This window comes from Stenotrophomonas sp. CASM114, assembly GCF_049384325.1.
Taxonomy (GTDB): Bacteria; Pseudomonadota; Gammaproteobacteria; order Xanthomonadales; family Xanthomonadaceae; genus Stenotrophomonas; species Stenotrophomonas muris.
The window spans coordinates 337,550-452,892 of record NZ_JBMRGJ010000001.1; the positions used below are offsets into that span (position 1 = coordinate 337,550).

Annotated in this window: 108 protein-coding genes (2 of these 108 running past the window's edge); 76 read left to right on the top strand and 32 right to left on the bottom strand. The window is 67.1% G+C overall.

What is annotated here, in order from left to right; all coding sequences use genetic code 11:
* A protein-coding gene (locus VG566_RS01585; RefSeq protein WP_241883856.1) for an adenylate/guanylate cyclase domain-containing protein crosses the window boundary here: on the bottom strand, nt 1-610 show its 5' portion. 212 nt of this gene lie to the left of the window's left edge; only the first 610 of its 822 coding nucleotides appear in the window; its start codon is at nt 608-610; its stop codon lies beyond the left edge, outside the window.
* A gap of 1 nt (nt 611) precedes the next feature.
* Nucleotides 612-1,067 (bottom strand): Pycsar system effector family protein, encoded by a 456-nt coding sequence (locus VG566_RS01590; RefSeq protein ID WP_158454142.1) that lies wholly within the window; start codon nt 1,065-1,067, stop codon nt 612-614.
* A 704-nt stretch (nt 1,068-1,771) separates the two neighbouring features.
* On the opposite strand from VG566_RS01590, the gene VG566_RS01595 reads away from it, so the two are divergent.
* Nucleotides 1,772-2,890 carry a sensor histidine kinase gene (locus VG566_RS01595; RefSeq protein WP_241883855.1) on the top strand — a complete coding sequence of 373 codons (1,119 nt, stop codon included), beginning with the start codon at nt 1,772-1,774 and terminating at the stop codon, nt 2,888-2,890.
* 22 nt (nt 2,891-2,912) lie between these two features.
* Here VG566_RS01595 and VG566_RS01600 read toward each other — a convergent pair whose 3' ends face one another.
* The gene (locus VG566_RS01600; RefSeq protein WP_241883854.1) at nt 2,913-3,392 is read right to left on the bottom strand and encodes a GNAT family N-acetyltransferase; all 480 of its coding nucleotides are present in this window, start codon (nt 3,390-3,392) and stop codon (nt 2,913-2,915) included.
* Between the two features lie 133 nt (nt 3,393-3,525).
* On the opposite strand from VG566_RS01600, the gene VG566_RS01605 reads away from it, so the two are divergent.
* Both VG566_RS01605 and VG566_RS01610 read left to right on the top strand, forming a co-directional pair.
* A complete protein-coding gene (locus VG566_RS01605; RefSeq protein ID WP_241883853.1) occupies nt 3,526-5,721 on the top strand; it encodes a hypothetical protein in 2,196 nt (731 codons plus the stop codon).
* Between the two features lie 71 nt (nt 5,722-5,792).
* Nucleotides 5,793-6,278 carry a TspO/MBR family protein gene (locus tag VG566_RS01610; RefSeq protein WP_053494703.1) on the top strand — a complete coding sequence of 162 codons (486 nt, stop codon included), beginning with the start codon at nt 5,793-5,795 and terminating at the stop codon, nt 6,276-6,278.
* A 16-nt stretch (nt 6,279-6,294) separates the two neighbouring features.
* Here the strand turns inward: VG566_RS01610 and VG566_RS01615 are convergent, their stop codons facing one another.
* Entirely contained in the window at nt 6,295-6,588 is a 294-nt protein-coding gene (locus tag VG566_RS01615) for a hypothetical protein (RefSeq protein WP_014647137.1), read from the bottom strand.
* A 263-nt stretch (nt 6,589-6,851) separates the two neighbouring features.
* Here VG566_RS01615 and VG566_RS01620 point away from each other — a divergent pair, with 263 nt between their 5' ends.
* From VG566_RS01620 to VG566_RS01630, 3 genes are read left to right on the top strand one after another with little or no spacing between them, the layout of a single operon-like run.
* Nucleotides 6,852-9,089, top strand: a complete 2,238-nt coding sequence (locus VG566_RS01620) for an ATP-binding protein (RefSeq protein ID WP_241883852.1) — start codon at nt 6,852-6,854, stop codon at nt 9,087-9,089.
* A complete protein-coding gene (locus VG566_RS01625) occupies nt 9,086-9,553 on the top strand; it encodes a response regulator (protein WP_014647135.1) in 468 nt (155 codons plus the stop codon). The genes VG566_RS01620 and VG566_RS01625 overlap by 4 nt, the downstream gene beginning before the upstream one ends.
* Nucleotides 9,546-11,945, top strand: coding sequence for a response regulator (locus VG566_RS01630; RefSeq protein ID WP_164076853.1), 2,400 nt, complete (start codon nt 9,546-9,548; stop codon nt 11,943-11,945). The genes VG566_RS01625 and VG566_RS01630 overlap by 8 nt, the downstream gene beginning before the upstream one ends.
* Nucleotides 11,946-11,947: 2 nt before the next feature.
* On the opposite strand, the gene VG566_RS01635 is transcribed toward VG566_RS01630, so the two are convergent.
* Genes VG566_RS01635 through VG566_RS01645 form a run of 3 tightly spaced genes read right to left on the bottom strand, consistent with a single transcriptional unit; the run spans nt 11,948 to nt 13,948 of the window.
* Complete coding sequence (locus tag VG566_RS01635) at nt 11,948-12,640, bottom strand: oxidoreductase (protein ID WP_032961090.1); 693 nt, start codon at nt 12,638-12,640, stop codon at nt 11,948-11,950.
* Nucleotides 12,641-12,653: 13 nt separating this feature from the next.
* On the bottom strand, nt 12,654-13,328 hold the full coding sequence (locus VG566_RS01640; RefSeq protein WP_049405290.1) for a ChrR family anti-sigma-E factor: 675 nt from the start codon (nt 13,326-13,328) through the stop codon (nt 12,654-12,656).
* The gene (locus VG566_RS01645) at nt 13,325-13,948 is read right to left on the bottom strand and encodes a sigma-70 family RNA polymerase sigma factor (protein WP_014647131.1); all 624 of its coding nucleotides are present in this window, start codon (nt 13,946-13,948) and stop codon (nt 13,325-13,327) included. Before VG566_RS01645 ends, VG566_RS01640 begins: the two co-directional genes overlap by 4 nt.
* Before the next feature lie 134 nt (nt 13,949-14,082).
* On the opposite strand from VG566_RS01645, the gene VG566_RS01650 reads away from it, so the two are divergent.
* The 12 genes from VG566_RS01650 (at nt 14,083) to VG566_RS01705 (ending at nt 29,124) form a co-directional block, all read left to right on the top strand.
* Nucleotides 14,083-14,850, top strand: a complete 768-nt coding sequence (locus tag VG566_RS01650) for a hypothetical protein (RefSeq protein ID WP_241883851.1) — start codon at nt 14,083-14,085, stop codon at nt 14,848-14,850.
* An 81-nt stretch (nt 14,851-14,931) separates the two neighbouring features.
* Complete coding sequence (locus VG566_RS01655) at nt 14,932-15,882, top strand: acyl-CoA desaturase (protein WP_075075970.1); 951 nt, start codon at nt 14,932-14,934, stop codon at nt 15,880-15,882.
* A 1-nt stretch (nt 15,883) separates the two neighbouring features.
* Nucleotides 15,884-17,161, top strand: a complete 1,278-nt coding sequence (locus VG566_RS01660) for an NAD(P)/FAD-dependent oxidoreductase (RefSeq protein WP_049439856.1) — start codon at nt 15,884-15,886, stop codon at nt 17,159-17,161.
* Complete coding sequence (locus tag VG566_RS01665) at nt 17,158-17,925, top strand: DUF1365 domain-containing protein (RefSeq protein WP_164109217.1); 768 nt, start codon at nt 17,158-17,160, stop codon at nt 17,923-17,925. The genes VG566_RS01660 and VG566_RS01665 overlap by 4 nt, the downstream gene beginning before the upstream one ends.
* Nucleotides 17,922-19,181, top strand: coding sequence for an SAM-dependent methyltransferase (locus VG566_RS01670; protein WP_100450033.1), 1,260 nt, complete (start codon nt 17,922-17,924; stop codon nt 19,179-19,181). The genes VG566_RS01665 and VG566_RS01670 overlap by 4 nt, the downstream gene beginning before the upstream one ends.
* A gap of 1 nt (nt 19,182) precedes the next feature.
* Complete coding sequence (locus tag VG566_RS01675; RefSeq protein WP_014647125.1) at nt 19,183-19,728, top strand: DUF2878 domain-containing protein; 546 nt, start codon at nt 19,183-19,185, stop codon at nt 19,726-19,728.
* A complete protein-coding gene (locus tag VG566_RS01680) occupies nt 19,725-20,510 on the top strand; it encodes a DUF1295 domain-containing protein (RefSeq protein ID WP_100450031.1) in 786 nt (261 codons plus the stop codon). Before VG566_RS01675 ends, VG566_RS01680 begins: the two co-directional genes overlap by 4 nt.
* Nucleotides 20,507-21,580: an SAM-dependent methyltransferase gene (locus VG566_RS01685; protein WP_241883850.1), complete on the top strand. Its 1,074-nt coding sequence runs from the start codon at nt 20,507-20,509 to the stop codon at nt 21,578-21,580. Before VG566_RS01680 ends, VG566_RS01685 begins: the two co-directional genes overlap by 4 nt.
* Nucleotides 21,581-21,588: 8 nt before the next feature.
* On the top strand, nt 21,589-22,122 hold the full coding sequence (locus tag VG566_RS01690; RefSeq protein WP_241883849.1) for a lipocalin family protein: 534 nt from the start codon (nt 21,589-21,591) through the stop codon (nt 22,120-22,122).
* A 310-nt stretch (nt 22,123-22,432) separates the two neighbouring features.
* Nucleotides 22,433-25,912, top strand: coding sequence for an AAA domain-containing protein (locus VG566_RS01695; protein ID WP_241883848.1), 3,480 nt, complete (start codon nt 22,433-22,435; stop codon nt 25,910-25,912).
* Nucleotides 25,913-26,149: 237 nt separating this feature from the next.
* Nucleotides 26,150-26,800 (top strand): response regulator transcription factor, encoded by a 651-nt coding sequence (locus VG566_RS01700; protein WP_232503899.1) that lies wholly within the window; start codon nt 26,150-26,152, stop codon nt 26,798-26,800.
* On the top strand, nt 26,797-29,124 hold the full coding sequence (locus VG566_RS01705) for an ATP-binding protein (RefSeq protein ID WP_241883847.1): 2,328 nt from the start codon (nt 26,797-26,799) through the stop codon (nt 29,122-29,124). Before VG566_RS01700 ends, VG566_RS01705 begins: the two co-directional genes overlap by 4 nt.
* Here VG566_RS01705 and VG566_RS01710 read toward each other — a convergent pair whose 3' ends face one another.
* The 9 genes from VG566_RS01710 to VG566_RS01750 all read right to left on the bottom strand — a co-directional run bounded on the left by VG566_RS01710 (nt 29,125) and on the right by VG566_RS01750 (nt 39,248).
* Complete coding sequence (locus tag VG566_RS01710; RefSeq protein ID WP_032961063.1) at nt 29,125-29,880, bottom strand: SapC family protein; 756 nt, start codon at nt 29,878-29,880, stop codon at nt 29,125-29,127.
* 110 nt (nt 29,881-29,990) lie between these two features.
* Nucleotides 29,991-30,263: a hypothetical protein gene (locus tag VG566_RS01715; RefSeq protein ID WP_005409616.1), complete on the bottom strand. Its 273-nt coding sequence runs from the start codon at nt 30,261-30,263 to the stop codon at nt 29,991-29,993.
* Nucleotides 30,264-30,517: 254 nt separating this feature from the next.
* Nucleotides 30,518-32,554 carry an elongation factor G gene (fusA, locus tag VG566_RS01720; protein ID WP_197561082.1) on the bottom strand — a complete coding sequence of 679 codons (2,037 nt, stop codon included), beginning with the start codon at nt 32,552-32,554 and terminating at the stop codon, nt 30,518-30,520.
* A gap of 457 nt (nt 32,555-33,011) precedes the next feature.
* A complete protein-coding gene (locus VG566_RS01725; protein ID WP_241883846.1) occupies nt 33,012-33,761 on the bottom strand; it encodes a hypothetical protein in 750 nt (249 codons plus the stop codon).
* A gap of 63 nt (nt 33,762-33,824) precedes the next feature.
* Complete coding sequence (locus VG566_RS01730) at nt 33,825-34,586, bottom strand: heme ABC transporter ATP-binding protein (RefSeq protein WP_049403890.1); 762 nt, start codon at nt 34,584-34,586, stop codon at nt 33,825-33,827.
* Nucleotides 34,583-35,626, bottom strand: coding sequence for a FecCD family ABC transporter permease (locus tag VG566_RS01735; protein ID WP_100450023.1), 1,044 nt, complete (start codon nt 35,624-35,626; stop codon nt 34,583-34,585). The genes VG566_RS01730 and VG566_RS01735 overlap by 4 nt, the downstream gene beginning before the upstream one ends.
* Nucleotides 35,623-36,669, bottom strand: coding sequence for a heme/hemin ABC transporter substrate-binding protein (locus tag VG566_RS01740; RefSeq protein ID WP_032961051.1), 1,047 nt, complete (start codon nt 36,667-36,669; stop codon nt 35,623-35,625). The genes VG566_RS01735 and VG566_RS01740 overlap by 4 nt, the downstream gene beginning before the upstream one ends.
* A gap of 51 nt (nt 36,670-36,720) precedes the next feature.
* Nucleotides 36,721-38,097: a YncE family protein gene (locus VG566_RS01745; protein ID WP_032961048.1), complete on the bottom strand. Its 1,377-nt coding sequence runs from the start codon at nt 38,095-38,097 to the stop codon at nt 36,721-36,723.
* 122 nt (nt 38,098-38,219) lie between these two features.
* Nucleotides 38,220-39,248: an alpha/beta hydrolase gene (locus tag VG566_RS01750; RefSeq protein WP_164109202.1), complete on the bottom strand. Its 1,029-nt coding sequence runs from the start codon at nt 39,246-39,248 to the stop codon at nt 38,220-38,222.
* 281 nt (nt 39,249-39,529) lie between these two features.
* Here VG566_RS01750 and VG566_RS01755 point away from each other — a divergent pair, with 281 nt between their 5' ends.
* A complete protein-coding gene (locus VG566_RS01755) occupies nt 39,530-39,904 on the top strand; it encodes a hypothetical protein (RefSeq protein WP_241883845.1) in 375 nt (124 codons plus the stop codon).
* 74 nt (nt 39,905-39,978) lie between these two features.
* On the opposite strand, the gene VG566_RS01760 is transcribed toward VG566_RS01755, so the two are convergent.
* The 5 genes from VG566_RS01760 to VG566_RS01780 form a co-directional block, all read right to left on the bottom strand.
* Complete coding sequence (locus tag VG566_RS01760; protein WP_014647091.1) at nt 39,979-40,350, bottom strand: DUF805 domain-containing protein; 372 nt, start codon at nt 40,348-40,350, stop codon at nt 39,979-39,981.
* Between the two features lie 225 nt (nt 40,351-40,575).
* A complete protein-coding gene (locus tag VG566_RS01765; RefSeq protein ID WP_014037159.1) occupies nt 40,576-41,853 on the bottom strand; it encodes a replication-associated recombination protein A in 1,278 nt (425 codons plus the stop codon).
* A gap of 488 nt (nt 41,854-42,341) precedes the next feature.
* A complete protein-coding gene (gene lolA, locus VG566_RS01770) occupies nt 42,342-42,980 on the bottom strand; it encodes an outer membrane lipoprotein chaperone LolA (protein ID WP_005413289.1) in 639 nt (212 codons plus the stop codon).
* A 111-nt stretch (nt 42,981-43,091) separates the two neighbouring features.
* Nucleotides 43,092-45,035 (bottom strand): DUF3857 domain-containing protein, encoded by a 1,944-nt coding sequence (locus VG566_RS01775; RefSeq protein WP_014647089.1) that lies wholly within the window; start codon nt 45,033-45,035, stop codon nt 43,092-43,094.
* A gap of 39 nt (nt 45,036-45,074) precedes the next feature.
* The gene (locus VG566_RS01780) at nt 45,075-47,435 is read right to left on the bottom strand and encodes a DNA translocase FtsK (RefSeq protein WP_032961873.1); all 2,361 of its coding nucleotides are present in this window, start codon (nt 47,433-47,435) and stop codon (nt 45,075-45,077) included.
* 233 nt (nt 47,436-47,668) lie between these two features.
* On the opposite strand from VG566_RS01780, the gene trxB reads away from it, so the two are divergent.
* Nucleotides 47,669-48,640 (top strand): thioredoxin-disulfide reductase, encoded by a 972-nt coding sequence (gene trxB / locus VG566_RS01785; protein ID WP_140222803.1) that lies wholly within the window; start codon nt 47,669-47,671, stop codon nt 48,638-48,640.
* A gap of 93 nt (nt 48,641-48,733) precedes the next feature.
* On the opposite strand, the gene VG566_RS01790 is transcribed toward trxB, so the two are convergent.
* Nucleotides 48,734-50,212 (bottom strand): N-acetylmuramoyl-L-alanine amidase family protein, encoded by a 1,479-nt coding sequence (locus tag VG566_RS01790; RefSeq protein ID WP_032961876.1) that lies wholly within the window; start codon nt 50,210-50,212, stop codon nt 48,734-48,736.
* 192 nt (nt 50,213-50,404) lie between these two features.
* Between VG566_RS01790 and VG566_RS01795 the strand changes: the two genes are divergently transcribed.
* The 3 genes from VG566_RS01795 (at nt 50,405) to infA (ending at nt 52,640) form a co-directional block, all read left to right on the top strand.
* The gene (locus VG566_RS01795; RefSeq protein WP_241883844.1) at nt 50,405-51,529 is read left to right on the top strand and encodes a GNAT family N-acetyltransferase; all 1,125 of its coding nucleotides are present in this window, start codon (nt 50,405-50,407) and stop codon (nt 51,527-51,529) included.
* Nucleotides 51,530-51,594: 65 nt separating this feature from the next.
* Nucleotides 51,595-52,335 carry a leucyl/phenylalanyl-tRNA--protein transferase gene (gene aat, locus VG566_RS01800; RefSeq protein ID WP_014647084.1) on the top strand — a complete coding sequence of 247 codons (741 nt, stop codon included), beginning with the start codon at nt 51,595-51,597 and terminating at the stop codon, nt 52,333-52,335.
* Between the two features lie 86 nt (nt 52,336-52,421).
* Entirely contained in the window at nt 52,422-52,640 is a 219-nt protein-coding gene (gene infA / locus VG566_RS01805) for a translation initiation factor IF-1 (RefSeq protein ID WP_005409596.1), read from the top strand.
* A gap of 55 nt (nt 52,641-52,695) precedes the next feature.
* Here the strand turns inward: infA and VG566_RS01810 are convergent, their stop codons facing one another.
* Nucleotides 52,696-52,857 carry a hypothetical protein gene (locus VG566_RS01810; RefSeq protein ID WP_153643327.1) on the bottom strand — a complete coding sequence of 54 codons (162 nt, stop codon included), beginning with the start codon at nt 52,855-52,857 and terminating at the stop codon, nt 52,696-52,698.
* Here VG566_RS01810 and VG566_RS01815 point away from each other — a divergent pair.
* Complete coding sequence (locus VG566_RS01815; RefSeq protein WP_141098667.1) at nt 52,850-53,224, top strand: hypothetical protein; 375 nt, start codon at nt 52,850-52,852, stop codon at nt 53,222-53,224. The two genes, VG566_RS01810 and VG566_RS01815, sit on opposite strands and share 8 nt — an antisense overlap.
* A gap of 48 nt (nt 53,225-53,272) precedes the next feature.
* Here the strand turns inward: VG566_RS01815 and VG566_RS01820 are convergent, their stop codons facing one another.
* The 3 genes from VG566_RS01820 to clpA all read right to left on the bottom strand — a co-directional run bounded on the left by VG566_RS01820 (nt 53,273) and on the right by clpA (nt 56,312).
* A complete protein-coding gene (locus tag VG566_RS01820; protein ID WP_241883843.1) occupies nt 53,273-53,560 on the bottom strand; it encodes a HigA family addiction module antitoxin in 288 nt (95 codons plus the stop codon).
* Nucleotides 53,561-53,568: 8 nt separating this feature from the next.
* On the bottom strand, nt 53,569-53,844 hold the full coding sequence (locus tag VG566_RS01825) for a type II toxin-antitoxin system RelE/ParE family toxin (protein WP_423172614.1): 276 nt from the start codon (nt 53,842-53,844) through the stop codon (nt 53,569-53,571).
* A 182-nt stretch (nt 53,845-54,026) separates the two neighbouring features.
* Nucleotides 54,027-56,312, bottom strand: a complete 2,286-nt coding sequence (gene clpA, locus VG566_RS01830; RefSeq protein ID WP_032961881.1) for an ATP-dependent Clp protease ATP-binding subunit ClpA — start codon at nt 56,310-56,312, stop codon at nt 54,027-54,029.
* 138 nt (nt 56,313-56,450) lie between these two features.
* On the opposite strand from clpA, the gene VG566_RS01835 reads away from it, so the two are divergent.
* A complete protein-coding gene (locus VG566_RS01835; RefSeq protein WP_049405424.1) occupies nt 56,451-57,263 on the top strand; it encodes an APH(6) family putative aminoglycoside O-phosphotransferase in 813 nt (270 codons plus the stop codon).
* Between the two features lie 161 nt (nt 57,264-57,424).
* Here VG566_RS01835 and clpS read toward each other — a convergent pair whose 3' ends face one another.
* A complete protein-coding gene (gene clpS / locus VG566_RS01840; protein ID WP_005416477.1) occupies nt 57,425-57,751 on the bottom strand; it encodes an ATP-dependent Clp protease adapter ClpS in 327 nt (108 codons plus the stop codon).
* A gap of 112 nt (nt 57,752-57,863) precedes the next feature.
* Between clpS and VG566_RS01845 the strand changes: the two genes are divergently transcribed.
* The 7 genes from VG566_RS01845 (at nt 57,864) to VG566_RS01875 (ending at nt 62,848) form a co-directional block, all read left to right on the top strand.
* Nucleotides 57,864-58,337, top strand: a complete 474-nt coding sequence (locus tag VG566_RS01845; protein ID WP_053495614.1) for a hypothetical protein — start codon at nt 57,864-57,866, stop codon at nt 58,335-58,337.
* Nucleotide 58,338: 1 nt separating this feature from the next.
* Nucleotides 58,339-58,800, top strand: coding sequence for an NUDIX hydrolase (locus VG566_RS01850; protein ID WP_053495616.1), 462 nt, complete (start codon nt 58,339-58,341; stop codon nt 58,798-58,800).
* The gene (gene mnmA, locus VG566_RS01855; protein ID WP_423172613.1) at nt 58,797-59,939 is read left to right on the top strand and encodes a tRNA 2-thiouridine(34) synthase MnmA; all 1,143 of its coding nucleotides are present in this window, start codon (nt 58,797-58,799) and stop codon (nt 59,937-59,939) included. Before VG566_RS01850 ends, mnmA begins: the two co-directional genes overlap by 4 nt.
* Complete coding sequence (hflD, locus tag VG566_RS01860; RefSeq protein WP_032961893.1) at nt 59,936-60,550, top strand: high frequency lysogenization protein HflD; 615 nt, start codon at nt 59,936-59,938, stop codon at nt 60,548-60,550. The genes mnmA and hflD overlap by 4 nt, the downstream gene beginning before the upstream one ends.
* 219 nt (nt 60,551-60,769) lie before the next feature.
* Nucleotides 60,770-61,960, top strand: a complete 1,191-nt coding sequence (locus tag VG566_RS01865) for a methyl-accepting chemotaxis protein (protein ID WP_014647075.1) — start codon at nt 60,770-60,772, stop codon at nt 61,958-61,960.
* 98 nt (nt 61,961-62,058) lie between these two features.
* Nucleotides 62,059-62,274, top strand: a complete 216-nt coding sequence (locus VG566_RS01870; RefSeq protein ID WP_241883841.1) for a hypothetical protein — start codon at nt 62,059-62,061, stop codon at nt 62,272-62,274.
* A 67-nt stretch (nt 62,275-62,341) separates the two neighbouring features.
* Nucleotides 62,342-62,848 carry a hypothetical protein gene (locus VG566_RS01875; RefSeq protein WP_032961898.1) on the top strand — a complete coding sequence of 169 codons (507 nt, stop codon included), beginning with the start codon at nt 62,342-62,344 and terminating at the stop codon, nt 62,846-62,848.
* Nucleotides 62,849-62,972: 124 nt separating this feature from the next.
* Here the strand turns inward: VG566_RS01875 and VG566_RS01880 are convergent, their stop codons facing one another.
* Entirely contained in the window at nt 62,973-65,732 is a 2,760-nt protein-coding gene (locus VG566_RS01880) for a GGDEF domain-containing phosphodiesterase (protein WP_197561064.1), read from the bottom strand.
* Between the two features lie 130 nt (nt 65,733-65,862).
* On the opposite strand from VG566_RS01880, the gene VG566_RS01885 reads away from it, so the two are divergent.
* Complete coding sequence (locus VG566_RS01885) at nt 65,863-67,965, top strand: PAS domain-containing sensor histidine kinase (RefSeq protein ID WP_134966880.1); 2,103 nt, start codon at nt 65,863-65,865, stop codon at nt 67,963-67,965.
* A 4-nt stretch (nt 67,966-67,969) separates the two neighbouring features.
* Entirely contained in the window at nt 67,970-69,742 is a 1,773-nt protein-coding gene (locus VG566_RS01890; protein ID WP_014647070.1) for an EAL domain-containing protein, read from the top strand.
* Between the two features lie 238 nt (nt 69,743-69,980).
* On the opposite strand, the gene VG566_RS01895 is transcribed toward VG566_RS01890, so the two are convergent.
* The 4 genes from VG566_RS01895 to flgA form a co-directional block, all read right to left on the bottom strand.
* Complete coding sequence (locus tag VG566_RS01895) at nt 69,981-71,201, bottom strand: ATP-binding protein (RefSeq protein ID WP_032961902.1); 1,221 nt, start codon at nt 71,199-71,201, stop codon at nt 69,981-69,983.
* Nucleotides 71,202-71,293: 92 nt separating this feature from the next.
* Nucleotides 71,294-71,632: a FlgN family protein gene (locus VG566_RS01900; RefSeq protein WP_014037132.1), complete on the bottom strand. Its 339-nt coding sequence runs from the start codon at nt 71,630-71,632 to the stop codon at nt 71,294-71,296.
* On the bottom strand, nt 71,629-71,934 hold the full coding sequence (flgM, locus tag VG566_RS01905; protein ID WP_014647067.1) for a flagellar biosynthesis anti-sigma factor FlgM: 306 nt from the start codon (nt 71,932-71,934) through the stop codon (nt 71,629-71,631). The genes VG566_RS01900 and flgM overlap by 4 nt, the downstream gene beginning before the upstream one ends.
* A 75-nt stretch (nt 71,935-72,009) precedes the next feature.
* Complete coding sequence (gene flgA / locus VG566_RS01910) at nt 72,010-72,666, bottom strand: flagellar basal body P-ring formation chaperone FlgA (protein WP_032961903.1); 657 nt, start codon at nt 72,664-72,666, stop codon at nt 72,010-72,012.
* A gap of 259 nt (nt 72,667-72,925) precedes the next feature.
* On the opposite strand from flgA, the gene VG566_RS01915 reads away from it, so the two are divergent.
* From VG566_RS01915 to flhF, 42 genes are all read left to right on the top strand, one after another.
* Complete coding sequence (locus VG566_RS01915) at nt 72,926-73,870, top strand: chemotaxis protein (RefSeq protein WP_014037130.1); 945 nt, start codon at nt 72,926-72,928, stop codon at nt 73,868-73,870.
* 151 nt (nt 73,871-74,021) lie between these two features.
* The gene (gene flgB, locus VG566_RS01920; protein ID WP_005409576.1) at nt 74,022-74,417 is read left to right on the top strand and encodes a flagellar basal body rod protein FlgB; all 396 of its coding nucleotides are present in this window, start codon (nt 74,022-74,024) and stop codon (nt 74,415-74,417) included.
* A 3-nt stretch (nt 74,418-74,420) separates the two neighbouring features.
* Nucleotides 74,421-74,828, top strand: coding sequence for a flagellar basal body rod protein FlgC (flgC, locus tag VG566_RS01925; protein ID WP_005416461.1), 408 nt, complete (start codon nt 74,421-74,423; stop codon nt 74,826-74,828).
* 23 nt (nt 74,829-74,851) lie between these two features.
* A complete protein-coding gene (locus VG566_RS01930) occupies nt 74,852-75,535 on the top strand; it encodes a flagellar hook capping FlgD N-terminal domain-containing protein (RefSeq protein ID WP_014647064.1) in 684 nt (227 codons plus the stop codon).
* A 32-nt stretch (nt 75,536-75,567) separates the two neighbouring features.
* The gene (gene flgE / locus VG566_RS01935; RefSeq protein WP_014647063.1) at nt 75,568-76,791 is read left to right on the top strand and encodes a flagellar hook protein FlgE; all 1,224 of its coding nucleotides are present in this window, start codon (nt 75,568-75,570) and stop codon (nt 76,789-76,791) included.
* A gap of 32 nt (nt 76,792-76,823) precedes the next feature.
* Nucleotides 76,824-77,573 carry a flagellar basal body rod protein FlgF gene (locus VG566_RS01940; protein WP_032961905.1) on the top strand — a complete coding sequence of 250 codons (750 nt, stop codon included), beginning with the start codon at nt 76,824-76,826 and terminating at the stop codon, nt 77,571-77,573.
* Between the two features lie 103 nt (nt 77,574-77,676).
* Nucleotides 77,677-78,462 carry a flagellar basal-body rod protein FlgG gene (flgG, locus tag VG566_RS01945; RefSeq protein ID WP_005409571.1) on the top strand — a complete coding sequence of 262 codons (786 nt, stop codon included), beginning with the start codon at nt 77,677-77,679 and terminating at the stop codon, nt 78,460-78,462.
* Nucleotides 78,463-78,484: 22 nt separating this feature from the next.
* Nucleotides 78,485-79,177, top strand: a complete 693-nt coding sequence (flgH, locus tag VG566_RS01950; RefSeq protein WP_014647061.1) for a flagellar basal body L-ring protein FlgH — start codon at nt 78,485-78,487, stop codon at nt 79,175-79,177.
* A 2-nt stretch (nt 79,178-79,179) separates the two neighbouring features.
* The gene (locus tag VG566_RS01955; RefSeq protein ID WP_126412115.1) at nt 79,180-80,316 is read left to right on the top strand and encodes a flagellar basal body P-ring protein FlgI; all 1,137 of its coding nucleotides are present in this window, start codon (nt 79,180-79,182) and stop codon (nt 80,314-80,316) included.
* Nucleotide 80,317: 1 nt separating this feature from the next.
* Nucleotides 80,318-81,517 (top strand): flagellar assembly peptidoglycan hydrolase FlgJ, encoded by a 1,200-nt coding sequence (gene flgJ / locus VG566_RS01960; RefSeq protein WP_049408312.1) that lies wholly within the window; start codon nt 80,318-80,320, stop codon nt 81,515-81,517.
* Between the two features lie 8 nt (nt 81,518-81,525).
* Nucleotides 81,526-83,406: a flagellar hook-associated protein FlgK gene (gene flgK, locus VG566_RS01965; protein WP_032961912.1), complete on the top strand. Its 1,881-nt coding sequence runs from the start codon at nt 81,526-81,528 to the stop codon at nt 83,404-83,406.
* Nucleotides 83,403-84,605: a flagellar hook-associated protein FlgL gene (gene flgL, locus VG566_RS01970; RefSeq protein ID WP_014647057.1), complete on the top strand. Its 1,203-nt coding sequence runs from the start codon at nt 83,403-83,405 to the stop codon at nt 84,603-84,605. The genes flgK and flgL overlap by 4 nt, the downstream gene beginning before the upstream one ends.
* A gap of 399 nt (nt 84,606-85,004) precedes the next feature.
* A complete protein-coding gene (locus tag VG566_RS01975; protein ID WP_032961916.1) occupies nt 85,005-86,222 on the top strand; it encodes a flagellin in 1,218 nt (405 codons plus the stop codon).
* Nucleotides 86,223-86,294: 72 nt separating this feature from the next.
* The gene (locus tag VG566_RS01980) at nt 86,295-87,479 is read left to right on the top strand and encodes a flagellin (RefSeq protein ID WP_005413266.1); all 1,185 of its coding nucleotides are present in this window, start codon (nt 86,295-86,297) and stop codon (nt 87,477-87,479) included.
* Nucleotides 87,480-87,565: 86 nt separating this feature from the next.
* A complete protein-coding gene (locus VG566_RS01985; protein ID WP_014647055.1) occupies nt 87,566-88,744 on the top strand; it encodes a flagellin in 1,179 nt (392 codons plus the stop codon).
* Nucleotides 88,745-89,186: 442 nt separating this feature from the next.
* Nucleotides 89,187-90,602, top strand: coding sequence for a flagellar filament capping protein FliD (gene fliD, locus VG566_RS01990; RefSeq protein WP_014647054.1), 1,416 nt, complete (start codon nt 89,187-89,189; stop codon nt 90,600-90,602).
* Nucleotides 90,603-90,730: 128 nt separating this feature from the next.
* Nucleotides 90,731-91,147 (top strand): flagellar export chaperone FliS, encoded by a 417-nt coding sequence (fliS, locus tag VG566_RS01995; protein ID WP_005416447.1) that lies wholly within the window; start codon nt 90,731-90,733, stop codon nt 91,145-91,147.
* On the top strand, nt 91,144-91,437 hold the full coding sequence (locus VG566_RS02000; protein ID WP_046430460.1) for a hypothetical protein: 294 nt from the start codon (nt 91,144-91,146) through the stop codon (nt 91,435-91,437). The genes fliS and VG566_RS02000 overlap by 4 nt, the downstream gene beginning before the upstream one ends.
* Nucleotides 91,434-92,012, top strand: coding sequence for a PilZ domain-containing protein (locus VG566_RS02005; RefSeq protein WP_241883840.1), 579 nt, complete (start codon nt 91,434-91,436; stop codon nt 92,010-92,012). Before VG566_RS02000 ends, VG566_RS02005 begins: the two co-directional genes overlap by 4 nt.
* Before the next feature lie 92 nt (nt 92,013-92,104).
* A complete protein-coding gene (locus VG566_RS02010; RefSeq protein ID WP_032959406.1) occupies nt 92,105-92,737 on the top strand; it encodes a response regulator in 633 nt (210 codons plus the stop codon).
* Nucleotides 92,738-93,058: 321 nt separating this feature from the next.
* The gene (gene rpoN / locus VG566_RS02015; RefSeq protein ID WP_049419501.1) at nt 93,059-94,468 is read left to right on the top strand and encodes an RNA polymerase factor sigma-54; all 1,410 of its coding nucleotides are present in this window, start codon (nt 93,059-93,061) and stop codon (nt 94,466-94,468) included.
* Nucleotides 94,469-94,482: 14 nt separating this feature from the next.
* Nucleotides 94,483-94,860, top strand: a complete 378-nt coding sequence (locus VG566_RS02020) for a response regulator (RefSeq protein ID WP_010485922.1) — start codon at nt 94,483-94,485, stop codon at nt 94,858-94,860.
* Nucleotides 94,857-96,362, top strand: coding sequence for a sigma-54-dependent transcriptional regulator (locus tag VG566_RS02025; RefSeq protein WP_241883839.1), 1,506 nt, complete (start codon nt 94,857-94,859; stop codon nt 96,360-96,362). Before VG566_RS02020 ends, VG566_RS02025 begins: the two co-directional genes overlap by 4 nt.
* A 289-nt stretch (nt 96,363-96,651) precedes the next feature.
* Nucleotides 96,652-97,068 (top strand): hypothetical protein, encoded by a 417-nt coding sequence (locus tag VG566_RS02030; RefSeq protein ID WP_032959410.1) that lies wholly within the window; start codon nt 96,652-96,654, stop codon nt 97,066-97,068.
* 441 nt (nt 97,069-97,509) lie between these two features.
* Nucleotides 97,510-97,875, top strand: a complete 366-nt coding sequence (fliE, locus tag VG566_RS02035; RefSeq protein WP_014037113.1) for a flagellar hook-basal body complex protein FliE — start codon at nt 97,510-97,512, stop codon at nt 97,873-97,875.
* Nucleotides 97,876-97,888: 13 nt separating this feature from the next.
* Entirely contained in the window at nt 97,889-99,535 is a 1,647-nt protein-coding gene (gene fliF / locus VG566_RS02040) for a flagellar basal-body MS-ring/collar protein FliF (protein ID WP_014647047.1), read from the top strand.
* Between the two features lie 7 nt (nt 99,536-99,542).
* Nucleotides 99,543-100,529, top strand: a complete 987-nt coding sequence (gene fliG, locus VG566_RS02045; RefSeq protein ID WP_024958226.1) for a flagellar motor switch protein FliG — start codon at nt 99,543-99,545, stop codon at nt 100,527-100,529.
* Entirely contained in the window at nt 100,526-101,167 is a 642-nt protein-coding gene (locus tag VG566_RS02050) for a FliH/SctL family protein (protein WP_014647045.1), read from the top strand. Before fliG ends, VG566_RS02050 begins: the two co-directional genes overlap by 4 nt.
* Nucleotides 101,164-102,549, top strand: coding sequence for a FliI/YscN family ATPase (locus VG566_RS02055; protein WP_014647044.1), 1,386 nt, complete (start codon nt 101,164-101,166; stop codon nt 102,547-102,549). Before VG566_RS02050 ends, VG566_RS02055 begins: the two co-directional genes overlap by 4 nt.
* A gap of 3 nt (nt 102,550-102,552) precedes the next feature.
* Entirely contained in the window at nt 102,553-103,020 is a 468-nt protein-coding gene (gene fliJ / locus VG566_RS02060) for a flagellar export protein FliJ (RefSeq protein ID WP_014647043.1), read from the top strand.
* The gene (locus tag VG566_RS02065) at nt 103,020-104,189 is read left to right on the top strand and encodes a flagellar hook-length control protein FliK (protein ID WP_241883838.1); all 1,170 of its coding nucleotides are present in this window, start codon (nt 103,020-103,022) and stop codon (nt 104,187-104,189) included. Before fliJ ends, VG566_RS02065 begins: the two co-directional genes overlap by 1 nt.
* 215 nt (nt 104,190-104,404) lie before the next feature.
* A complete protein-coding gene (locus VG566_RS02070) occupies nt 104,405-104,920 on the top strand; it encodes a flagellar basal body-associated FliL family protein (protein ID WP_049441913.1) in 516 nt (171 codons plus the stop codon).
* A 10-nt stretch (nt 104,921-104,930) separates the two neighbouring features.
* On the top strand, nt 104,931-105,935 hold the full coding sequence (gene fliM, locus VG566_RS02075; protein ID WP_014647040.1) for a flagellar motor switch protein FliM: 1,005 nt from the start codon (nt 104,931-104,933) through the stop codon (nt 105,933-105,935).
* Entirely contained in the window at nt 105,932-106,267 is a 336-nt protein-coding gene (gene fliN / locus VG566_RS02080; protein WP_005409543.1) for a flagellar motor switch protein FliN, read from the top strand. The genes fliM and fliN overlap by 4 nt, the downstream gene beginning before the upstream one ends.
* Entirely contained in the window at nt 106,264-106,683 is a 420-nt protein-coding gene (gene fliO / locus VG566_RS02085; protein WP_080354537.1) for a flagellar biosynthetic protein FliO, read from the top strand. The genes fliN and fliO overlap by 4 nt, the downstream gene beginning before the upstream one ends.
* Before the next feature lies 1 nt (nt 106,684).
* Complete coding sequence (gene fliP / locus VG566_RS02090) at nt 106,685-107,464, top strand: flagellar type III secretion system pore protein FliP (protein WP_014647039.1); 780 nt, start codon at nt 106,685-106,687, stop codon at nt 107,462-107,464.
* A 66-nt stretch (nt 107,465-107,530) separates the two neighbouring features.
* A complete protein-coding gene (locus VG566_RS02095) occupies nt 107,531-107,800 on the top strand; it encodes a flagellar biosynthetic protein FliQ (protein WP_005413254.1) in 270 nt (89 codons plus the stop codon).
* A 13-nt stretch (nt 107,801-107,813) separates the two neighbouring features.
* Entirely contained in the window at nt 107,814-108,605 is a 792-nt protein-coding gene (gene fliR / locus VG566_RS02100) for a flagellar biosynthetic protein FliR (protein WP_014037103.1), read from the top strand.
* 275 nt (nt 108,606-108,880) lie between these two features.
* On the top strand, nt 108,881-111,013 hold the full coding sequence (locus VG566_RS02105; RefSeq protein ID WP_032959421.1) for a putative bifunctional diguanylate cyclase/phosphodiesterase: 2,133 nt from the start codon (nt 108,881-108,883) through the stop codon (nt 111,011-111,013).
* Between the two features lie 206 nt (nt 111,014-111,219).
* The gene (flhB, locus tag VG566_RS02110; RefSeq protein ID WP_046430444.1) at nt 111,220-112,350 is read left to right on the top strand and encodes a flagellar biosynthesis protein FlhB; all 1,131 of its coding nucleotides are present in this window, start codon (nt 111,220-111,222) and stop codon (nt 112,348-112,350) included.
* A 44-nt stretch (nt 112,351-112,394) separates the two neighbouring features.
* Nucleotides 112,395-114,455, top strand: a complete 2,061-nt coding sequence (flhA, locus tag VG566_RS02115) for a flagellar biosynthesis protein FlhA (RefSeq protein WP_153643679.1) — start codon at nt 112,395-112,397, stop codon at nt 114,453-114,455.
* A gap of 145 nt (nt 114,456-114,600) precedes the next feature.
* On the top strand, nt 114,601-115,343 hold the beginning of the coding sequence (flhF, locus tag VG566_RS02120) for a flagellar biosynthesis protein FlhF (RefSeq protein WP_069116910.1). It continues 874 nt past the right edge of the window; only the first 743 of its 1,617 coding nucleotides appear in the window; it begins with the start codon at nt 114,601-114,603; its stop codon lies off the right edge, out of view.

Below are 115,343 nucleotides of genomic sequence, written 5' to 3' on the forward strand. Positions count from 1 at the left end.
TTTCATTGGTGCCGGCCAAGCCCTGCAGCTTGCATGCAATATTTGCCGCGGGCCCCACTGCTGTGAGTGAGCTACGATCGTGACTAGCAGCCCCTCGCGGCACCCCAATACGGGCGAGAAGAATGTCGCCTAGATCGACACCGACTCGAGCGTCCACTCGCTCGATCCCGTGCTGCTTCAGGACTGGATTCACAACATCCTCCAGCACGAACAACATTTCGCTACATGCGGAAAGCGCCTTAGATGCGATCGAGGCAGCGTTTTCAGCAACGCCCAACACCGCCATCAAGCCATCACCAGTATTCTTCTCAACGTAAGCGCCGTGCCTGAAAAGGACGCGCATCATGGAAGGAATCACGCAGTTCAGCATGAAAAGAGTCTTCTTTAGCTCATCAATTTGCGACGAGGACGTCCTTCTAGTGAAGCCGCGGATGTCGAAGAAGATCACGGCAGCCGTTACACTGCGCGCTGAACCGATAGAGAGATCCTCTACGGATGGCGCTACACGCCCGCTGGTGATATCACTCAGGCGCTCAATCGTCGTCGGGACGCTACTTGCGAGGGCTGAGACATAGCCGCTGTAGTCCGCAAATGAAAGGCGAGGGCTCATGTCAGTTCACCGCAACTGCGAGGGCAATTGAAGCGCAGGCGGCTCCGAACCAGACTATCGCTCGTCGAACATGGAGCGTCTTCCTGATGAGAATCCGACTCACCTCAAAATTCTGGCGCGCGTACTCCCGCCCGATGTCTTCGTCTGTCAATTTCTCAACTGATTTCCAGTAGTCCTCTGCGCTCTTAAAGCCCGAGACATCAGTCCAGAAGATATGCCCATTTCCGCTATGAGGCGTTCTGGGAAGCACTGTATGCAGCGCGTAGAACGATGCCACCCCAGCGAATGAAACCCCCACGATCCGCAGGATTGGATCGGCGCTCTTTGCCTGATCGGAAAGACCCAACCCGATAAGCACAAGCGCCGCAGCTGCCACCGCCGTTGCCTTCACATCCATCAACTGGACGTATTGATTCAGATATCCGTTTACCGTCGATGGAAAATTCCGCCTGTCCATGGGCACCCCAAAAGAAATTTTGGAAAGATTACGCCAAACCGGGCTGCAGCCGCGTCTCCTGGGGTGTAGGGGCGTCGCCGCACGAGAGCGCCTTACACGCGCTGGCGTGACCTCGGCCCACGAGTCATGTAGACCACATTGGACGCGCACACATGCCCAACTGCCGTTCTCTGCGGATTCTGAGGGCATCGGCAAGGTAGATGACGCTAGATTTCGCCGTGGACGAGACTCCCCGGGTGGCCGAAGCCCGGAGGGACAGCCTCCGCCATCATCAGTCGCCATTCCCGGGCAATGTCGCAAGTCAGGGCCCACCAAGGCATGTCGCACGGCTCCAGCTGATGACCTTCGGGTGTGAAAAGTGTCCACATTTGAATCCGAAACCGGCCCAAGGGCCGGTCAAGTCAATACGGCCTTGGCCGGAGTCTGAGGTCGCAGGCAAGAGCCGAGCCAGAGGCCCAGCCATTGCCATGCGGAAGAGACGAAGGCTCGGATTCGGCCGATCCATGATTTCGCATAATGTATATTATGTTCTAGCCAGACTGGCCCGGGCGACCGCCGCCCGGGCCCAACCCGCGCTGCAGGCTCCCCCTTCAAATGGCCGCCCCAACACCGGCAGAACCGCGCTCCACAGGCCGAGCCTTTCTCACCCCGTATCCAAACGCCCTCGTGTAGGCTCGGCGCACCACTTAAGGACGGGTTTGGCGATGCGCCTGGCTGATTTTATCGAACAGAATGCGCGGGAAATCCTCGACGACGCGGTGGCATTCGCCGAAACGCAGGCGCCCGATACCGTCGAGTTCAGCGCAAAGCAACTTCGGAATCATCTTCCCCAGATTCTTCAGGCGGTCATAGACGATCTCAGATCGCCGCAGACAGACTCCCAGCAGCTCGCAAAGTCCCACGGGCTTGCACCGTTGAAACCCGGCCCCGAGTCCGCCGCGTCCTATCATGGCCGAACCCGCGCCATCGCCGGCTTTGGCCTCAACCAGATGGTGGCTGAGTATCGAGCGCTTCGGGCTTCGGTACTTCGGCGATGGGCATCCGACCAGCGGCTGGTCACTTCATCGATCGATGACATCCTTCGTTTCAATGAGGCCATCGACCAGGCGGTGGCCGAATCCCTTGCTCAGTTCTCTGCCGAGGTCGAATCCTGGCGGCAGATCTTCCTCGCGGCGCTCGGGCATGATCTCCGAGGCCCCTTGGCAGCGATCATCTTCTCGGCAGACACCCTGGCCAGTGGGCTGCAGGACCCAGCTTTGGCCAAGCAGGCCGAGCGGATCATCAACGGCAGCATGCGCATGAAAAAGCTGCTGGACGACCTGCTGGCTTACAGCCGCAGCAAGCTGGGCGATGGGATGGCCATTCATCCGGTGGACTGCGATCTTGCCCAATCGCTTGGCGAGGAAGTCGAATTGCTCCGCGCTGCCCTGCCCCACGTCCCCATCACGTATGAAGTTGAAGGCGATGCCCGCGGTTGCCTCGATGCCTCTTCGTTGCGCGAGGCGGTTCACAACCTCACGACCAACGCTGCAAAGTACGGCGAACACGGCACCGATGTGCGGATCAGCGTTGAGGGCCTCGCCGACCAGATCCTGATCACGGTGAGCAACACGGGGGCCGAACTGTCGAACGAAGTGTTCAACAGCCTGTTTGATCCCTTGCGCCGAGGCTCGCTCAACGCGTCACAGGGAGAACACGCGAGCCTTGGCCTCGGCCTGTTCCTGGTGCGGGAAATCTGCCACGCGCACCGCGGCACTGTCCATGGAAGATGGCGTGATGGCCGCACCTCATTCGTCATCACACTCCCGAAGAATGCTGATTGAGGCGACCGCCCTTGCGACGGCACTACAGGAACCTGTGCATCACGAAGACATCGACCAACCCGCGCTGGCCATGCCGGAAGGCCTCTGGCAGCGTCCCAACCACCGCAAACCCCAGCTTCCGGTACAGCGCCACCGCCGGGCCGTTGGTGCTGACCACGTAATTGAACTGCATGGCCAGGAACCCTTCCGCCCTCGCCAGCTCCAGGCTGTGTTCCACCAGGGCTCGGCCCACGCCCCGCCCCTGTGTCGCGGCGTCGACCACATACGTGGCGCTGGCCACATGCGCCCCAAGGTCAGGGAAATTCGGGCCCATCTTGTACATGCCCACAACCCGGCCCTCCAGCACAGCTACATGAGGTGCCTGGGCCTGGAACCAATGCGCGCGAAACGTCTCGACGGCGAAAGAGCCAGCAAAGGGCAGCGCATCCTGCGTCGCAATGGCTTGCTCGAACATGCCCCACATCACGTCGAAATCGCCTGCACGGGCGGGCCGGATATCCATGCGACTCCTGCAGATCTGTGGTGGTGACCAGGCCGGACACTACCAGAATCCAACGCCTGCTCCGTAGCTGCTTCACGCGCCACCGCCATCGGCTCGGCAATAGTTGCAGATATTCCGGCCTTCAGAGCAGTAGATGCCCCCTGTTTCCGCGCACATCCCGCACCGGCTTCGACGGTGGCGTGTTCCTGCCTGCGTCCTGCTGGGCATCTACCTGCTGTACCTGCTGGCCGGCAACATCTTCCTCAACACACCGCTGTTCGACCAGGTCACCAACCGCAAGCCGCACAAGTTCGTGATGACCACTGGGCCGGCCATTACCGTGCTGCCAGGCCATGTCATCGCCTGGAACGTGCACATGCGCGGCCATGTGAACCACACGGTCTACGTGCTGCACGCCGACCGCGCCAGCGCTCGCTTGGCGGTGCTGCCCCTGTTCCAGCGCGAGGTGCGGGTGCCCCGGCTGCAGGCCACCGGGGTTTCGGCCGAGATCAGCCGCGTGGAAGAGGCCATCCCGCCACCGCCGCGCAGCAACCGGGGCTGGACCCTGCGCTTCGACGCCATCCACAGCGACAGTATCCGCAGCGCACGTTTCGGCAAGCTGCTGATCATCGGCCAGGGCCAGGGCACGGTGGGCTTCCTCAAGCAGCTGCGCGGCGGGCCGTCGGAACTGTTCGAATCCGAGGTTGCATTCAGCGATGCGGACACCAGCTTTGACGGCGTGCAGCTGTTGGGCGACATGGATCTCACCGCGCGCTTCAGCTATCCGCGCCATTATCGGGACCAGGCGCCCGGCCTGGCCAAGTTTCAGCTGCTGCATGCCCAGCTCGAGGTCGATGCCCGCAGCCAGGGCCTGCGCATGGACACCAATGCCACAACGCCGAAGATCTCCAGCGCACCAGTGCCCGGACGGCTGCAGGCCGCACTCCACCTGATCGATGGCCAACTGCAGCCCGGAGACCACGCGCTGTGGCAGGTGCCGCTCTACCTGGGCGACGGCGCCCCCGATCGCGGCATGCTGGCGCTGCAACTCAATGTGGCCAGGGACCTGCGCCTGCAGGCCCGCTTGCCGCCAAAGTCCGGTTCAGGCAGCGAGGTGGATGCCGATCTGCATATCAGTGGCCGGGACATTCCCTTCCAACAGCCCGCACAGCTGCTGGAACGCAGCTCTGGCACAGTGCGCGGCGAATGGACGTTCACCTCGCTCAACTGGATCCCTGCCCTGTTCGTGCGCAAGCCGTGGCTGCAGCTGGATGGCGGCGGCACGCTGAAGGCGGACCTGCGCCTTCGCAACGGCGAGCTGACCGAAGGCAGCACCGTGGACATTCCTGCAGCCGAAGCCGTGGCCGAGGTGGCGGGTGTGCGCTTGGCAGGCACGGCCAGCGCCCACGGCGAACTGAAGGCCGGCACGCCCAGCCAGGCGCGGCTGGCCGTCCGGTTGCCCCGCTTCACCGCGCGGCCAAGCGATGCCAAGGACGTACGCCTGTTCGACGGCCGGGATCTGGCCCTGGACCTGACCGGCGATGGCCGCCTTCAGGAACTGCGCAAAGGCGTCCGCGCGCAGCTGCGCTTCAGTGAAGCCACCATCCCTGATCTGACCGCCTACAACCGTTATCTGGGCTCGCCCCAGGTGCGGCTGCTCCGTGGCACCGGCACCGTAAGTGGTGATGCGACCCTCGATACCGACGGGCGCGTCGGCCATGGCACGGCCCGGCTGTTGGGGCGCAACGCCAGTGCAAAGGTGGCAGGGCTGGACATGGGCGGCGATATCGACGTGAACGCAACACTGCGCCGGGGAGACTTCAACCAGCGTCATTTCGATCTGTCCGGCACCACGGTCGAGCTGCGCAACGTGCAGGTGGCGGGCACGCAGGGCTCGACGGCATGGAAAGGCCGCGTGGACTTCAGGCGTGGGCGCATCGATGCGCAGTCGCCGTTCCAGGTGGATGCCACCACGGACCTCGATCTCAGCGATGCGCGACCGTTGCTGGCGCTGTTCGCAGAGCGCACCGACTACCCGCGCTGGACCTTGTCCCTGCTGGATTCCGGACAGGTACAGGCGCAGGCGACGCTGCGCTGGCGCCCTGGCCATCTGGTCATCGATGGCCTGCAGGCCGAGAACGACCGCCTGTCGGTACGCGCGCGGCTGGATCTGCTGGAACAGCGCAAGCGCGGTGATCTCTATCTACGGTGGGGGCTGCTGGGTGCGGGCATCGAGCTGGACGGCGACCAGCGCCAATGGCACCTGGCCAAGGCACGCGAGTGGTTTGACCAGCAGCCTTCCCTGCTGCCAGCGGGCCAGGGCACGGGTGCTGCAGGCTCGTCGCACTGAAGGCAACCGTCTGCATCCATTGCCGGCCCCGGTGCGTATACACCGACGCCCCAATTGACGAGTTGCACGCAATGAACAAGCGCACACAGGCCTATGGCCTTCTGGGATGGGTGGCGATCACCTTCGCCGCCGCCGCACTGGGCGCGTGGGCCTCGACGTCCGCCGCCAGCTTCTATGCCACCCTCGTCCTGCCTGCATGGGCGCCGCCTGCCGGTGTGTTTGGCCCGGCATGGACCCTGCTGTACGCCATGATGGCGATTGCGGCGTGGCTGGTCTGGCGGGAGCGCGGCTGGCGCGGCGCGCGGCCTGCGCTGTGGCTCTATCTGGTGCAGCTGGCCATCAATGCACTGTGGAGCTGGCTGTTCTTCGGCTGGAAGCTGGGCGCCCTCGCCTTCGCCGACATCCTGGTGCTGGTGGCGCTGGTGTGCGCGACGATGCTCGCGTTCGTGCGTGTCCGCACGATGGCAGGCGTACTGCTGCTGCCCTATCTGGCCTGGATTTGCTTTGCCTCGGCGCTCAACTTCGCAGTCTGGCGAGCCAACCCCGGGCTGCTGTGACAGCGCGCCGCATCACTTACGCCTGGGCCACGACCTGTGGGCGCCAGTTCCTCAACAGCGCCGGCTTGAACGCCTGCTGCCCGCAGCCGGTGGGGCAACGCACCACACGCGCCGACGAATGGCTGACCAGCCCTTGTCCTTCTTCGGCCTTGAACACCGTCTCGCAGGACAGGCAACGGGCCACCAGCGAATACAGGTGCAGCAACCGGCCACTGGCGGGGTCCTGCAGTGCATCCACATCCAGCAGTTCGAACTGGCAACTGTCAGCCAGCATGCGGTACGGCGTAGAAGGCAGGGTCTGCAGGTTCACGGGCGTGGTATCCGACGGAAGTCGAGCCACCCTAGGGCAGCCGCTGTCGAGCCGGCGTGCAGCGCAGATGCACTGGCCGCGAAGCCGGCAGAGACGCCTGCCGCATGCGCATCGCTGCTTGTATGAAGAATTCAGTTTCAAATGGAGGACACGCCACATGCACAGGGAGGTAGGCGGATACGCTCTTTTGCTTCACCATCCATGGTTACCGGATACACCGCTGGGTCGTTCCTGCCCTTCACGAATGATGAGTCCCGCCCTTGATGCCTTCTGCTGAGCCCACGCACGACGCTGCCCTGTCGCGTTGCGCGCGCGAACCGATCCATACCCCCGGCGCGATCCAGCCGTACGGTGTGCTTCTGGTGGTGGAACCGCACTCGCTGCAGGTGCGTGAGCGCGCCATCAGCCACCCCGCCCTGCTGCAGCAGTTCGGCGAGCCGTTGATGCAACACGTCGCCGAGGTGATGGGTGGCGTGCTGGCGCCGTTCCAGGCGGTGTTGCAGCAGGCCACGGTTGGCAGCAGCGCACACGTGGGCGCGGTGCATCTGGATGGCCATGGCCGCCACCAGCTGCTCGTGCACCGGTCTGCAACCGACCTTCTGGTTGAACTGGAGGCGCCGGTTCCGGGCCAGCCCGGTTCGCTGGAAGAGCTGTACCCGGCGATCCGCGAGCTGATGTCCGGCATCGAGACCGCCACGACGGTGGAAGACCTGTGCAGGCTGGCCGCCGCGCATGTGCGACGCCTCACCGGCTTCGACCGCACCCTGGTCTACCAGTTCGATGCAGGCTGGAATGGCACGGTGGTGGCCGAGGATGGCAACGGCCTGCTGCCATCCTATCTGGACCTGCGCTTCCCCGAATCGGACATCCCCGCCCAGGCGCGTGAGCTGTACCGCCGCAACCGGGTGCGCCTGATTGCGGACAGCGATTACACCCCTGCGCCGCTGTTGCGCGCGGAAGCGCATCGCGACGCGCCTCCCACCGACCTGAGCCTGGCCGTGCTGCGCAGCGTCTCGCCGGTGCACCTGCAGTACATGCGCAACATGGGCACCGGGGCATCAATGTCGGTGTCGCTGGTGCACGAAGGGCGGCTGTGGGGCCTGGTGTCCTGCCACGCGGTGCAGCCGCGCCGCCTGCCGTACCACGTGCGTACGGCCTGTGAGTTCATGGGCCAGATCCTGTCGCTGCAGATCGCGCTGAAGGAGCGCGCGCGCGCGATCGAGGAACGCGTGGCCCGTCGCTCGGTGCTGGTCAAGCTGCTGGCACGCATGGCCGGGGACGAAGAGTTCATGGCGGCGCTGCGCCACGATGAGGCCAGCCTGCTGTCCCTGACCGGCGCGGCCGGCGCGGCCATCGTGCACAAGGGGGACTGCATGCGCGTGGGGCAGTGCCCGCCCCCCAGCGAGGTGCTGGCCCTGGCCGACTGGCTGGCCAACCAGCACGCCGGGCAGGAAATGTACTGCACCGATCATCTCGCCGGCGACTGGTCGCCTGCCGCGCACCTGACCGACGTGGCCAGTGGCCTGCTGGCGGTGTCGATCTCGCAGCTCCATCACAGCTACCTGATGTGGTTCCGGCCGGAGGTCGTGCGCACCGTGCGCTGGGGGGGCGACCCGCGCAAGACCGAGGCACCCGGCGTGGCCCTGTCGCCGCGGAACTCGTTCGAGGCGTGGAAGGAGACCGTGCAGCAGCGCAGCCTGCCGTGGAGTGATGCCGACTGCGATGCCGCGCACGAAATGCGCACCGCCATTGTCGACATCGTGCTGCGCAAGGCCGAGGAAATGGCGGAGCTGAACGAACAGCTGGTGCGCAGTAACAAGGAACTGGAAGCGTTCTCCTATTCGGTCAGCCACGACCTGCGCGCTCCCTTCCGCCACATCGTCGGCTACTCGGAGCTGCTGGGCAGCTCTGCGGGCGAGCGCCTCAACGACACCGAACGCCGCTTCCTCGACACCATCGTGGAATCGGCGAAATCGGCCGGCACGTTGGTGGATGACCTGCTCAGCTTCTCGCAGATGGGCCGCTCGACGGTGGGCAGGGTGCGGCTGGACATGGCTGCGCTGGCCGAGGACGTACGCAGGACGTTGGCCCTGGACTATGCCGGCCGCGAGGTGCAGTGGACGCTGGCGCCGCTGCCGGAAGTCGAGGCCGATCCGACCATGCTGCGCCTGGTCTGGCAGAACCTGCTGGGCAACGCGATCAAGTTCACCCGCGAGCGCGAGCAGGCGGTTATCGAGGTCGGCCACGAACGCAACGACGACGAAGACCATTTCTTCGTGCGCGACAACGGCTGCGGCTTCGACATGCGCTACGTGGACAAGCTGTTCGGCGTGTTCCAGCGCCTGCATCACGTCGAGGAATTCGAAGGCACCGGCATCGGCCTTGCCAATGTGCGCCGCATCATCGGCCGCCACGGCGGCCGCACCTGGGCCGAGGGCGAACCCGGCAAGGGCGCCACGATCCATTTCACCCTACCCCGTTCCACAGGAGATCACCCATGAGGGACCTGCGGCCGATCCTCCTGGTCGAGGACAGCCCCAAAGACGCCGAGCTGACGATGGCCGCGTTGTCACGCTGCCAGCTGCTGAACGACGTCATCCACGTGCGCGATGGCGCCGAGGCGCTGGACTACCTGCGCTGCGAAGGCAAGTTCGCCGGCGCCATGCACGGTGGCCCGGTCGTGGTGCTGCTGGACCTGAAGCTGCCCAAGGTCAATGGCCTGGAAGTGCTCGAACAGGTCCGTGGCGACGCGCAGCTGAGCAGCACCCCGATCGTGATGCTGACCTCCTCGCGCGAGGAGCAGGACCTGGTGCGGAGCTACGAACTGGGCGTCAATGCATTCGTGGTCAAGCCGGTCGATTTCAAGGAATTCTTCGATGCCATCCAGGGGCTGGGCATGTTCTGGGGCATCACCAACCAGCCACCGCCGCACCGGCCCAACGGTTCGGGGCAGCACCATGCGTGATGGATCGCGCCGCAGTGAGCGCCTGCGCATCCTCATGCTGGAGGACAGCGCGCTTGACGCGGAGCTGATCAGCGCACAGCTGCAGCGCGCAGGCCTCGACTTCGAGGCCGAGCGGCTGTGGACCCGCAATGCGTTCATCGAGGCGATCGACAATCGCCCCTTCGACATCATCCTGGCCGACCACGTACTGCCTGGATTCGATGGCGATGCCGCCCTTGCGCTGGCGCGCGAGCGCATCCCGCACACGCCTTTCATCTTCGTCTCCGGCACCCTGACCGAAGAGCTGGCCGTGCAGGCCTTGACCCGCGGCGCACGCGACTATGTGGTGAAGCAGCGCCTGCAGCGCTTGCCGGATGCCATCCGTCGCGCGCGGCAGGAAGCCCACGAGCGCAACCAGCTGGTGCAGGCGCAGGCTGCGCTCAATGAGAGCCAGGCGCAGCTGCAGCAGGTGACCGACGCCGTTCCGGCGCTGATCGCCCGGCTCGACAAGGACCACCGCTACCGCTTCGCGAACAAGGCGTTCCTGGATTGGCATGGCGTGAGCCAGGCCGAATTGCTGGGACGCCTTGCCCGCGATGTCAGCGGCATCAGCGCCTTCGAACGTGCCCTCCCCAGCCTGGAACGCGTGCTGCAGGGCGAGCGCACCAGCTTCCAGGTCGAGCTCGTGCATCGCAGCGGCCAGTCACGATTCGTGCAGATGGACTGCGTGCCGGAGCATGCCGCCGATGGCAGCGTGGCCGGCTACATCTGCATGGGCAGCGATGTATCGGTGTTGAAGCAGGCCGAACTGGCCCTGCGTGAGGACAACCAGGCCCTGGAGCAGCAGGTGCAGGCGCGCACCGCCGAACTGCGGGCCAGCAAACGGCGGCTGCAGGCAATCTTTGAATCCAGCTTCCAGCATCAGGTGCTGCTGGATCTGTCCGGGCGCGTGGTCGATGCCAATGACGCTTCATTGGCCGCCGTGCTGGCGGACAAGAAGGACATTGTCGGCCAGCGCTTCGGCGAATCCCTGTGGTTCGCCAACACCGACGGCGTCGGCGCGGTGGTTGACCAGGCCGTCGCCGCGGCGGCGCAGGGTCGCAACTCGCTGCATTCCCTCGAGCTGGAACTGCCCACCGGCCGGCGCAGCTTCGACGTCTCGCTGCGCCCGCTGCTGGACGCCGACGGCGTGGCCACCGCCGTGGTATCGGAGGCGGTGGAAACTACTGCGCGGCGGCAGGCCGAGCATGCGCTTCGCCAGTCGCAGAAGATCGAGGCGGTCGGCCAGCTCACCGGCGGCATCGCGCATGATTTCAACAACATCCTGACGGTGATCTCGGGCAACATCGAGCACGCCATGCTGCTCAGCGAACGGGCCGGCGAAGCCGGCGCGATGGCCAGCCGTGCCCTGGACAATGCCCTGAAGGGGGTTGGCCGTGCCGCCAGCCTCACCCAGCGCCTGCTCGCCTTTGCCCGGCGCCAGCCGCTGCACAGCCAGGCAGCCAACCTCAACGAGTGCCTGCTGGACATGCAGGACATGCTGCGGCGGGCGCTGGGCGAACTGGTGCAACTGGACATCCGCACCGCCGAGGACATCTGGTGCGTGGAGATCGACATCAGCCAACTGGAAGCGTCGGTGCTGAACCTGGCGGTCAATGCGCGCGACGCGATGCCGCACGGCGGCCGCCTGGTGATCGAAGTCGACAACAGCCACCTCGACCACGACTACGCCGCATTGTTCCCGGATGCTTCCCCCGGCGAGTATGTGATGCTGCGGGTGCGCGACAACGGCCACGGCATGGACGCGGCCACCCTGGCGCGCGTGTTCGAGCCGTTCTTCACCACCAAGCAGGTCGGCCGCGGCACCGGGCTCGGCCTGTCGATGGTGCACGGCTTCGTGAAGCAGTCCGGTGGCCACGTGCTGATCGATTCGGTGGAAGGCGGCGGTACCAGCATCACCATGATGTTCCCGCGCTCGCCTCTGGCGCTGCCTTGCGAGGCTCGCGTCCCGCAGACGGGCCTGGCCGGCTACTCGCCACGCGAGGAAACCGTGCTGGTGGCCGAGGACAACGACGATGTCCGTGCGCATACAGTCGATGCGCTGCGCCTGCTGGGCTACCGCGTGCTGGAAGCGCACGACGGCCCCTCGGCGTTGCGGCTGCTGGAACGGCCGGACACCAAGGTCGACCTGCTGTTCTCGGACGTGGTGATGCCGGGCATGTCCGGCTGGGAGCTGGTGCGTGAGGTGCGTGAACGCTGGCCGGCAATCGCGGTCCTGTTCACGTCAGGCTATCCACGCGACCACGATGCGGTTGGCGCGCAGGGGCGTGCAGCCGCCCTGCTGCCAAAGCCATTTACCCGCAGTGACCTTGCGCTGGCAGTGCGCACCGCGCTGGAGGCTGCGCCGCGCTGAGGTCAGGCGGACGCATCGCGCATGCCTGCCGCGATCCGGTTGATATCCGCGCACTCGATCGTGGCCGGCGGGTTTTCTCTTCCGGCCAGGGCGATCATGGCCATGCCCAGCGCCAGGTTGCTGGTCATCAGCGAGGGCGCGAGCGCACCGGCCAGTTTCATCAACGGTGCGCCGCCCCAGTACAGGGGTTTCAACAGGGCATGCCGGGTACCTGTCCCCGGCACCGGCCGGACCCCGCCCGGACGCAGCATCACCGCGCGCAGCGGCAGCGCCTGCAACGCCCGCTCGGTCTCGCCCTTCACCCGCAGCGGCATCAGCCGGCTTTGCGGGTCCGCGCCTGCGCCGGAGACATACAGGAAGGACCCCTGCGGATTCACCGCAGCCCAGGCGCGGGCCACTGCCAGTGTGGTGTCCAGGGTCACGCGCCGGTACTCGGCCTCGGCAGTGCCAACCGGTGGCGCACCGGCACAGTAGAAGCATGCGTCGTACCCGGCCAGTTCATCACGCTGCGCGTCGATGTGCAGGAAGTCCGGGACCACCCGTTCGCTGCCGGGTCCGCGCAGGCTGCCCGGGCGCCGCACCAGCGCGGTCAAGCCGGCAACCTGCGGCGAACGCTGGCAGGCCAGGGCAACGCCCTGCCCCACCAGGCCTGCAGCGCCGGTCAGGAGAATCCGCAATGTCCGTGCCTGAGCCATGGCCAGGGCCGCACTAGAGTTTCACGAACCGCTGGATCTTGCGCGCCAGCCACCCGCTGAACACCAGCGGTGCATCCAGCGCCGACACGCAGATGCACGGCACCCCCGGCGCGGTCACCGGCTGATGCTCCACGTCTTCATCCAGGTCCGCCACGTCGCCGGGTGCGAACAGCCCCAGCGCATCGTTGTAGGAACCGCGCAGGATCTGGGTCAGCTCGCTGCGGCCATGGCTGTGCATGGGCAGGCATTTGCCCGGGGCGATCTTCAGCATGATCAGCGAAGGCATCTGCTCGGCACGGATGCAGTGCACGCCGGGTGCCATCCAGCGCCAACGCAATCCACTGAGCGATGCCCCGAAGTAGGGGTGCAGCGAGGCAGGCAGATGGTCCGGGTCGGCCTCGGGCCGCTCCTTCGGCACGGGACGCGCGGCCTGGTCCATGGCAATCGGCATTTCCGCAGCCAGCTGCATCAGCATGGCCTCGCGCAGCTGTTCGCGGCGTGGATCAGGCGCGGGCGGCTGGGTCTGCTCGAGCAGCACCGAGCCGATTGCCTCGGCCTCGCGCAGGCGCTGGCGGCAGTGCGGGCACTGCTCCAGATGCGTACCAGCGACCACGCTCAGTGGCGTGGGCAGCGCGCCTGCGGCATAGCTCATCAACGTCGATTCGTGCAGGTGGTGGCGCGGGTTCACAGCGCACCTCCCACTTTGGCCTGCAGCTGCAGGAACGCGCGCCGCAGATGCGACTTGACCGTGCCCAAGGGCATGCCGATCGCCTCGGCGATCTCGCTGTGGCTCTTGGCCTCGAAATAGGACATGCGCACCAAGCGCGCCTGCACGGCGGGCAGTTCGTTGATGCGCTGGCGCAGCCGGGCCTGGTCGGCAAACTGTTCGGCGCTGCTGCGTTCGATCACATCCAGGGTTGCTGCGTCCTCGACGGCAGCCTGCACCTGCATCCAGCTGCGCTCGCGGCGGATGCGGTCAATGTGCAGGTTACGGGCGATGCGATACAGCCACGTGCTCAGCGCACCCTGCGCGGGATCGAAGTCGGCCGCGCGCAGCCATAGCCGCAGCAGGCTCTCCTGCGCCAGTTCCTCGGCCACCGCGTCAGGCACGCCCAGGCCCCGCAGGTATACGCACAGCCGCGGCATGAAGTAATCATAGATCCGCATGAAACAGTCGCGGTCACGAAGCCGTGCCACGCCGTCCATGTCACCGGCCCAGTTCGTCGGCTCGCTGCTCGGCTGCTGGGAACTGGACACGATGCGTGCGGTATCGAAGTTGAGGGGGTTGCTGGCGGCGTCAGGGTACATCGGCGTTCGCGGCGGGCGGGTGAAGGTCTGTCCTCTGTACGCGCAGGGGCCGTGATTGGATGCAGCCGCTGCAGACGCATCCAACCGCCCATCCCCGCCGTATGACCTCAGCCCTCCTTTCCCGGATGAACGCGATGCGTACCGCCTGGCTGCTGCTGTGCCTGCCCCATGCCGCGCTGGCCGCGCCCTGGCTGCGAAGCGAGGGGGTAGCAACGTCGTCGCGCGGCGACCTGCTCTACCGCGAGGTGCACTGGCGACGCGATGCGGCCGAGGGTGCCGAGCGCTGGGTGCTGTACCAATGCGCGGACGGGCGGCCTTTCGCCCGCAAGCACCTGCCGGCCAGCGCGGACCCACAGGCGCGCGGCTATACCCTGGAGGACCGGCGCAGCGGCCAGAAGGCCGACGTCGAGGCCGCCAGCGGGAGGGTCTCGATCGCGTGGAAGGAGGATGCCGGCAGCCCACCGGTGCAGCGCGAGCTCGACCTGCCGACCGGCGCGGTCATCGACGCAGGGTTCGACGCGGCGGTGCGCCTGCATTGGCAGGCGCTCATGCGCGGCGAGCGTGTGACCCTGCCCTTCCTGGTCCCAGCGCGGCAGCGCTACTTCCCGGTGCAGGTAAGGCGCACCGGCCCGCAGCGCTGGCAGGGGACCGATGCGCAGTCGATCGAGGTCAGCCTGGACACCTGGTACGGCGGCATCGCGCCACGCCTTGCGCTGGTATATGCCAGCGCTGACCAGCGCCTGCTGGAGTTCCGTGGCACCAGCAACCTGCGCGATCAACGCGGTGCCTATCCACAGGTGACGGTGCGCTTCATCGCCGCAGCGGCTGGTCACCCCGCCAGCGAATGGCAGCAGGCCTGGGCGCAGCCGCTGACAGATCGCTGCACCGTTACGGCCAGGTGAAATCCAAATTTCCTGCCGCGCTCCGCATCCAGTGGGCCTTCTGCCGCGTAGAGGAAGACACGAAACCCGCCGAGATCCGCCATGGCCTCTGTAGCGCCCCTCCCCCGTCGACGCTGGCGCCTGCTGCGCACGCTGCAGCGCTGGTTCGATACCGGCAACGCCGCAGAGGCCACCGGCGAGCGGCCGGGGCGGATCGACTGGGTGCGCGCCGTGCCCTTCGCGCTGATGCACCTGGCCTGCATCGCAGTGATCTGGGTGGGCATCTCGTGGACAGCGGTGATCGTGGCTGCAGCACTCTATGCGGTGCGCATGTTCGCCATCACGGCGTTCTACCACCGCTACTTCTCGCATCGCACCTTCCAGGCATCGCGGCCGGTGCAGTTCGTGTTCGCGGTGATAGGCGCCTCCAGCGTACAGCGCGGGCCGCTGTGGTGGGCCGCCCACCATCGCCACCACCACCGTCACGCCGACCAGCCGCTGGACCCGCACTCCCCCCGTGAGGGCGGCTTCTGGCGCAGCCACATGGGCTGGTTCCTGACCCGCGAGGCCTTTGCCACCGACCTGTCGCGGGTGCCCGACCTGGCGCGCTACCCGGAGCTGCGCTGGCTGGACCGCTTCGATACGGCTGTGCCGGTACTGCTGGCCGCAGCGCTGTATGCACTGGGCGCCGGGTTGGAGCGCTGGGCGCCAGGCTTGCATACCTCCGGCTCGCAATTGCTGGTGTGGGGCTTCTTCATCTCCACCATCGTGCTGTTCCACGCCACGGTCACCATCAATTCGCTGGCCCATCGCTTCGGTCGCCGCCGCTTCGAGACCCGCGATGACAGCCGCAACAATCTCTGGCTGGCGCTGCTCACCTTCGGCGAAGGCTGGCACAACAACCACCACTTCTTCCCGGGCACCGTCCGCCAGGGCTTCCGCTGGTGGGAAGTGGACCTGACCTGGTATGGACTGCGCGCAATGGCGGCGCTTGGGCTGGTCAAAGGGCTCAAGCCGATTCCCGAGTGGGTGCTGGCCAAGGCGAGGTACTGACATGCGCATCGCGATCATCGGTTCGGGCATTGCAGGACTGGCCAGCGCCTGGTGGCTGGACGGCGAACACGACGTCACGCTGTTCGAGGCCAACGACTATCTGGGCGGCCATACCCACACCCACGACGTGCAGGTGGATGGCGTCCGCATGGCGGTGGACACCGGCTTCATCGTGTTCAATCCCCAGCACTACCCGCTGCTGACCGCACTGTTCGACGAGCTGGGCGTAGCCTCGCAGCCGACCACGATGAGCTTCTCGATGCACAGCGAGCGCAGCGGCGTGGAGTACAACGCCACCTCGCTGGATGGCCTGTTCTGCCAGCGCCGCAACCTGGTGTCGCCGCGGTTCTGGGGCATGCTGGCCGACCTGCGCCGGTTCTACCGCGATGCCCCCCTGTTGCTGGCAGAAGACGAGGGCCCAACGTTGGGGCAGTACCTGCGCAGCCAGCGCTACGGCGATGCCTTCATCGACGAGCACCTGCTGCCGATGGCCTCCGCGCTGTGGTCGTCCCCGACGGCCACGGTGATGGACTTCCCGGCGCGCTATCTGGCCCAGTTCATGGCCAACCACCAGATGCTGCAGATGACCGGGCGCGCACCCTGGCGGGTGGTGAGCGGTGGATCGGCCCGCTATGTCGACGCCCTGCGCGCCCGCTGGCGGGTGCATGAGCGGCTGGAGTGCCCGGTACAGTCGGTCGAGCGCATGCCGTGGGGCGCTCGCGTGCACAGCGCGGCCGGCGTGGAAGGCTTCGATGAGGTCATCCTGGCCTGCCACAGCGACCAGGCCCTGGCGCTGCTGCGTGACGCCGACCCCATCGAACGCGACGTGCTCGGCGCCATCCGCTACCAGGCCAACGAAGCGGTGCTGCACACCGACGCGTCATTGCTGCCGCGCAACCGCAAGGCGTGGGCGGCATGGAATGCCCATGTGCCCCGCGACCCTGCTGCGCCCTGCACGGTCAGCTACTGCATGAACCAGCTGCAGGGCCTGCCCGGCAGCACGCCCCTGGTGGTAACGCTCAACCGCAGCGAGGCAATCGACCCGGGCAAGGTGCTGCGCACCCTGCATTATGCGCACCCGGTGCACGACCATGCCGCAGTGCGCGCGCAACAGCGCTGGGCCGAGCTGCAGGGCCGCCGCCACACCTGGTTCGCAGGCGCCTATTGGGGCTGGGGCTTCCATGAGGACGGCATCCGCAGCGCCCGCCGCGTGGTCGATGCACTGCGCACCTGTGAACCGCACCACGTCATGGCGGCTCCCGGCGAGGTGGCCGCATGAGCGCCAGTGCGCTCTACTTCGGGCAGGTGGCGCACCGCAGGCACCTGCCACACCCGCATGCGTTCCGCTATCCGATCGCACAGCTGCTGCTCGACCTGGATGAACTCGACAGCGTGTTCGCCGGGCGCTGGCTGTGGTCGATCAATCGCCGCAATCTGGCCGAGTTCCGTCGCAGCGACTACTTCGGCGATCCCGCGCGGCCCTTGGCCGATGCAGTGCGCGACCACGCTGCATCAACCCTGGGCTACCGGCCCACCGGCCCGGTCCGCCTGCTCACCCATCTGCGCTTCGCCGGTCACGTGTTCAACCCGGTCAGCTTCTACTACTGCTACCGGGCCGATGGCAGCACGCTGGACTGCATCGTCGCCGAGATCACCAACACACCCTGGAAGGAACGGCACGCCTACGTGCTGCCGGTCGCAACGGCCACGCAGGAAGGCACCTCGCTGCGCTGGCGGTTCGAAAAGTGCTTCCATGTCTCGCCCTTCATGCCGATGGATTGTCATTACGACTGGCGGTTCAACTGCCCTGATGAGGACCTGCGCGTGCATATGCAGGTCTGGCGCGACGGCGCGCGCCAGTTTGATGCCACCCAGGTCATGCAACGACACCCCCTGGATGGCCGCGGGCTGGCCCGCGTCCTGGCCTGCTATCCACTGATGACCACCCAGGTGGTGGCCGCCATCCACTGGCATGCGTTGCGGCTGTGGCTGAAACGCAATCCCGTACACGACCACCCTACCCTTGCCGAGAAACCGCGATGAATTCGATGATTCCTTCGGTCGCGCTGCCGCGCCCCGGCGCATTGGATGCCTTCCTGCGCCGCCGCCTGCTGGCCCAGCTCGCCCCGATGCGCGACGGCCGCCTGTGCGTGCGCGACGCGCTGGGCGAAGTCTGGTTGGGCGATGCCCGCGGCGAGCTGCATGTCACCGTCACCATCGAGGACCCGGCGTTCTATCGCAAGGTGGCGGCCCAGGGCAGCGTTGGCGCCGGCGAAAGCTACATCCATGGCGAATGGCGCTGTGACGACCTGGTCGCCCTGATACGGCTGCTGGTGCGCAACCGCGATCTGCTCGACAGCATGGAACACGGCCCGGCGCGCGTGGGAGGCTGGCTGCTGCGCGGCTGGAACCGCCTGCGCCGCAACAGCCGCGAAGGCAGCCGCCGCAACATCGCCGCGCACTATGACCTCGGCAACGACTTCTTCGCCCTGTTCCTGTCACCGGACCTGATGTATTCCTCGGCCCTGTTCGCCGAAGAAGGCGAGTCGCTGGAGTCCGCCTCGCGGCGCAAGCTGGACCGCATCTGCCAGCAGTTGCAGCTCAAGCCGGGCGACCGCGTGGTGGAGATCGGTACCGGCTGGGGTGGTTTTGCGCTGCACGCGGCGCAGCACTACGGCTGCCACGTCACCACAACCACGATCTCCGCCGAGCAGCATGCACTGGCCAGCGAGCGCGTCCGCGTCGCCGGGCTGCAGGACAAGGTCACGCTGTTGATGCAGGACTACCGCGACCTGCAGGGCCAGTTCGACAAGCTGGTATCGATCGAGATGATCGAAGCCATCGGCGCCGAATACCTGGACACCTACATGGCAACGCTGCAGCGCCTGCTCAAGCCCGATGGTGTCGCCCTGCTGCAGGCCATCACCATCGAAGATCACCGCTACGAGCAGGCACGGCGCAGCGTCGACTACATCAAGCGCTATGTGTTTCCGGGCAGCTTCATTCCGTCGATCAACGCGATGGTGGCGGCCAAGACCCGATCCAGTGACCTGCAGCTGGTCGCCCAGCAGGATTTCGGCCACTCCTACGCACTGACCCTGCGCGCCTGGCGCCAACGCTTCCTTGCCCAGCTGCCCGCTGTGCAGGCACAGGGCTTTGATACGCGCTTCTGCCGGATGTGGGAGTTCTACCTGGCCTATTGCGAGGGCGGCTTCCTGGAGCGTTCGATCGGCGTTTCGCATCTGCTGCTGGCGCGCCCCGGGCATCGTCCCGCTGGCGCATCGGGTCAAGGCGGCTGAGGTGCGCCGGTTCTGGGCCAATCTGCTTGGCAACCAGCTGGTCTGGCTGTGCGCCGTGGCCGGCGCCGGGCGCGGCTGGCAATGGCCGGCGCTGCTGGCAGCGTCGCTCTACATCGGCAGCCAGCTGCTGACCTCGCCGCAACCTCGGCTGGATCTTCGGCTGATGCTGTTGGCGCTGGCCTGCGCGTGGCTGGTCGACGCCAGTGCCGCCGCCAGCGGCACCGTACGCTACGCCGCGGCCCCGCTGGGCTGGACGCCACCCCTTTGGATCATGGCGTTGTGGGCCGCGTTTGCGATGACGCTGACCACTTCGATGCGCTTCCTGCTTCGCCACCCTGCCCTGCCAGCCGCGTTCGGCCTGCTGCTGGCCCCGCTGGCCTATCTCTCCGCAGCGCGCGGTTTCGATGCGGTTCGATTCACTACGCCGCTGTGGCAAGGCCTGCTGGTACTGGGGGTGGGCTGGAGCATCGCGCTTTCGCTGCTGTGCATGGCCGCTCGTCGCGGCTCCCGCACCATCCCGCCGCCCTTGGCCGGAGCGCCGTCATGATCAATCTGGTGTGGGTACTGCTGTATGCCGTGCTGGTGATGAGCTGGGGCTGGGCCTGGCAGCGGCGCCACCGCAACATCGGCGTGGTCGATGTGCTCTGGGCCAAGGGCGTGGGTGCTTCGGCCCTGTTGCTGGCGTGGCTCGGCGATGGTGCGGCGGCGCCACGCATTGCACTGGGCGTGCTCGGTGGCCTGTGGGGCAGCCGACTGGCACTGCACCTGTGGCATCGGGTCCGCCACGAACAGGAAGACGGTCGCTACCGTTATCTGCGCGATTACTGGCAAGGGCATCAAGCCAAGATCTTCGGCTTCTTCATGGCCCAGGCACTGCTGGTCGTGCTGTTCGCCCTGCCCTTCGTCGCGGTGGCTGCCAATCCACAGACCAGCATGACGTTGTGGGTCGTGGCCGCCGCACTCGTCTGGCTGCTGAGCGTCGGCGGCGAGAGCCTGGCCGACCATCAGCTGGCCCGGTTCCGCGCGAATCCGGCAAACCAGGGTCGCACCTGCCGCGCCGGGCTCTGGCGTTACTCCCGCCACCCCAACTACTTCTTCGAGTGGCTGCACTGGTTCAGCTATGTCCTGCTCGCGGTCGGCTCGCCGCTGTGGTGGCTGGCGTGGTCCGGCCCGCTGCTGATGTATGTGTTCCTGCGCTACCTGAGCGGCATTCCGTTCACCGAAAAGCAGGCGCTGCGCAGCCGCGGCGACGATTACCGCGCCTACCAGCGCAGCACGCCGATGTTCTTCCCCTGGTTCCCTCGTCCTTCCAAGGAGCATTCCGCATGAGCGCGATTCCGTCACTGACCCCGGCCGACGACGCGGAAACCGGGCTGATCGCCTGGGCCGAACGCGGCCTGGTTCCCGATGCCGCGCTGCGCGCCGGCATCCGTCGCCTGTGCGCGCAACGCCTGCACGAGGAAATGCTGGGCGGTATCGAAGCACAGTCCGCACGCTTCGGCCGTCGCATCGCCGAGCTGGCCGACAGCCCGCTCGCGCTGCATACCGACGCGGCCAACCGCCAGCACTATGAGGTTCCGGCGGCCTTCTTCCAGGCCTGCCTGGGCAGGCGCCTGAAGTACAGCAGCTGCTACTACCCCACCGGGCGCGAAACGCTGGACCAGGCGGAGGACGCCATGCTGGAGCTGTACGGCCAGCGCGCCGGACTGGCCGATGGCCAGCAGATCCTCGAACTGGGCTGCGGCTGGGGTTCGCTGACCCTGTGGATGGCCGAGCGCTATCCCGCCGCCGCGATCACCGCCGTGTCCAATTCGCACAGCCAGCGCCAGCACATCATGGCGCAGTGCCAGGCCCGGGGGCTGCACAACGTCGAGGTGATCACCCGCGACGTCAACCAGCTCGAGCTGCCAACCGCACGCTTCGACCGCTGCGTCTCGGTGGAAATGTTCGAGCATGTGCGCAACTACGAGCGCCTGCTGGCGCGCATCAGCCAGTGGCTGAAGCCCGACGGCGCGCTGTTCGTGCACATCTTCGCCCACCGCACGCTGATGTACCCGTTCGAGACCGAGGGCGGCGACAACTGGATGGGCCGCCATTTCTTCACTGGTGGCCTGATGCCGGCGGCCGACACGCTGCTGCATTTCCAGCGCGACCTGCGGCTTGACCAGCGCTGGTTGCTGGACGGCACCCACTACCAGCGCACGGCCGACCACTGGCTGGCCAACCAGGATGCAGCACGCGAGGCGGTGATGCCGGTGCTGGTCGCGACCTACGGCCAGGCCGCCGCGAAGATCTGGTGGCAGCGCTGGCGCATGTTCTGGATGGCATGCGCCGAGCTGTTCGGCTACGACGACGGCCAGCAGTGGCTGGTCGCCCACTATCTGTTCCGCCCCCGTTGAGGTGTGACATGCGCATGCGCTCGCTGCTTCCCCTGCTGGCATTGAGCCTGTTTGGTTCCGGCTGCAGTTCCACCGATACCCGTCCCCTGCCCCGCCCGCCCTCAGTGGACGTGCCACGCTTCATGGGCGACTGGTATGTGATCGCCCACATCCCCTCATGGCCGGAGCGCAAAGCTTTCGACGCGGTGGAGAGCTACGCATTGAAGCCCGACGGGCGCATCCAGACCACCTTCACCTATCGCAAGGGCAGCTTCGACGCCCCCCAGAAGTCGATGCACCCTGTGGGACGGGTCGGGAAGGACGGCAACGGCGCCATCTGGGGCATGCAGTTCATCTGGCCGATCCAGGCCGAGTATGTGATTGCCTGGCTGCGCGATGACTACGGCCAGACCATCGTCGCGCGCAGCAAACGCGACTACGTGTGGTACATGGCACGCACGCCACAGGTGTCCGAGAGCGACTACCAGCAGGCCGTGCAGCGCATCGCGGCCATGGGTTACGACACCGCAAAGCTGAGGCGCGTGCCGCAGTCGGTGCGCTGAGCCATCGGTCATCCCCACGCAGCACCTGCTGACGGCAGGGCGTGTCGACATCTGCTTGCGCCGGATGTCGCATTCATCACCGCTGCCGCATCGTTCATCCGGCACGCGCGCAGCCGCTGCCGGAACCGTGCGTACAGACAGCGGCGCCGCCCTTGGCCTGCCTGCAGCAGCTGGCGCCGGGGTCGCGAACGCTCAAGACTCGCCCGCGGCGGCCGCTAATAGCCAATGCAGGGCTGTGCGCGCCGGCCACAATGGCCGGCGATGGGTGCATCCCGGCCGCAGCCGATTTCACAATGGAAGGAACAGGCAGTTGAAGGAAGAACGACGCAACGCGTTGCAGGCCAGTCATCGCGCGATCCTCAGCTTCTGGCACAGGGTTGAGTTCTTCATACCCTACGATCTGCAGGGCCAGGTCCTTGAGTCGAAGGACGCGGACTGGAGCGTACGGCAGCTGTCCAGGGATCAGCTCGAGCGATTGGACCCGAAGGATCTGTGGTCCCCACCCCTGCCATTCGGTCGCAGGCTGAGCGGATTCGATGTCTACCTCGGCATATTCGACAAAGCCCAGCTGGCCGATATCACCCAGCGGGTACTGGCTGAGACGCCAAGCGGAGACGAGTCGCTGGAACAGGACGAACGGGCCGAACTGGAAGGCCTGACCTGCGCGGCCAGCCTGCGGGCAAGCGCCGAGGGCGTGCTGCAGCTGGGTGAAATCTCGGTATCGACCGTTCCGTGGGCACTGGGCACGATCTCCAGGCGTGGCTTGCAGGGCCTGGACTTCGACGCCTTCCAGGCAAGCCTTGAAGCACTCAAGCGCGACGTAGCAACGTTCCGCAGCGCCGCTGCCACCCCCGCCGGACAGGGTGAGGGCCCAACGCCCTGCAGCCCCGACGACCTGTTGCGCCTGCTCGACATCCTGTGCAACTGGTCGGGTCATGACCCTTCCGCGGGCGACGCGTCCGCTCCGCTGCTGGTCATCCGGGCGAAAAGCGTTGAAGACAAGCCGAAGCCGGAACGGGCAGCAAAAGCCACACCCCCAGGGCCGGACAACGAGCCAACGGCGGAAGCGGACGACGCCGAGGACGACGAGGCCCAGCCCGAAGAGGACGCGGAGATCAGCATCCTCAACAGTTTCTTCGTCGAGGATATCGCGCGGGCCATCGGCGCACTCGACCAGGGCAAGGCCAGTGCGCCGCTACGCGCCTATCTGAGCCCATTGCTTGAAAGCCGACGCGAAGACCTTTACACCCCAGAAGGCCATGCGCTGATTGCCGACCGGCTGCGCCCGCGCCACATCAATCGGGGCCACTGGCCCGGCGATCCTGCACACACGATGAGCCTGATGCAGCAGTTCGCTGTGAACAGCATCTTCGAGCAGGTGTGCGATTCAGGCATGTTCTCGGTCAATGGCCCGCCCGGAACCGGAAAGACCACGCTGTTGCGTGAGGTCTTCGCTGAGAACATCGTGCGGCGCGCACGTGCATTGTCACAGTACGCGACGCCAGCCGCTGCGCTCGGCCCAGCCCGCGAAGTGAACTTCGAAGGTGAGAAGCCGTGCAGGGTCTCGCCACTGAAGGCCGACCTGACCGGCTTCGAGATGGTGGTCGCATCGTCGAACAATGCCGCCGTGGAGAATATTTCGCGTGACCTGCCGAAGAGCCGGTCACTGGGCAAGCCCGGAGGATCGCGCTGGCGCAACAGCACAGGGGACGTGACCTTCGACTACCTGCGGCCACTGGCCCGCAACCTGCTCGAATGGAACGGCAGGGGCGCCTATGAACGACCGGCGGCAGACAGCGATGCCTGGGGGTTGATCAGCTGCGCGCTGGGCAGGAAGGCCAACCGCGAGGCACTTGTGCGGGCCATCAGCAGGAGCGCCCCAAAAGATGGCAAAACCCCCGCACCGAAGGGCTACGACCGCGCCCGCCACCAGTCGCTCTGGGAGTGGCGGGACAACCCAGCAGCCATGAGCTTCCAGCAGGCCAGGCAGGCGTTCGGCAAGGCCGATGCGATCGTCAATGGCCTGGTCGAAAAGCTGGATCGGCTTGCCTCGCTCAGCCGTGAAATCAGCGGCAACGATGAGGAGAGCTTCTGCCGGCAAACGACTTCTCAGCTTCGCGATGCACAGCGCGCGCATGAGGAAGCTGCACAGCAGTGCCGTGCACTCGAGAGCCAGCGCAGCAGATCCGATGAACAGCTCGCCCTGCTCAAGGCGCAACGCATCCTGCTCAGGGAAGAGAAGCCTGGCTGGTGGGCCCGCATCTTTGACCGGCAGCGCGCGCACAGCCATGCGGCCGCAATGGTGCAGAACGCAGATCATCAGCACCGATGGACCCAGCGCGGGCTCGAACTCGGGACGCAATGTGATACGGCGCAACAGCACCTGGGCCAAACCGCGAGCACCCTGGCCGAGGCATCGGCCGCCGCGCAGGCACGGGCGCAGCAATGGGCTGGAATGACGCAACAGCTCGAACAACTGAAAGCCGAATTCGGCACCGCGTCCCATCCCGCCGACGCGGCCGAACTGGAAGGTCAGGACTGGCAGATCAAGGGAGTCTGGAACAGCGAGCAGCTCAACGAGCAGCGCGCCAATCTCTTCGTGGCGGCACTGCAGCTTCACCAGGCCTGGCTGCACGAAGTGGTGCAGAAGGGCGGCGGCTTCGCCCAGAACGTCATTGCACTGTGCCACCTGCTGAGTGGCAAGCGGCTGCAGGAGCCACGCGATGCGCTGGCCATCTGGCAGAGCCTGTTCATGATCGTGCCGGTTGTCTCCAGCACGTTCGCCTCGGTCGCACGCCAGTTCCGCCACCTGGGGCCGGACTCGATCGGCTGGCTGTTCATCGATGAAGCTGGCCAGGCCGTGCCGCAGGCGGCAGTCGGTGCACTGCTGCGCTCCAGGCGCGCGGTCGTGGTGGGTGATCCGCTGCAGATCGAGCCGGTGTTCACCGTGCCGGTCAAGCTGCTGCAGGCGCTGGGCCGAACCAGCGCACTGCCCGCAGGCGTGAACGTCTCGCCCGACAAGACCTCCGTACAGGTACTGGCCGACGAGGCCAACCCGCTCGGTGCCCGCATGGAGTCCGGCGGCTCGCCGCTCTGGATCGGCAGTCCGCTGCGCGTGCATCGTCGCTGCGTCGAACCGATGTTCTCCATTGCCAACACGATTGCCTACGAGGGGAAGATGATCTTCTCCAACCCCTGGGAACCCAGTGCGGCGCGGCCACCCGCCGACAGCCTGGACATCGGCAGCAGCGCCTGGGTACACGCCCCCGGCCGCACCAGCGACAAGCAGGTCGTGCCGTGCCAGATCGACCTGGTGCAGCAGGCGTTGGCCGCGCTCTACCACAGCACCGGAAGCCTTCCCCCGGTCTACATCATTTCGCCCTTCAAGCGCATCAAGAATGCCCTGCTCGAGCGACTGCGGAGCCAGGACGCCTGGCTTGGCCCGGATGCCCCACCCGGCACGCAGGCGCCACGCACCACCGAACTGCGCACGTGGTGCAGGGAGCGCGTCGGCACCGTGCACACCTTCCAGGGCAAGGAGGAAAGCATTGTCTGGATGGTCCTGGGCTGCGACACGGACACGGTGGGCGCGGCGCACTGGGCCTCCAGCAAGCCCAATCTGCTCAACGTCGCCGTCACCCGTGCCCAGCACCGCTGCTTCCTGATCGGAGACACCGCACTCTGGGGCGGCCTGCGCCACTTCTCAGACGCCCATGCCAAACAGTTGCCCCGCATCACCCCGGCGCAGTTCCTGGGTCGCATGTCGATCCCCCGCGTGCAGACTCGATAGCCCTGCCCTGACGGCGTCAACGACTCAGGTCAGGGGCGCAGGGTCACGCCAGCGTGACGCGTCACATTAATGGTTCCGGCAGCCACGACGGGACGCCTGCAGCACCCCATCCATTTACGTCACGAATGCGTAAGCCCCGGCCGATCAACTGCATCCATCGATCTTTAGGAATAGTCGTAAAAACGCAACGAATTCGATGTTCGACGCGACAGCGGCGCCAGAATGGCGGCCACGCCCATGGGCGCCGACCACCTCCCGCGCATGAATGGATTTCCTGCACCGCGTCGGCTTCGCCTGGCGCTCCTGGACGATCACGAAGTCGTCCGTCGCGGCACCGCCCTGCACCTGTCAGGCGATCTCCGCTTCGACATCGTCGCCAGCCACGGTTGCAGCAACGAACTGCTCTGCAGCCTGCAACGCACACCAGTGGATGTGGCCATCATCGATCTCACGCTTGCCCGTGACGACCTGGGTAGCCTTGAGCTGGTTGCGCTGCTGCGCCGGGAATTCCCGCGCACGCCATTGCTGGCCTTCGCCACGCTCTGCCCCACCACCAACCTCAACAGCCTGATCGATGCCGGACTCAACGGATTCGTCAGCAAGGCCGAACCGCTTGCTGCATTGTCCGACGCCATCGTACGTGTTTCCCAGGGCCTGACCCGGGTTCCACCGGACGTCAGGCTGGCCGGCGATCGCGGCGAGCTCAGCCGCAACGAGCGCGAAGTACTCGGCCTGCTGTTGGAAGGCTTGACGGTCTCCGAGATCGCATTGCGGCGGCACCGCAGCATCAAGACTGTCAGCACGCAGAAGGTGGCTGTGCTGCGCAAGCTGGGATTGCGCAGCGACGTGGAAATCTACGCACTGCGCGAACGACTGGAGACACCGTGAGGCGCCAGCCGCCGTTGCGCCGCCGCTTCCTGTCCACGGGGCTGCTGGCGCTCCTTCTCCTGCCGGCTGCCTCGGCCGAAGATATCCGCTCGCCACGCTGGCTGCCGGGCAGCACTGTACGGGTCGCCACGACTCCCTCCCTGCGCCCCCTGCCCGCGGCCCTGGCCGATCCGTCATCACCGCCAACGCTCGCCCATGGCTATGCCAACCTGGTGGCGCGGCACGCCCAATTCCGTTTCCTGGAACACCCCTACCCGACAACCGCCGCATCAATCCTCGCTGTATGCCATCACGAGGCTGACCTGGTCATGGTGTTTGGCGGCGCAAGGCACCAGGCGCTGCCCTGCCCCGGCCTTGCCGCGTCCACCCCGTTCCGTGGCGGCGCCACCCTGTTGGCCGGACGCGCCGGCGAGTGGCTGCCACGGGAGATGCGCGAACTCGACGGCCGGGTCATCGCCGTCGTTGAAGGCGGACCCTACGCCAGCTGGCTGCACGCGCATCACCCGCAGGTCCGGCTGCGGCAGCTGCCAGACCGGCATGCAGCACTGGCGGCAGTCGAAACCGGCCTGGCGGACGTGGCGATTGGCCTGGAGTCCACGCTGCGCCCCCTGGTTCGACGCCATTTCAATGGCAGCCTGCGCCTGCAGCCGTTCGATAGCGGCTTCTCCACCGACCTTTACCTGCTGGTTCGCCGGGAAGACCAGCAACTGCTTGGGCGCATCGAACAGGCATTGCGGGAGGTCACACTGGAAGAGCACGCAGGCCTGCTCCACCTATGGGCAGGCCAGACCCTGCCTGCCGCGGCCGGGAATGCACTGGACTGGATGCAGGCGTCGCCCCCGCGCGGGTGGCTGCTGCTGGCCCCACTGCTGATTGCCCTGCCGCTGCTGTGGCTCGCAATGCGCCACCTGCGGGCGCGCGGTGACCGAAGCAGCGCGCATGCCATCGGCGTGATCAGCCACGAGATGCGCAACTCGGCGCAGGCCGTGCTGACCTCGATCGAGCTGCTGGGGCAATCGACATTGCCCAAGGGCGAGCGTGACCTGCTCGCCGCTGCCAGCAGCGCCAGCCAATCCCTGCGCAGCCTGTTGAATCGCGCACTGGATTTTTCGCGCCTTGCGAGCGGCGCTTTCAAGCCGCATGCGCAACCCTGCGATGCAACCCAGCTGTGCCGGCAGGCTCTGGAGGCGATCCGGCCACAGGCCCAGCGGAAAGGCCTGCAGCTGCATCTCGATGCCCAGGGCGCATCCCCGTCGAACATCCTGGTGGACGCCGATGCGCTACGCCAGATTGCCAGCAATCTATTGGCGAACGCAGTGAAGTTCAGCGATTCCGGCCGCATCGAGCTGCGCCTGCAACTGATGCCGGCGGCGCGTCCTCGGGCGCTGCTGCTGGAGGTGATCGACAGCGGCATCGGCATCGCGCCGGCGCAGGTAGCCACCCTGTTCCAGCCTTTCCAGCAAGGCAGCAGCGGACGCCAGCGTGGCGGCAGTGGCCTGGGGCTTTCCATCGCGCGCGAACTGGCCCGCGCAATGGGCGGCGACCTCACCGTGCACAGCGTGCTGGGCCGTGGCAGTCGCTTCATCCTGCGCCTGCCGGTGTGCCCGGCTGGCACCGGCGTGGATGCCCAGGACATTCCCGTGGGCGATACGCCACTGGCCGGACTGCACCTGCTGCTGGTCGAGGACCACGAGCTCAATCGCCACGTGATCGCCGAACAGCTGCGGCGCTGGGGCGCAGAGGTGTGCGCCGTGAAAGATGCGGCCAGTGCCCTGGCCGAACAGGCACGACAGCCCCGCTCCGTTGCTCTGATCGACATTGGATTGCCTGGCGCCGATGGTCACGTGCTGGCGCGCGAGCTACGCGGGTCTGCCGGGCGCACCGTTCGCCTGATCGCATTGTCTGCCCGCACCGGACGGCGTCATCGCGCACGCTGCCACCGCTCGGGCTTCGACGCGGTGCTGGCCAAGCCGCTGCGCGCCGCCCAGCTGCTGCCTGCGCTCGACATTGCGCGACCACAGGGCCTGGGCGCAGCCGCGCAGACGATTGACATGGACGCGGCCTACATCGCCGACATCCACGATGAGCTCGGCAACATCGAACGGGTTATTGATCGAGCGGATGCATCGGCACTGGGCCATCACGCGCACCGATTGCAGGGCACGCTGCAGATGCTGGGCCAATGCGAGCATGCGGCCATCGCGGCGGAGCTGGTCGACCTGGCGCATGACGCCGCGCCGGACTGGGCCGATGCGCGGCGCCTGCTGGACGTGCTGAAGGCCGGACAGGGCTCCCGCCCAGCGGGAACCCTGCCAATGCCTTGATCAGGCGGCCAGGCGCTCGACCTGGCGACGGGTCAGGTCATTGAAGCGACCCAGCGACATCAGGTGCTGGTGGATCAGTGCCAGCCAGCCGCTGCGGTGCCACTCGACCACGGTGGCTTCCGGCAGCGCAACGAACTTCTCGACGTCCACCACCAGGAAGCCATTGAGGTTGAACTCGCGGCCATCCGGGGTACGCACGGTGGCGTTGCGCTCGACCAGCAGGCCGTTGTCGGTCAGGGCCTTGGAGAAGGCCAGGGTCTGTTCGTGCTCGCGGGTGTACTGGCCGCAGAACTCCAGCGCCTGCTGCACCATTTCGGTGGCCTTGCCGTCAACGAACAGCGGCTGGCCTTCCTCGCCGCCCTTGACCACGCGCGGGCTTTCTTCGTCGATGCCCAGCAGGAAGTCATTCTCCGCGCCGGTGTCGATGAAGATGAAGGGGTGGCGGCGCAGGTAGGCCGGAATATAGGCCTCGTCTTCCCACAGGCCGTCCTTGATGAACAGGTTCTGGTCGGACACGCCGACGGCAGCCATCGGAACCGCACCGGGGCCGGCGAACAGGATCGGGAAATGATGCAGCGCCAGCGAGAACTCGCCCAGCACCAGCGGAATGGCGTTGTTGCCGGCGGCGAACTCGAGCTTGCCCGGCAGGATGCGCAGATCGGCGTGCACATCGGCCTGCAGCGGCACCGGACGGGTATAGAACAGGGGAGCGCCGCTCGGCGCCGCTTCGGTGGTGGTGTCGCTGGTGGTGGTCATCTTGGGAACCGTTCGATCATGCGCGCCTGCCATCCCGGGCACGCCAGCGGGAACAACCTGAATCCCGCATTATCAACAAGCTCGATGACAACGGCCACCCCGCCAGCGAACTATTTCAGCTGCAGGGGGTAGCGCTGCCAGAGCACGTGGACCAGGAATCCGGCCAGTTCGGTGTCGCGCGCGCTCACCGCTGCACGGATCTTGTCCAGCAGCACCATGTCGCTGCAGGAGCGCACATCGGCGTGGTTGGCCTGCCCTGCCCGGCGCGCACGATAGCGTGCGGCCCGCTGCGCATCGCTCATCGCATACCCGAACTTGGGCGGACGACCGCGCTTGCGCGGCAGGGTCAGCTCCAGGGTTCCGGGGTCTTTGTCATCACGCATGAGAGGGGTGCGGGCGGCGGCGAGCAACGGGGGGTGCGCAATTTATCGTGAGGCATCACTTTAATCCAGCTTTTTCTGCAGTTTTGTTGCATCGCAATGCAAAAAAAAGCGCATCGCGAGGGCCCCATCCACGCATGGCGTGGCTCTAGTGCAGCGCTCGCGACCCGATCACCCGGTAGATCCACGCCATGCATGGATGCGGCAACCCGAACCCACAAAAAAGGGAGCCCGCGAACGGGCTCCCCTCACCTTCTTCATGCAGCGCGCACCGGCTCGTAGCCATGCAGGTGCGCCTCGCTGCTGGCCCGCCCCTGGCTGAGCGAACGCAGCGAGGTGGTATAGCCCACCAGCTGCGCCAGCGGTGCGAAGCCACTGACCTCGGCGCGACCATCCTGATCGTCGATGCGGGCAATGCGACCATGGCGGCGGTTGAGGTCGCCGACCACATCACCCACCGACGCTGACGGCGAATGCACCGTCACCGCCATCACCGGCTCCAGCAGCTGCGTGCCGCCTTCGGCCAGCGCCGCCTTGATCGCCTCGGCGCCTGCGCGATGGAACGCCATCTCCGAGGAGTCCTTGGCATGGGTCTGGCCATCGACAAGACTGACCTCGATGCCGACCACCGGATGGCCCTGCGGACCTTCCGACAACGCAGCACGCACGCCCTTCTCCACCGCCGCGATGAAGCTGCGCGGAACCACGCCACCGACGATGCGGTCGTTGAATACGACCTGGTCGTCCTCGCGCGGCGATACATCCAGCACCACGTGCGCGAACTGGCCCTGGCCGCCGGTCTGCTTGACCAGCCGCCCGACGACGCCGGTCATCGCACGCGTCGGCGTCTCCTGGTAGGCCACGCGCGGCGCACCTACGCCTACGTCGACCTTCCATTCGCTGCGCAGGCGCTCGACCATCACCTCCAGGTGCAGTTCGCCCATGCCCCAGACCAGGGTCTCCGCCGTGTCGCGATCGGTTTCGACGCGGAACGAGGGATCTTCCTGGGCCAGGCTGGCCAAACCCTGTGCCATCCGGATCAGGTCGGCCGCACGCGCCGGCTCCAACCGCCACGCCAGCACCGGTGCCTGTGCCTGGATGTTCTCCAGGCGCAGCGGCTGCGCACGACCGCTCAGCGTTTCACCACTGACCGCATCCTTCCAGCCCAGCACTGCAACGATGTCACCGGCCACGGCCTGTTCGATGTCGTGGGTCTGGTCGGCCTGCACCCGCACCAGGCGACTGACACGCCGCCCCTGCGGATGCTGCGAACTGGCCACCGCATCGCCCACCTTCAAGGTGCCCGAGTACAGCCGCACGAAGCTCAACGCGCCGTGCTGCTGGTGGGTGATCTTGAACAGCAGGCCGGCCAGCGGACCGTCCGGGTCCGGCGGCAGCACGACCTCGCCCTCATCGCTTTCGGCGCTGACGGCAGGGCGATCCAGCGGCGACGGCAGGTAATCGACCACGGCGTCCAGCAGCGTCTCGATACCCTTGTCCTTGAACGCAGCACCGGCCAGCACGGGCACGCCCGCACCCGCCAGCGTCGCCCGGCGGATCGCCGCGCGCAGCTGCCCGGCATCGATCACGCGACCTTCCAGCCAGGCATCGGCCAGTTGCTCATCGTGATCGGCCACGGCCTCGACCAGCGCATCGCGCTGGGCTTGCCACTGGGCCCGCGTCGCTTGCTCCCACGGGGTCACCGTGGTTGCGGCACCATCCTGCCACTGCAGCACGCGCTCATCGACCAGATCGACCCAGCCGTTGAAGCCACTTTCGCTGCCCAACGGCACGCCCAGCGCCCACGGCCGCGCCCGCAGCTTGTCCCGCAGCTGCTCCAGTACGCGCTCGAACGAAGCGCCGACGCGGTCCATCTTGTTGACGAAAGCGATCAGCGGCACGCGGTGGCGACGCGCCTGGCGCCACACGGTTTCGGACTGCGGCTGCACGCCATCCACGGCCGAGAACACGGCCACGGCGCCGTCGAGCACGCGCAGTGAACGCTCGACCTCGATGGCGAAGTCGATGTGGCCAGGGGTGTCGATCAGGGTCAGCCGATGCGGCGGCAGGTCGCGCGGCGCCCACTGCGCCTGCACGGCGGCAGCGCCGATGGTGATGCCGCGTTCGCGTTCGATCGCCGAGAAATCGGTGGTCGCGTTGCCGTCGTGCACTTCACCGACGCGGTGGATCTCGCCGCTTTTCCACAGCAGGCGCTCGGTCAGCGTGGTCTTGCCGGCGTCGATGTGGGCAATGATGCCAAGGTTGCGACGACGGGAAAGGACTTGGGTGTTCATATAGAGATTCCTGCAAAGCCAACTTCAGGGGCCGCGCCCCCCGGTTGGCGACAGGGTGCGCGGCTAGCGTTCGGTCTCGGCGATCTGGTGCATGGCACGTTCTCCTTTGCGGTACTGGGTAGCGTCGGCTGGGCAGCGTCGACTGGGTAGAGTCGACTGTTAGTCGACTAACAAAAAAACAAAAACAAAAAGAGCGCCCCGGGGGGCGCTCTGTCGAAGGTCCAGCGATGGCCGCTTCAACGGCCTCGTGGGGCTCCAGGCAGACACGCCCGTTCCGCGTTGGCGCGGGTCAGGGTGAAAAACTTCAGGAGCGGCATCCGGTTCATGGGGCGCATTCTAGACCTGCCAATCTGGCGCGCAAGTGAATATTGCAAACATAAATGGAACGATGAGGCCGACAATGATCGGGGTCAGATCCCTTTGACCCTGGGCAAAGGGATCTGCCTCCTCTCAGCCCTTACTTGCAGCCGTGCAGCGTGCGCGCCTCGGCCACGGTCGCCGCCTGGTCATCCCCCATCGGAATCCACCCCTTCAGCGACGTCGCCGGGTCAATGTGCGGCAGCTGCGGGCCACCATGGATCAGCACCTCGGTCCAGCTCCCCACCGGCGCCAGTTCGGACAGGCGTGCCGCCTGGTCATCCTCGGTGCTGAACGTGTCGTCCGGGCTCGCCGGGGGCGTCGTGTTCACGGTCTCGGTCTTGCGGGAATGCACACGCAGCGCGCCGCCCGGCATGCGCTGGGTGGTGACGTCGTAGCGCTCGATACCGTACGCCCAATGGCTTTCGCCAATGCTGCGGGTCTCGCTTCCGTCATCCGCCACAGCCACCATCTCGCCCGCCGGCCCGACCACGCCCGCGACAGCACCCAGGCCGGACATCAGCGCCTGGTAGACGATCATCTGCCGCTGCTCGGTGCTCAACGCAGCGGCCTTGAGCTTGGCAGGGGGAATCTGCAGGTATGCCGCCTCCTTGCAAAGCACCAGCACCTGCTGGTCATCCCAACTCACGGACATTTCCTCGCTGGCGAAGTACTGCGTCCGGATGGACGCAACAGGAGAACCCGCGCCAGCGGAATGCCGTATCTCGATCAGCGAGGCATTCTCCGCCGCATCGGTCAGCGAAACCGGAGAGGTGGAAGCCGCAGTCGCAGCGCCTGCGAAGCCAACCAACACGGCCAGCAGCGTGCCGCGCGAAATGCTACAGATCATTGCATCAGTCCATTGAGGGAATACCGGTCAGACATGATACGCGGCGACGGCAGCAGATCCGGACTACGTCACCACCACCAACGGCACCCCGCGCCGCGGATGCTCCAGCACCACCACATCCTGCTGATAGACCCGCTGCAGGTTGTCTTCGGTGAGCACCTGCAGCGGCGTGCCATCGGCGGCCACCCTGCCCTGTTCCAGCAACACGATGCGGTCGGCATAGCCGGCGGCCAGGTTCAGATCGTGCAGCACCACGATCACGCACGCACCGGCTTCGGCACAGGCACGCACACTGCGCAACGTACGCTCCTGGTGGCGCAGATCCAGCGCCGCGGTCGGTTCATCAAGCAACAGCAGCGGCGTGTCCTGCGCCAGCACGCGCGCGAACGTGGTCCGGGCGGACTCGCCACCGGACAGCTGCTGCACTTCGCGCAGGCGTAGCGCCTGCAGTTCGGCGGCATCGATGGCAGCTTCCACCCGTGCATCGTCCACACGCGGATCCGGCGGATGCGGCAACCGTCCCATCGCCACCACTTCTTCCACGCTGAAGGCGAAGCGCACGCCATGCTCCTGCGGCATCACCGCGCGCTCGCGTGCCAGCGGCCCGGCCTTGTAGCTGGCCAGCGGTTTGTCCAACAGGCTCACCTCGCCCGCATCGGCGCGCAGGTCACCGGCCGCCACCGCCAGCAACGTAGACTTGCCCGCGCCGTTCGGGCCAACCAGCGCGGTCACCGTGCCCGGTTCGAACGCCAGCGAGATGCCATGCAGGATCTCGCGCTGCTGGCGGCGCACCACCACCTGGTGCAGTTTCAGCAGCACGCTCATGGCGCCGCCTTGCGGCGCTGCTGCAGCACCAGCCACAGGAAGAACGGCGCACCCAGCGCGGCCGAGAACAGGCCCAGCGGAATCTCCGCAGGTGGATCGAGCGTGCGCGCGGCGGTGTCGGCCACCACGATCAGCAGCGCACCGAGCAGCCCGGACAACGGCAGCAGCCAGCGATGACCCGGGCCGACCAGCAGTCGCGCCACGTGCGGCACCACCAGGCCGACGAAGCTGATCGAGCCCGCGAACGCCACCGCTGCGCCCACCAGCAGCGCACTGAACGCGACCAGGCGACGCCGCGTACGGGTCACGTCCAGCCCCAGGTGCTGCGCCTGGCGCTCACCCAGCGCCAGCATGTCCAGCGGCGTGGCCAGCCGCTGCAGCGCAAACACGCCGAGCGCAAACAGCGGCACCACCGCGGCCACGTCGGCCCAGTTGGCGCGCGCCAGCGAGCCCATCTGCCAGAACACCAGCGACTGCAGCTCGCTTTCGCTGGCGATGTAAGTAAGGAAACCGATCAGCGCCGAGCAGAACGCGGCCATCGCGATGCCGACCAGCAGCAGCGTGGCATTCCCACTGCCTTTGCCGGGCCGGGCCAGCGCATAGGTCAGGCCGATCGCCAGCGCGCCGCCGACGAAGGCTGCCACCGGCACCAGCCAGCCGGCCGCACCGGCAGCGCCGAGAACAATGGCAGCCACCGCACCCAGCGCAGCACCCTGGCTGACACCGACGATGCCGGGGTCGGCCAGCGGATTGCCAAACAGGCCCTGCAGGCTGGCACCGGCCATCGCCAGCGACGCACCGACCATCGCGCCCAACAGGGCGCGCGGAATGCGCAGCTGCCAGACCACGGCCAGATCACGGCTGCGGACTGCCCCTGGGTCAAGCAGGCCCAACTTCACCGCAAGCGCCTGCATCACCTCCAGCGGCGGCAACCGCAACGGACCCACGGCGAACGACGCCAGCACTGCCCCCAGCAGCGCCAGCAACGCCACCATCAACATCGTCCGCCCGCGACGGCGGCGCCGATCCGCCGGACTCATGCCTTCGGCAAGGCTGCCAGGGCCTTGGCCAGCGCCAGCGCGCCCGCACCAGAACCCACGCTGGTGTACTTCAGCTGCACATCCGGCATCACCCAGACCCGATTGGCCTGCCCGGCCGGCGTCTGCTTCAGCGTCGGGTACGCCTTCCACAGGCCTTCGGCACCGCCGAACAGCCGCAGGTCATGCTCGGTCACCAGGATCACCTCCGGTGCCGCGGCGACCACCCCCTCGTTGCTCAGCTGCGAATAGTTCTTCACCCCGGCCTCGGTGCCGATGTTGATGCCGCCGGCCAGCGCGATCAGCTGCGCTGACGCGCTGTCGGCACCGGCGACAGTGGGCGAGCCGCCAGCGCCGGTGGCCGATACGTGGATCAGTCGTGGCGCATGGCCCAGGCCCTTGCCAATCGCTGCAGCCTCGTCGAGCTGGCGCTGCACCTGCGTGGCCAATGTTTGCCCCGCTTCGGCCAGCCCTAGTGCGGCGGCGACCTTGCGCACCTTGTCCGGGGCCGGCTGCAGATCATCGATGACCACCGCCGGCTCACCGACTTCGCGCAGCTTTTTGGCCAGCTCGGTGTGGCGGCGCAGGCTGTTGCCGAGGAACAGCGAGCCCTGCAGGCTCAGCACGCCCTCCACGCCGGTGGTGCGGTTGAACAGGAACTGGTGCGGCGCGGCCAGGCCGGCCTGGGTGGTGGTGTTGGTCGGCGCGGCGAATACCTGCGTGCCCAGCCCCAGTGCTTCGATCACCGCGATGACGTCGTCGCCACCGGCAATGATCCGGCTGGTATCGGTCACCTCGATATCGGCGCCGTCATCGGAATGCACCTTGGCCGGCAGCATCGCCTTCTGGTCATGCACGGCCGGCAGCTCGGCACCGGCCACGCGCTGCCAGCCTGCCGGCAACGCGGTTTCGGCAGCGGCTGGTGCGGCGGGCGGCTCGGCGGCCTTCTGGCCATCAGGCGGTGTCGACGCGCCGCCACAGGCGGCCAGTACCAGCGAAACAGCCAACGGAAGCGCACACAGGCGCAGACGGGACGCGATGTTCATGCTCGTTCTCCTTGCTGGCAGGGCGGCGCGCACGCCGCCCCACCGTGTGACTTACTGCTTCGGGGTGATGCGGGTGATGCGGTCACCCTTCGGGTCCTCAGCGCCGCGCGACTTGTTCACCGCGAACACGTTGCCCTTGCCATCGGCGCGGACGTGGTTCGGCAGCGTGCCGCCATCAAGATTGGCGACCACCTTGCCGTCACCATTCACCACGGTGACCGTGCCAGCGCCACGGTTGCTGACATAGGCCAGGCCGGAGGCATCATCGAAGGCGACGTTCAGCGCACCGGCGCCGACCGGCACGTCATGCAGCACCTTGCCGGCTGCCACGTCGACGATCAGCAGGTTGTCGGTGCCCTGCGAGGCGACGTACAGGCGGTTGCGTGCCGCATCGAAGGCCACGCCCGAGGCACTGATCGAATTGCCCAGATCGATGACCTTCTCGACCTTGCCGCTGGCCACATCGATCACCGCCGCTTCCGGGGTGCCGATGCTGACGGTGAACAGCTTGCCACCCTTCTCGTCCAGCACCAGGCTCATCGGTGTGAACGTGCCGTCGTCCACGCCGGATTCCAGCGTCACTGCCGGCAGCTCCTTGAAGGTCCTGGCGTCGAACACCGACAGGTGGTCCTCGCCCGTTGCCGAGGCGAACACCTTGCCGCGGGTGCCATCGACCACCACGTCGCGCGCGTGCGGCACAGTGTCGGCTGGGAACTGGTGGACCAGCGACAGGTCCTTCTGCCGGTAGACCGCGATCGAGTTCTGGCGGGTGTTGGTCACCCAGACATTGCCGTTGGTGTCATCCACGCCCACGCCGTAGACCGCGTACACCGCACCATTGGTGCTGCCCGGCACCTGCGCCGGGGTGATCGCCCTGGTCACCTTCAGCGACGTCGGGTCCAGCCTCAGCAGCTGCGACTGGGTCACCGGCGGGCGACCCACCGCCGAGGTCACGAACACTGCGTTGCTGGCGGCACTGTAGGCGGACTGGTACAGGCCCGGCACCAGCTTGCTGGACCGGGTGGCGAACTGCGCCTGGCCGGACAGCGGCAACTGCGGCGACACGCGCAGCTTCAGCACCGTGGCCGCAGCCGGCTGGCTGGCGCGCACCACCACCGGGTGGGTGCCCGGCACCGCGTCGGCCGGAATGCTCAGCTGGGTCTTGAAGTTGCCATCGGCATCGACCACCACCGGCTGTGCGTTGAGCACGCTGTCGCCACGCAGCAGGCTGACCTTCTGGCCCGGCACGAAACCACGGCCGACCACGTCGGCGGTGCTGCCGGGAACCACGTTCTCACCGCGTGAGACGACCTCACCCTTGAAGGTGGCGTTGGCCGGCTGGTCGAACACCGGCTGCGCGGTGGCGGTCACTGCCAGCAGCAGGCCGGCAGCGAGAGAGGTAAGACGGAGAGACGGACGGAACGACATGGCAGGCTCCTTGCACACGTAGGCCGCGCCACGTGGCGCGGGGGTCATCGGTTGCCTGGGCCGCTGCACGTCGGCAGCCTCGCCTGGGTAGTGGGGTCGCACGGCAGCGCGTGCGAAGGGATTCATTCGGCGGCGTTGTCACCGCCATTGGGCGCGCCATCGCCGGCGCTGCGATCGGTCACGCCGTACAGCTCATGCAGCGCCGCATGGAAGGACGCCGGCAGCATCGGGCCGTGGCCAAGGCCGGGGAACTCGCGGTACTGCACGCTCAGGCCCGGCACCTTGCCCAAGCGCTCGGACAGCTGCATCGCCGCATCCGGGGTGGCGCCACCGATGCGGCGCAGGTGCGCGACCACGCGCGGATTGTTCATGTCGCGCTTGCCGCGATCACCGACACGCTCGGCACCGCCCAGCATCAGCCAGAGCCTTGCCGGCTGGCCGTGCACGTTCTGCACGAACTGTTGTTCCGGATCCCCCAGCGCCGCACCCTGGCTCCACCACAGCGACGGGCTGGCGGCCAGATAGGACTGGAAGGCGGCCGGACGCGTGTACAGCGCATTGAGCACGAACAATCCACCCAGCGAGTGGCCCCACAGCGCTTGCTGCTGCGTATCGATGCGTGCGCGACGCTCGACTTCCGGCTTGATGCGGCGTTCGATCACATCCAGGAAGGCCGCAGCACCACCGCCGACCGCCTGGGTCGTACCGCTCTCATCGTCGGCGCGGTCGATCCACGCGGTGTAGTCGCGGGTGCGCGCCTTGGAATCGATGCGCAGGTCGTTGTCGTAGCCGATCAGCACCAGCACCGGCGGCGCCTTGCGCGCGGCCAGCTCGGCCAGCAACGGCTGATCCAGGACCATCGCGACGGCGTTGCCGTCCAGCGCGTAGAGCACCGGGGATGGCGTCTTGCCGGCCTTGGCCGGAATCGCCAGGTTCACCCGCCAGCGGCGTTGCTGGTCGGGACTGTCCACCACGAAATGCTCGAAGCGATAGCTGGCCGCAGGCTCGTCGAGCACGGTGCGGCCGATCTTCTGCAGCGGGTTGCGCTGCTGTGCATGGGCATATGGGGTGACCAGGAGCAGACCCATCATCAAGGCGGCCAAGCCGCGGGCCAGCGGACCACGGCGCGAAGGCGGAACAAAGTGCTTCATCAGCGGCGGCAGAAGCGGCCCAGGGCCGCCGGTTCACAAGGGACCGCAGTCTACCTTAAACGCGAATGATTATCACATCGATCAAACGTCACGCTGTGTATCACGCGCGCGCATGCCCGGGTTGCGCAAGGGGCAGCAATTCCCCTATTTTGCCGCCCATCGGGGCATTGGATCGCCCCGCTTCCAGCGCAGCCATGGATGGCGGGCACTTGCCGCCATCCGGGTCGCGTTCATCTGCACACAACCGCCATGGGATTGGATCCCATGATTGTGAGACTCCCTTGAAGCACACCACCCTGATCGCCCTCTCCCTCGGCCTGCTTGCGCCGCTGGGCGCCCATGCCGCACAGGACCTGCCAACGCTCTACCAGGCCTTTGAAGAAGCCGGCAATTCGTCACTGGGCATGGACCAACTCAACCAGACGGTGACATTCACTGCCGTAGCCCTGAGCGTTTCCAGCAACCTGGCGGGCGAGCCGCTGATCGAGGCCGGCGACGACCAGGGCAATGTCCTGGCCCGACTGACCAGCGACGACGAACAGCAGGCGGCCAAGCTGGGCGCACTGGAAGAAGGCGCGACGTTCACCGCCAGCTGCACGCTGCAGTTCAGTTCCGGCACGGACTACCTATCCTTCGGCGACTGCACCATCAAGTAAAGACGAAGCCGGCGAAATGCCGGCTTCTTTTCTTTGCCTCTTGTGGAGTCGAGCCATGCCCGACTCGCGAAATGTCACGGCCCCGAAGGCACCGGACCATAAGCATTTTCCTGCGGCGTGCCCGGCAGCAGCGCGAATACGAAGATCACCAGGCCGCCGAACGGAACGAAGGCCAGCAGGTACATCCAGCCCGACTGGTTGCAGTCGTGCAGGCGGCGCACGGTGACGGCGATGACCGGCACGAACGTGGCCAGCCAGAACACGACAAACAGGATGATCGACGCGATGCCCAGGACGTCGGACTGCATCACCAGCCCGGCAACGAGCGGCACCATCAGGACGGCGGAGACGATCAGCATGAACAGCTGGAACATCCAGTACTCACGACGGTTGGCACGCCCCTCGAACTGGGCGTAGCGCTTCAACGGCAGAATCATTTCCTGCACGGCATCAATCCTTGAAAAAGTGGCCGCGCAGTGTGCCAAAGACCGCCGCCGGGAACAATGTGGAGCCGAGCCATGCTCGGCTGCCATTGGCCCTGTAGAGCCGAGCCCATGCTCGGCTGCCGTTGGCCCTGTAGAGCCGAGCCCATGCTCGGCTGCCGTTGCCGCAGGCGCTGCTGGCCCGGTCCAGAGCGGAGTCGAGCGCGGCTCGACGCTACATAAACCGGGTCAGCGACCCTTTGCCGCCCTCGCCGCTTCGCGCTCGGCACGCAGCCGGTCCAGCTTTTCCTTCAGCTTGATTTCCAGGCCACGCGGCACCGGGTTGTAGTACACCCGTTCGCCCATCGCATCCGGGAAACCCGTCTGGTCCAGCGCGATGCCACCCTCGGCGTCATGGTCGTACTGGTACTCGGCGCCGTAGCCGAGCTCCTTCATCAGCTTGGTCGGTGCATTGCGCAGGTGCAGCGGCACTTCTTCGGTACCACTCTCGCGCACGTCGGCCTTGGCCTGGTTGAAGGCGGCATAGCCGGCGTTCGACTTGGCGGTGCTGGCCAGGTAAAGCACCAGCTGCGCGAACGCCAGCTCGCCTTCCGGGCTGCCCAGCCGCTCGTAGATGTCCCAGGCTTCCAGCGCCATGCTCTGCGCGCGCGGATCGGCCAGGCCGATATCCTCGATGGCCATGCGGGTCAGCCGGCGCGCCAGGTAGGACGGGTCGCAGCCACCATCGAGCATGCGGGTCAGCCAGTACAGCGCGGCATCCGGGTTGGAGCTGCGTACCGACTTGTGCAGCGCCGAGATCTGGTCGTAGAACTGCTCGCCGCCCTTGTCGAAGCGACGGGTGCGATCGGCCAGCACCTGGGTCAGGGTCTGCGGCGTGATGCGCCCTCCCTCCCCGCCCGCCAGTTCCGCGGCGATTTCCAACAGGGTCAGCGCACGGCGCACGTCGCCATCGGCGGCGGTGGCGATTTCCAGCAGCAGTTCGGGGGCGACCTCGATACCCTCTTCGCCCAGGCCGCGCTCGCGATCACCCAGCGCACGTTCCAGCGCCTCGACGATGTCGGTGGGCGAAACGCCTTCCAGGACATGCACGCGGCAACGCGACAGCAATGCGGAATTCAACTCGAACGACGGATTCTCGGTGGTGGCACCGACGAACAGGATCGTGCCGCGCTCGATATGCGGCAGGAACGCATCCTGCTGCGCCTTGTTGAAGCGGTGCACCTCATCCACGAACAGCACGGTGCGGCGGCCTTCGGCGAAACGCTGCGCGGCCTCGGCCAACACCTGGCGCACCTCCGGCAGGCCGGAGAGCACGGCGGAGATGGCACGGAATTCTGCGTCGGAGTATTCGGCCAGCAACAGCGCCAGCGTGGTCTTGCCACACCCTGGCGGCCCCCACAGGATCATTGAATGCACGCGACCGGATTCGACCGCGCGACGCAGCGCGCTGTCCGGCGCCAGCAGGCGCTTCTGCCCAACCATTTCGTCGAGAGTGCGCGGACGCATGCGCTCGGCCAGCGGGCGCAGGTGTTCCCGATCGACGCTCAGCAGATCGGGACCAGGGAAGGAAGTTGAACGATGTCTTGCCACCCGGTCATTGTACCGCGCCGCCCAACGGTAGCGCCGGGCCGTGCCCGGCGGCGGGACGCGATGTCGGTAGTGCCGGCCGCTGGCCGGCAGATCAAAAGCGTGTCAACCAAGGTTGACACCCACCAAGGCGGTCCCGGTTGAAACCCACCAGAGCAGAAAGCGCCGGGCCATGCCGGCGATCAGGCCGCACGGGTGGTAGTGCCGGCCGCTGGCCGGCAGATCAAGAGCGTGTCAACCAAGGTTGACACCCACCATGACGGTGCCGGTTGACACCCGCCAGAGCAGACAGCACCGAACCCTGCCCGGCAGATCAGGCCACAGGATCGGTAGTGCCGGCCGCTGGCCGGCAGATCAAAAGCGTGTCAACCAAGGTTGACACCCACCAAAGCGCCTCCGCCCACAGGTCAATTACCGATGACGTCGGTGCCCTTCGGCGGGGTGAAGCTGAAGGTACCGGCGGCAAAGCCCGGGTTGCGCTTCCAGCCGCTGAAGCTGATCACGGTGCGCTGGCCAACCGCATCGGTGATTTCCATCTTGGCCAGGCCCTGGGCATTGAAGCCCAGCGCGGCGTACTGGAAGCTGGCTTCGGTCTCGCGCTTCGGCGACAGCGACAGCCACTGCAGGCCGTCGCGCTGCGCAGCCTCTTCACTGACGTCGTACTGCTGTTCCAGCAGCGCCGGGTTGATCAGCGCGGTCAGCGGACTGTTCTGCTCTTCCTTGCCCTGCTCGCGCACGGTGGCCTGCTCCAGGTCCGGTTCGTACATCCAGACCTTCTTGCCGTCGGCCACGATCAACTGCTCGTGCGGGCGCACGTATTCCCAGCGGAACAGGCGCGGCGCCGACAGGGCCACGCGGCCACTGGTCGATTCCTTCACCTTGCCGCGGCTGTCGAACACCTGCTGGCTGAACTGGCCATCCAGGCCCTTCAGGCCACTGGTGAAGGTCTTCAGGTCATCGCGGGCGCCTGCCCAGGCGCTGCCGGCGGCGGCGCAGGCCACGGCCAGGGTGGTGGTGGCAAGGAAACGGCGGAAGCGGAAGTTCATGCGGGAATCCTGTGGGCGCGGGCGCCAGGAAAGGTGGTTGCCAGTGTGCCCGGGGAAAGATGAATGGGCGATCAGGGCGACATTATGCCGCCCTGAACGTCCATCGGCGATTCAGCCGCCCGAGCCCGGCAGCTTTCCGTACAGCACCTGGCCACGGAAGCCACGCCGCACTTCGCGATACAACGCGCGGAATGCGGTGTAGTCCTGCGGCTGGCACAGCGCCTCCGGGCCACGCACCGCGTTCTGCTGCAGGCGATGGCGCACGATCACGTCCTGCCCCTCGCGGCTCCAGTCCACGCGGTACTCGCCAGCGGCGTTGGTGAAACGCTGGTTGGCCGGGATGGCGATGATCGGCGCATTGGCAGGGAACTGCAGGCGATAGGTTTCCTCGCGCAGGCTGGCATTGCAGTAGAACGGCGTCTCGTTGGCCGGCGCAGAAGCGGTGGCGTACAGGCCACGCACCGACTCGCCGCCCGGCGGATCCGGCACGGCCATGCCGCCGGCCACGCTGAAGTCGGCGTAGTCCTCGGCCTGGAAGGCCATGCGATAGCCGAACGGCCGGGTCAGGTCGACCGGCACGCCCTGGATCTGCAGCTGCCCTCGCCCGTCGAAACCGGACGCGGCCATGATCTGCTCCTCGGCGCGCGCACGGTTCTGCGCGTTGAGCTGGGAGAACTGGGCGCGCATGCCGATCTCGGCGTTCTCGCCCAGCTTCGGAATGGTCTCGCCGCGCAGGTTGCCGTTGGCGTCGAAGGTGAAACGCACTTCCATCGAGGTGGCGTTGCGCTCCGGCGTGTTGGCCGGGGTGCGCGCCAACGAGGCGTCGCGGGTACGCATCACCGGTGCGCCGAGGTCGCCTTCCGGCAGCTGCCCGAAGCGCGCCCACGCGGTGGTCGAATCCAGATACAGATCGAACTCGGGGATGTAGGTGATGGCGTGGTTGAAGCGGCCCAGCACCGGAATCTTCGGCAGCGTGGGGCCGCCGCCGGCACCGATCAGCACCGGCGAGCTGGCGATGCCCTTGGCCGCCAGCAGCGCCTCCAGGATCGTCACATGGTCCTTGCAGTCACCGTAGTGGTTGTCGAGGATGCTCTGCGCGCTGTTCGGCTCCAGGCCGCCATTGCCCAGGTACACCGCCACATAGCGGATGTTCTGCGCCACCCAGCGGTACAGCGCATCGGCCTGCTCGCGCCGGTCGCTGATGCCAGCGGTGATCTCATCAGCCAGCGCCTGCAGCGCCGGGGTCACGTCGGCCGCCGGGCCGGCCTTGAGCTGGTAGGCGCGTCCCATCTGCGACCAGTCACGATAGGTGCTGGCCATGATGTTCGGGCCGAACTCCCAGCCCGCCGCCGACCAGTTCTGTGCCGGCATGGCTTCGCGCCGCTGGTAGCGCCAGCGCCACTGTGCCTGGCCGTTCTTCACCGTCGGGCGATCGCTGCCCTGCACGCCGCGGCTGTCGACGAACATCGGCAGGTTGGCCGGCGCAGTCAGGGTGACCTCGGCGTCTTCGTACTCGGTGAAGACGTTGAAGGTCTCCCACAGGCCGAAATAGCCCGGGAAGTACGGCGTGGCCTGGGTGCGGCGCACCTGGTAGTACAGGCGCGTGCCCGGGGCCAGGTTCGGGAACACGATCACCCGCACCTTGCGGTCGGCATACATCGCCGCCGAGGCGCTGGAGTAACTCTCCTGGGTGTAGATGCGATCGGCCGGCACGTCGCGCCGCTGGCCATCGGCGGTGATGGTGTAGGCACCGAGCACTTCCAGCGTCTCCATCTTTTCGCTGTAGCTCAGCCGCACCTGGCTGAACTGCTCGACGGAAGCCTTGGTCTTGAGCAGGACTTCGTAGGTTTCGGTCTGCACATTGCCCGCATCCGGCCGCACCTGGTAGTCGGCGCGGTAACGGACAATGCTGAAATTATTGCTGGCTTCGGTATCGCCGCTGGTGGAAGGCGGCGCCGTGGCGGGCGCGGAGGTGGCGGTTTCTGCCAGTGCCGGGCCGGCAGCCAGGAAGGCTGCCAGCGCCAGCGCCAGCGCGCTTGGTACGGGGTGAAGCATGCGTCGGTTCCTTGGACGTCGTGGGGGATACGTCGGGCCTTACTTCGGCGGCGGCGGTGCCAGCACCGTGCGGTCGCCGTTGTGCTCGGGCGGGCTGACCACGCCGGCCGCTTCCATGGCCTCGATCAGTCGCGCTGCACGGTTGTAGCCGATCTTCAGCCGGCGCTGCACGCCGGAAATCGAGGCGCGGCGGGTCTCGGTGACCACCCGCAGCGCTTCGTCATACAGCGGGTCGGACTCGTCGCCGGCCGCACTGGTCTCGGGCAGGCCGGTGGCACCGACGACCACGCCGTCGCCCATCGTCTGCACCTCGTCCAGCACCCCGTCGACATAGTCGGCCGGGCCCATCGCCTTGAGGTGCTCGACCACGCGGTGCACTTCGTCATCGGACACGAACGCACCATGCACGCGCTCGGGCAGCGCGGTGCCCGGCGGCAGGTACAGCATGTCGCCGTGGCCCAGCAGGGTCTCCGCGCCGGACTGGTCGAGGATGGTGCGCGAGTCGATCTTTGAGCTGACCTGGAAGGCGATACGGGTCGGGATGTTGGCCTTGATCAGGCCGGTGATCACGTCCACCGACGGGCGCTGCGTGGCCAGGATCAGGTGGATGCCGGCCGCACGCGCCTTCTGTGCCAGGCGCGCGATCAGCTCTTCCACCTTCTTGCCGACGATCATCATCATGTCGGCGAATTCGTCGATGAAGATGACGATGAACGGCAGCGTCTCCAATGGACGCGGCGCCTCGCCCAGCTCCGGGTTCGGCTTGAACAGCGGGTCCATCAGCGGCTGGCCGGCATCCTGCGCTTCCTTCACCTTCTTGTTGAAGCCGGCCAGGTTGCGCACGCCCACCGCGCTCATCAGCTTGTAGCGGCGCTCCATCTCGGCCACGCACCAGCGCAGGCCGTTGGCAGCCTCCTTCATGTCGGTGACCACCGGGGCCAGCAGGTGCGGGATGCCCTGGTAGACGCTCAGCTCGAGCATCTTCGGGTCGATCATCAGCATCCGCAGGTCTTTCGGCGAGGCCTTGAACAGCAGGCTCAGCACCATCGCGTTGACCGCCACCGACTTGCCCGAACCGGTGGTACCGGCCACCAGCAGGTGCGGCATGCGCGCCAGATCGGCCACGGTCGAGCGCCCGGCAATGTCCTTGCCCAGCGCCAGGGTCAGCACGCTGGCCGACTTGTCGTATTCCTTCGAGCGCAACAGCTCGGACAGGTAGATCATCTCGCGGGTGACGTTGGGGATTTCCAGGCCGATCACCGACTTGCCCGGAATCACGTCGACCACGCGCACCGACTTCACCGACAGGCCGCGCGCGATGTCCTTGTCCAGCGAACTGATCTGGCTGACCTTGATGCCCGGCGCGGGCTCGATCTCGAAGCGGGTGATGACCGGCCCGGGGTTGGCGCCGACCACCTGGGCGTCGATGCGGAAATCCTTCAGCTTGAACTCGATCTGCCGTGACAGCGCGTCCAGGGTTTCCTTGTCGTAGCCCACCGGCTGCGGCTTGGGGTCGTCCAGCAGGGCCAACGGCGGCAGGTCCGAGCCGTCGCCGTTGACGCCACGGAACATCGGGATCTGCGTGTCGCGCTTGGCCCGGTCACTCTTCTCGATCACCGGTTCCGGGCGCGGCTCGATCTTCACCGGCTCGCGCTTGGCGCGGACCTCGGCATCGGCCTTGCGCACTTCCTGGCGCTCCTCGCGCATCACGCGGGTCTGCTGCCACTCGGTGACTTCTTCCTTCTTGCGCGCCAGCAACGGTGCCAGCGACATCACGCCACGGCCGATCTTTTCCATCACCGTGAACCAGGACAGCCCGGTGGCCAGGGTAATCGAGGCCAGCAGCAGCACCAGCACGAACAGGTTCGCGCCCAGCGCACCGAAGCCCACCGTGAGCGAATTGCCAACCAGCTTGCCGAGAATGCCGCCGGCGCTGGAGACATCCCCACTGAACAGGCGTACATGCAGGAAGCCGGTGCCAGCGATCAGGAAACCGACCAGGCCGACCAGGCGCAGCGCCGGGTCCAGGTCGTTCTCGCCCTTGCTCTCGCGCTTGAGGCCGAACATGGCAATCCACGACAGCGCACCGAGCACCACCGGCAGCAGGAAGGCGATGTAGCCGAACAACTGCAGCAGCACGTCGGCGATCCAGGCGCCCGCGCGACCACCGAGGTTGTGCACCGGCGCGACTACGCTGCCGGTATGCGACCAGCCCGGATCCGTCGCTGAATAGGTGAAAAGACTCGCCGCCAGATAGAGCAGGGCTGGCGCGATCGCGATCAGGCCCAGGTCGCGCCAGAGGCGCTGGCGGCGTGGATTGTCGGTCGTCGCCGCCGCGGCCGTGCGACGTGACGCCTTGCTGTCGTCCGACTTGGAGCGTTCAGGGACCTGCTTCGCCACCTTAGACCATACCTTTGGAATGCGCTGTTAGTGATTGATAATAAATGAGACGGCGTCAGTTTTCAGTTATGCGACTTCTGACCGGGCCCGGACGGGGCCGAAACCACCGCTGGATGACGGCGTTCTGTTCATCGGCTTGAATCGCCCTGCCCCAGCCGCCACTCTATGACCAGCCACGGATGCTGCGCAAACATCGCCAGCGCCTTGTCCCATCTACCTTTTCGCGAGTCTACATGAGCACCAGCCTGCCCTCCCGCCACCAGCGCCTCGTCATCCTCGGTTCCGGACCGGCCGGCTGGACCGCCGCCGTCTACGCCGCCCGTGCCAACCTGAAGCCGGTCGTCATCACCGGCCTGCAGCAGGGCGGCCAGCTGATGACCACCACCGAGGTGGACAACTGGCCGGGTGACGCCCACGGCCTGATGGGCCCGGACCTCATGGCGCGCATGCAGTCCCACGCCGAGCGCTTCGAGACCGAGGTCATCTTCGACCACATCCACACCGCCGACCTGTCGCAGCGCCCGTTCAAGCTGATCGGCGACAGTCACGAGTACACCTGCGACGCGCTGATCATCGCCACCGGCGCCACCGCCAAGTACCTGGGCATCCCGACCGAAGACGAGTTCAAGGGCCGCGGCGTGTCCGCCTGTGCCACCTGTGACGGCTTCTTCTACCGCGACCAGGACGTGGTCGTGGTCGGCGGCGGCAACACCGCCGTGGAAGAGGCCCTGTACCTGTCCAACATCGCCCGCAAGGTCTACCTGGTCCACCGCCGCGACACCCTGAAGGCGGAGAAGATCATGCAGGACAAGCTGTTCAGGAAGGTGGCCGAAGGCAAGATCGAGACCGTCTGGCACCACCAGGTGGAGGAAGTGCTGGGCAACGACGCCGGCGTGACCGGCGTGCGCGTGAAGTCCACCCTGGACGGCGGCACCCGCGACATCGATGCCCACGGCTTCTTCGTGGCCATCGGCCACCACCCGAACACCACCCTGTTCGACGGCCAGCTGGCGATGAACAACGGCTACCTGGAAATCCGTTCGGGCCTGGGCGGCAACGCTACCCAGACCTCGGTGGAAGGCGTGTTCGCCGCCGGCGACGTGGCCGATCAACACTACCGCCAGGCGATCACCTCGGCCGGCTTCGGCTGCATGGCCGCACTGGACGCCGAGCGCTACCTGGACGCGCAGGGCAAGGCCAGCTGACCGGCGGTTTGTAGAGTCGAGCTATGCTCGACTAAGGAAAACGGGCGCGCAAGCGCCCGTTTTCGCAACCCTTCTACCCGCTCCAGGCACCACTCAGGCCCGGACGCAGGACTGGGTGAACGCCACCGGTGCCGCGACGACATCGTCCGCATCGCGCAACAGGACATTCCAGCGGACTGAGCCGGGCTCCGTGGAGGAGCAGCTCACTTCGAACTTCACCGGCGCATCCGGATCTTCAAAGCGGCCCTTCCACGGCGTGCAGTATCCGGGCCGGTCGCAATCTGCCACGGCCACTTCAAGTTCCAGGGGGTACTGGGGATTGCCCGCGAAACCCACTGTCAGCTCGCGCACCGCCTGCAGCGGAACCTCGACATCGGGAAGGGGGTGAAGCGTCAAAGGCTCACAGGCCTTGCCCTGTGCCCACAGGCGATAGCCCTTCTCAACGCCTTTCATCGACGCCGAGCGGAAGACGGGGTCCTGCAAGGCGGCCACATCGTCAGGATTGGAGTGGTAGGCGGTTTCGATGATCACCGAGGGCATCTTCCCAATGCGGTTCTCGCCGTGCCTGGCCGAGGTCGAACTCTCGCGAATCGGGAAATCCCGATAGCCCGGTTGCGCTCGGATGATTTCACGCATCCCACAGAGAATGCTATCCGCCAGCGCCTTGTCCTGCGGTTTGTCCTGATGATAGTAGACCTCGGTTCCACGCAGACTGGCTGAATCGCTGCCATTGGTGTGCAGGCTCAGCATCACATCCACACCCAGATGGTTTGCATAGTTTGGCCGAGCCCGTATGTCCTCTTCCTTTTCGCGAGCAGACTCTGGGCTGTTCGGAAACTCATTCCACATGTCGGTGCGTTCGGGGAAAAGCGCCTTGAGGTGGTAGCGGGATGACATGTGCTCCCATGGCTTCCCGGACTCCGGATGGAGTTCCGTGGAGCGGCTCCGTGCCCGGTGCACCGTCAGGCCGCTACGTTGTTCCATCAATACTTGCAGTTCGTCACCAAACAGTGGACTCAGCGTGTCTTCCTGAATGCCGAGAGGCGCTGGGCGCTGAAACTTCCATTCCCTGCTGGGATGCAAGCTGATGTAGCCATGGCTTGCTGACACCAAAGCTGATGTATGCGTCAACTTCTCTTTCGTCTTCGGCGGGACGGCCAGATCCTCGGGGTAGTATTCCTCAAGTGTTTTTCCGTCAAACAGGAAGTCAATATCATTCACATCCAGTCCTGACTTCTCGGCGTAGAACCTCAACGTAGATGCCATCGGAATCAGGAAGAGCTCGTCATAACCGCGATCCGGGCCGGGAAGGTATCCAGGCCCAAAGCTGATCACCATCGATCTTGCCTTCACATCAAGACTGATGCTGACGCTGATTTGTCGCAGCTCACCCCTCTCCTGCAAATGACGCGTCAGCTGGTTCGCAGCTTCACGCTCCAACAGCGCAACTACTTCCGCGTAGGCACCTGGATCCTCAAGCACTTTTGCCGGCTGATCTCCAGAAGCCAACACGGGTGGTACAAAGATCAGGCCGCACGCGACCACGGCAGTTGCAAGCTTCAGTCCCTTCATTGTTGATTTCTCCATGTGGTGGGATGCGCGCCGCTCGTGCAGCGCCCTGCCACCCTGCCGAGCCGTGCGCCGGTGATTCCGCACCAAGCGCACACGGATGGACAATTCAAACTTTCCTCACCCCCAACCGGAACAAACCAACCCAGCTCCGCCAGCACCGTTCGCGATCCACCTGGCCTATCCTTGCCAACCATGCCCTCCACCCGCTTCCTCGACTCCCTGCAGTCCATTCCCGCCACCGACTGGGATGCCCTGCACGACGGCCAGAATCCGTTCGTCAGCCACGCCTTCCTCTCAGGCCTGGAACAGCACGGCTGCCTGCGCGAGGACTGGGGCTGGCAGCCCCGGCACTTCACGCTCTGGGAAGGCGACACCTTGGTCGGCGCCATTCCGGGCTACCTGAAGACCAACTCCCACGGTGAATTCGTGTTTGACCATGCTTGGGCCAACGCCTACGCCCGCCATGGCCGCGACTACTACCCGAAGTGGCTTGGCGCAGTTCCGTACTCGCCGGTGACCGGGCCGCGCCTGCTGGCCCGTCACGATTCAGAGCGCACCACGCTGCTGTCGGCGTTGCGCGATGCACTGCCGGCACTGGCCGTGTCATCGGCCCATATCAACTTCCACGCCGCAGCGGACGAGGCGCTGTTCGGCGATGACTGGCTGCTGCGCGAGGACGTGCAATTCCAGTGGCAGAGCCCGGGTGACTGGGCGACATTCGACCAGTTCCTCGGCGCGATGAACCACAAGCACCGCAAGAACATCCGCCAGGAACGGGCCAAGGTCACCCGCCAGGGCATCAGCTTCCGCGTGGTGCACGGCGACGAGGCCAGTCGCGCCGACCTGCAGGCGATGTACCGTTTCTACCTGCAGACCTTCCTTGAGTACGGCAATGCCCCGGCCCTGACCGAGGCCTTCCTGCGCCATCTGGCCATTTCATTGGGGCGCGGGCTGGTACTGTTCCTGGCCGAGCAGGAAGGCCAGCCGATTGCCGGCGCGCTCTGCCTGCGCGGCGGTGACACGCTGTACGGCCGCTACTGGGGCGGCGCCACCCTGCCCGGCCTGCACTTCGAAGCCTGTTACTACCAGGGCATCGAGTACTGCCTGCGCGAAGGCCTGAGCCGTTTCGAACCCGGCGCACAGGGCGAGCACAAGCTGGCGCGCGGCTTCCTGCCTACACTGGTGCGCAGCCGGCACTGGGTGGCTGATGCGGATTTCGCCGAGGCGTTGCAGGAGTGGTGCCGGCAGGAGCGACGGGATGTGCGGCGCTACCAGCAGGAGCTGCAGGGGCACAGCCCATTTCGCGCGGACGGGTGACCTGCCAACCAAGGTTGGCATCTACCGCGGCATTCACGCGGGGCCGCGACGAATACAATGCCGGCATGACCCGCCAGCTGCCCTGGCGCCTGGCCGACGCGCCGGACGCCCCCTTCCCGCCGGCCGAGACCGCCCTGCGCCAGCCCGACGGCCTGCTCGCCGTGGGCGGCGACCTGCACCCGGCGCGCCTGCTCAACGCGTATGCGGGCGGCATCTTTCCATGGTTCAGCGAGGGCGAGCCGATCCTGTGGTGGTCGCCCGACCCGCGCATGGTGTTCCGTACCGATGGCGTGCATCTGTCCAGCCGCTTCCGCCGCCAGTTGCGCGGCAGCACATGGGAGGTCACCGCCGACACCGCCTTCAGCCGGGTGATGCGCGCCTGTGCGGCGGCACCGCGGCCCGGCCAGGACGGCACCTGGATCAGCCCCGACATGGTCGAGGCCTACAGCCAGCTGCATGACCTCGGCTTTGCCCACTCCTTCGAGGTCTGGGACCGGCAGACGCTGGTCGGCGGCATCTACGGGGTGGCGATCGGGACGATGTTCTTCGGCGAGAGCATGTTCAGTGGCGCCAGCGGCGGCTCCAAGATCGCCCTGGCCGCGCTGGCATCCACGCTTCACGGCTGGGGCTGGGCGCTGATCGATGCCCAGGTGGAGAATCCGCACCTGCTGCGGATGGGCGCCGAGCACCTGCCGCGCGCGGCGTTCCTGCAGCACGTCCGCCACGCGGTGCGCCATGACGGCCGTGAAGGCCCGTGGACGCAGGCGGTCGGACGCCTGCCGGCACAGCGTTTGGCCGGGGGTTAACACAAACTTTGCAAGCTGGGCCGGTCACGCGTAAAATACTGCGCCTTAGGCCCAGCGTGGCCGTTTTCTGAACCGCACAGGACTACATGTCGAAAGACGATTCCATCGAGTTCGAGGGCACCGTCAGCGAGACGCTGCCGAACACCACTTTCCGCGTTCGCCTGGAAAATGGGCACGAAATCATCGCCCACATTTCCGGCCGCATGCGCAAGAACTACATCCGCATCCTCACCGGTGACCGGGTCAAGGTTGAAATGACCCCGTACGACCTGACCAAGGGTCGTATCACCTACCGCATGAAGTAAGCGGTCGGCGCGTTGCGCCACTTCGACAAGGCCAGCCCTGGTTGCTGGCCTTTTGTCATGCCTGCAATCCGGCCCTGCCGGAGGTCATCGTGACCGAACGCACCGTGGCGTCGGTCAGCCCTGCTTGCGGCAGATTCGCATCTTCATCCGTGGCGGCATCGTGGGACCCGATCCAGTCCGGATCGCCATTCCCCTGCCCCGCCATGAACATGCTCACGTTGACCGCCCTGCTCGTCGCCGTTGCCACGTCCGCCAGCGCATCGCCTGTGCGCGCCGCCGAGCCCCCCTCCACGGCCAGTGACTGCATCCAGCTGGGCAGCGACCAGCAGATCGTGCGCGCCGGCGTTTCGCGGAACATCCTGCTGCGCAATGGCCAGGACCACTATGTCGTGCACTTCCAGAACGACTGCTCCACTGCCGGCTACTCGCGGAAACTGAGCTTCATCACCGAAGGCCAGCAGGGCCTGCTGTGCAGCGCCGGCCGCAGCCAGCTGCGCACCGATGCCGACCACTGCCGGGTGGCGCAGATCGAACCGATCGACGAAGCCACCTTCCAGAAGAAGGCCCGCCAGCGCGGCCGTTGATGGCGCATATGACAAGGGCGGCCGAAGCCGCCCTTGTCATGAAGGGCGTCACCGCACAGGCGCAACCAGTGGAAGCACCCGCGGCTGCTCGTGCTGCCGCGCCAGCCAGAGATCGTAGCTGGATTGCAGCCCCATCCAGAAAGCCGCCGTACTGACCCCGGCCATTTCCAAGCGAATGGCCAAATCGGGGCTGATGCCCGCCTTCCCGTTCAACACCCGCGACAATGCCACCCGCGACATTGCCAAGCGCTCGGCCGCTTCGGTCACCGAGAGATCCATCGGATCGAAAACCATTGCCTTGATCGTCTGCCCCGGGTGTGGATGGTGATGAATCATGCGCGGCCTCAGTGATAGTCCAGGTAGTCCAGCAGCTCCACGTCGCCACCGGTGAAACGGAAGGTGATCCGCCAGTTCCCATTGACCCACACAGACCAATGCCCCTTCAGGTCGCCGCGCAGCTTGTGGAGGCGCAATCCAGGCATGGCGAGATCCTCGGGACCTGACGCCACATCCAGGATCGACAGGATCATCAGCACTCTGCTGGTGTGACTGTGCCGGACCCCGCTGCTGCTACCGGAACGGTAGAGCCGCTCGAGGCCCTTGTGGCGAAAACCGATGATACATCACTGTATCCCGTATCGTTGCGCGATACACATGAAGCAATGCCCCATCGCGCTCACGGAACAGCATTGATGCCTCCGTACCCTCTCAGCAAGGCCGCAGGCGACAGGCCCAAAACAACCAAGGGCGGCCGAAGCCGCCCTTGTCATTTCAGGTCCGCCGGGCCAGGCCCGGCGTCAGCTCACTCCACGGTGACCGGCAGCAGGCGCTCCGGCTCGGCCTGGGTCTCGACGACCAGCTCGTCGTCGCGGACATCGATGTTCACCTTGCCGCCGTTGACCAGTTTGCCGAACAGCAGCTCGTCGGCCAGAGGACGCTTGATCTTGTCCTGGATCACGCGGGCCATCGGGCGCGCACCCATCAGCGGGTCGAAGCCGTGGTGAGCCAGCCAGTCGCGCGCGGTCGGCGTGGCCGACAGGCTGACGTGCTTGTCCTGCAGCAGCATCTCCAGCTCGATCAGGAACTTGTCGACCACGCGCAGGATGTGCTCGAAGCCCAGCGCCTGGAACTGCACCACCGCATCGAGTCGGTTGCGGAATTCCGGGGTGAAGCTGCGGCGGATGGTCTCCATCGCGTCGGTGGCATGGTCCTGCTTGGTGAAGCCGATCGAGCGCCGCGAGGCCTGCGCCGCGCCGGCATTGGTGGTCATCACCAGCACTACGTTCTTGAAGTTGGCCTCACGCCCGTTGGTATCGGTCAGCACGCCGCGGTCCATCACCTGCAACAGGATGTTGAAGATGTCCGGGTGCGCCTTTTCGATTTCGTCCAGCAGCAGCACGCAGTGCGGCGTCTTGACGATCTTTTCGGTCAGCAGGCCGCCCTGGTCGAAGCCGACATAGCCCGGAGGGGCACCGATCAGGCGGCTGATCGAATGCGGCTCCATGTACTCGGACATGTCGAAGCGGACCAGCTCGATGCCCAGCTGCAACGCCAGCTGCTTGGTCACTTCGGTCTTGCCGACACCGGTCGGGCCGGCGAACAGGAAGTTGCCGATCGGCTTTTCCGGGTTGCCCAGACCCGAACGGGCCAGCTTGATCGCCGAGGACAGCGTCTCGATGGCCGGGTCCTGGCCGAAGATCACCATCTTCAGGTTGCGCTCCAGGTGCTGCAGCACATCCTTGTCGGTGGCACTGACCTGCTTGGTCGGGATGCGCGCCATCTTGGCCACGATCGCCTCCACTTCCTCGACGTCGATCAGCTCCTTGCGCTGGCCTTCCGGCAGCAGCCGCTGGCGGGCACCGGCCTCATCGATCACGTCGATGGCCTTGTCCGGCAGCAGGCGGTCGCCGATGTGCTTCACCGACAGATCCACCGCCGCCTGCAGCGCTTCGTCCGAATAGGTCACGCCGTGGTGCAGCTCGTACTTGGACTTCAGGCCCTGCAGGATCTCGTAGGTCTCGCCCACGGTCGGCTCGACGATGTCGATCTTCTGGAAGCGGCGGGCCAGCGCCCGGTCCTTCTCGAAGATGCCGCGGTACTCCTGGAAGGTGGTCGAGCCGATGCAGCGCAGCTCGCCGGAGGCCAGCGCCGGCTTGATCAGGTTGGACGCATCCATGGTGCCACCCGAGGCCGAACCGGCACCGATGATGGTATGGATCTCGTCGATGAACAGCACCGCGTTGGGGACCTTCTTCAGCGCGGTCAGCACGCTCTTCAGGCGCTTCTCGAAGTCGCCGCGGTACTTGGTGCCGGCCACCAGCGCGCCCAGGTCCAGCGAGTAGATCACCGCGTCGGCCAGCACGTCGGGCACCGAGCCCTCGACGATGCGGCGGGCCAGGCCCTCGGCAATCGCGGTCTTGCCCACGCCGGCCTCGCCCACGTACAGCGGGTTGTTCTTGCGGCGGCGGCACAGGACCTGGATGGTGCGCTCGATCTCGTCGGCACGGCCGACCAGCGGATCGATGCGGCCGGACCGCGCCTGTTCGTTGAGGTTGCTGGCGAACTCGGTCAGGGCATCACCCTTCGGCTCGCCCTCCCCGCCTTCGATGCGGCCTTCGCCCTCGGAGGAGGAGGACGGCTGCTCGCCTTCCTCGCCCAGCTTGGCGATGCCATGGGACAGGTAATTGACCACGTCCAGACGGGTCACGTCCTGCTGGTTGAGGTAATAGACGGCATGGGAGTCCTTTTCGCCGAAGATGGCGACCAGCACGTTGGCGCCGGTGACCTCCTTCTTGCCCGAGGACTGCACGTGGTACACGGCCCGCTGCAGCACGCGCTGGAAGCCCAGGGTCGGCTGGGTATCACGGCCGTCATCTTCGGCCAGGCGGGACACGGAAGCCTCGATGGCCTGCTCCAGCTCCTGGCGCAGGCGTTCGGCGTCGGCACCACAGGCCTTCAGTACGGCCTGGGCGGACGGGTTGTCGAGCAGTGCCAACAGCAGGTGTTCGACCGTCATGAATTCATGCCGGGCCTCACGGGCGCGCTTGTAGCACTGGCCGATGGTGTGTTCGAGGTCTTTGCTGAACATGGATTACTCCGGCGGCAGATGGGGACAATATGCGGCCTGACTACGCGATTTCCATCACCCTAGCGGATTGCTGCGTTCAGATGGCGTTAGCAGTGCAGATCGCTTGATCTTCATTCACTCCAGGACAGCCCACCCAGCATGAGCGAACCCTACCTGAGCCGCTGGCGATTGCGGCGTGATGGCGCGGCCATCGAGACGCCCCACGCCCAGCTCTGGCCGGTGCTGACCGCCGACGGCGAACCGGCGATGCTGAAGGTCAGCAGCGAAACCGAGGAGCAGAACGGCCATCGCCTGCTGCGCTGGTGGGACGGCGATGGTGCCGCCCGCCTGCTGGCCCACGAGGGGCCGGCGATCCTGATCGAGCGTGCCGGCGGCGATTCGCTGCGGCAACGTTCGATCGAGGGCGACGATGATGCCTGTACCACGATCCTGTGCCAGGTCCTGCGGCAGCTGCACCGGCCACGGAGCGCGCCACCAGCGGAACTGGTCTGCCTGCGTACATGGTTTGCCGACCTGCTGCAGCCAAGGGCCGCGCTGCCGCCACTGCTGGAACAGTGCAGATCACTGGCGGAGCGGGTGTTGCAGGAAGAACGTGAGATCCGGCCGCTGCACGGCGACCTGCACCACGACAACGTGCTGGATTTCGGCGCGCGTGGCTGGCTGGCGATCGACCCGAAGCGGCTGCTGGGCGACCGCGCGTTCGACTACACGACGATGTTCAGCAACCCGGACCTCTGTGGCCCGGGCATCCATGTGGCCACCCGGCCCGAGCGGTTTGCCGCCCGGCTGCAACAGGTAAGCGCACTGGCCGGCCTGGAACGCACGCGCCTGCTGCGCTGGATCGCGGCCAGCACTGCGCTGTCGGCGGTGTGGTTCAGGGATGACGGCGACCCCGCCGACGTCGACGAGACGGTGGCGCGGATGGCGCTGGAGGCGTTGGCGGAGGCGTGACCTCCGCGCGTGGTGGGCGCACTCCATCCGGGATCATTGCGCCGGGACGAAAAGCAGCCGAGCATGGGCTCGGCTCTACAGGTTTCTGCCTTGGTAGGTGCCCACCTTGGTGGGCACGCCGTGTTCGGAGTCGATGTACCCGGACGAGGATCGGCAGCCGGTCAGGCCTTTTCCATCGTGCACAGCAGCGGGTGCTGGTTCATCCGCGAGTACTCGTTGACCTGGGCAACCTTGGTCTCGGCCACTTCGCGGGTGAACACCCCGCACACGCCGCGGCCGCGGGTATGGACGTGCAGCATCACCTGCGTGGCCTTGTCCAGGTCCATGCTGAAGAACTGCTGCAGCACATCCACCACGAAATCCATCGGGGTGTAGTCGTCGTTGAGCAGCATCACCTGGTAGAACGGCGGCGGCGCCACTTCCGGGCGCGCGGGCTCCACGGCAACGCCGTGCTCGTGCTGGGAATCGGGGGAGGACTCATGGGGCATCCTTCCATTATAGGGGTAGCGCCGGACCTGCGTCGGCCCGCCGCGGATTGGACGGCACGCACGCCCCCCGTCACAATTGCACCTTCTTTCAACGTTGCTTCACAGGATCTTCATGAAAAGGACCCTTCTCTCCACCCTGCTGATCACCCTGGCTGCTGCCGGTTCTGCCGCCGCGGCGACCAGCGCCGACAAGTCCGTGGCCCGCCACCTGGACAAGCTGGGCTATACCTACGAAGTCGACGAGGATGGCGACTACCGCATGGTCTTCGACGTCGAGGGCGACCGCACCCAGATGGTCTACGTGCGCTCGGCGGTGGAAGACTTCGGCAGCCACAACATCCGCGAGATCTGGTCACCGGCCTACAGCGCCAAGACCAAGCAGTTCCCGGTGGCCGTGGCCAACCGCCTGCTGGAAGATTCGCAGGACGCCAAGATGGGCGGCTGGGTAAAGCAGGACACCACCGCCATGTTTGTGGTGAAGATCGACGCCGATGCCACCGCCGACCAGCTCAGCGACGCCATCGATGCGGCCATCCGCACCGCCGACGCGATGGAGCTGGAACTGACCAAGAAGGACGAGTTCTGAGTTGAACGCCACGCCGGACCCGCGCTGGGCACCGCACGCCACCGTTGCCACCGTGGTGATCGACGGCGGCCGCGTGCTGCTGGTCGAGGAGACCATTGACGGCCGCCAGGTGCTGAACCAGCCGGCCGGCCACCTCGAGCCGGGCGAAAGCCTGGCCGAGGCCGCCCTGCGCGAGACCCGCGAGGAAACCGGCTGGACGGTGCAGCTGACCCACTTCATCGGCTGCTACCAGTGGACTGCCGGCGACGGCACGGCCTTCCTGCGCTTCTGCTACGCGGCGCACCCGGTTTCGCACGATCCGGCGCAGCCGCTGGACACCGGCATCGACCGCGCGCTGTGGCTGACCCCGGCCGAGCTGCAGGCCGCCGGCGAGCGCCAGCGCAGCCCGCTGGTGTGGCAGGTGGTGGCGGATTACCTGGGTGGCCAGCGCCACCCGCTTTCGCTGGTCCGGGAGGTCGCATGAGCACTCCGCGTGTGATGGTGGGCGTCTCCGGCGGCGTCGATTCCTCGGTCGCCGCCTGGCGCCTGGTACAGCAGGGCGAGGCCGTGGCCGGCCTGTTCATGCAGAACTGGGCCGACGATGGCAGCGGTGATTGCCGTGCCGAGGATGACCGTCGCGACGCGGTGGCCGTGTGCGGCCTGCTGGGCATCGCGTTCCACTTCCGCGACTTCTCCAGCGAGTACTGGCAGGGCGTGTTCGAGCACTTCCTGGCCGAGTACGCGGCCGGCCGCACCCCGAACCCGGACGTGCTGTGCAACCGTGAAGTGAAGTTCAAGCATTTCCTGGACGCCGCCCGCGAGCTGGGCGCCGAGCGCATCGCCACCGGCCATTACGCACGGGTGACCCAGCGCGGCCACCAGTGGCTGCTGCTGCGCGGCGCCGATCGATCCAAGGACCAGAGCTACTTCCTGCATCAACTGGGCCAGGAACAGCTGGCAGCCACCCTGTTCCCGATCGGCGACCTTGAAAAGAGCGACCTGCGCCGGATCGCGCGCGACGTCGGCCTGCCGACCCACGCCAAGAAGGACTCCACCGGCATCTGTTTCATCGGCGAGCGCGACTTCCGTGAGTTCCTCGGCCGCTATCTGCCGGCCAAGCCCGGCCAGATCCTCGACCCGGCCGACGGCAGCGTGATTGCCGAACACCCGGGCGTGTTCTATTTCACCCTGGGCCAGCGCGAGGGCCTGAACATCGGCGGCGTGCGTGGCCGCCCGGCCGCGCCGTGGTACGTGGTTGGCAAGGATGTGGCCAGCAACGTGCTGTACGTGGACCAGGACCGCGACAGCAAGTGGATGCTGTCCGACCGCCTGCGTTCGGAAACCGCGCACTGGATCGCCGGCTCACCGCCGGCACGGCGCTTCGAATGCACCGCCCAGACCCGCTACCGCCAGCCCGACGAGCCGTGTACGGTCCAGGTGCTGGACGATGGCAGCGTGCTGGTCACCTTTGCGCGCCCGCAGCGTGCCGTTACCCCTGGTCAATCGCTGGTGCTGTATGACGGTGATGTGTGCCTGGGCGGCGCGGTGATCGCCGCCACCGATGCGCCGCTGGAACAACGCCTGCGCACCCCCCCCTCCCCTTTTGAGGTAATCGCTGCATGAGTTTCACTGTCGACGACCGCGTCCTGGCCCTGGCCGGCATTGCCCAGGCCCTGCAGCAGGTGCGCCGCATCGCCGATACCGGCCATTCCGACGCCGCCGCCGTGCGCACCGCCGTGGACAGCGTGTTCCGCGTCGATGCGTCCTCGCCGCAGGCGGTGTTCGGTGACCGTCATGCACTGAAGTCCGGCCTGCGCCTGCTGCACAACTACTTCCGCAGCCAGGGCCAGGACCCGATCCTGCCCAAGCTGGCCCTGTCGGTGCTGCAGCTGGAGCGCCGCTTCGTGCAGGATGGGGCGACCGTGAACAAGGTCGCCTCGGGCATCGAGCGCGCCCAGCGCCAGGCCACCGAACTGGGCGACAGTGGCCACCCGGACGTACTGGCCAACCTCGGCGGCCTGTATGCCGACACCATCAGCCACCTGAAACCGCGGGTGATGGTGCAGGGCAACCCGCACTACCTGGGCCAGGCCGGCGTGGTGGCGGAGATCCGTGCCCTGCTGCTGGCCGCGGTGCGTTCGGCGGTGTTGTGGCGCCAGCTGGGCGGCAGCTACTGGGACTTCCTGTTCAGCCGCAAGGCGATGATCGAGGCCGTGGACCGCCTGCTGGCCTGAGGGTGTGGGGTCAGAGCCCTTTTCCATGGAAAAGGGATCCGACCCCGTTGCTGCCTGCCCAAGGGGTCGGATCCCTTTCCGGCACGGAAAGGGCTCTGACCCCGAGGCCGCCAGGGCGCCGGAAAACCGGCGCATTCAGAATGCACTTCGAGGCACATCGACGTTAAAGAGAAAGGGGGTACGGCCGATACATCCTCCGTGCACCTCCCGAGAACGTCCATGTACTCACGCATTTTCATCCGTCTGGCCGCCCCCCTGGCTCTGACCCTGCTGCTCCCCTTCGCCATCGGTTTCGAATGGCCGGCCGCCCTGCGCTGGGCGATCCTGACCACGATGACGCTGAGCTGGCTCGGCTTCGCGTGGTGGACCACCCGCGCCCAGGCGCATCGTTCCCCGGAACATGCCCGTGTCCTGCGTGAGCAGGACCAGCTGCTGACCGAACTGCGCAACTTCGTCGGCAACGAAATCGACGGTTCGCGTGGTGAAGTGGAACGCGCCCGCGACCTGATCCGCCAGGCGGTCTCCAGCCTCGGTGGCAGCTTCGATGCGATGAACCGCAAGTCGCGCCAGCAGAGCCAGGCGCTGTCGCGCATCGTCGACCGCGCCGGCGATGAAGGCAATGCCGGCCTCGACGTTGCCCGTTTCGCCCAGCACGCCAGCCACCGCATGGAACAGCTGGTGGAAGCGCTGGAACAGGTGAGCGGCCAGAGCAGCACCACTGTGCAGCACATCGACCAGATGGCGCAGCACCTGGATGGCATCTTCGCGCTGCTGGAAGACGTCAAGTCGATCGCCGACCAGACCAACCTGCTGGCGCTGAATGCCGCCATCGAAGCGGCGCGTGCCGGTGAAGCCGGTCGTGGCTTCGCCGTGGTCGCCGACGAAGTGCGCAACCTGTCCGAGCGCTCGACCACCTTCAACGAGCAGATCCGCAAGCTGGCGCACAGCTCCAAGGACGCCATCGCCAAGGTGCGCGAGACGGTTTCGCACATGGCCTCGCGCGACATGGACCGCTCCCGCGAAGCCCGCCAGGAAGCAGCAGCGATGCTCGACAACGTCGCGCAGATCAACGCCTCGCTGGGCGACGGCATGCGCGAAGTGTCCGAGTGCGCCCGTGCGATCGATGGCAGCGTGGCCGAAGCCGTGCGCGCCCTGCAGTTCGAGGACATCGCCACCCAGGCGCTGGGCGGCGTGCACACCCACCTGGACCGCCTGACCGCGATCAACCGCGAAGCGGTGGCCCTGCAGGAACTGCTGCACCGCAATGGCGGCGTGTTCGACGAAGAGATCGCCAGCGCCCTGCAGCGCACCGGCAATCGCCTGCGCGAGCTGCGCAGCGAATGGGAACGCCCGCCGCACAAGCCCGTCGCCCAGCAGAGCATGGGCGCCGGCACCGTCGAGCTGTTCTGATCCTGATGTCCGCTGCCCTCGCCGGCAGCCCGCAAGGCCCCGGTTCGCCCGGGGCCTTTGCCTGTAACCCGCCATTGGATGCATCCTGTACGCGCACCATGACCCTGATCCGCGCCCTGCCCGCCCTCACCGACACCGAGCGCCCGCGCAATGCGAGCGTGCGTGAGCAGCTGCAGCGGCTGGAAGACGTGGCCCGCGAGGAACTGCTCGAACTGCAGCAGCTGGCCGATGCGCGCCCCACCCCCTCCCGAGCCGACGATGAACTGCTGGGCCTGGCATGGGACCTGGGCCTGGATGGCGAAGCCCTGCAGTAGATCCACGTCCTGCGTGGATGGGCCGTCCCGCATGGCATGATCCACCGGTCCCGTTCATGGAAGACCGATGGCCATCGCCCTGATCGCAGTGCTCCTCATCGAAGCCGTCCTTCTGATGGCCTGGGTGGCCGGCTATTTCAGCTGGGGCATCACCCTGTTCAACGAACGCATCGCGGCGTCACCGGCCATGCAGGCCCGGCTCTCGCTGGGCAGCCTGGAACGTGACCTGCCGCAGGACAGATGGCTGCAACTGGCCTTCCATGCGCTGCCCGATGGCAGCATGGCGTTCCGCGAGAGCTTCGCACCGAGCTTCGGCCTGCGCTACTTCCCGGTGATGCGTGGACGCATCGTTCTCAACGCGCGACGGCACGAGGTGCGGGTGATCGGCCTGTGCAGCTGGTTCGTGGCAATCCTGTCGCTGCTGCTGTTGCCGCTGGTGGCGATGCGCCCGATGGTGGCACCGATGCTGCTGGTGCTGCCGCTGTTCCTGGCCAGCTATCTGGTTCAGAAGCGACGCTATGCGGCCATCGTCGAGGCCCTGCGCATGCAGTTGAAGGCGGAGTTTCCCAGGTAGTTCCACGCCATGCGTGGATGATCGCGAGCGTCAGGGCATCCGTGCCGACCAACGGCCGGCACCCACCAGAGCTGGGCGCACCAGAGTCAGGCCACACCGCGCCGGCATCTGCCAGCGCAGATCCTCAGCGCACCAGCACCGCTTCGCCGCTGGCGTCGGTGCGCATTGGCGCCGGGCGCTGCTGGCGCAGCCACTGCGCCAGATCACGCGGGCTGAGCGGGCGCGAGTACAGGTAGCCCTGGATCTCGTCGCAGCCCTGGCGGCGCAGCATGTCTTCTTCCTGGTGGGTTTCCACGCCTTCGGCCACCACCTTCATGCCCAGCGCGTGGCCCAGGTGGACGATGGCCTGGGTGACTTCGGCCGTGCCCGAATCATGCAGCATGCCCTGCACGAAACTGCGGTCGATCTTCAGGCGCCCCACCGGGAAGCGATTGAGGTAATTGAGGTTGGAGAAGCCGGTGCCGAAGTCATCCACCGCCAGCGGCACGCCGTGCCGTTCCAGCACGTCGAAGCAATGGCGCAGGATGTCGGTATCACGGATCAGCGCCGACTCGGTCAGCTCCAGTTCCAGCCGTTGCGGCGGCCAGCCATGGGCATGGCAGATCTCGATCACGCGCTCGGCGAAGCCGCGATCACGCAGCTGCACCGCCGACACGTTGACCGCGATGCGATCAAAGTGCAGTCCGGCACGGTCCCAGGCGGTCGCCTGGCGGCAGGCCTCGTTCAGCACCCAGTCGCCGATGCGCACGATCTCGCCGCACTTTTCGGCAATGGGAATGAACTCGGCCGGGCTGCAGTAGCCGATGCCGGGGCGGTGCCAGCGCAACAGTGCCTCGATCGCCGGTGGCTCGCCGTGGTGGGCGTGCAGCAGCGGCTGGTAGGCCAGGCTGAACTCGTCGCGCTCGATCGCCCCATGCAGGGCATGCTCGACGTCCAGCCGGCGCTGGATGCGGGCCAGGGCGTCCTGGCTGTAGTACTGGTAGGTGTTGCGCCCGGCTTCCTTGGCCGCATACATCGCGGCGTCGGCCGCGCGCAGCAGTGAGTCGAAATCGGTCTGCGCATCGCCCAGCATCGCGATGCCGACGCTGGCGCCGACTTTCAACGTGGTCTCGCCACGGCGCAGCGGCTCAGCCAGCGAGGCAATCAGCTTGCGGGCGACATGACCGGCATCTTCCGGCTCGGCCAGATCGCGCAGCACCACGATGAACTCATCGCCACTGAAGCGGCCGAACAGGTCGTTGTTGCGCAGGTTCTGGTGCAGGCGGGTGGCTGCGGCCTTCAGCAGCGCATCGCCGGTGGCGTGGCCGAAGCTGTCGTTGATGGTCTTGAAGCCGTCCAGGTCGATGAACAGCATGGCCAGCGAGGTTCCGCGGTCGCGTGCTTCCTCGATGGCTTCGGCGGTCTGTTCGCCGAGCAGTACGCGATTGGGCAGGCCGGTCAGCAGGTCGTAGTGGGCCAGCAGTTCGATGCGCTCGTTGGCTTCGCGCTCGCGGGTGATGTCACGGAACAGGACAACGAACCGCGGCGGCAGGCCGTCACGGCGGTCCAGTTCGATCAGCACCTGCACCCAGACGCGCAGGCCGGACTGGCGGTAGAAGCACAGGTCCAGCTGCTCGGGCAGGCCGCCGTTGGCGATCCGGGCGAGCGCCGCCTCGAACGCGTTGCGCGAGTCCTCCGTGTACAGCGCCAGCGCCTGGTCGAGGGTGATCGGTTCCTTGCGCAGGCCATGGATGCGGTAGCACTCCTCGGTCCATTGCATGCTGCGGGTCTGCACTTCGATCTCGCAGCCGCCGATGCGGCCCAGCGCGGAGACCCGGTTCAGCAGTTCGGTGCGCCAGCGGATCAACGCATCGGTCTGGTGCTGTTCGGTGATGTTCTGTACCTGGCCGAGCAGGCGCTTGGGTTGCCCGTCCATGTCCAGCAGCGGCTGCATCCATAGCCGCAGGTGCTGCGAAGGCTCATGGCCGCGGGTCAGCTCCAGCTCGAGGTTGGCAGCGCGGCCATCGCGCCACAACCGCCGCCATGCCGCGCGCAGCGCGCCGCGGGAGCGTGGATGCAGCTGCTTCAGCCACCGCCGCTGGCCCGGAACGGCGCCCTGCTCCAGTGCCAGCAGCGAACGCAGTTCCGGCGACCACCAGAAATGCCCGCTGTTGGGGTCAAACGACCAGCTGCCCATGCTGGCGATGCGCTGGGCCTCGCTCAGGTGCAGCTGCTGTTCCTGCAGCAGCGATTCGAGCTGCTTCTGCTGCTCGATATCGGTATGCGTGCCGACCATGCGCAGGGGCTGGCCATCGGCGGTGCGGGCGACCACGCGGCCGCGATCGAGCACCCAACGCCACTGGCCATCGGCCTGGCGGAAACGGAACTGTGCGCTGTACTGCTCGCTGTGCCCGCGCAGGTGCTCGTCGAGCGCGGCGCGCACCTGGGCGATGTCCTCGCCGTGCACGCGAGACAGCAATTCAGTGGCGGTCTCGTCGCCCAGCGCCGGCGTGCGCGCCACCCGGTCACTGGGGATGTCCCAGTCCCACAGGCTGTGGCCGGCGCTGTCCAGTGCCAGCTCCCAGCGCCCGCCCGCATCGACCGGCACCGGCTCGGGAATGCTCAGGGTGAACGCCAGCAGGTTGCCGGCACCGTCGTGCACCGCACGCAGGTGACCGTCGTAGTGCCCCCGCGGGCCGCCCGGCAGCGTGCAGGCGACGATGCCACCATCGGCAGCCATCAGGCGCAGATCTTCCAGCATCGGCGCATAGGCCGCCACGGTGGCCGGCAGGCCATGCACGCGCGCGGCCGGATTGGCCGCCAGCGGGCGCCCGGCACGGTCGACGATGACCAGCGCCGACGCAAGCGGGTGCTGCAGCAGGCTGGCGATGATCCCTTGGTCCACGCGATCTTGCTCCGGATGACACGCCCGTCAGCGGGGCACGCAGTGGTTAACGGCGCCTGCGGCGGATAATTGAGTGGTCACGGCACGCTGCGGGGTAAGATGACCGGCGCCCCTGTCACCCGCCCCGTCCATGCCCGCAGAACCGACCGGCAACGCCCCAGTTCCCGACCCGCGGATGGCGCAGGCGCTGAGCCGTGACCGGCGCCGGGTGGTGCTGAGCTACCTGGTGATGGCGCTGGCCTGGATGATCTCCACCGACAGCGTGGTGCAGGCGCTGGTGCCCGATCCGCAGCAGGCGGCCCTGTGGCAGGGCCTGAAGGGCTCGTTCTTCGCGCTGGCGAGCGCGGGCCTGCTGTATCTGCTGCTGCGCCCGCTGGCCGAACACGCGCTGCATACCCATGCGCGCCAGCAGGCCTCCGAGCTGCGCCTGCGGCAGATGTTCGAGGGCAACCCTGGGCCGATTCTCGTCTACGACCTGGACACGCTGGCGATCCTCGATGCCAACCCCGCCGCCTGCAGCGCCTTCGGCTGGGACCGCGACGAGCTGCTGGAACAGACCATCGACGCCTTGTGGCCGCCGGGCCAGGACCAGGCCCTGCAGACCAAGCTGGAGGCGATCCGCGAGGCGCCCGAGGAGCTGTGCATCCTGCGCGCTCAGCTGCAGCTGCGCGATGGCGCGCTGCGGCAGATGGAGCTGCGCTCCAACGCCATCAGCTACGACGGCCACAACGCCCGCCTGCTGATCGCCATCGACCGCACCGCCGAGGATCTGGCCCAGCTGCGCCGCGACCAGGCGCTGGCCCGGGTGGAGGAAGCCCATGAGCTGGCCCGCATCGGCGCCTGGGAACTGGACCCGTCCACCGGGCTGGGCCGCTATTCCAACCAGGTCTATCGCCTGCTCGGCCGCCGCCCGCCCGAGGCCCGGCGCTGGCACCGCTTCGATGAGCTGCTGGTGCCGGCCGACCCGGCCACCGCCACCCAGACCGAACAGCTGCTGGCCGAACTGTGCTCCGGCGAGCCGGTACAGGTGGACGTGCTGCTGCCGCTGCTGTCGATGGACGGCCGTGCATTGATGGTGCACCTGCGGGCGGCCAGCGGTATCGACGAAGCCGGCCGCAGCCGCGTGCTGGGCACGCTGCAGGACGTGACCGAGCGCGAGCAGTCGCGGCGCCTGCTGCGCGAGCGCGAGGAACAGTTCCGCGAGCTGGTGCGGGTACTGCCCGACGGCGTGGTGATCCTCTCCGACGAGCACGTGCTGTACGCCAACGCCTGGGCCGCCGGCCTGTTCGGCTACGGCAGCCACACCCTGCTGGGCGAGCCGCTGTCGGCACTGGTCGCTGCCGCCGACCTGCCACGGGTGCGCAGCCAGCTGCGCGCCGGCCAGCCCCACCTGGGGCCGGGCCACAGCAGCGTGGTGGCCATGCAGCGTGCCGACGGCCGCAGCTTCCATGCCGGCCTGGCGGTGGGCGAAGTGCGCTACGGCGGTCGTGACTGCAAGCTGCTGATCGTACGCGACCTGAGCGATTCCGAACGCACCCGCAGGGCGCTGGAAACCAGCAATCGCGAGCTGCAGGCGATGGCCGGGCGGCTGTTCTCGCTGCAGGAGGACGAGCGTCGCGCGATCTCGCGCGACCTGCACGATGACATCGGCCAGGCCATTACCGCGATCAAGCTGTCGGCGCATGCGGCGCAGGATGAGGACGATCCGAAGCGTCGTGGCGAGGACCTGGCGCAGATCGTCAGCCTGGCCGACACCACCGTGGCCAAACTGCGCGACATCTCCACCCTGCTGCGCCCGCCGCAGCTGGATGCACTGGGCCTGGAGGCGGCGCTGAGCTGGCAGGCGCGGGTGCTGTTCCGCTCTTCGCCGGTGGAGCTGCTGGCCGAGATCGAGCCGCTGCCGCACCGCCCCGACAACAGCATCGAACAGGCCTGCTTCCGCATCGCACAGGAAAGCCTGACCAATGCGCTGCGCCATGCGCGCGCCAGCCAGGTCCTGCTGCAGCTGCGCGACGTCAGCCAGCGTGGCCTGCACCTGCAGATCCGCGATGATGGTGAAGGCTTCGATCCGGACGGCCCACGTGGCCTCGGCCTGATCGTGATGCGCGAGCGCGCGCAGAGCGTCGGTGGCCACGTGCGGATCGAATCCGCGCATGGCGAAGGCACCCTGATCGACGTCCACCTCCCCTACCAGGCGACCAGCATGGCCGCCGTCGATTCACCGGAATACTGAGCCTATGTGGAATCCCAACCTGCCCCCGGTCAGCATCGATGATGCCCCCGACCGCCTTGGCGCCGGCAACCCCGAGCTGCAGGCGATGGTTGCCGAGGCGGCCTCCGGCGGCATTGCGCTGATGCTGATGCACGTGGACATCGACCACTTCGCATCGGTCAACGAGAACATGAGTGCCGAAGTGGGCGATCAGGCGCTGGTACTGGTGGCGCAGCGCCTGCAGTCCTACCTGCGCGGGCGTGGCAAGCTGTGGCGGCATGGCAGCGACGAGTTCCTGATCGCGGTGCCCCGCACCGCGGACCTGCCGCTGCCGGAGGACTTCGCTGAAGAGATCCGCCAGCAGATGGAACTGCCGCTGTCGGTGCTTCCATACACGCTGTTCATGACCGGCAAGCTGGGCGTGAGCCTGTGCCCGGAACATGCCAGCAGCGCCTCGCGCCTGCTCGACCATGCCGAAGATGCGCTGTACCAGGCCGCCCGCGAAGGCGGCAATGCCGTGCGCATCCATGCCGTGGATACCCCGCCGAGCGCGCACAGCGAGAGCATCATCGCGCGCCAGATCGTCGATGCCATTCCCAATGGCGAGCTGAAGCTGCGTTACCAGCCGCTGGTGAGCGCCCGCGACGGCCACGTGGTCGGCATGGAAGCGCTGCTGCGCTGGCAGTCGCCGACCCTGGGCATGCTGGTGCCGGAGCGCTTCATGCGCACCGCCGAGCGCCTGGGCATCATCGTGCAGATCGGCACCTGGGTGCTGGAAGGCGCATTGAAGCAGGCGCGGTTGTGGCGCGACCAGGGCTTTGATGACTTCACCATCGCGGTGAACGTGTCCACCCTGCAGCTGCTGCGGCCGAACTTCTTCGCCGAGGTGATGTCCCTGCTGCAGGCCGCGGGCGTGCCGGCGCACATGCTGACGCTGGAGATCAACGAGAGCGCGCTGACCAACAACGTCAATTTCGTCCATGAAACGCTGGCCAACCTGCGCAACGAAGGCATCAGCCTGAGCCTGGACAACTTCGGCACCGGCGATTCCAGCCTCAGCGCGCTGGTGCGCTACCCGGTGGACAAGCTGAAGATCGACCGCAGCTTCATCAAGAGCGCACCGGCTGGCAATCGCGAAGCAGCCATTGCCCGCGCGATCATTGCCATGGGCCACCAGCTGGGCATGACCGTGATTGCCAACGGCGTGGAATCGCAGGCCCAACTGGGCTTCCTGCGCCGCAACGACTGCGATGTGTTCCAGGGCTACCTGTTCGGCGAGCCGATGTCGGCCGATGCCGCCGGCATGACCCTGCGCCGCCGCTACCTGCGCCCGGAAGCCTTCGCCGAAACGCGCCCGGACCGGACGCTGCTGCTGCTGGATGACGAGGAGAACGTGCTGCGCTCGCTGGTGCGCCTGTTCCGCCGCGACGGCTACCGCATCCTGGCCGCTGGCAACGTGCGTGACGCCTTTGATCTGCTGGCGATCAACGACGTGCAGGTGATCCTGTCCGACCAGCGCATGAGCGACATGAGCGGCACCGAGTTCCTGGGGCGGGTGAAGATGCTGTACCCGGATACGATCCGCCTGGTGCTGTCGGGCTACACCGATCTGAACACGGTGACCGATGCGATCAACCGCGGCGCGATCTATCGCTTCCTGACCAAGCCGTGGAACGACGACGAGCTGCGCAAGCACATCCACCAGGCATTCCGCACGTACGAAGAACAGCGCCGTAGCAATGCCGGCCCGGCACCGGTGGAAACCGGGGATGGTGGCGAGGATCGGCCGCTGCGGTGACGATCGGGTAGAGCCGGCCGCTGGCCGGCTGCCTTGGGTGCCCGGCTTCAATGAGGTTGCCGGCCAGCGGCCGGCACTACCGTCGATCGGCCCCGGTAGAGCCGGCCGCTGGCCGGCTGCTCTGGGTGTCCGGTTCCAATGAGGTTGCCGGCCAGCGGCCGGCACTACCATCGATAGGCCCCGGTAGAGCCGGCCGCTGGTCGGCTGCTCTGGGTGTCCGGTTCCACTCCGGAAGCGGTCAGCGCGGCTGCTTCACCGGCAGCACCACGCGGAAGCGCGAGCCCACGCCCGGGGTGCTGTCCAGGTCGATGCGGCCGTGATGCTTGTTGATGATGCTGTAGGAGATCGACAGGCCCAGACCGGTGCCACTGCCGACCGGCTTGGTGGTGAAGAACGGATCGAAGATGCGCTGGCGCAGTTCCGGCGAGATGCCGCCGCCGGTGTCTTCGAATTCAACCCACACGTGATCGCCATCAACGCCGGTGCGCACGGTGATCGTGCCGCGCTCGGCGATGGCATGGCCAGCGTTGAGCAACAGGTTCATGTAGACCTGGTTCAACTCCGACGGCAGGCACTCCACCAGCGGCAACTGGCCGAATTCGCGTACCAGGGTGACCTTGTACTTGAGTTCGTTCCAGATGATGTTGATGGTCGATTCCAGGCCCGCGTGCAGGTCGACCAGCTTCCACGATTCGTCGCGACCGGAATACGAGAAGTCCTTCAGGTCGCGCACGATGCGGGTAACGCGCTCGATGCCTTCGCGCGATTCCGCCATCAGCTGCGGCAGGTCGCGGCTGATGAAGTCGATGTCCAGGCGGTCACGGATGTCATCGATTTCCGGGATCAGTGCCTTCGGGTCCGGCGCGCGCAGGGCGCGCTCGTAGGCTTCGATCACGGTGAACAGGCTGCGCAGGTACTCCTGCAGGCTGCCCAGGTTGGAGTGCACGTAACCGATCGGGTTGTTGATCTCGTGCGCGACGCCGGCGGCGAGCTGGCCGATCGAGGCCATCTTCTCCGACTGCAGCAGCTTTTCCTGGGTGCCATTGAGGCGCAGGTAGGCCTGGCGCAGCTCGGCGTGGCGCTGCTGCAGTTCGCGCTCGTAGTCTTCCTGCCCTTCGATGTGGCGGAACAACGCAAGGAAATGCCCTTCGCCGACCGGACCATGGTGGTACAGGTGGGCGATGACCACGCCCTCGCCCAGCGGCAGGCTGCCATTCCAGTGGCCATGCTGGCGGGCCTGCTCCAGTGCATCGGGGGGCAGCAGTTCGCGCAGCCGCTGCGGCGGCGGCAATCCGCCGTCCTCGCCACTGGCCAGCAGGTTCTGCGCGGCCGGGTTGGCCAGGGCCACCTGCCCGTCTTCAGTGAACAGCAGCAGGCCTTCGCGCAGGCGCTCAAGCAGGGCCTGCAGCACCGGCTGCGGCGGAAGGGGGGCGGTAACCAGGGCGTTGGCAGCGGACACGGCGACTCGGGGCGTTCGAACAGGCGCCCAATATACGCGGTCATGCAGCGGGCTTCAGCCCACCGGGAGGGGGGTGTGCGACCGCCGTCGCGTCAGGCGACGGCGAGTGGCCGGCCGATGCTGACCGTGTGCGACTGGCCCTTGGCATCGTAGGCCGAGGCATCTTCGGTACGGCCGAGCTGGCGCAGCGCCCAGTTCACCTCGCGGCGACGGCGCGACAGCAGCACGCCGTTGGCGCGGTTGCGCTCGGCCAATTCCTGCAGCTGTTCGCCCTCGCCCACCGGCGGCGCGCCTTCCAGCGCACGCAGCGCTTCCAGCTTGGCGCCGGTGGCCCGGATCAGGGCGTGCACGTCGTGCTCGACCAAGGCCTGGCGTTCAACGTCCAGGGCCTGGGCGAGGCGCTGCAGCGGCTCGCTCATCGCCGCAGTCATCCGTGCAGCTGCTGGTCCAGATCGAGCATGCGCGATGCGATCGCGTCCGGATTGATCTTGTAGGTGCCGTTCTGCAGTGACTCGCGCACGGCCGCCACGCGCTGGGCGTCGATCGCCGGGGCGGTGGTCAGCTCACGCTCGATGGCCTGCAGATTGGTGGCCTCGCCGGTCAGGCGCAGGCTGTCGGCCGCCTCGACCGGGCGCGCCGCCGCATCGGTGCTGACGCCGGGCTTGCTGGCCGGGGTCGTCACGCTGCGCAGTGCCTGGGGGACCTGCAGGTTGCCGTCGATTTTCTGGCTCATGGGGTGTCCTGGAGTTGCCGTTCACAAGGGATAACGGCCGCAGGGCCGTGATCTTTAGGGATATTTTGCGGTAAATCAACGCGCCACGATTACGTCACCTGCGGCGTCGACCGTGCCCTGCACGATCCGCCGCGAGGACAGGTTCTCGACCGAGACCCGCTCGTTCTCACCGGCATCACCCATCGCACGGCCGGCAATGCGCACCTCGACCGAGCCGCGACGCGACACCAGGGCTACATTGTCTCCTCGCTTGATGAGACGCTGGACCACCAGATCGTTGTTCGACAGCAGGGCTCCGGCCTGCAACGGACGGCGGGCGATGCGGCCGATCGCTGCATTGGGATCGGACAGCACCGCGCCGGCAATCCGGGCAGCGTCACGCTGGGCAGTGGTGATATCGGCGGCCGTGAGGGTTTCTCCAGTGCCGATTCCGCGGTTGAGCACCAGCACGGTCTGGTTGCGCCGCACCTTCACCGGCACGAACAGGCGCCAGCCGCCTGCATCGGGACAGCTCACCTCCACCGTGGTGTTGGCGGTGGGCTGCACCTGCAACGCGCTGCCACATTTCGGCAGGCGCAGCGCATCGGCCACCTGCGCCTCGCCTTCACTGCCGGCAGGCAGCGTCGACAGCGCCGCAGTGCGGATGCTGGCCACCGGCTGCCAGTCCGTGGCGCCCGCCCACGGCGCGGCCAGGGCGAGCGCGATGGCGAACAGCGATGTGACCCGGCGCATGGCGCCTCCTGTCGATGGGATCTGGCCCAGCAGCGTGCAAGGGGTGTGCCAGAGACCGGGTCCCGTTGATCGGATCCGGGATGGGGATTCGACCGGATGGGTAGAGTCGACTGCCAGTCGACTTTCGCGCGAAGCGCGGGGTTTCCCGTGATCGGATCGAAGAGCAGTCGACTGACAGTCGACTCTACAAACGCGGTGCGGGCCGCGCGGGCGGCAGAGCGCCCTCAAGTTCCGCCCCCACCACGCCGATACAGCAGCCATGTCCCATGACCTGCTCAACCGGATCGACCAGCGGACCCGACTGGCCGGCCACAACCGCCTGGCGCTGCTGCTGTTCCGCCTCGGCGGACGTCAGCTTTTTGGCGTCAATGTCTTCAAGGTGCAGGAAGTCCTGCGCCGCCCGGAGCTGTTCCAGGTGCCCGGCCTGCCCAGCCAGTTCTCCGGCGTGGCCGACGTGCGCGGCCGCTCGGTGCCGGTACTGGACCTGGGCCTGGCGATCGGCCACCCCGAGCGCGAACCGGACGCGGACACCTCGCCGGGCTACCTGGTCGTCACCGAATTCAACCGCTCGATCCAGGGCTTCCTGGTCAGTGGCGTCGAACGCATCGTCAACATCGCGGTGGAAGACATCCACCCGCCACCGGAGCTGGGCGCCGAGTCGAGCTACCTGACCGCGGTGACCCGCTTCCAGGGCGAGCTGATCCAGGTGATCGACGTTGAGAGCGTGCTGGCCGATATCGCCCAGGTGCGCGGAGAAGCGGTACTCGACCCGGCAATGGCCATGCCCGCCGACGGCCCGCAGCTGCAGGTGCTGGTGGTGGACGACTCGCGCGTGGCCCGCCAGCAGATCCGCAGCGTGCTGGACCAGCTGGGCGTGGGTGCCACCCTGCTTTCCGACGGCAAGCAGGCGCTGGACCACCTGCTGCAGGTCCACGCCTCGGGGGAAAACCCGGCCGAGCGCTATGCCATGGTCATCTCGGACATCGAGATGCCGGCCATGGATGGCTACACGCTGACGACGGAAATCCGGCGCCACCCGGGCCTGGCCGGCCTGTACGTGCTGCTGCACACCTCGCTGTCGGGCGTCTTCAACAACGCCATGGTCGAGCGCGTCGGCGCCAATGCGTTCGTCGCCAAGTACTCGCCGCACGAGCTGGCCGACTTCGTGCTGGACCGCCTGCGCAAGGTGGCGCTGGCGGCGTAACGCCCGCCGAGGGGTCGGATCCCGGAACGGGCTCCGACCCCGCATCGCAACGCGTCAACCACCGGGTCAGAGCCCCTGCGGGGATCTGACCCCCTCTCCATTTGGCACACCCCTTGCAGCTTCCCGGGCAACGTTCCCGTGGGAGTGCACCGTGCGCAACCTGATTACCGACTACCTGGGCGTCCACGCCCAGGCCATGCCGTTGCGCGAACAGCGGATGAAGCTGATCGCCAGCAACCTCGGCAATGCCGACACTCCCGGCTACAAGGCCCAGGACCTGGACTTCGATGCCGCCCTGCGCCACGCCCAGGGGCAGGATGCCAATGGCCTGATGGCCACCACCCATGAGCAGCACTACGAGATCAGTAGTGGCCTGAACCCGTTCCAGATCGCGCGCGAAGGCGTGCAGCCCAGCCTGGACGGCAACACCGTCGACCCCGATGCCGAGCGTGCCGCCTATGGCCGCGCCGCACTGGAATACCGCGCCTCGCTCAGCTTCGTCGAGAGCAAGGTGCGTTCCATGCTGACCGCGATCACGGGGCAATAAGCCATGAGCAACCTGCCGATCTTCGACATCGCCGGCTCCGCGCTGCAGGCGCAGTCGGTGCGCATGAGCACCATCGCCTCCAACCTCTCCAATGCCGACACCGTCGCCGGTTCCGCCGACGCCGTGTACAAGCCGCTGGAACCGATCTTCCAGGCCGTCACCAGCAAGAACGATCCCAACATCACCTCGGTGAAGGTGAAGGAGATCACCCAGAGCGAGGCCGCGCCGATCAAGCGCTACGAGCCAGGCCACCCGCTGGCCGACGCCGATGGCTACATCTACCAGCCCGATGTCGATCCGGTGGCGCAGATGGTCAACCTGATCTCGACCTCGCGCAATTACCAGGCCGGCGTGGAGATGTTGACCACGGCCAAGGAACTGGCCCTGGCCACCCTGACCATGGGCCGCTGAGGCCCGCAGCACCGGATACCGCCATGACCACCGCCGTCAACAACCAGACCAGCCAGGACGTCTATTCCGCGCTGGGCCTGAACGCCCCCAACAGCAACGCCACGAAAAAGAAGAACACGCTGGACCAGGCCGACTTCCTGCGCCTGATGACCGAGCAGCTGCAGCACCAGGATCCGCTGAAGCCGATGGACAACACGCAGATGGTCGCGCAGATGGCGCAGATGTCCACCGTGCAGGGCATCACCGATCTGAACAAGACGGTGAAGGGCTTCCAGGAGTCGATGGCCAGCGACCAGGTGCTGCGTGGCGCTGCGCTGGTCGGCCACCAGGTGCTGGTGCCGTCGGAAAAGCTGGTGCTGGAGAAGGAAGGCAATGTCGAAGGCACGGTGGCTGCACCGTCGGCCGGCATCATCACCGTGGACATCACCGACGCCAACGGCGCCAAGGTCACCTCGCTGAGCGTGGAAGCCAAGGCTGCCGGCGAAACCGCCTTCCAGTGGGACGGCAAGGATGCCAACGGCAAGCGCATGGAGCCGGGCAAGTACTCCATCGTCGCCAACCATGTCGACACCGCCGGCAAGAGCACCAAGCTGTCCACCTACGTACAGGCGCCGGTGGAGAGCGTGACCGTTGGTTCCGACGGCCTGTACCTGAACCTCAAGGGCCTGGGCACGGCCCCGATCGACTACGTGCTCCGCGTCAGCTGAGCCGCACCTTCCGCATCAACCAGGAGCATCCCATGGGCTTCAATGTCTCGCTGTCCGGCATCAACGCCGCCAACACCGACCTGAGCGTCACCGCCAACAACGTCGCCAACGTCAACACTACCGGCTTCAAGCAGTCGCGCGCGGAGTTCGCCGACCTGTTCGCTTCGACCAGCTACGGCCTGTCGAAGAACCAGACCGGCTCGGGCGTGCGCGTTTCCAACGTCGCCCAGCAGTTCATCCAGGGCCACAACGAGCAGACCGGGCGCAGCCTGGACATGGCCATTTCCGGTGAAGGCTTCTTCACCATGAACATGAATGGTTCGCGCGTGTACTCGCGTGCCGGCAACTTCCAGACCGATTCGGCCGGCTACGTGGTCAACCCGCAGGGTGCGCGCCTGCAGGTGTTCGCGCCGAATGCCGATGGCACCAACTTCGATGCCGGCCGCCTGGTCGACCTGCAGCTGCTGACCACCGACAGCCCGCCGAAGCAGACCAGCGAAGTGAAGGTTGGCTTCACCCTGCCGGCCAACGCCAAGCAGCCGACGGTGGCGACCTTCGACCCGGCCGATTCGAACAGCTACAACCACTCCAGCGGTGGCATCACCGTGTACGACTCGCTGGGCGTGAGCCACATCCAGGTCTCGTACTTCGTCAAGGGCGCCAACCCCAACGAATGGACCGTGCGCAATTACGTCGATGGCCAGCCGGCCGGCGCACCGACCCCGGTCACCTTCGACAACAGCGGCAAGCTGGTCGCACCTGCCAACGGCAAGGTCAGCCTCGGCACCTTCACCCCGACCACCGGTGCCGGCCAGTTGAACATGACGCTGGACATCAGCGGCTCCACCCAGTACGGCGAGAAGTTCGCCCTGCGCAATACCCAGCAGGACGGCTATGCCGCCGGCAAGCTCAACGAAGTGACCGTGTCCGAATCCGGCGTGGTCTACGCCCGCTATTCCAACGGCGACGACAAGCCGCTGGGCCAGGTCGCCCTGACCACCTTCAACAACACGCAGGGCCTGGAATCGAAGGGCAACAACCTGTGGGTGGAGACCTTCGAATCGGGCACGCCGCGCACCGGCATGCCGGACACCTCCAACCTCGGCAAGATCCAGGCCGGCTCACTGGAAGCGTCCACCGTCGATCTCACCGAGCAGCTGGTCAACATGATCACCGCGCAGCGCAACTTCCAGGCCAACGCGCAGATGATCACCACGCAGGACCAGATCACCCAGACCGTCATCAACATCCGTTGATGAGCTGCTGACCCTGTCACGGAACTCCCCGCATGGATAAAGCTCTTTACGTGGCGATGACCGGTGCCCGCGCCTCCCTGCAGGCGCAGGGAACGCTCAGCCACAACCTCGCCAACTCGGACACCCCTGGCTTCAAGGAAGCGCTGGCCAACACCGAAGCCTTCCCGATCAAGGGCCCGGGCTTTGCCTCGCGGGTGGATGCGCTGCACGTCGACGCCGGCTTCAACCGTACGCCCGGCTCGCAGCACATCACCGGCAAGCCGCTGGATCTGTCCCTGCAGACCGGCACCTGGCTGGCCGTGCAGTCCAGCGACGGCAGTGAGGCGTACACGCGCGGCGCTGCATTGTCGGTCACCCCGAACGGCCAGCTGGTGACCTCCAGCGGCCGTCCGGTACTGGATGACAACAACAACCCGATCGCCATTCCGCCCTACCAGGCGATGGAAATCGGTGCCGACGGCACGCTCTCGATCATCCCGCAGGGCGAAGGCCCGCAGACCATGGCGCAGATCGGCCGGATCAAGGTGGTACAGGCGCCGGACGAGCGCCTCGAGCGTGGCCTGGATGGCCTGTTCCGCAACACCGACCCACTGCAGCCGTTCGCACCGGCACAGGGCACGGCCGTGCACAGCGGCCAGCTGGAAGGCAGCAACGTCGATGCCGCCGGTGCACTGGTGCAGATGATCCAGCTGCAGCGCCAGTACGAAATGCAGGTGCAGGTGATCAAGCACGGCGACGACAACGCGCGCAGTGCCAACAGCCTGCTGCGCCTGGGCAGCTGACGGAATTCCGGCGCCGCCCGGGCGCGGCGCTGGCACACCGCTTGCACACCCGTTACCAGGGGCCGCATCGCGCGGCCGGCTTTACCCAGACAGGACACCGAAGATGAACCAGGCATTGTGGATCGCGAAAACCGGACTGGATGCGCAGCAGATGCGCATGTCGGTGGTTTCCAACAACCTCGCCAACACCAACACCACCGGCTTCAAGCAGGACCGTGCCAGCTTCGAGGACCTGCTGTACCAGCAGGTGCGCCAGCCCGGCGGCTCTTCGTCGGCGCAGACCCAGCTGCCGACCGGCCTGCAGCTGGGTACCGGCGTTCGCGTGGTCGCCACCGCCAAGAATTTCGAGCAGGGTGGCCAGCAGCAGACCGGCCGCGCGCTGGACGTGATGGTCAACGGCCGCGGCTTCTTCGAAGTGCAGATGCCCGACGGCAGCTCGGCCTACACCCGTGATGGCTCGTTCAAGATCAACCAGGACAGCGAGCTGGTCACCAACAGCGGCTACCCGGTGCAGCCGGGCATCCAGATTCCCGAGGGCGCGCAGTCGGTGACCATCGGTACCGACGGCACCATCAGCGTGAAGATGGCCGACGGCGCGGCGTCAGTGGAAGTGGGTGCGCTGACCCTGACCGACTTCGTCAATCCGGCCGGCCTGCAGGCGCGCGGCGAGAACCTGTTCCTGGAAACCACCGCTTCCGGTCCGGCACAGAACGGCAATCCCGGGCTCAACGGCCTCGGCACCGTGGTGCAGGGCGCGCTGGAAGGCAGCAACGTCAATGTGGTCGAAGAGCTGGTGTCGATGATCGAAACCCAGCGCGCCTACGAAATGAACGCCAAGGCGATCTCCACCACCGATTCGATGCTCGGCTATCTCAACAACAAGCTCTGACCGGCCCAACCGGGAAACCGCCATGTCGCCCATTTCCAGATTCACCCGCACTGCCCTCGCCTGCGCCGTGGTCGCCCTGCTCGGTGGCTGCGTGATCGCCGGCGACGTGCGCCCCTACGCGGCGATGGCACCGATCCAGCCGATCATGCCGCCGCAGGCCGCGCCGACCGCCGGTGCGATCTACGCTGCCGGCCCGACCCTGCAGCTGTACTCGGACCGCCGCGCACGCGATGTCGGCGACCTGCTGACCATCACCCTGCTGGAAAACACCACCGCGCAGACCAGCGCCAACACGGCCACCAACAAGGAATCCAACCTGAGCCTGGGCACGCCGTCCATCCTCGGTGCGCCGGTCACCCTGGGCGGCAAGGACATCCTCAGTGCGACGGCCAAGGGCGCGCGTGACTTCACCGGCAAGGGCAACAGCGCGCAGAGCAACCGCCTGCAGGGCAGTGTCACCGTCACGGTGATCCAGCGCCTGCCCAATGGCAACCTGGTGGTACAGGGGCAGAAGAACCTGCGGCTGAACCAGGGTGATGAACTGGTACAGGTGCAGGGCATCGTGCGCCCGGGCGACATCAGCCAGGACAACACCATTCCTTCCAGCCGCGTGGCCGAAGCCCGCATCGTCTACGGCGGCCGCGGCCCGGTCGCGCAGTCCAACGCGATGGGCTGGCTGAGCCGCTTCTTCAATTCCGGCCTGACGCCGTTCTGAGTATGGCCATGAAACTCCTCCCCTCTTCTTCCTGGCATCGCCGCGTGGCGTCGTTCGTCGCGCTGATGCTGCTGGTCGTGGCAGCCCCGGCCAGCGCCGAGCGCATCAAGGACCTGGCCCAGGTCGGCGGCGTGCGTGGTAACGCCCTGGTGGGCTACGGCCTGGTGGTCGGCCTGGATGGCAGCGGCGACCGCACCAGCCAGGCGCCCTTCACCGTGCAGAGCCTGAAGAACCTGCTCGGCGAGCTGGGCGTGAACGTACCGGCCAACGTCAATCCGCAGCTGAAGAATGTTGCGGCCGTCGCGATCCATGCCGAGCTGCCGCCGTTCGCCAAGCCGGGCCAGCCGATCGACATCACCGTGTCGTCGATCGGCAACGCCGTCTCGCTGCGCGGCGGCTCGCTGCTGATGGCCCCGCTGCGCGGCGCCGATGGCCAGATCTATGCGATCGCGCAGGGCAACCTGATCGTCGGCGGCTTTGGTGCGCAGGGCAAGGATGGTTCGCGGGTTTCGGTGAACGTACCGAGCGTGGGCCGCATTCCCAATGGCGCCACGGTCGAGCGTGCCCTGCCCGACCCGCTGGCCAATGGCGGCGACATCACGCTGAACCTGCACAACAACGATTTCACCACCGTTTCGCGCATGGTCGCCGCACTCAACAACGCGTTCGGCGAAGGCGCCGCGCGTGCGGTCGACGGCGTGACCGTGGCCGTGACTGCGCCGACCGATCCGGGCGCACGCATCGGCCTGCTGGCCCGCATCGAGAACCTGGAGCTGACCCCGGGCAGCGCCCCGGCCAAGGTCGTGGTCAATTCCCGCACCGGCACCGTGGTCATCGGCCAGCAGGTGCGGGTCGGCCCTGCCGCGATCTCGCATGGTTCGCTGACGGTGACGATCCAGGAGAACACCAACGTCAGCCAACCCAATGCCCTGTCCGGTGGCCGTACCGTGGCCAGCCCACAGTCGACCATCACCGCCACCAACGACGGCAGCCGCATGTTCAAGTTCAGCGGCGGCACCACCCTGGACGAGATCGTGCACGCGGTGAACGCCGTGGGCGCGGCGCCGGGCGACCTGATCGCGATCCTGGAAGCCCTGAAGCAGGCCGGCGCATTGAGTGCCGAGCTCGAGGTGATCTGACATGCGCATCAATCCCGCATTCGACCTGCACCCGGCGCAGCAGAACGACCCGGCGAAGATCGACAAGGTCGCACGCCAGCTGGAAGGCCAGTTCGCACAGATGCTGGTCAAGAGCATGCGTGATGCCAGTTTCGGCGACTCGCTGTTTCCCGGCGAGAACAAGATGTTCCGCGACATGTACGACCAGAAGATCGCCGAGGCGATGACCCGCGGCAAGGGGCTGGGCCTGTCCGGCATGATCAGCCGCCAGCTGTCCGGCCAGGCCGCCGACGGCCCCGCGCTGGATACCCGCGTGGATCCGGCCAAGGCCAGCCGCGCCTACCAGCTCAACGCGCCGGACAAGCCGGCACCGTCGCTGCCGTTGGAAGATGGCAGCCAGGCCGTGCGCATGCTGCAGCAGATGGCGGCCGGCGCACAGCACGGCGCGCAGGCCGCGCTGGCACCGATGGAACAGGCACTGGACCTGATCGCCGGTCGCGAAAGCAGCAGCCTGCACCGCTCGCTGGGCACCGAGGATCCGTACATCGGCAACCTGCAGGGCGAGGACTGGTCCACCAACAACGACCAGTGGTCGGCGACGGCCAGCAACCGCGGTACGGCCATGAGCCAGGCCGATGCGATGGCTACCCGCACCGCCGTCGCTCAGCTGGGGCCGCACACGCCGGAAGGTTTCGTCGCCAGCATCTGGCAGCACGCGCAGAGCGCGGCCAGGGAACTGGGCGTGGATGCCCGTGCGCTGGTCGCCCAGGCCGCGTTGGAAACCGGCTGGGGCAAGCGCCACATCCGCCAGTCCGACGGCAGTACCTCGCACAATCTGTTCGGCATCAAGGCCACCGGCTGGAGCGGCCAGCGCGTTGCAGCCGGCACCCACGAATACGTGGATGGCGTGCGCCGCAACGAAACCGCCAGCTTCCGCGCCTACAGCTCGCCGGCCGAAAGCTTCGCCGACTACGTGCGCCTGCTGAAGACCAGCCCGCGCTACCAGCAGGCCCTGCAGGCCGGCACCGACGTGCAGGGCTTCGCCCGTGGACTTCAGCGCGCCGGCTATGCCACCGACCCGCGCTATGCGGCCAAGATCGCCGCGATCGCCGGTGGCCCGACCATCGAGCGTGCCGTAGCGGCCGTGACCGACGCCGGCGCGCGCCTTGGCCAGACCTTCGCCAGCACCGCGACCGCGGCGCTGGGTATCACCCGTCGTTGAGGAACCCCATGTCCAGCGTACTTTCCACCGGTACCGGTGCCCTGCTCGCCTTCCAGCGTGCGTTGGCGACCACCAGCCACAACGTGGCCAACCTCAATACGCCCGGCTACAGCCGGCAGAAGGTCAACTTCGCTACCGCCGACCCGCAGAACTACGGCTATGGCACGGTCGGCAACGGCACCCGGATCACTGACATCCGCCGCACGGCCGACCAGCTGGCGATCTCGCGCCTGCTCGACAGCAGCGGTGAACTGGCGCGCCTGAAACAGCTTTCGGGCATGGCCGACCGGGTCAACGCGCTGTTCTCCGATGCGGCCACCAATGTGGCCGGCGTCTGGTCGAACTTCTTCGATTCGGTCAGTGGCCTGTCGTCCAACGCGGCCGGCACCGCCGACCGCCAGAACATGCTCGACGGCGGCAAGGCCTTGGCCAACCGCTTCGTGCAGCTCAACACGCACTTGAACAACCTCAACAGCGAGGTCAACAACGGCCTGCTGGCCGGTGCCACCGAGGTCAACCGCCTGGCGCAGGAAATCGCGCAGATCAACGGCGCCATCGGCACCAACATCGCCTCTGCCGCACCCGATCTGCTCGACCGCCGCGACCAGCTGATCACCCAGCTGATCGGCTACACCGGTGGCACGGCGGTGATCCAGGACGGCGGCATCATGAATGTCTACACCGCCGGCGGCAACGCGCTGGTGGTGGGTACCACGGCGACCAAGGTCACCACCGTGGCCGACCCGTACCAGCCCGAGCGCCTGCAGTTGGCGCTGGAGACCCAGGGCAACACCATCCGCCTCGACCCGAAGGCGGTCGGCGGCCAGATCGGTGGCCTGCTGGAATTCCGCGACACCGTGCTGACCCCTGCCCAGGCTGAACTGGGCAAGCTGGCGGTGGGCCTGGCCGAGAGCTTCAACCAGGCGCACCACCAGGGCGTGGACCTGTATGGCCAGCTGGGCGGGGACTTCTTCACCATCGGCAACCCGCGCGTCACCGGCAACAACAGCAATACCGGCACCGCCAGCCTCAGCGCAACCTACGGCGACCTGGGCAAGCTGGACGCGCAGAACGTGGTACTGCAGTTCGATGGCACCAACTGGAAGGCCAGCCGCGCCGACACTGGCGCCAGCATCCCGCTGACCGGCACCGGCACCGCCGCCGATCCGCTGGTGATCAACGGCGTCAAGCTGGTCGTCGGCGGTACGCCGGCTGCAAATGACCGCTTCCTGCTGCAGCCGACCGCGGGCGTGGCCGGCAGCATGGAAGTGGCAATCACCGACCCGTCGCGCATCGCCGCCGCTGCAGCGGTGAAGGGCGCGGCCGCCACCGCCAACACCGGTACCGGCAAGCTGAGCGGTGTCACCGTCACCGATTCGACCAACGCCAACCTGCGCAATCCGTCGGCGATCGTGTTCACCTCGGCCACCACCTACACCATCGACGGTGGGCCGCCGCAGACCTACACGCCCGGCCAGACCATCAGCGCCAACGGCTGGAGCTTCGTGCTGGACGGTGCACCGAAGGTGGGCGATACCTTCAACATCACCCCGACCCCGGCTGGTTCGTCGGACAACAGCAACGCGTCGAAACTGGCCAAGGTGGAAAGCGCGAAGGCGTTCAACGCCGGAACGGTGACACTGAACGGCGCGCTGGGTGGCCTGACCACCCAGGTCGGCGCCGCCGCCCGCTCGGCCGAGTACTCGCTCGACGCGCAGCTGGTGATCAATGACAAGGCGCAGGAAGCCCGCGACGAAGTCTCCGGCGTGAACCTGGACGAGGAAGCGGCGGACATGCTGCGCCTGCAGCAGGCCTACCAGGCCGCCTCGCAGCTGATCTCGACCGCCGACAGCATGTTCCAGACCATCCTGGGAGCCGTCCGCCGATGAGCAGCCGCATCTCCACCAGCATGATGTTCAACCAGTCGGTGTCGCTGATGATGGCCAAGCAGGCCAAGCTCAGCCACCTGGAGCAGCAGATTGCCACCGGCAGCAAGATCGTCAGCGCCAAGGACGATCCGGTTGCCGCCGGCACTGCGGTCGGCCTTGACCGCAGCCTGGCTGCACTGGACCGCATGAAGCTCAATGCCGGCAACGTGCAGAACCGCCTGGGCGTGCAGGAAAACACCCTGGCACAGGTCAACGACCTGATGGCACGCGTCAACGATCTGACCATCCAGGCCAGCAATCCGGCGCTGAGCGCGGCGGACAAGAAGACGCTGATCACCGAGGTCAACCAGATCCGCGACGGCCTGCTGTCGCTGGCCAACGCCGATGATGGCACCGGCCGCTACGTGTTCGGTGGCACCAACGACGGCGACCCGCCGTTTGCCAAGATCAACGGCAAAGTGGTCTACCGTGGCGACCAGACCCAACGCCAGGTCGAAGTCGGTCCGGATACCTACGTGAAGGACGCGCTGCCCGGCAGCGAGATCTTCATGCGCATTCCCACCGGCGATGGCTTCGTCGACGGCAGCGCTGCGGCCGGCAACACCGGCAACGGCGTGCTCACCAACATCACCCGCGACGGCAGCGACAGCTGGAACGGCCAGGGCTTCAGCGTGCGCTTCACCACTGGCAACCAATACGAGGTGGTGGACGGTGCGGGCAACGTGACCGGAACCGGCACCTACAAGGCCGGCGACGATCTGGAAGTGAACGGTGTGCGCCTGCGCATCACCGGCGCACCGGCAGCGGGCGACAGCTTCAGCGTACAGGCCGCCAGCAGCCGCGACATCTTCTCCACCATGGACAACCTGGTGGCGGCGCTGGGTGCCGACACCGGTACCACCGCGCAGATGACCGCGCAGCAGAACCAGCTGCAGAGCGCACTGCGCGACGTGGCGCGCGCTTCCGAGCGGATGATCGATTCGCGTGCCGCAGGCGGTGCGCAGTTGAAGGCGCTGGACAATGCCGCCGACATGCGCGAGGCCAATGGCGTGACCCTGAAGACCACGCTGTCGCAGATGCGCGACCTGGATTACGCCGATGCGCTGAGCCAGTACCAGCTGCAGAGCACCGCGCTGCAGGCGGCGCAGACGATCTTCTCGCAGATGCAGTCGATGTCGCTGTTCAACAAGCTGCGCTGACGCGCCGCCCGCGTCAGTCCCGAAAGGCCGCGATGCCCTGCATCGCGGCCTTTTTCGTTTGCGCGCCTGCCCGCCGCTGCGCGGCCACCTGGCCGTCGCCGACCGATTTTCCGTGATTCTCCATCAAGCCCGGCCCGACCCCGCCGATACCTTCATCAGCGCTGGTCAGGCCCTGCCCGACCGCCCCTCCCGGGGCCGCTTCCACCCTGGCAACAGGGCTGAAAACCCCGGGAAAACAGCTTCAGGCAACGAATTCTGGCTTCAACGGAATTCACGGCTAAAGGTTGTTGACAAAGCGCCGTTATTCATTTGGCAACGGCGAAGCACACAGCCACACAAAAAAACAGGCGGCGCTTCGTTTCATTCACCAACGGGTTCCATATAAGAGGAGACGACCCCATGGCACAGGTAATCAACACCAATACGATGTCGCTCAACGCTCAGCGCAACCTGAGCACCAGCGGCAGCTCGCTCGCCACCACCATCCAGCGCCTCTCGTCCGGCCTGCGCATCAACAGCGCGAAGGACGACGCGGCCGGCCTGGCCATCAGCGAGCGCTTCACCACCCAGATCCGCGGTCTGGACGTGGCCATCCGCAACGCCAACGACGGCATCTCGCTGGCCCAGGTCGCCGAAGGTTCGCTGAACGAAGTCGGCAACAACCTGCAGCGCATCCGCGAACTGGGTGTGCAGGCCTCCAATGCCACCAACTCGGCCAGCGACCGCAAGGCCCTGCAGGCTGAAGTGACCCAGCTGGTCAGCGAGATCGACCGCGTCGCCAAGCAGGCCGACTTCAACGGCACCAAGCTGCTGGACGGCAGCTTCACCAGCCAGCTGTTCCAGGTGGGTGCCAACGCCGGACAGGCCATCGCCATCAACAGCGTGGTCAACGCCAAGGCCGATTCGCTGGGCGCGGCCACTTTCGCCAACGGTTATACCGGCACCGCACTGGCGGTGGACAAGGCGACGGCCGACACCACCTACTCCGGCCTGCAGGTCTCGGTCACCCCGCCGGGCGGCACCGCCACCACGGTCACCATCAGCGACTTCACGGTGAAGGCTGGCGAATCGATCACCTCGGCCACCGCCGCGGCGATCAACAACAAGCTGGGCGAAACCGGCGTGGTTGCCTCGGTCAATGCCGGCGTCGTCAGCCTGGCCTCGGTCAAGGATGGCCAGACCTTCGCGCTGGGTGTCAGCGCGGCGACTCCGCCGGCCGGCGCCACCGCCGCGACCCTCGCCGGCCTGGGCCTGACCGAGACCAGCACCAACGGCGGCACCCTGACCGGTGCAGCGGCCAGCTTCGTCAAGGACCTGAACGTCACTACCGCCGAAGGCGCACAGAAGGCCATGTCGATCGTCGACAAGGCCCTGGAATCGGTCAACAGCGTCCGCGCCGACCTCGGCGCGATCCAGAACCGCTTCACCTCGGTGGTGGCCAACCTGCAGACCTCCTCGGAGAACCTGTCCGCGTCGCGCAGCCGCATCCGCGATACCGACTTCGCCAAGGAAACCGCCGAACTGACCCGCACCCAGATCCTGCAGCAGGCCGGTACGGCCATGCTGGCCCAGGCCAACCAGGTACCGCAGAACGTGCTCAGCCTGTTGCAGCGCTGACATGAGCCGCCCCCGGGGCACGTCGGGGGCGTCTAACCCAACTCACGTGCAACCGCTCAAGGACCTCTCCTCATGGCACAAGTCATCAACACCAATACGATGTCGTTGAATGCTCAGCGTAACCTGAGCACCAGCGGCAGCTCGCTGGCTACCACCATCCAGCGCCTGTCCTCCGGTTCGCGCATCAACAGCGCCAAGGACGACGCCGCCGGCCTGGCGATCTCCGAGCGCTTCGGCACCCAGATCCGCGGTACCGACGTCGCCATCCGCAATGCCAACGACGGTATCTCGCTGGCCCAGGTCGCCGAAGGTTCGCTGACCGAAATCGGCAACAACCTGCAGCGCGTTCGCGAGCTGTCGGTGCAGGCCTCCAACGCCACCAACTCGGCCAGCGACCGCAAGGCGCTGCAGGCCGAAGTGACCCAGCTGGTCTCGGAAATCGACCGCGTCGCCAAGCAGTCGGACTTCAACGGCACCAAGCTGCTGGACGGTTCGTTCTCCAGCCAGCTGTTCCAGGTCGGTGCCAACGCCGGCCAGGCCATCGCCATCGACAAGACCATCGATGCCAAGGCCAACGCCCTGGGCGGCGCCAAGTTCGACACCAACGCGCTGGCCCTGGCCGACCCGGGCACCAACGCTGATTTCAGCACCAGCGGCCTGCAGATCAATGGCGTTGCCATTGCCGATGTCTCGGTCAAGCAGGGCGCCGACGCCGCTGCCACCGGCAAGGCCTCGCGTGAAGCACTGGTGACCGCGATCAACGCCAAGATCGGCGAGACCGGCGTGTTCGCGGAAGTGAACGGCACCGCTGGCGTGACCCTGACCTCGGTCAAGGACAGCGTCAACGCCGATGGCTCGTTCAAGGCCATCACCGCGACCCCGGGCACCTGGACCGGCGCCACCGCGCCGACCTTCACCGCCTCGACGGCCGCGCCGGCCGCCAAGTACGCCAGCGACCTGGACGTCAGCACCGTGAAGGGTGCCCAGCAGGCGATGGAAATCGTCGACAAGGCCCTGGGTGCGATCAACAGCACCCGCGCCGACCTCGGTGCGATCCAGAACCGCTTCACCTCGGTCGTGGCCAACCTGCAGACCTCGTCGGAAAACCTGTCGGCATCGCGCAGCCGCATCAAGGACACCGACTTCGCCAAGGAAACCGCCGAGCTGACCCGCACCCAGATCCTGCAGCAGGCCGGTACGGCCATGCTGGCCCAGGCCAACCAGGTGCCGCAGGGCGTGCTCAGCCTGCTGCGCTGATCCGCTCGCTGATCGACCTCCGGGCGCCGCATGACGCGGCGCCCGGATCCTGAAACACGTTCCACCTTCGCCAAAGGAAAAGCACCATGGCACAAGTCATCAACACCAATACGATGTCCCTGAATGCTCAGCGCAACCTGAGCACCAGCGGCAGCTCGCTGGCTACCACCATCCAGCGCCTGTCCTCCGGTTCGCGCATCAACAGCGCCAAGGACGACGCCGCCGGCCTGGCGATCTCCGAGCGCTTCGGCACGCAGATCCGCGGTACCGACGTCGCCATCCGCAATGCCAACGACGGTATCTCGCTGGCCCAGGTCGCCGAAGGTTCGCTGACCGAAATCGGCAACAACCTGCAGCGCGTCCGCGAGCTGTCGGTGCAGGCCTCCAACGCCACCAACTCGGCCAGCGACCGCAAGGCGCTGCAGGCCGAAGTGACCCAGCTGGTCTCGGAAATCGACCGCGTCGCCAAGCAGTCGGACTTCAACGGCACCAAGCTGCTGGACGGCACCTTCTCCAGCCAGCTGTTCCAGGTCGGCGCCAATGCCGGCCAGGCCATCGCCATCGACAAGACCATCGATGCCAAGGCCGGCTCGCTGGGCACCTCGACCTTCGCCACCGGCGCGACTGCCGCCCTGGCTGCCAGCACCGACGGCGCCCGTTTCTCCGGCACCGTGATGGGCGTGGACATCGGCACGGTTGAAGTGAAGGCCGGCGCCACCACGGCCGATGCCTCCAAGGCCGTCGCCACCGCCATCAACGCCAAGATCGGCGAGGCCGGCATCTACGCCGAAGCCAATGCCGACGGCACCCTGAAGCTGAGCTCGGTGAAGGAAGGCAAGGCTGTCGCCGCCGCCGATATCGCCCTGATGCGCAGCGACTACGACGCGACCGCCAAGACCTGGGGCACCGCGGCAGCTGCGGGCGCCTACACTGCCGGCACCGATACCTCGGCCAACGTGCAGAAGCTGGACGTGAGCACCGTGCTCGGCGCCCAGCAGGCGCTGGAAGTGGTCGACAAGGCCCTGGGTGCGATCAACAGCACCCGCGCCGACCTCGGTGCGATCCAGAACCGCTTCACCTCGGTCGTGGCCAACCTGCAGACCTCGTCGGAAAACCTGTCGGCGTCGCGCAGCCGCATCAAGGACACCGACTTCGCCAAGGAAACCGCCGAACTGACCCGCACCCAGATCCTGCAGCAGGCCGGTACGGCCATGCTGGCCCAGGCCAACCAGGTGCCGCAGGGCGTGCTCAGCCTGCTGCGCTGATCCACGGCAAGAAGGCGCCGCTACCGTCGGATCGAACCGACGGTAGCGGCAACCGGGAAGCCACGATGCACGAAGGCGCGGGCCATGCCCGGCCCGGGATCACTCCCGAACCGGCTTGGCATCGCCCGCTCCTGCGGACCTCTCTTTCAGCGCTGTACCTTTGACTGTACGTACCGGGCGGCTTCGTCTCCCCCCGATTGTCAGTAGCCTGATCCCTCCCCTGCATTGGGGGAGGGCTTTTTGCAGACTCCCGGCAGCCCGCGGTGAACCTACCCGCACCCTGCCCCAGCCCTCCTGCAACCCGCGTGCCAGAACCCGCGCCAAGGCGATTGGCACGGCACGTGCATCGACGAAGTCCTCAAGACCCAGCGGCGCAGGCCGCTATTTTCGTTGACGACGGGCCACCGCACGGCGGCCAGGCCCGGATACCAGGAGAAACGACGTGGCAGACTTTGGATACGGTGGCATTGGCTCGGGACTGGATATTTCCAGCATCGTCAACCAGCTGGTCGCAGCTGACCGCAAGCCCGCCGACAATGCGCTGAACCTGCAGCAGTCCAAGGCCAAGATGCAGTTGTCGTCGATCGGCACCATCACCTCTGCCTTCGACAAGCTGAAGACGGCGCTGACCGCACTGAAGGCCACCACGGCGTTCGACACGCGCACGGTGACCGCCAGCAAGGGCGGCGACAAGGGCACCGACGAGATCCTGACGGCGTCGGTCGCGCTGTATGACGTTGGCACCACCAAGGCTGCGGCCTCCAACGGCACGCACGTGGTCAATGTCACCTCGCTGGCGACAGCGCACAAACTGATCGCCGATACCTCGGTACCCAAGACCGACACGTTTGCTGCCGGAACCTTGACGCTGACCGTTGGCGTGGGCGACAAGGCCAAGACCATGAACGTGGAGGTGGAGGACGGCGACACGCTGACCACCATCCGCAACAAGATCGATGCGGCCGGCCGCAAGGAAGGCGTGCAGGCCACCCTGATCAGCTCCGGCGACAACCAGTACCTGTCGATCGCCCAGGAGAAGACCGGTGCCGCCAACGCGATCAAGCTCGAATACGCCGGCAGCGACGCCAAACTGGGCGGCCTGGTCAACAGCCTCAAGCAGAACACCGCCGCCGCCGACGCCGAGCTGACCATCGATGGTGTGAAGGTCGTCAGCGCCAGCAACACCGTGGCCGATGCGGTTCCGGGCCTGACCCTGAACCTGAAGATGCCGGGCACCAGCACGGTGACCATCAGCACGGACACTGCGGCAGCCACCAAGGTGATGCAGGAGTTCGTCACCGCCTACAACGCTGCACTGGCGGCGATCAACACCGAAACCAAGTACGACGCCAAGACCAAGGAAGCCTCCACGCTGACCGGCGATGCGCAGATGCGCGGCGCCACCAGCCAGCTGCGCTCGGTGATGTCGAGCGTGCTCAAGGACCTGGCCGGTGACAAGCTCGATGCCAAGGCGATCGGCCTGGATACCCGCGGCTATCCCAATGCCGACGGCACGCTGATCCTGGACACCACCAAGTTCGCCGCCGCACTGGCCAGCCAGCCGGAGAAGATGCGCCAGGCGATCACCGGTGATACCGGCGGTGCCGGCAAGCTGTACACGCTGGTCGACGGCTATGTCAGCACCACGGTCGGCAAGGAAGGCGCCTTCGTTGCCCGCACCAAGGGCCTGAACACCACGCTGGACAACATCGACAAGCGCCGCAAGGACCTCGACACGCGCATGAAGAGCGTGGAAGAGCGCTACAAGAAGCAGTTCCTGGCGCTGGACAGCCTGATGGGCAAGCTGCAGCAGAGCAACACCGCGCTGCAGCAGCAGCTGGCCCAGTTGAACCGCTGACGGAATATGCACGGCACTCAAGTTTGCCGCGCAATGCACCGATAACGGACGCAACAGCAATCATCGCCGCGCCGTCGGCACCGGTCCCCGCGATCACCCGACGGCACCCCGCGCAAGGAGAATCACGAATGTACGGTTCCAGCCGTCAATATGCCGAGCAGTACCGCCAGGTGGGGGTGACCAGTGCGGTCGCCGATGCCGATCCACACAAGCTGGTGGCGATGCTGCTGGCCGGCGCGCTGGAGCGCGTGCGCCGCGCCCTGGCCAGCCTTGAACGCGGTGACCAGGCCGGCAAGGGCAAGGCGATCGGCGAAGTCTGCGCGATCGTCGGCCACCTCAACGGCTCGCTGGACCATGAGGCCGGTGGCGAGATCGCCGGAAATCTGTCGGCACTCTATGACTACGTGCTGCAGCGCCTGACCGAGGCCAACCTGCACAACGACCGTGCCGCGCTGGATGAATCGCTGCAGCTGCTGGGCGAGATCGACAGCGCCTGGAACGCGATCCCGCACGAACAGCGCCGCCCGGCCGCGGTGGCGCCATGAGCCTGCAGGAACTGCATGCGCAGCTGGATGCCTTCGAGAGAGCCTTGGGCGAAGACTCCCTCGACCAGGCCGACAGCCTGCTCGACGGCCACGACAGCACCCTGCACGCCCTGCTCAGCCAGCCGCTGACCGCTGCGGACCACGCGCCGCTGAGCGCCCTGTTCGAGCGCCATCAGAGTCTGCTCGGCCTGCTGCGCCAGCGCCGTGATGCCGTGGCCGCACTGATGAACGACGGCCAGCGCTCCCTTCGCGCGGCGCATGCCTATCTGCAGGCAGAATCGCTGGCATGACCTCGCTGCCGACCACCTCGCTGCATCACCCGGCCGAAAGCGAGCTGTTCGACGAGACGCTCAGCTGCGAACTGGCCCTGCCGGCCGACTTCCAGGCGGGCAGCGCGGCCGGCCGCACCAGCAGCGCCGAAGGCCTGCTGCGCAGCCTGGCACTGGTCGAGGACAGCCGCGGCGACGAGCACGACGAACGCAACGAAGCCAGCCTGCAGCTGCAGCGCCTGGAAGCCAAGCTGGACCTGGCGATGGTGCTGCTCGGCCGGCTGGTGCGCCAGCAGGGCCAGGAGCTGACCCTGCGACCGGTGCGCTGGTCGCGCCGTGGCATCCGCCTGCAGCTGGGCCCGCGCAGTGGCGCAAGCCCCGGCCAGGCCGGCGTGGTGCGCCTGCAGCCCAGCGACTGGCTGCCCGACCACATCGACCTGCCGGTGGAGGTCGTCGCAGAAGCCGCCGACGGTAGCGGCGGGCACTTCCTGTGGCTGCGCTTCCAGCGTTTGGGTGATGGCCTGGAGATGGCGATGGAGCGGCACCTGTTCCGCCTGCACCGCCGCCAGGTGGCCGAGGCACGCCGCGCACGCTGAAACCCGCCCCCTTGGCGCTGTACGGCCGACCCTTGGCGCGCCCGTTCAGCTAAGTTAAGGTGGATGCCCCTACACGGATCTGCTGCGTGCCTGTGCGAGTTCTCATCGTCGACGATCACACCCTTGTCCGCGCCGGCCTGGCGCGGCTGCTGCAGGGGTTTGCCGACGTGCAGCTCGTGGCCGAGGCCAGCAACGCCGAACAGGCACTGCAACTGTCCCTGCAGCACGCACCGGATGTGGTGCTGATGGACCTCTCGCTGCCGGGCCGCACCGGCCTGGAAGCGCTCAGCGACATCCGCCTGCGTGCCCCCGGTACCCGGGTGGTGATGATGACCATGCACGACGATGCCGCCCACGTGCGCGATGCACTGGATCGTGGCGCGGTCGGGTTCGTGGTGAAGGACGCCGCACCGCAGGAACTGGAACTGGCACTGCGGGCCGCGCACGCCGGCCAGGTGTTCCTGAGCCCGCAGATCTCGGCCAAGATGCTGGCGCCGATGCTGGGCCGCGAGAAACCCACCGGCATCGCCGCACTCTCACCACGGCAGCGTGAGATCCTGCGCCGCATCGGCAAGGGCGAGAGCAACAAGGAAATCGCCGCCGATCTCGGCATCAGCGTCAAGACGGTGGAGACCCACCGCGCGCGGATGATGGAATCGCTGGGCTGCCGCCGCGCCAATGACCTGCTGCTGCTGGCCGCACGCCATCAGCACGAGCTCGAGTAGGCGCCGGTATCGGGGTCAGATCCCTTTCCCGCGGAAAAGGATCTGACCCCGCGACACCCTGCAGCGGCGACGACATCCCGTCACCCCGACATTCCCTGACAGGAATCCGTACCCCGACCGCCGCGCGCCCAGCGGCTTCGCCACCACAAATCAATGACTTGGCGACGCATTTCGTCAATTTCCCGGGTCGGTGTAGGGAATTCCCCTACACCCTGTCGGGAGTTCCACGAAATGCATCAGGAACCCCCCGATTCCGCCCCCGCCGGATCAAAAGCAAGATGCGTTCCACAAGGCGCCGGGGAGCGGTGCCGGGGAACCACGATGAAGGCTGCACTCTCGACCCAGCTGGGCCAGCAACTCCACCTCACCCCGCAACTGCTGCAGTCGATCCGGCTGCTGCAGCTCGATGGCCTGCACCTGGAGCAGGAAATCCAGCGCCTGCTGGACTCCAACCCGCTGCTGGAGATCGAGGAGGCCGAAGCGCCCGCTGCTGAAGCCACCGAAGCGAGTGCCACCACCCTCGACACCGCCGCCTTCGACGAGCTGCCCGAGCCGTCGATGTGGGATGTGGCCGGTGCCAATTGGCAGGACGGTGATGACGACCGCATGGCACGCATCGCCGCCGGCGAGTCGACCGACCCGCAGCTGCGCGTGCTGCAGCGCCTGGCGCTGGACATGGACGACCATCAGCTGGCGGTGGCCGCGTTCTGGCTGGACCACTGCGATGAAGCCGGCTACCTGCAGGCGCCGCTGGCCCAGCTGCAGCTGCTGGCCAGTGCCCAGTTCGACATCACCGCCGACGGCGTGGAAGCCATCCGCCAGCAGCTGCTGCATGGCGAGCCCGCCGGCATGGCCGCGCAGGACCTGCGCGAAGGCCTGCAGGCGCAGCTGCGCAGCCTGCATGGCGTGGTGCCGGCCCGCCACCTGGCCGCACGCATTCTCGATGGCGCGCTCGACGCGCTCGCGGCCCACGACTACCCCGCCCTCGCCCGCCAGCACGACGCCGAGATCGACGACGTGCGCGAGGCGGTGCGCCTGATCCTCTCGCTGCAGCCGCGCCCGGGCGACAGCCTGCTGCCCGAACGCAACGCCGTGGTGGTGCCGGACGTGGTCGCCTGGCACGCTGATGGGCAGTGGAAGGTCGCACTGAACCCGGCCACCAGCCGCCGCGTGTCGATCAACAGCCAGTACGAACAGGCCCTGGCCGAGACCAGCGACGCCGCCCCGGCACTGCGCGAAATGCTGCAGGAGGCGCGCTGGTTCAGCCGCGGCCTGTCGATGCGCTACGACACCCTGCTGCGCACCGCCCGGGTGATCGTCGAGCGCCAGGCCGCCTTCCTGGTCCGTGGCGAAGAGGCCATGGCGCCGTTGACCCTGAAGGAAGTGGCCGAGGAGATCGGCATGCACGAGTCCACCGTCTCGCGCATCACCACCGGCAAGTTCCTGCAGACCCCGCGCGGCACCTTCGAACTGAAGCACTTCTTCGCCGTGCGCCTGGAAGGCGCCAGCGTCTCCGGCCAGGCGGTGAAGGCCATGGTCCGCCGCCTGATCGACGCCGAACCGGCCGGCCGCCCGCTGGCCGATGAGGCCATTGCCGGCCTGCTGTCACGCCAGGGGGTGAACATTGCCCGCCGAACCGTCGCAAAATACCGAGAACAACTGGATATCGCCCCGGCCCGCGAACGGCGCCGGCTCAGCGCCAGGCAACCCCAGCTGGCCCGGGTGGGCTGAAAAGGATGTTGGACATGAACAAGCTCACGGTCCTGCTGGTCGATGACCACGAGGGCTTCATCAACGCGGCGATGCGCCATTTCCGCAAGATCGACTGGCTGCAGATCGTCGGCAGTGCCGGCAACGGCCTGGAAGCGATCGAGCGCTCGGAAACGCTGCGCCCGCAGGTGGTGCTGATGGACCTGGCGATGCCGGAAATGGGCGGCCTGCAGGCGACCCGCCTGATCAAGTCGCAGGACGATGCACCGTACATCGTGATCGCCAGCCACTTCGACGACGCCGAGCACCGCGAACATGCGCTGCGCGCCGGCGCCGACAACTTTGTCAGCAAGCTGTCCTACATCCAGGAAGTCATGCCGATCCTGGAAGGCCTCAGGGAGGATCGATCGTGAGCGAATCGCGCATCCTGGTGCTGGACAACGACGCCGTGCGCGCAGAGCGCACCGTTGCCCTGCTGGAATTCATGGACTTCAACCCGCGCTGGGTGTCCGACGCGGCCGACTTCGACCTGGGCCGCCAGCGCCAGAACGACTGGATGGCGGTGATCGTCGGCAGCCTGGACGACAGCGCCGCCAGCACTGCGCTGTACCACTGGCTGGGCGGCAGCAGCCTGCCGCCGCCGGTGCTGCTGGCCGATGGTGATGCTGCAGCGTTTGCCGAGCAGCACGGGCTGCACGAGGCCAACATCTGGCCACTGGAAACGCCGCTGCGCCACGCGCAGATGGAAGCCCTGCTGCGCCGTGCCAGCCTCAAGCGCCTGGATGCCGAGCACCAGGCCGGCGCCGCGCAGGACCAGGGGCCGACCGGCAACGGCCCGGCGGTCACCGCGCTGCGCACCATGATCGAGCAGGTGGCCGCGTTCGACACCACCGTGCTGGTGCTGGGCGAATCCGGCACCGGCAAGGAAGTGGTATCGCGCGCCATCCACCAGCGCTCGCCCCGCCGTGATGGCCCGTTCGTGGCGATCAACTGTGGCGCCATTCCGGCCGACCTGCTGGAAAGCGAACTGTTCGGCCACGAGAAGGGCGCCTTCACCGGCGCACTGACCGCGCGCAAGGGCCGGTTTGAAATGGCCGAGGGCGGCACCCTGCTGCTCGACGAAATCGGCGACATGAGCCTGCCGATGCAGGTGAAGCTGCTGCGCGTGCTGCAGGAACGCAGTTTCGAGCGCGTTGGCGGCAACCAGACCATCCGCTGCAACGTGCGCGTGGTGGCCGCGACCCACCGCGACCTGGAGACCCGCATTGCTGAAGGCAAGTTCCGTGAGGACCTGTTCTACCGCCTCAACGTGTTCCCGATCGACGTGCCCGCGCTGCGCGAGCGTCGCGAAGACCTGCCGGCACTGGTGGAAACCATCGCCGCGCAGCTGGCGCGAACCGGCCGTGGCGAAGTGCGCTTCACCCCGGAAGCCCTGCAGGCCCTGGCCGGCTACGAATGGCCGGGCAACGTGCGCGAGCTGACCAACCTGGTCGAACGACTGGCCGTGCTGCATCCGGGTGGTTCGGTGCGCGTGCAGGACCTGCCGGCCCGCTATCGTGGCGATGCCGCGCTGGCAGCGGTGGCCGCAGCGGTACCTGCAGCGCCGGTTGCCAGCGAAGAACGCCTGGACCTGCGCAGCTTCTCGTTCCACACGCCCGGCAGCGGCAACCAGCCGGCGCTGGAGCACGGCATCGCCGTCAATCGCCCGGCGGCACCGGCGGCACTGCCCGACGATGGCCTGGACCTGCGCAACCACATGGCCAACATCGAACTGGGCCTGATCAACGAAGCGCTGGAACGCACCCAGGGCGTGGTCGCCCACGCCGCCCAGCTGCTTGGCCTGCGCCGCACCACCCTGGTGGAAAAGCTGCGCAAGTACGGCATCGAGCGCGAGCAGGCCGAACTGGCCGGCTGAAGCGCGCGACCCGCATGAAGGGGGCACGAACGCCTGGGCTTGCCCGGGCGTTGGTGTTTGTGGTGCCCGGGGTCAGATCCCTTTCCTGGTGCCCGGGGTCAGATCCCTTTCCTGGTGCCCGGGGTCAGATCCCTTTCCTGGTGCCCGGGGTCAGATCCCTTTCCTGGTGCCCGGGGTCAGATCCCTTTCCTGCGGAAAGGGATCTGACCCCATTGCATTTGCACGTTTTCCTAGAGACAACGGAATCGCAGTGCGGAGCATGGCAGGGACATCCCAAGGAGGTCCGACCATGCATCACCTGATCCTGCTCGCCGTCCTGCTCTGCCCGGCCCTGGCCACCGCGGCCAACTGCACCCTGCCCGCCACGCTCGACCAACGCCAGTTCACCAACCTCAGCGACCCGTTGTACGCGCCGGACAACCCCAACGCCGGACGCATGGTGCAGCTCAGCTTTGCTGGCAGCCAGTACGTGCTGGACATCCTCGGCACCGACCTCCGCATCGGCGGCAGCTACCGCTACCAGCGCCTGGCCCCGCATATCGCGGAAATCCAAATGACCGAGGCCCACCCGGCCGGCCCCGCCCACTACACCCTGCTGCTGACGTGCCAGAGCGACCGCCAGGGCCGTTTCATCTACACCCAGCATGACGGCCCCATCGCACCGCGCCAGCGCCAGAATTCCGGCCGATGGACCCTGCAGCCATAGGCCAGAAAACCGACGCCGGTTAAATGGCGCCGCCAATGGGGTCAGAGCCCGTGCCGAGCAACGGTCGGCACCCACCATCAGTAGCAAGTTCCAACAGATCGCGGCCACCTGTCGAAGGCGGGGTGGGTCCGGTTGCGGGGGCGTGAGCGCCATGGATGGCGCGACCGAGCCTCCATGGACGGATTTACGGCGTCCCCCGTAACCGGACCCACCCCGCCATCCCTCAGTAGACCCGCTTCTGCTGTTGCTCCGGCTCCGGCTCCGGCTTCGGCCGTTGCCGTTGAGGTTGCCGGCCAGCGGCCGGCACTACCGCGGGGCGCGGGGTGCAACCCCGCACGCACACCCAACCTCCTCACTTCACTGAATCGAAAACCGGTTTCGGCACGGCACTTGCACTGGCTCCAGCAGACAACCCCATCCCTGTTTCTGGAACCGTTGCAGATGTCCCACTCCGTCACTTCGATCCTTTCGCAGATCCGCTCCTATCAGACCCAGATGGGACAGCCGGCGCTCAACCCGCTGGGCGAAACGCCGCGCAGCAATGCCCTGCCGGGCACGGTGCTGGATGCGCCGCAGGTGCAGCCGGCCAGCTTCACCGAAACCCTGCGTGGTGCGATTGCCGGCGTCAACGACGCGCAGCAGAAATCCGGCGCCCTCGCCAAGGCCTTCGAAATGGGCGACCCCAGCGCCGACCTGGCCAAGGTGATGGTCGCCTCGCAGCAGTCCCAGATCGCCTTCCGCGCCACCGTGGAAGTCCGCAACCGTCTCGTCCAGGCCTACCAGGACGTGATGAACATGCCGCTGTAAGGAACGTTGACGCATGGCACTGACGCTCTCCAAGGACAGCCTGAACGCCGAGAAGGCCGGGCAATGGTTCGACCGCCTGCAGAGTCTGCAGATCACCCGTCGGCTGGGCCTGATGGCGATGATCGCGGTGGCGGTGGCGGCAGGCCTGTCCGTGTTCTTCTGGTCACAGAAGCCGGGCATGGTCCCGCTGTACACCGGCCTGGACCAGAAGGCGACCGCTGAAGCGACCGACCTGCTGCGCGCCGCGCAGATTCCGTTCGCGCTCGACCCGGCCACCGGTGGCATCACCGTGCCGGAAAAGAACCTGCACGATGCCCGCCTGAAGCTGGCCGGCTCCGGCCTGACCGACAGCGGCAAGCTGGGCTTCGAGCTGATGGAACGCGACCCGGGCTTTGGTGTCAGCCAGTTCGTGGAAAGCGCGCGCTACCAGCACGCGCTGGAAACCGAGCTGTCGCGCACCATCAACACGCTGCGCCCGGTGCGCGATTCGCGCGTGCACCTGGCCATTCCCAAGCCCAGCGCGTTCACCCGCCAGCGTGACGTGGCCAGCGCCTCGGTCACCCTGGAACTGCGTGGCGGCCAGCAGCTGGAACGCAGCCAGGTCGATGCCATCGTGCACATGGTCGCCGCCAGCATTCCGGACCTTGCGCCGGAACGGGTGACCGTGGTCGACCAGAGCGGGCGCATGCTCAGCATTACCGACCCGAACAGCGAGGCGGCGGTCAACGCGGCCCAGTTCGAGCAGGTGCGCCGCCAGGAAACTTCGTTCAACCAGCGCATCCGCGAACTGCTGGAACCGATGACTGGCCCCGGCCGCGTCAACCCGGAAGTGAGCGTGGACATGGATTTCTCGGTGACCGAGGAAGCCCGCGAGCTCTACAACGGCGAGCCGCAGAAGCTGCGCAGCGAGCAGATGAGCGAGAACACCACCAGCACGCCGGGCCCGCAGGGCGTGCCGGGTGCGACCAGCAACAGCCCGCCGGGCCAGCAGGCCGCACCGGCCACCGCGCAGGCCCCGACCGAAAGCAGCAAGAACGCGACCCGCAACTACGAGCTGGACCGCACCCTGCAGCACACCCGCCAGCCGGCCGGCCGCATCAAGCGCGTCTCGGTGGCGGTGCTGGTGGACAACGTGCCGCGCGCCGGCGCCAACGGCAAGATGAGCCCGCAGCCGCTGTCGGCTGCCGAACTGACCCGCGTCGAAGCGCTGGTCAAGCAGGCCGTCGGCTTCAACGCCGAGCGTGGCGACACCGTGTCGGTGATGAATGCCCCGTTCGTGCGTGACACCACGCCGGTCGAAGGCCCGTCGTGGTGGGAGCTGCCGTGGGTGCACGATGCCGGCCGCATGCTGCTTGGCGCGGTGGTGGTGCTGGCGCTGCTGTTCGGCGTGCTGCGTCCGGCGCTGCGCGCGATCACCGGCCAGAGCAGGAAGAACGACGAACAGGCACTCGAGCCGCATACCGCGGATGTGCAGCTGGTCGATGACGATGGCATGCCGCTGCCGGCGCTGGGCGCTGACCGGGCCAGCCTGGGCGGGCCGGAAGCACTGGCCCTGCCGGTGGATTCATATGAGGAACGATTGCGGATGGCGCGTGAAGCCGTGAAGACCGACTCCAAGCGCGTGGCCCAGGTGGTCAAGGGTTGGGTGGCAAATGACTGAGGCCGCACTGACTGGCGTGCAGCGCGCCGCCGTACTGCTGCTTTCGCTGGGTGAGCTGGACGCGGCCGAAGTGCTGCGCCACATGGAACCCAAGGAGGTGCAGAAGATCGGCATCGCCATGGCCACCATGACCGACATCACCCGCGAGCAGGTGGAGCGGGTGATGGACCAGTTCGGCCAGGAGCTGGGCTCGAAGACCTCACTCGGCGTTGGCTCGGACGACTACATCCGCAACATGCTGGTGCAGGCGCTGGGCAGCGAGAAGGCCGGCAACCTGATCGACCGCATCCTGCTCGGCCGCAACACCACCGGCCTGGACGCGCTGAAGTGGATGGACCCGCGTGCGGTGGCCGACCTGGTGCGCAACGAGCACCCGCAGATCATCGCCATCGTGATGGCGCACCTGGAAACCGACCAGGCCGCCGACGCGCTGAAACTGCTGCCGGACCGTACCCGCGTGGACGTGCTGCTGCGCATCGCTACCCTCGACGGCATTCCGCCGAACGCACTCAATGAACTCAACGAGATCATGGAGCGCCAGTTCGCCGGCAACCAGAACCTGAAGTCGTCGAACATCGGTGGCGTGCAGTGCGCGGCCAACATCCTGAACTTCATGGACAGCGGCCAGGACCAGGCGATCCTGGGCGAAATCGCCCGCATCGATGCGCCGTTGAGCAACCGCATCCAGGACCTGATGTTCGTGTTCGACGATCTGGTCGACCTGGACGACCGCGAGATGCAGCTGGTGCTGCGCGAGGTGAGCGGCGAGCGCCTGGGCCTGGCCCTGCGCGGCGCCGACATCAAGGTGCGCGACAAGATCACCCGCAACATGTCGCAGCGCGCGGCCGAGATCCTGCTGGAAGACATGGAAGCCCGCGGGCCGGTGCGCCTGTCCGACGTGGAAGGCGCGCAGCGCGAGATCCTGGCCATCGTCAAGCGCATGGCCGATGAAGGCACCGTCACCATCGGCGGCAGCGCGGAGGCCATGCTGTGAGCAACGTCGTGCGCTGGCTTGCCCCGGACCTGCTGGCCCAGCCCGAACCGGCGCTGGAGCAGGAGGACGCGTTCGAACTCACCGAGCCGGACCCGGAACACGAACCGGAGCCGCCGCTGCAGCTGCCGACCCTGGAGGAAATCCAGGCGATCCAGGACAGCGCGGAGAAGGAAGGATTCGATCAGGGCCATGCCGAAGGGTACGGCCAGGGCCAGGCGGAGGTGCGTCGCCTCGCCGCGCAGATCGAAGGCATCCTCGACAACTTCAGCCGGCCGCTGGTGCGGCTGGAGAACGAAGTGGTCGGCGCCCTTGGTGAACTGGCGGTGCGCATCGCCGGCGCGCTGGTCGGCCGCGCCTACGAGGCCGAGCCGGCACTGCTGGCGCAGCTGGTCGGCGAAGCGATTGACGCCGTGGGCGGCAGCACCCGCGAGGTGGAAGTGCGGCTGCACCCGGATGACATCGCCGCGCTTGCCCCGCTGCTGAACCTGTCGCCGGCGCAGCGCCTGGTACCGGATACCAGCCTCAGCCGTGGCGACCTGCGCGTGCACGCCGAAGCCGTACGCATCGACGGCACCCTGGAGGCCCGCCTGCGCGGCGCGCTGGATGCGGTGATCCGCCAGACCGGAGCGACGGCATGAGCGCCGCACCGCAAACGACGCCACCGCCGGCCGACTGGGCCGTGGCCCGCAACCTGCGCCTGGCCCGCCGCCTGGACGGCCTGCGCGTGGATACCGCGCATGGCCGTGGGCTGATCCGCGAGGGCGTGCTGCGCCGCGCGGTCGGGCTCACCCTGGAAGCGGTCGGCTGCGAGGCGCCGCTGGGCGCCAGCTGCAAGGTGGAAGTGGTCGATGGTGGCTGGGTCGATGCCGAAGTGGTCGGCTTTGCCGGTGAGCGCACCTACCTGATGCCCAGCGCCGAACTGCACGGCCTGCTGCCCAACGCCCGCGTGGTACCGTCAGCGCGGCGTGGCGGCGTGGAAGTGGGTGAAGGCCTGCTCGGCCGCGTCATCGACAGCGACGGCGTGCCGCTGGATGGCAAGGGCCCGATCCGCGCAGAAGGGCATGTCGGCATGGCCGGCGTGTCGATCAATCCGTTGGCGCGTGAACCGATCACCCAGCCGCTGGACGTGGGCGTGCGCGCGATCAACGCGCTGTTGCCGATCGGCCGCGGCCAGCGTGTCGGCCTGTTCGCCGGTTCCGGCGTCGGCAAGTCGACGCTGCTGGGCATGATGACCCGCTACACCGCTGCCGACGTGATCGTGGTCGGCCTGATTGGTGAACGAGGCCGCGAAGTACGCGATTTCGTCGAGACCACGCTGGGCGAGGAAGGCCTGCGCCGCGCCGTGGTGGTGGCCAGCCCCGCCGACCGGCCACCCTTGGCGCGCCTGCACGGTGCCTACCGTGCCACCGCCATCGCCGAGTGGTTCCGCGACCAGGGCCTGAACGTGCTGCTGCTGATGGACTCGCTGACCCGCTTCGCCCAGGCGCAGCGCGAGATCGGCTTGTCGGTCGGTGAACCACCGACCACCCGCGGTTACCCGCCCTCGGTGTTCGCCAAGCTGCCGGCGCTGGTCGAACGCGCTGGCAACGGCGCAAAGGGCCGCGGCTCGATCACCGCGTTCTACACCGTACTGACCGAAGGCGATGATCCGCAGGATCCGATCGCCGACGCCGCACGCGCGATCCTCGACGGCCACATCCTGCTCTCGCGCCGGGTGGCCGACAGCGGCCTGTACCCGGCCATCGACGTCGAATCGTCGGTCAGCCGCGTGGTCACGGAAATCGCCGACGAGCCGTGGCGCCTGCGCATCCGCAAGTTGAAGCGACTGGTCTCGGCGTACTCGGCCAACCGTGACCTGATCGCGATCGGTGCCTACCAGCGTGGTAACGACGCGGCCACCGACGAAGCCCTGGAACGCTGGCCGGAAATCATGGAGTTCCTCGGCCAGGACGTTGCCAAGGCCGCAGATCTCCCGCACAGCCAGGCGGCGCTGCAGCGCCTGGTGGAACAAGAGAGTTAAGCCATGAACCAGTCCAAGCGCATCGATCCCCTGCTCAAGCGGGCCCAGGAACACGAGGACGCGGTCGCCCGCGACCTGGCCGAACGCCAGCGCGTGCTCGACACCCATCTGTCGCGCCTGGACGAACTGCGCCGCTATGCCGAGGAGTACGCCAACGCCCAGATGGCAGCGACCAGCCCGGCACAGCTGCTGAACCGCCGCGCCTTCCTTGATCGCCTGGACAGTGCGGTCGAGCAGCAGCAGGCCACGGTCAACGGCAACCGCGAAAAAGTGGAGGCCGAGCGCGCGCGGCTGATCCTGGCCAGCCGTGACAAGGCGGTGCTGGAGCAGCTGGCCGCCAGCTACCGCGCGCAGGAAAAGGTGGTGACCGACCGCCGCGACCAGCGCGAGATGGACGACATTGGCGCGCGGCGCGCGCGTCTGGTGCAGGCCGAAGACCAGGACGGCGCCGAGCAGGGAGGCCGCCCGTGATGCCCGCCCCGCTCGCCAGCAGCGCCAACCCGGCCACGCCCGCCACCAGCAACAGTGCCGCACGCGCCGCGCGCAGCGAAGGCGCAAAGGACTTCAGCCAGCTGCTGCAGGGCGGTGCGCCCTCCGCGCCCGCGCCTGCCGGCAGCGCTACCGCACCGACGCCGTCCCCGCCCAGCCAGCCATCGACCGCCGACAGCAATGGCGAGGCACCGGGCGAACGCAGCGCGGACGCGGAAGCGGCATCTGCCGAAACGCCGCCGCTACCGCCCGTTGCCCTGCCCCCGGCTGGACCCGGCACCGACAAGGACAAGCCCGCCGCGAGCGAGGACGCCCCGTGGCCACCGATCGGCCTGGCCGGCCTGGTGCTGGCGATGCCGACGCCTGCCGATCCGGCCGTCGCTCTGGCGGGCAGCGCTGCACCGTCACTGGCCAGCGAGGGTACGGCGCTACCCACCACTGCCCCCGTCGCGACCCCGACACTGCCTGCAGCCGCGCCGGCAGCGGCAACCGCAGCCCCCGTGGCGGCCGACGGCAAACCGGCTGCGACCAGCGCGGAGGATGCCACCGCGCTGCCATTGCCGGAGATGATCCTGCCCGGCAGGCGCAGCGAGCGCGGCGAAGGCAGTGACGTGGCCGCCGTTGGCGACCGCGCAAATGCACCGTTGCTGCACGCACCGGCAGCCGCCGCCGTGCAGGACCTGAAGGCGGCGCTCGCCACCGGCAACGCGATCTTCAATGGCGAACCCACGCCCAAGCCCTTGCTGGGTGACGATGGCTTCGACCAGGCCATCGGCGCACGCCTGGGCTGGCTGGCCGACCAGAAGATCGGCCATGCCCACATCCGCCTGAGCCCGGACGACATGGGGCCGGTCGACGTGCGCCTGCAGCTGAACGGCGACAAGGTGCATGCCAGCTTCAGCAGCCCGCACGTGGACGTGCGCCAGGCACTGGAAAGCAGCCTGCCGCGCCTGCGCGAGCTGCTGGGCGAACAGGGCTTCCAGCTGGCTCACGCCGATGTCGGCCACCAGGCGTCTGGTGGTGACGGCAATGCGTCGGGACAACCCGGTGGCGGCGGCATGACCGGCGACGGAGAACCGACGCCGGGCGATGCCAGCGTGTCGTCCGCGCAGTTGATCCGCCAGCGCGGCTTGCTGGACGCCTACGCCTGACAGGTGTGCCAACCAAGGTTGGCACCCACCAGAGCGGGCGGTTGGCACCCACCAGGGCGGGCGGTTGGCACCTCCCCGTATTGCGTTGGTGGGTGCGGAGCTTGCTCCGCACGGCCCCGCCGGCACCCCGACGGAATTCCGTCGCACCCTGCGGGCCCAGCCTTCGGCACACCCCTTGCATATCCCGGTGAAGCAACCCTCAGGAGCTTCACCCCGTGGCCGCAGCCGCTGACAAAACCAAGAAGACCGCCGAGAAGGACAAGGCCGCCAAGCCGCGTAGTCCGATCCTGATCACCGCACTGGTGGCCGTACTGGCCGCCGCTGCCGCTGGTGGCGGCGTGTGGTTCTTCACCCAGTCCAAGCACGAAGAGAAGACCGCGCAGGCGCCGAAGAAGAGCGCGACCCCGGCCCCGGCACAGTACTTCGCGCTGGACCCGGCGTTCGTGGTCAACCTCAATGGCCCGGTCGACGGCCCGCGCTACCTGCAGCTGGAGGTCCAGCTGATGACCCGCGACCCGGCCGCGCTGGAAGCGATCAAGACCCATGCCCCGGCCATCCGCGCGCGCCTGCTGATGCTGTTCTCGCAGGTCAGCCCGGACCAGATCGCCGATGTCGCCGGCAAGCAGAAGCTGCAGGCCAGTTCGCTGGCCGAGGTGCAGAAGGTGCTCAAGGCCGAGACCGGCAGCAACGGCGCCGACGATCTGCTGTTCACCAGCTTCGTGACCCAGTAAGGGCCCCCCGATGAATGATCTGCTGTCCCAGGACGAGATCGATGCCCTGCTCCACGGCGTGGACAGCGGCGCGGTCGAGACCGATGCGGAACCCCCGTCAGGCGAAGCGCGTTCGTACGACTTTGCCAGCCAGGACCGCATCATCCGCGGTCGCATGCCGACCCTGGAAATGGTCCACGAGCGCTTCGCGCGCCTGTGGCGGATCGGCCTGTTCAACCTGATCCGCCGCTCGGCCGAGCTGTCGGTGCGCGGCATCGAACTGATCAAGTTCAACGACTACATGCACTCGCTGTATGTGCCGACCAACCTGAACCTGATCCGCTTCAAGCCGCTGCGCGGCACCGGCCTGATCGTGTTCGAGCCGACCCTGGTGTTTGCCATCGTCGACAACTTCTTCGGCGGCGACGGGCGCTACCCGACCCGCATCGAGGGCCGCGAATTCACGGCCACCGAAATGCGGGTGATCCACCTGCTGCTGAAGCAGACCTTCGCCGACCTGCGCGAAGCGTGGGCACCGGTGATGGACGTCGACTTCGAGTACATCAACTCGGAGATCAACCCGCATTTCGCCAACATCGTGACCCCGCGCGAGTACGTGGTGGTGTGCCGCCTGCACGTCGAGCTCGACGGCGGCGGCGGTGACATCCACGTCACCCTGCCCTACTCGATGCTGGAACCGATCCGCGAACTGCTCGACGCCGGCATCCAGAGCGACCGCAACGACCGCGACGAGAGCTGGGGCAAGACCCTGCGCGAGCAGCTCAACATCGCCGAAGTCACCCTGTCCAGCGTACTGGCCAGCAAGCGCATGACCCTGCGCGACCTGACCCAGCTGAAGGTCGGCGACATCCTGCCGATCGAGCTGAGCCCGCAGGTGCCGCTGTGCGTGGAGAACATTCCGGTGTTCACCGGCGAGTTCGGCATCGCCAACGGCATGAACGCCGTGAAGATCACCGCTACCCATCCGCCGGGCACCCGCCCGCGCGTACCCGTCATCCAGGAAGACCCGCAATGAACGATATCGACGCCCTCGAACCGACCCCGGCCCAGTTCAGCAGCCTGCAGGCCGACGAGGCCAACGGTCCGGACCTGAACCTGGACGTGATCCTCGATGTGCCGGTGACCCTGTCGCTGGAAGTCGGTCGTGCCCGCCTGCCGATCCGCAACCTGCTGCAGCTCAACCAGGGTTCAGTGGTGGAACTGGAGCGCGGTGCCGGCGAATCGCTGGACGTGTTCGTCAACGGCACCCTGATCGCCCACGGCGAAGTGGTGGTGATCAATGACCGCTTCGGCGTGCGCCTGACCGACGTGGTCAGCCCGAGCGAGCGGATCCGGAGACTGCGTTGAGCCTGCTGGCCTCCACCCTGCTGGCGGTCGGCAAGACCGCAGCGCCGATCGGCCCGCAGGTCGGCCAGCACGCAGCCGCCGCACCCAGCCTGTTCGGTGCGGTGCTGGCGCTGCTGGCGGTGCTGGCGCTGGTGATCGGCCTGGGCTGGCTGCTCAAGCGCATGCCCGGCAGCGGCTTCCGCCCGGCCGAAGGCATGAAGCTGGTGGCCAGCCTCAGCGTCGGCGCCAAGGAGCGCGTGGTGGTGGTGGAGGTCAACGGCCAGCAATTGCTGCTGGGCGTCACTGCCGGCGGCATCAACACCCTGCATACCCTGCCCGAACCGTTGCCGGCACCGGCGCCGGTGCGCGTGCCGGATTTCAAGAACCTGCCGAATTTCGCCCAGCTGCTGCAGCAGCGGCTGCGCAAGGACCCCTGACATGCGTGTCACCCGTACCCGTGTTGCCACCCTGATGCCGTGGCTGCTGTTGCTTGCCCTGTGCCTGTTGCCGGTGCTGGCGTTCGCCGCGCCCGGCGCCCCGGCCACCCCGCTGCCGGACGTCAACGTCGGCAAGATCGGCGGCCAGCCGGTCAGCCTGCCGCTGCAGACCCTGCTGCTGATGACCGCGATCACCCTGATCCCGTCGATGCTGCTGGTGCTGACCTCGTTCACCCGCATCATCATCGTGCTGGGCCTGCTGCGCCAGGCACTGGGTACCGGCCAGACGCCGTCCAACCAGGTACTGCTGGGCCTGGCCCTGTTCCTCACCGCGATGGTGATGATGCCGACCTGGGACAAGGCGTGGAGCACGGGCATGGCGCCCTATCTCAACGGCGACATCGACTTCCAGACCGCCTGGACATTGACCACGCAGCCGCTGCGCGGGTTCATGCTGGCGCAGATCCGCGAGACCGACCTGATGACCTTCGCCGGCATCGCCGGGCACGGCACCTACGCCAGCCCCGATGCGATCCCGTTCCCGGTGCTGGTCGCTTCGTTCGTCACCAGCGAACTGAAGACCGCTTTCGAGATCGGCTTCCTGATCTTCATTCCGTTCGTGATCATCGATCTGGTCGTCGCCAGCGTGCTGATGTCCATGGGCATGATGATGCTGTCGCCGATGCTGGTGTCGGCACCGTTCAAGATCCTGCTGTTCGTGCTGGTGGATGGCTGGGTGCTGACCGTAGGCACGCTGGCGGCGAGCTTCAATCCCGCGTGACGCGATCCGGCGCGATTGAAAGACAGTCGAGCATGGCTCGACTCTATATCAGAAGGTGGAACCCGAATGTCTCCCGAACTTGCCTTGACCGAACTGCGTGGCGGCCTGATCACCGTGCTGTGGGTGGCCGGCCCGCTGCTGCTCACCGTACTGGTGGTGGGCGTGGTGGTCGGTGTCGTGCAGGCTGCAACCCAGCTCAATGAACCGACCATCGCCTTCGTCGCCAAGGCGGCGGCGCTGACCGCAGTGCTGTTCGCGCTGGGCAGCCTGCTGATCGGCCACCTGGTTGAATTCACCACGCTGCTGTTCCAGCGCATTCCGCACCTGATCGGCTAGGACACGCGCTTCGATGGATGCCGCGACACAGATGGCGGCCGACGGCCTGCAGGCCTTCGGCATGATCGGCACCGTGCTGTGGACCATGCTGCGCATCGGCGCGGTGGCCATGGCCATGCCCATGGTCGGCACGCGTGCGGTGCCGTCGCGGGTGCGCGTGGTACTGGCCGGCACCCTGGCCATTGCACTGGCGCCGCTGCTGCCACCGGTACCGGACTGGACCGGCTTCGACGCGGCTACGGTGCTGACCATCGCGCGCGAACTGGCCATCGGCGTTTCCATCGGTTTCATGCTGCGGCTGGTATTCGAAGCCGGTGCGATGGCCGGCGAACTGATCGCGCAGGGCACCGGCCTGGCCTTCGCGCAGATGAGCGACCCGCTGCGCGGTGGCACTTCGGGTGTGATCGGCCAGTGGTTCTACCTGCTGTTCGGCCTGCTGTTCTTCACCGCCAACGGCCACCTGGCGTTGATTTCGCTGCTGGTCGACAGCTACCGCGCACTGCCGATCGGCGCCCCGCTGCCGGACCCGCACGCCTTCTTCAGCATCGCCCCGACCTTCCTGCTGACCGTGCTGCGCGGCGCGCTGACGCTGGCCATTCCGCTCACCGTGGCGATGCTGGCGGTGAACCTGGCCTTCGGCGTACTGGCGCGTGCCGCCCCTGCGCTGAACCCGATCCAGCTGGGCCTGCCGGTCTCGCTGCTGCTGGGCCTGTTCCTGCTGGCCCTGCTGGCCGGGGAAATGGGGCCGCCGGTACAGCGCCTGTTCGACGCCGCCTTCCAGGCTGCGGACGCGGTCACACACTGACCCGATCATCACGTTCTACTGCTTGCCATGCATTTGTTTCTGTAGAGCCGAGCCCATGCTCGGCTGCCGCTCCTGCCGAAGGCAGCCGAGCATGGGCTCGGCTCTACAGGGGCGCAATTTCACGTATTGCCGCTTGAAGTCCCCCCCGGTCTGCGCGTTAGAGTGAATGCGCGGCAACCGGGGGGATGCCGCACATGGCCGGCGTCGTGCGTCGGCCTGCCTCATGCATGCCCCACCGTGGTTTCCGTCGACAGGCAGGTCCGGGAGACTGACGAATGCTGGTAGGCACGTACAACCCGTGGCTGGTGGCGATCTCGCTGCTGGTCGCCGTGATGGCTTCATACACCGCGCTGGCGATGGCCGGGCGCACGGTGACCGCACCGGGCAGGGGCGCGGCTTGGTGGTGGCGGCTGGGCGGCGGCTTCGCCATGGGCCTGGGCATCTGGTCGATGCATTTCATCGGCATGCTGGCTTTCGACCTGCCCATTCCATTGGGCTACGACCTTCCCATCACCCTGCTCTCGCTTGCGCTTGCCATCGCCTCATCGGTGTTCGCGCTGTGGCTGGTCTCGCTGCGCACCCTGCCCCACCCGCGATTGGCGGTCGGCGCCCTGCTGATGGGCACCGGCATCGCCGGCATGCATTACGTTGGCATGGCTGCAATGCGCATGCAGCCGGGCATCGACTACGACCCGGGCTGGCTGCTGTTCTCGCTGATGGTGGCGGTGGCTGCCTCCTGGACCGCGCTGTACGTGGCGTTCCGGCTGCGCGCCCAGCGCACCCGCATCGGTGATCGACTGGCGGCGGCGGGCCTGCTCGGCCTGGCCATCGTCGGCATGCATTACACCGGCATGGCCGCTGCGCGCTTCCCGGAAGGCAGCGTCTGCGGCGCGGCGGTCGGCGATGGCCTGCAGAACGAGTGGCTGGCGATGCTGGTGGTGGTGCTGACCGTGGCGATCCTGGCCGTGGTGCTGGTGGTCTCATGGCTGGACCAGCGCGTGGAAGCGCAACTGCTGCGGCTGCGCAATTCGATGCTGAGCACCTCGTTGACCGACGCGCAGCAGGAACTGACCCAGGCCGCGCTGCACGATCCGCTCACCCGCCTGCCCAACCGCCTGCTGCTGCAGCGGCGCATCGTGCAGGCACTGGCCGAGGCCGAACAGGGCGGCAACCGCTTCGCGGTGATGTTCATGGACCTGGACGGCTTCAAGCAGGTCAATGATGCCTACGGCCATCAGGCCGGTGATGCGCTGCTGGTGGCGGTGGCCGAACGCACCCGCCAGCTGCTGCGCCCGCACGATATGCTGGCACGGCTGGGCGGCGACGAGTTCGTGCTGGTGGTGCGCATCGAGCACGACGAGGACCTGCCGACCCTGGCCCGGCGCATCCTGCAGGCGGTGGGCAGCGGCCCGTTGCTGCCGGACAACGAACTGCAGGTGACCGCCAGCATCGGCGTGGCGATCTGCCCGGACCACGCCGCCAGCGAGCGCCAGCTGATGGCCTTCGCCGATGCGGCGATGTACCAGGCCAAGGAGTCCGGACGCAACGCCTTCGTGCTGTTCGCCGACTGGATGAACGACAGCGCCGAGCAGCAGTTCCGGCTGCTGGCCGACCTGCGCCGCGCCATCGGCAGCGAGCAGCTGTTCCTGCACTATCAGCCGAAGATCCGCGTGGCCACGCAGAAGGTGGCCGGCGCCGAAGCGCTGATCCGCTGGCGCCATCCGGAACACGGCCTGATTCCCCCCGACCGCTTCATCCGCCTGGCCGAGCGCAGCGGTGCGATCAACGAGATCGGGCGCTGGGCGCTGGACCAGGCCTGCCAGCAGCTGCGGCGCTGGCACGACGCCGGGCATGAAAGCTGGTCGATGTCGGTGAACCTGTCGCCGGTGCAGTTCAGTTCGCCGCACCTGCTGCAGGATGTGCGCGAGGTGATCGAGCGCCATGGCATTGCCCCGCGCCACCTGGTGCTGGAGATCACCGAAAGCACCGTCATGCGCGATACCGATACCAGTCTTCGCCTGCTGCAGGCGCTGTCGGCGCTGGGCGTGGGCATCTCCATCGATGATTTCGGAACCGGCTATTCCAGCCTGCTGTACCTGAAGCGGCTGCCGGCCACCGAGATCAAGATCGACCATGCGTTCGTGCGCGACCTGGAACACAGTGCCGAAGACGTGGTGATCGTCTCGGCGATCGTGGCGCTGGGCCATGCGCTGGACATGGACATCGTCGCCGAGGGCGTGGAGACCGCCGCGCAGCGCGCCTACCTGGAACGCCTGGGCTGCGACTTCCTGCAGGGATACCTGCTGGGCCGACCGGTCGACGCGGCGCGCTTCATGCAGCTGCACGACCTGCCGCGGCCGCGGGTGGAACTGGCGCAGAGCCCGCCGCCGCAATTCCCGCCCGGCTGACACCGGGCCACGCGCGCCCGCCATCACGGAGCGATTCCTGCGGCACCCTCCTGTAGAGCCGAGCCCATGCCCGGCTGTGCTTCGCGCCTGGCCCCAACCGCAGCCGAGCGTGGGCTCGGCTCTACAGAACGGGCCGTCGCTAGATCCACGCCATGCGTGGAACGGTTCTTGCACGCACCCCGGCACCTCCTGCCGCAGTGCCCGTGATGTCCGAGAACGAATCCGCCGGCGAAAAGACCGAACAACCGACAGAAAAACGCCTGCGCGACGCCCGTGAACAGGGCAACCTGCCGCGCTCGCGCGAACTTGGCACCGCCGCCGTGTTCGGCGCCGGCGTGCTGGCGGTGATGGCCATGAGCGGCTCGATCGGCCGTGGCGCCACGGCCTGGATGAAGCACGCGCTCAGCCCGGAACAGAGCCTGCGGCAGAACCCGAAGGAGCTGTTCGGCCACTTCGGCGACCTGCTGCTGCAGTTCATGCTGGTGATCGCACCGCTGGTGCTGGTCTGCCTGCTGGCCAGCTTCGTCGCCCCGCTGGTGATGGGCGGCCTGCGCTGGTCGCAGAAGGCGTTGCTGCCCGACATCAACCGCATGAACCCGATGAGCGGGCTCAAGCGCCTGTATGGCCCGGAGGCGATTGCCGAATTCACCAAATCGCTGCTGCGCGTGGCCTTCGTCGGCGTCGCCGCCGGGCTGGTGGTCTGGACCGGCTTCGACACCCTGCGCGGGCTGATCCACCACCCGCTGGAAACCGCCATCACCGATGGCCTGGGCTTCACCCTGCGCCTGTTGCTGGCCACCGCCGGCGCGATGCTGGTGCTGGCCGCCATCGATGCGCCGTACCAGCGCTGGAACTGGACGCGCAAGCTGAAGATGACCCGCGAGGAACTGCGCCGGGAAATGAAGGAAAGCGAGGGCAGCCCCGAGGTGAAGGGCCGCATCCGCCAGCTGCAGCAGCAGATGGCCAACCGCCGGATGATGGAGGCGGTGCCCACTGCCGACGTGGTGGTGGTCAACCCCACCCACTACGCGGTGGCCCTGAAGTACGAGGGCGGCGCCATGAACGCCCCCACCGTGGTCGCGCTGGGCGTGGACGAAACCGCCCTGCGCATCCGTGAAGTGGCCGACGGCAACAAGGTGGCGATCGTCTCCGCCCCGCCTTTGGCACGCGCCTTGTATCGGGAAGGCCAACTCGGAAAGGAAATCCCCGTGAGACTGTATTCGGCCGTCGCCCAGGTCCTGTCCTACGTCTACCAGCTGCGCGCCTGGCGCACTGGCCCGATGCCGGACGCCCCGCACATCCAGGTGGATGAATTCGGCAAGGGAGGCCGCCCGTGAGCGCCCAGCCCTCCGCCGGTTTCAACACCCGCCGCGCCCTGGAAATGATCCGCCAGGGCCTTGGCGCGCCGCTGATCGTGCTGGCCCTGCTGGCCATGGTCGTGGTGCCGCTGGCCGCGCCGGTGCTCGATGCGCTGTTCACCTTCAACATCGCCATCTCGCTGATGGTGCTGCTGGCGGTGGTCTACGTGAAGCGCCCGCTGGACTTCACCATCTTCCCGATCGTGCTGCTGATCACCACCATGCTGCGGCTGGCGCTGAACGTGGCCTCCACCCGTGTGATCCTGCTGAACGGCCAGAACGGCCATGATGCCGCGGGCAAGGTCATCGCCGCCTTCGGTGAATTCGTGATCGGCGGCAACTACGCGGTCGGCATCGTGGTGTTCGCGATCCTGACCATCATCAATTTCGTGGTCATTACCAAGGGTGCCGGCCGCGTTTCGGAAGTGACCGCGCGCTTCATCCTGGACGCGATGCCCGGCAAGCAGATGGCGATCGACGCCGACCTCAACGCCGGTTTGCTGACGCGTGAAGAAGCCAAGCTGCGCCGCGAGGAAGTGCGTGAGGAAGCCGACTTCTACGGTGCGATGGACGGCGCCAGCAAGTTCATCCGCGGCGATGCCATTGCCGGCATCCTGATCCTGTTCATCAACATGCTCGGCGGCCTGGCCGTGGGCGTGCTGCAGCATGGCATGCCGTTCGGCGAAGCCGCCGCCACCTACACCCTGCTGTCGATCGGTGACGGCCTGGTAGCGCAGCTGCCGGCCCTGCTGGTCTCCAGCGCCGTGGCCATGCTGGTTACCCGCGCCTCGCGCTCGCAGGACATGGCCCAGGCCATGACCGGCCAGGTGTTCGGCCAGTACCGTGCGCTGGCGATCACCGCCGGCATCATCGGCGTGGTCGGCCTGGTGCCGGGCATGCCCAACGTCGCTTTCCTGACGCTGGCCGCGATCCTCGGCTTCATCGCCTGGAAGCTGTACCGCAAGGGCAAGGCGCCGGCTGCCGATGCGGCAGGCGGTGGCACCGATGCCGCCGCACTCAACGCACTCGGCCGCCCGGCCGCACCGGCACCGACTGCCGAACTGAGCTGGGACGAACTGCGCCCGGTCGATCCGCTGGGCCTGGAGGTCGGCTACCGGCTGATCCCGCTGGTGGACAGCAACCAGGGCGGCGAACTGATGGCGCGCATCAAGGGCGTGCGCCGCAAGCTGACCCAGGATGTCGGCTTCCTGATCCCGTCGGTGCACATCCGCGACAACCTGGAACTGCCGGCCAACGGCTACCGCGTGCTGGTGCACGGCGTGCCGGTGGCCACCGCCGAGATCCACCCCGACCGCGAGCTGGCGCTGGACCCGGGCAGCGCGCTCGGCGCGCTGGAAGGCATCGCCGGCAAGGACCCCGCGTTCGGCCTGGACGCCACCTGGATCCAGCCGCACCAGCGCGCCCAGGCCGAAACGCTGGGCTACACCGTGGTCGATCCGGCCACCGTGGTCGCCACCCATCTGTCGCACCTGATCCGTGAGCACGCGCCGGAACTGCTCGGCCACGAAGAAGTGCAGCACCTGCTGGCCAACCTGGCCAAGAGCGCGCCCAAGCTCGTCGAAGATCTGACGCCGAAGGCGTTGCCGCTGTCGGCGGTGGTGCGCGTGCTGCAGAACCTGCTGGTCGAGCGCATTCCGATCCGCCAGCTGCGCAAGATCGCCGAGGCACTGGTCGAACATGCGCCCAGCAGCCAGGACCCGGCCGTGCTGACCGCCGCTGTTCGCACCGCACTGGGCCGCTTCATCGTGCAGGAGATCGCCGGAATGTCGGCGGAGCTGCCGGTGTTCACCCTCAATCCGCAATTGGAACGTGTCTTGCAGGAGTCCACGCAGGGCAACGGCGCCGCGCTGGAACCCGGACTCGCTGAGCGACTGCACCAGAGCCTGGCCGAATGTGTCAGCAAGCAGGAAGCCCGCAACGAGCCCGCGGTCGTGCTGGTACCTGGCCCGGTGCGCGCCGCGCTGGCCCGCCTGGTCCGCCACAGCGTTCCGTCGCTGTCGGTCCTGGCCTACAGCGAGGTGCCGGAGGACAAACGCCTGAAGCTGGTCGGAACGATCAGCTGACGCCGCCCTGCGATGCGCCAGAAAACAGACACCACTTTCGAACCAACGCAACAGACAGATACCAAGGGGAACCCGCACCGTGCAGACCACCGACCACCCGAGTTCTCCGACCGCCACCCCGCCGTCTTCGCCCCGTGACCACAGCATGAAAATCAAACGATTCGTCGCCGCCGACATGCGCTCGGCCATGAACCTGGTGCGCAAGGAACATGGTCCTGACGCCGTGATCCTGTCCAACCGCCGGATCGAGGAAGGCATCGAGATCGTCGCCGCCGCCAACTACGACGAGAGCGCCGTGCAGCGTGCACTGGAAGCCTCGCGCCGTGACGTCGCACCGCCGCCGGCACCCAAGCCGCGCACCGCCGCCGACGCGGTGATCGCCGCCGTCACCCGCCGCCGCAGCAGCACCCCGGCGCCGGAACCGGTCGCGGCCACCACCTCGGCAGTGGCCGCCCTCGCCCGCGCCGCCGTCGGTGCCACCGGCCGCACCCTGGACAGCGCCGACGAAATCGTGCCGACCCGGGGCAGCACCGGCTTCGCCGCCACCCTGGCCCGCGCCGCCGTCAACGAACCGGCACCGCCGGACCAGATCTTCGCCCCGTTCGCCGAGGCCATCGTTGCACCGGCCGCAACCGTGCCGGCCAACCGCGCGCGCTTCCAGATCGACCCGCCGCACGAGGCGCATCACGAAAGCGTGGCCCCGGCCGTGCAGCCGCCGCCGCTGCCGACCGCTGCCGTGATCGACGCGCAGCCCGGGATCGCCGCCAGCGAACCGGCAGCGGTCGAAGCCGCTATCGAAGCCAGCCCGGCCCCCATGCTGGCCCCGGCACCGACGCTGACCGTGGTTGCCCAGGACGACGCCGAGATCCGCCAGCTGCGCCAGGAAGT

Excerpts from the sequence above, each read along its gene's own strand:
- VG566_RS01590 (WP_158454142.1), bottom strand. The coding sequence starts at position 1,067 with ATGGACAGGCGGAATTTTCCATCGACGGTAAACGGATATCTGAATCAA.
- VG566_RS01595 (WP_241883855.1), top strand. The coding sequence starts at position 1,772 with ATGCGCCTGGCTGATTTTATCGAACAGAATGCGCGGGAAATCCTCGAC.
- VG566_RS01600 (WP_241883854.1), bottom strand. The coding sequence starts at position 3,392 with ATGGATATCCGGCCCGCCCGTGCAGGCGATTTCGACGTGATGTGGGGC.
- VG566_RS01605 (WP_241883853.1), top strand. The coding sequence starts at position 3,526 with ATGCCCCCTGTTTCCGCGCACATCCCGCACCGGCTTCGACGGTGGCGT.
- VG566_RS01610 (WP_053494703.1), top strand. The coding sequence starts at position 5,793 with ATGAACAAGCGCACACAGGCCTATGGCCTTCTGGGATGGGTGGCGATC.
- VG566_RS01620 (WP_241883852.1), top strand. The coding sequence starts at position 6,852 with ATGCCTTCTGCTGAGCCCACGCACGACGCTGCCCTGTCGCGTTGCGCG.
- VG566_RS01625 (WP_014647135.1), top strand. The coding sequence starts at position 9,086 with ATGAGGGACCTGCGGCCGATCCTCCTGGTCGAGGACAGCCCCAAAGAC.
- VG566_RS01630 (WP_164076853.1), top strand. The coding sequence starts at position 9,546 with ATGCGTGATGGATCGCGCCGCAGTGAGCGCCTGCGCATCCTCATGCTG.
- VG566_RS01635 (WP_032961090.1), bottom strand. The coding sequence starts at position 12,640 with ATGGCTCAGGCACGGACATTGCGGATTCTCCTGACCGGCGCTGCAGGC.
- VG566_RS01645 (WP_014647131.1), bottom strand. The coding sequence starts at position 13,948 with ATGTACCCTGACGCCGCCAGCAACCCCCTCAACTTCGATACCGCACGC.
- VG566_RS01650 (WP_241883851.1), top strand. The coding sequence starts at position 14,083 with ATGCGTACCGCCTGGCTGCTGCTGTGCCTGCCCCATGCCGCGCTGGCC.
- VG566_RS01655 (WP_075075970.1), top strand. The coding sequence starts at position 14,932 with ATGGCCTCTGTAGCGCCCCTCCCCCGTCGACGCTGGCGCCTGCTGCGC.
- VG566_RS01660 (WP_049439856.1), top strand. The coding sequence starts at position 15,884 with ATGCGCATCGCGATCATCGGTTCGGGCATTGCAGGACTGGCCAGCGCC.
- VG566_RS01665 (WP_164109217.1), top strand. The coding sequence starts at position 17,158 with ATGAGCGCCAGTGCGCTCTACTTCGGGCAGGTGGCGCACCGCAGGCAC.
- VG566_RS01670 (WP_100450033.1), top strand. The coding sequence starts at position 17,922 with ATGAATTCGATGATTCCTTCGGTCGCGCTGCCGCGCCCCGGCGCATTG.
- VG566_RS01680 (WP_100450031.1), top strand. The coding sequence starts at position 19,725 with ATGATCAATCTGGTGTGGGTACTGCTGTATGCCGTGCTGGTGATGAGC.
- VG566_RS01685 (WP_241883850.1), top strand. The coding sequence starts at position 20,507 with ATGAGCGCGATTCCGTCACTGACCCCGGCCGACGACGCGGAAACCGGG.
- VG566_RS01690 (WP_241883849.1), top strand. The coding sequence starts at position 21,589 with ATGCGCATGCGCTCGCTGCTTCCCCTGCTGGCATTGAGCCTGTTTGGT.
- VG566_RS01700 (WP_232503899.1), top strand. The coding sequence starts at position 26,150 with ATGGGCGCCGACCACCTCCCGCGCATGAATGGATTTCCTGCACCGCGT.
- VG566_RS01710 (WP_032961063.1), bottom strand. The coding sequence starts at position 29,880 with ATGACCACCACCAGCGACACCACCACCGAAGCGGCGCCGAGCGGCGCT.
- VG566_RS01715 (WP_005409616.1), bottom strand. The coding sequence starts at position 30,263 with ATGCGTGATGACAAAGACCCCGGAACCCTGGAGCTGACCCTGCCGCGC.
- fusA (WP_197561082.1), bottom strand. The coding sequence starts at position 32,554 with ATGAACACCCAAGTCCTTTCCCGTCGTCGCAACCTTGGCATCATTGCC.
- VG566_RS01725 (WP_241883846.1), bottom strand. The coding sequence starts at position 33,761 with ATGATCTGTAGCATTTCGCGCGGCACGCTGCTGGCCGTGTTGGTTGGC.
- VG566_RS01730 (WP_049403890.1), bottom strand. The coding sequence starts at position 34,586 with ATGAGCGTGCTGCTGAAACTGCACCAGGTGGTGGTGCGCCGCCAGCAG.
- VG566_RS01735 (WP_100450023.1), bottom strand. The coding sequence starts at position 35,626 with ATGAGTCCGGCGGATCGGCGCCGCCGTCGCGGGCGGACGATGTTGATG.
- VG566_RS01740 (WP_032961051.1), bottom strand. The coding sequence starts at position 36,669 with ATGAACATCGCGTCCCGTCTGCGCCTGTGTGCGCTTCCGTTGGCTGTT.
- VG566_RS01745 (WP_032961048.1), bottom strand. The coding sequence starts at position 38,097 with ATGTCGTTCCGTCCGTCTCTCCGTCTTACCTCTCTCGCTGCCGGCCTG.
- VG566_RS01750 (WP_164109202.1), bottom strand. The coding sequence starts at position 39,248 with ATGAAGCACTTTGTTCCGCCTTCGCGCCGTGGTCCGCTGGCCCGCGGC.
- VG566_RS01765 (WP_014037159.1), bottom strand. The coding sequence starts at position 41,853 with ATGCGTCCGCGCACTCTCGACGAAATGGTTGGGCAGAAGCGCCTGCTG.
- lolA (WP_005413289.1), bottom strand. The coding sequence starts at position 42,980 with ATGAACTTCCGCTTCCGCCGTTTCCTTGCCACCACCACCCTGGCCGTG.
- VG566_RS01775 (WP_014647089.1), bottom strand. The coding sequence starts at position 45,035 with ATGCTTCACCCCGTACCAAGCGCGCTGGCGCTGGCGCTGGCAGCCTTC.
- trxB (WP_140222803.1), top strand. The coding sequence starts at position 47,669 with ATGAGCACCAGCCTGCCCTCCCGCCACCAGCGCCTCGTCATCCTCGGT.
- VG566_RS01790 (WP_032961876.1), bottom strand. The coding sequence starts at position 50,212 with ATGAAGGGACTGAAGCTTGCAACTGCCGTGGTCGCGTGCGGCCTGATC.
- VG566_RS01795 (WP_241883844.1), top strand. The coding sequence starts at position 50,405 with ATGCCCTCCACCCGCTTCCTCGACTCCCTGCAGTCCATTCCCGCCACC.
- aat (WP_014647084.1), top strand. The coding sequence starts at position 51,595 with ATGACCCGCCAGCTGCCCTGGCGCCTGGCCGACGCGCCGGACGCCCCC.
- infA (WP_005409596.1), top strand. The coding sequence starts at position 52,422 with ATGTCGAAAGACGATTCCATCGAGTTCGAGGGCACCGTCAGCGAGACG.
- VG566_RS01815 (WP_141098667.1), top strand. The coding sequence starts at position 52,850 with ATGCTCACGTTGACCGCCCTGCTCGTCGCCGTTGCCACGTCCGCCAGC.
- VG566_RS01820 (WP_241883843.1), bottom strand. The coding sequence starts at position 53,560 with ATGATTCATCACCATCCACACCCGGGGCAGACGATCAAGGCAATGGTT.
- clpA (WP_032961881.1), bottom strand. The coding sequence starts at position 56,312 with ATGTTCAGCAAAGACCTCGAACACACCATCGGCCAGTGCTACAAGCGC.
- VG566_RS01835 (WP_049405424.1), top strand. The coding sequence starts at position 56,451 with ATGAGCGAACCCTACCTGAGCCGCTGGCGATTGCGGCGTGATGGCGCG.
- clpS (WP_005416477.1), bottom strand. The coding sequence starts at position 57,751 with ATGCCCCATGAGTCCTCCCCCGATTCCCAGCACGAGCACGGCGTTGCC.
- VG566_RS01845 (WP_053495614.1), top strand. The coding sequence starts at position 57,864 with ATGAAAAGGACCCTTCTCTCCACCCTGCTGATCACCCTGGCTGCTGCC.
- mnmA (WP_423172613.1), top strand. The coding sequence starts at position 58,797 with ATGAGCACTCCGCGTGTGATGGTGGGCGTCTCCGGCGGCGTCGATTCC.
- hflD (WP_032961893.1), top strand. The coding sequence starts at position 59,936 with ATGAGTTTCACTGTCGACGACCGCGTCCTGGCCCTGGCCGGCATTGCC.
- VG566_RS01865 (WP_014647075.1), top strand. The coding sequence starts at position 60,770 with ATGTACTCACGCATTTTCATCCGTCTGGCCGCCCCCCTGGCTCTGACC.
- VG566_RS01870 (WP_241883841.1), top strand. The coding sequence starts at position 62,059 with ATGACCCTGATCCGCGCCCTGCCCGCCCTCACCGACACCGAGCGCCCG.
- VG566_RS01875 (WP_032961898.1), top strand. The coding sequence starts at position 62,342 with ATGGCCATCGCCCTGATCGCAGTGCTCCTCATCGAAGCCGTCCTTCTG.
- VG566_RS01885 (WP_134966880.1), top strand. The coding sequence starts at position 65,863 with ATGCCCGCAGAACCGACCGGCAACGCCCCAGTTCCCGACCCGCGGATG.
- VG566_RS01890 (WP_014647070.1), top strand. The coding sequence starts at position 67,970 with ATGTGGAATCCCAACCTGCCCCCGGTCAGCATCGATGATGCCCCCGAC.
- VG566_RS01900 (WP_014037132.1), bottom strand. The coding sequence starts at position 71,632 with ATGACTGCGGCGATGAGCGAGCCGCTGCAGCGCCTCGCCCAGGCCCTG.
- flgM (WP_014647067.1), bottom strand. The coding sequence starts at position 71,934 with ATGAGCCAGAAAATCGACGGCAACCTGCAGGTCCCCCAGGCACTGCGC.
- flgA (WP_032961903.1), bottom strand. The coding sequence starts at position 72,666 with ATGCGCCGGGTCACATCGCTGTTCGCCATCGCGCTCGCCCTGGCCGCG.
- VG566_RS01915 (WP_014037130.1), top strand. The coding sequence starts at position 72,926 with ATGTCCCATGACCTGCTCAACCGGATCGACCAGCGGACCCGACTGGCC.
- flgC (WP_005416461.1), top strand. The coding sequence starts at position 74,421 with ATGAGCAACCTGCCGATCTTCGACATCGCCGGCTCCGCGCTGCAGGCG.
- VG566_RS01930 (WP_014647064.1), top strand. The coding sequence starts at position 74,852 with ATGACCACCGCCGTCAACAACCAGACCAGCCAGGACGTCTATTCCGCG.
- flgE (WP_014647063.1), top strand. The coding sequence starts at position 75,568 with ATGGGCTTCAATGTCTCGCTGTCCGGCATCAACGCCGCCAACACCGAC.
- VG566_RS01940 (WP_032961905.1), top strand. The coding sequence starts at position 76,824 with ATGGATAAAGCTCTTTACGTGGCGATGACCGGTGCCCGCGCCTCCCTG.
- flgG (WP_005409571.1), top strand. The coding sequence starts at position 77,677 with ATGAACCAGGCATTGTGGATCGCGAAAACCGGACTGGATGCGCAGCAG.
- flgH (WP_014647061.1), top strand. The coding sequence starts at position 78,485 with ATGTCGCCCATTTCCAGATTCACCCGCACTGCCCTCGCCTGCGCCGTG.
- VG566_RS01955 (WP_126412115.1), top strand. The coding sequence starts at position 79,180 with ATGGCCATGAAACTCCTCCCCTCTTCTTCCTGGCATCGCCGCGTGGCG.
- flgJ (WP_049408312.1), top strand. The coding sequence starts at position 80,318 with ATGCGCATCAATCCCGCATTCGACCTGCACCCGGCGCAGCAGAACGAC.
- flgK (WP_032961912.1), top strand. The coding sequence starts at position 81,526 with ATGTCCAGCGTACTTTCCACCGGTACCGGTGCCCTGCTCGCCTTCCAG.
- flgL (WP_014647057.1), top strand. The coding sequence starts at position 83,403 with ATGAGCAGCCGCATCTCCACCAGCATGATGTTCAACCAGTCGGTGTCG.
- VG566_RS01975 (WP_032961916.1), top strand. The coding sequence starts at position 85,005 with ATGGCACAGGTAATCAACACCAATACGATGTCGCTCAACGCTCAGCGC.
- VG566_RS01980 (WP_005413266.1), top strand. The coding sequence starts at position 86,295 with ATGGCACAAGTCATCAACACCAATACGATGTCGTTGAATGCTCAGCGT.
- VG566_RS01985 (WP_014647055.1), top strand. The coding sequence starts at position 87,566 with ATGGCACAAGTCATCAACACCAATACGATGTCCCTGAATGCTCAGCGC.
- fliS (WP_005416447.1), top strand. The coding sequence starts at position 90,731 with ATGTACGGTTCCAGCCGTCAATATGCCGAGCAGTACCGCCAGGTGGGG.
- VG566_RS02000 (WP_046430460.1), top strand. The coding sequence starts at position 91,144 with ATGAGCCTGCAGGAACTGCATGCGCAGCTGGATGCCTTCGAGAGAGCC.
- VG566_RS02005 (WP_241883840.1), top strand. The coding sequence starts at position 91,434 with ATGACCTCGCTGCCGACCACCTCGCTGCATCACCCGGCCGAAAGCGAG.
- rpoN (WP_049419501.1), top strand. The coding sequence starts at position 93,059 with ATGAAGGCTGCACTCTCGACCCAGCTGGGCCAGCAACTCCACCTCACC.
- VG566_RS02020 (WP_010485922.1), top strand. The coding sequence starts at position 94,483 with ATGAACAAGCTCACGGTCCTGCTGGTCGATGACCACGAGGGCTTCATC.
- VG566_RS02030 (WP_032959410.1), top strand. The coding sequence starts at position 96,652 with ATGCATCACCTGATCCTGCTCGCCGTCCTGCTCTGCCCGGCCCTGGCC.
- fliE (WP_014037113.1), top strand. The coding sequence starts at position 97,510 with ATGTCCCACTCCGTCACTTCGATCCTTTCGCAGATCCGCTCCTATCAG.
- fliF (WP_014647047.1), top strand. The coding sequence starts at position 97,889 with ATGGCACTGACGCTCTCCAAGGACAGCCTGAACGCCGAGAAGGCCGGG.
- VG566_RS02055 (WP_014647044.1), top strand. The coding sequence starts at position 101,164 with ATGAGCGCCGCACCGCAAACGACGCCACCGCCGGCCGACTGGGCCGTG.
- fliJ (WP_014647043.1), top strand. The coding sequence starts at position 102,553 with ATGAACCAGTCCAAGCGCATCGATCCCCTGCTCAAGCGGGCCCAGGAA.
- VG566_RS02065 (WP_241883838.1), top strand. The coding sequence starts at position 103,020 with ATGCCCGCCCCGCTCGCCAGCAGCGCCAACCCGGCCACGCCCGCCACC.
- fliM (WP_014647040.1), top strand. The coding sequence starts at position 104,931 with ATGAATGATCTGCTGTCCCAGGACGAGATCGATGCCCTGCTCCACGGC.
- fliN (WP_005409543.1), top strand. The coding sequence starts at position 105,932 with ATGAACGATATCGACGCCCTCGAACCGACCCCGGCCCAGTTCAGCAGC.
- fliP (WP_014647039.1), top strand. The coding sequence starts at position 106,685 with ATGCGTGTCACCCGTACCCGTGTTGCCACCCTGATGCCGTGGCTGCTG.
- VG566_RS02095 (WP_005413254.1), top strand. The coding sequence starts at position 107,531 with ATGTCTCCCGAACTTGCCTTGACCGAACTGCGTGGCGGCCTGATCACC.
- fliR (WP_014037103.1), top strand. The coding sequence starts at position 107,814 with ATGGATGCCGCGACACAGATGGCGGCCGACGGCCTGCAGGCCTTCGGC.
- VG566_RS02105 (WP_032959421.1), top strand. The coding sequence starts at position 108,881 with ATGCTGGTAGGCACGTACAACCCGTGGCTGGTGGCGATCTCGCTGCTG.
- flhB (WP_046430444.1), top strand. The coding sequence starts at position 111,220 with ATGTCCGAGAACGAATCCGCCGGCGAAAAGACCGAACAACCGACAGAA.
- flhA (WP_153643679.1), top strand. The coding sequence starts at position 112,395 with ATGATCCGCCAGGGCCTTGGCGCGCCGCTGATCGTGCTGGCCCTGCTG.